Origin of the sequence: Mucilaginibacter antarcticus (assembly GCF_042686155.1) — a bacterium.
GTDB classification, from domain to species: domain Bacteria; phylum Bacteroidota; class Bacteroidia; order Sphingobacteriales; family Sphingobacteriaceae; genus Mucilaginibacter; species Mucilaginibacter antarcticus.
Map to the genome: position 1 here is coordinate 1 of NZ_JBHUON010000016.1, position 103,837 is coordinate 103,837.

The 103,837-nt window shown below is 43.0% G+C and carries 89 protein-coding genes, 1 tRNA gene, 1 other RNA gene and 1 pseudogene; 46 read left to right on the plus strand and 46 right to left on the minus strand.

All coding sequences use genetic code 11. The features are described from left to right. The 5 genes and pseudogenes from ACFSYC_RS13170 to ACFSYC_RS13190 form a co-directional block, all read left to right on the plus strand. A partial coding sequence (locus ACFSYC_RS13170) for a HEPN domain-containing protein (RefSeq protein ID WP_377128351.1) occupies window positions 1-1,162 on the plus strand: 1,162 nt, incomplete at its 5' end. Between the two features lie 166 nt (window positions 1,163-1,328). Further along, window positions 1,329-1,463, plus strand: a complete 135-nt coding sequence (locus ACFSYC_RS13175) for a hypothetical protein (protein WP_377128354.1) — start codon at window positions 1,329-1,331, stop codon at window positions 1,461-1,463. 12 nt (window positions 1,464-1,475) lie between these two features. Further along, window positions 1,476-1,670 carry a helix-turn-helix domain-containing protein gene (locus ACFSYC_RS13180; RefSeq protein WP_377128357.1) on the plus strand — a complete coding sequence of 65 codons (195 nt, stop codon included), beginning with the start codon at window positions 1,476-1,478 and terminating at the stop codon, window positions 1,668-1,670. Between the two features lie 506 nt (window positions 1,671-2,176). Then, complete coding sequence (locus ACFSYC_RS13185; protein ID WP_377128360.1) at window positions 2,177-2,338, plus strand: hypothetical protein; 162 nt, start codon at window positions 2,177-2,179, stop codon at window positions 2,336-2,338. Beyond that, window positions 2,335-3,117 (plus strand): annotated as a pseudogene (locus ACFSYC_RS13190) (recombinase family protein); the annotation flags it as partial. The gene ACFSYC_RS13185 and the pseudogene ACFSYC_RS13190, both read left to right, overlap by 4 nt. Before the next feature lie 739 nt (window positions 3,118-3,856). On the opposite strand, the gene ACFSYC_RS13195 reads toward ACFSYC_RS13190, so the two are convergent. After that, window positions 3,857-3,930 (minus strand) — tRNA-Arg (locus ACFSYC_RS13195). A 262-nt stretch (window positions 3,931-4,192) separates the two neighbouring features. Further along, a complete protein-coding gene (locus ACFSYC_RS13200) occupies window positions 4,193-4,765 on the minus strand; it encodes a helix-turn-helix domain-containing protein (RefSeq protein WP_377128363.1) in 573 nt (190 codons plus the stop codon). A gap of 587 nt (window positions 4,766-5,352) precedes the next feature. Here ACFSYC_RS13200 and ACFSYC_RS13205 point away from each other — a divergent pair. Further along, window positions 5,353-6,213: an N-acetylglucosamine kinase gene (locus ACFSYC_RS13205; protein WP_377128366.1), complete on the plus strand. Its 861-nt coding sequence runs from the start codon at window positions 5,353-5,355 to the stop codon at window positions 6,211-6,213. Window positions 6,214-6,381: 168 nt separating this feature from the next. On the opposite strand, the gene ACFSYC_RS13210 is transcribed toward ACFSYC_RS13205, so the two are convergent. After that, a complete protein-coding gene (locus tag ACFSYC_RS13210; protein ID WP_377128369.1) occupies window positions 6,382-7,074 on the minus strand; it encodes an NUDIX hydrolase in 693 nt (230 codons plus the stop codon). A 127-nt stretch (window positions 7,075-7,201) separates the two neighbouring features. Here ACFSYC_RS13210 and pfkA point away from each other — a divergent pair, with 127 nt between their 5' ends. From pfkA to gap, 3 genes are read left to right on the plus strand one after another with little or no spacing between them, the layout of a single operon-like run. Next, window positions 7,202-8,188, plus strand: a complete 987-nt coding sequence (pfkA, locus tag ACFSYC_RS13215) for a 6-phosphofructokinase (protein ID WP_377128372.1) — start codon at window positions 7,202-7,204, stop codon at window positions 8,186-8,188. Then, on the plus strand, window positions 8,188-9,036 hold the full coding sequence (locus ACFSYC_RS13220) for a hypothetical protein (RefSeq protein ID WP_377128375.1): 849 nt from the start codon (window positions 8,188-8,190) through the stop codon (window positions 9,034-9,036). Before pfkA ends, ACFSYC_RS13220 begins: the two co-directional genes overlap by 1 nt. A 7-nt stretch (window positions 9,037-9,043) precedes the next feature. Beyond that, entirely contained in the window at window positions 9,044-10,039 is a 996-nt protein-coding gene (gap, locus tag ACFSYC_RS13225) for a type I glyceraldehyde-3-phosphate dehydrogenase (RefSeq protein ID WP_377128378.1), read from the plus strand. A gap of 110 nt (window positions 10,040-10,149) precedes the next feature. On the opposite strand, the gene ACFSYC_RS13230 is transcribed toward gap, so the two are convergent. The 3 genes from ACFSYC_RS13230 to ACFSYC_RS13240 all read right to left on the minus strand — a co-directional run bounded on the left by ACFSYC_RS13230 (window position 10,150) and on the right by ACFSYC_RS13240 (window position 12,158). Beyond that, on the minus strand, window positions 10,150-10,536 hold the full coding sequence (locus tag ACFSYC_RS13230; protein WP_377128381.1) for a YtxH domain-containing protein: 387 nt from the start codon (window positions 10,534-10,536) through the stop codon (window positions 10,150-10,152). 203 nt (window positions 10,537-10,739) lie between these two features. Further along, on the minus strand, window positions 10,740-10,934 hold the full coding sequence (locus tag ACFSYC_RS13235; RefSeq protein WP_377128384.1) for a cold-shock protein: 195 nt from the start codon (window positions 10,932-10,934) through the stop codon (window positions 10,740-10,742). An 87-nt stretch (window positions 10,935-11,021) separates the two neighbouring features. Next, window positions 11,022-12,158 (minus strand): GAF domain-containing protein, encoded by a 1,137-nt coding sequence (locus ACFSYC_RS13240; protein WP_377128387.1) that lies wholly within the window; start codon window positions 12,156-12,158, stop codon window positions 11,022-11,024. A gap of 244 nt (window positions 12,159-12,402) precedes the next feature. On the opposite strand from ACFSYC_RS13240, the gene ACFSYC_RS13245 reads away from it, so the two are divergent. Both ACFSYC_RS13245 and ACFSYC_RS13250 read left to right on the plus strand, forming a co-directional pair. Continuing rightward, on the plus strand, window positions 12,403-13,059 hold the full coding sequence (locus ACFSYC_RS13245) for an HAD family hydrolase (protein WP_377128390.1): 657 nt from the start codon (window positions 12,403-12,405) through the stop codon (window positions 13,057-13,059). Between the two features lie 32 nt (window positions 13,060-13,091). Beyond that, window positions 13,092-13,862 carry a hypothetical protein gene (locus ACFSYC_RS13250; protein WP_377128393.1) on the plus strand — a complete coding sequence of 257 codons (771 nt, stop codon included), beginning with the start codon at window positions 13,092-13,094 and terminating at the stop codon, window positions 13,860-13,862. A gap of 100 nt (window positions 13,863-13,962) precedes the next feature. Here ACFSYC_RS13250 and lysA read toward each other — a convergent pair whose 3' ends face one another. Both lysA and ACFSYC_RS13260 read right to left on the minus strand, forming a co-directional pair. Further along, entirely contained in the window at window positions 13,963-15,117 is a 1,155-nt protein-coding gene (gene lysA, locus ACFSYC_RS13255) for a diaminopimelate decarboxylase (protein WP_377128395.1), read from the minus strand. Between the two features lie 324 nt (window positions 15,118-15,441). After that, complete coding sequence (locus tag ACFSYC_RS13260) at window positions 15,442-15,927, minus strand: DUF892 family protein (RefSeq protein ID WP_377128398.1); 486 nt, start codon at window positions 15,925-15,927, stop codon at window positions 15,442-15,444. Between the two features lie 113 nt (window positions 15,928-16,040). On the opposite strand from ACFSYC_RS13260, the gene ACFSYC_RS13265 reads away from it, so the two are divergent. Continuing rightward, window positions 16,041-16,985 carry a Smr/MutS family protein gene (locus ACFSYC_RS13265; RefSeq protein ID WP_377128401.1) on the plus strand — a complete coding sequence of 315 codons (945 nt, stop codon included), beginning with the start codon at window positions 16,041-16,043 and terminating at the stop codon, window positions 16,983-16,985. A gap of 26 nt (window positions 16,986-17,011) precedes the next feature. Here the strand turns inward: ACFSYC_RS13265 and ACFSYC_RS13270 are convergent, their stop codons facing one another. Next, complete coding sequence (locus ACFSYC_RS13270) at window positions 17,012-18,034, minus strand: glycosyltransferase family protein (protein ID WP_377128404.1); 1,023 nt, start codon at window positions 18,032-18,034, stop codon at window positions 17,012-17,014. 317 nt (window positions 18,035-18,351) lie between these two features. Here ACFSYC_RS13270 and ACFSYC_RS13275 point away from each other — a divergent pair, with 317 nt between their 5' ends. Further along, window positions 18,352-18,987 carry an START domain-containing protein gene (locus tag ACFSYC_RS13275; RefSeq protein ID WP_377128407.1) on the plus strand — a complete coding sequence of 212 codons (636 nt, stop codon included), beginning with the start codon at window positions 18,352-18,354 and terminating at the stop codon, window positions 18,985-18,987. Between the two features lie 10 nt (window positions 18,988-18,997). Here the strand turns inward: ACFSYC_RS13275 and ACFSYC_RS13280 are convergent, their stop codons facing one another. After that, complete coding sequence (locus tag ACFSYC_RS13280) at window positions 18,998-19,513, minus strand: hypothetical protein (RefSeq protein WP_377128410.1); 516 nt, start codon at window positions 19,511-19,513, stop codon at window positions 18,998-19,000. A gap of 149 nt (window positions 19,514-19,662) precedes the next feature. Between ACFSYC_RS13280 and ACFSYC_RS13285 the strand changes: the two genes are divergently transcribed. The 3 genes from ACFSYC_RS13285 to ACFSYC_RS13295 all read left to right on the plus strand — a co-directional run bounded on the left by ACFSYC_RS13285 (window position 19,663) and on the right by ACFSYC_RS13295 (window position 24,113). Beyond that, window positions 19,663-22,407, plus strand: a complete 2,745-nt coding sequence (locus tag ACFSYC_RS13285; protein WP_377128413.1) for a glycoside hydrolase family 2 TIM barrel-domain containing protein — start codon at window positions 19,663-19,665, stop codon at window positions 22,405-22,407. Between the two features lie 177 nt (window positions 22,408-22,584). Then, window positions 22,585-23,361: an ABC transporter ATP-binding protein gene (locus ACFSYC_RS13290; RefSeq protein WP_377128416.1), complete on the plus strand. Its 777-nt coding sequence runs from the start codon at window positions 22,585-22,587 to the stop codon at window positions 23,359-23,361. A gap of 2 nt (window positions 23,362-23,363) precedes the next feature. Next, window positions 23,364-24,113, plus strand: coding sequence for an ABC transporter permease (locus ACFSYC_RS13295; RefSeq protein WP_377128419.1), 750 nt, complete (start codon window positions 23,364-23,366; stop codon window positions 24,111-24,113). A gap of 101 nt (window positions 24,114-24,214) precedes the next feature. Here the strand turns inward: ACFSYC_RS13295 and ACFSYC_RS13300 are convergent, their stop codons facing one another. Both ACFSYC_RS13300 and ACFSYC_RS13305 read right to left on the minus strand, forming a co-directional pair. Then, on the minus strand, window positions 24,215-26,629 hold the full coding sequence (locus ACFSYC_RS13300; protein ID WP_377128422.1) for a M1 family metallopeptidase: 2,415 nt from the start codon (window positions 26,627-26,629) through the stop codon (window positions 24,215-24,217). A 41-nt stretch (window positions 26,630-26,670) separates the two neighbouring features. After that, a complete protein-coding gene (locus ACFSYC_RS13305; protein WP_377128425.1) occupies window positions 26,671-27,249 on the minus strand; it encodes a HupE/UreJ family protein in 579 nt (192 codons plus the stop codon). A gap of 57 nt (window positions 27,250-27,306) precedes the next feature. Here ACFSYC_RS13305 and ACFSYC_RS13310 point away from each other — a divergent pair, with 57 nt between their 5' ends. Next, on the plus strand, window positions 27,307-27,825 hold the full coding sequence (locus ACFSYC_RS13310; protein ID WP_377128428.1) for a DUF6702 family protein: 519 nt from the start codon (window positions 27,307-27,309) through the stop codon (window positions 27,823-27,825). A gap of 103 nt (window positions 27,826-27,928) precedes the next feature. On the opposite strand, the gene ACFSYC_RS13315 is transcribed toward ACFSYC_RS13310, so the two are convergent. The 3 genes from ACFSYC_RS13315 to ACFSYC_RS13325 all read right to left on the minus strand — a co-directional run bounded on the left by ACFSYC_RS13315 (window position 27,929) and on the right by ACFSYC_RS13325 (window position 33,817). Beyond that, window positions 27,929-29,560, minus strand: coding sequence for an ArnT family glycosyltransferase (locus ACFSYC_RS13315; RefSeq protein ID WP_377128431.1), 1,632 nt, complete (start codon window positions 29,558-29,560; stop codon window positions 27,929-27,931). A gap of 286 nt (window positions 29,561-29,846) precedes the next feature. Then, window positions 29,847-32,156, minus strand: coding sequence for a S9 family peptidase (locus ACFSYC_RS13320; protein WP_377128434.1), 2,310 nt, complete (start codon window positions 32,154-32,156; stop codon window positions 29,847-29,849). Window positions 32,157-32,278: 122 nt separating this feature from the next. Next, entirely contained in the window at window positions 32,279-33,817 is a 1,539-nt protein-coding gene (locus ACFSYC_RS13325; RefSeq protein ID WP_377128437.1) for a carbohydrate-binding domain-containing protein, read from the minus strand. A 444-nt stretch (window positions 33,818-34,261) separates the two neighbouring features. On the opposite strand from ACFSYC_RS13325, the gene ACFSYC_RS13330 reads away from it, so the two are divergent. The 10 genes from ACFSYC_RS13330 (at window position 34,262) to ACFSYC_RS13375 (ending at window position 44,250) form a co-directional block, all read left to right on the plus strand. Then, window positions 34,262-34,498 (plus strand): hypothetical protein, encoded by a 237-nt coding sequence (locus ACFSYC_RS13330; RefSeq protein ID WP_377128440.1) that lies wholly within the window; start codon window positions 34,262-34,264, stop codon window positions 34,496-34,498. 67 nt (window positions 34,499-34,565) lie between these two features. Continuing rightward, window positions 34,566-35,168 (plus strand): DUF2238 domain-containing protein, encoded by a 603-nt coding sequence (locus ACFSYC_RS13335; protein ID WP_377128443.1) that lies wholly within the window; start codon window positions 34,566-34,568, stop codon window positions 35,166-35,168. Between the two features lie 93 nt (window positions 35,169-35,261). Beyond that, on the plus strand, window positions 35,262-35,762 hold the full coding sequence (locus ACFSYC_RS13340) for a VOC family protein (RefSeq protein WP_377128446.1): 501 nt from the start codon (window positions 35,262-35,264) through the stop codon (window positions 35,760-35,762). 439 nt (window positions 35,763-36,201) lie between these two features. Beyond that, window positions 36,202-37,575, plus strand: a complete 1,374-nt coding sequence (locus tag ACFSYC_RS13345; RefSeq protein WP_377128449.1) for a hypothetical protein — start codon at window positions 36,202-36,204, stop codon at window positions 37,573-37,575. Between the two features lie 164 nt (window positions 37,576-37,739). Continuing rightward, on the plus strand, window positions 37,740-38,126 hold the full coding sequence (locus ACFSYC_RS13350; RefSeq protein WP_377128451.1) for a hypothetical protein: 387 nt from the start codon (window positions 37,740-37,742) through the stop codon (window positions 38,124-38,126). Between the two features lie 65 nt (window positions 38,127-38,191). Then, window positions 38,192-39,352 (plus strand): 6-bladed beta-propeller, encoded by a 1,161-nt coding sequence (locus tag ACFSYC_RS13355; RefSeq protein ID WP_377128454.1) that lies wholly within the window; start codon window positions 38,192-38,194, stop codon window positions 39,350-39,352. A gap of 113 nt (window positions 39,353-39,465) precedes the next feature. After that, on the plus strand, window positions 39,466-40,164 hold the full coding sequence (locus ACFSYC_RS13360; protein WP_377128457.1) for a hypothetical protein: 699 nt from the start codon (window positions 39,466-39,468) through the stop codon (window positions 40,162-40,164). 43 nt (window positions 40,165-40,207) lie between these two features. Continuing rightward, entirely contained in the window at window positions 40,208-40,711 is a 504-nt protein-coding gene (locus ACFSYC_RS13365; protein ID WP_377128460.1) for a hypothetical protein, read from the plus strand. 107 nt (window positions 40,712-40,818) lie between these two features. Beyond that, window positions 40,819-41,955 carry a glycoside hydrolase family 76 protein gene (locus tag ACFSYC_RS13370; protein ID WP_377128463.1) on the plus strand — a complete coding sequence of 379 codons (1,137 nt, stop codon included), beginning with the start codon at window positions 40,819-40,821 and terminating at the stop codon, window positions 41,953-41,955. 9 nt (window positions 41,956-41,964) lie between these two features. Further along, on the plus strand, window positions 41,965-44,250 hold the full coding sequence (locus ACFSYC_RS13375; protein ID WP_377128466.1) for a hypothetical protein: 2,286 nt from the start codon (window positions 41,965-41,967) through the stop codon (window positions 44,248-44,250). Between the two features lie 35 nt (window positions 44,251-44,285). On the opposite strand, the gene ACFSYC_RS13380 is transcribed toward ACFSYC_RS13375, so the two are convergent. Beyond that, window positions 44,286-45,302 (minus strand): LacI family DNA-binding transcriptional regulator, encoded by a 1,017-nt coding sequence (locus tag ACFSYC_RS13380; protein WP_377128469.1) that lies wholly within the window; start codon window positions 45,300-45,302, stop codon window positions 44,286-44,288. A 237-nt stretch (window positions 45,303-45,539) separates the two neighbouring features. On the opposite strand from ACFSYC_RS13380, the gene fucP reads away from it, so the two are divergent. From fucP to ACFSYC_RS13420, 8 genes are all read left to right on the plus strand, one after another. Next, window positions 45,540-46,805: an L-fucose:H+ symporter permease gene (fucP, locus tag ACFSYC_RS13385; protein ID WP_377128472.1), complete on the plus strand. Its 1,266-nt coding sequence runs from the start codon at window positions 45,540-45,542 to the stop codon at window positions 46,803-46,805. A gap of 2 nt (window positions 46,806-46,807) precedes the next feature. Then, complete coding sequence (locus ACFSYC_RS13390) at window positions 46,808-47,140, plus strand: L-rhamnose mutarotase (protein ID WP_377128475.1); 333 nt, start codon at window positions 46,808-46,810, stop codon at window positions 47,138-47,140. Window positions 47,141-47,149: 9 nt separating this feature from the next. Further along, on the plus strand, window positions 47,150-47,914 hold the full coding sequence (locus tag ACFSYC_RS13395; RefSeq protein WP_377128478.1) for an SDR family NAD(P)-dependent oxidoreductase: 765 nt from the start codon (window positions 47,150-47,152) through the stop codon (window positions 47,912-47,914). A 123-nt stretch (window positions 47,915-48,037) separates the two neighbouring features. Continuing rightward, window positions 48,038-48,895: a fumarylacetoacetate hydrolase family protein gene (locus tag ACFSYC_RS13400; RefSeq protein WP_377128481.1), complete on the plus strand. Its 858-nt coding sequence runs from the start codon at window positions 48,038-48,040 to the stop codon at window positions 48,893-48,895. Next, a complete protein-coding gene (locus ACFSYC_RS13405; RefSeq protein ID WP_377128484.1) occupies window positions 48,882-49,712 on the plus strand; it encodes an amidohydrolase family protein in 831 nt (276 codons plus the stop codon). The genes ACFSYC_RS13400 and ACFSYC_RS13405 overlap by 14 nt, the downstream gene beginning before the upstream one ends. Window positions 49,713-49,837: 125 nt before the next feature. Continuing rightward, window positions 49,838-50,620, plus strand: a complete 783-nt coding sequence (locus ACFSYC_RS13410) for an SDR family oxidoreductase (RefSeq protein WP_377128486.1) — start codon at window positions 49,838-49,840, stop codon at window positions 50,618-50,620. A 69-nt stretch (window positions 50,621-50,689) separates the two neighbouring features. Next, on the plus strand, window positions 50,690-52,675 hold the full coding sequence (locus ACFSYC_RS13415; protein ID WP_377128489.1) for an FAD-dependent oxidoreductase: 1,986 nt from the start codon (window positions 50,690-50,692) through the stop codon (window positions 52,673-52,675). Between the two features lie 316 nt (window positions 52,676-52,991). Next, window positions 52,992-54,092 carry a serine hydrolase domain-containing protein gene (locus ACFSYC_RS13420; protein WP_377128492.1) on the plus strand — a complete coding sequence of 367 codons (1,101 nt, stop codon included), beginning with the start codon at window positions 52,992-52,994 and terminating at the stop codon, window positions 54,090-54,092. Between the two features lie 88 nt (window positions 54,093-54,180). Here ACFSYC_RS13420 and ACFSYC_RS13425 read toward each other — a convergent pair whose 3' ends face one another. Together ACFSYC_RS13425 and ACFSYC_RS13430 are read right to left on the minus strand one after the other, a co-directional pair. Beyond that, window positions 54,181-56,430: a GH92 family glycosyl hydrolase gene (locus tag ACFSYC_RS13425; protein WP_377128495.1), complete on the minus strand. Its 2,250-nt coding sequence runs from the start codon at window positions 56,428-56,430 to the stop codon at window positions 54,181-54,183. A 193-nt stretch (window positions 56,431-56,623) separates the two neighbouring features. Beyond that, window positions 56,624-57,007 (minus strand): hypothetical protein, encoded by a 384-nt coding sequence (locus ACFSYC_RS13430; protein ID WP_377128498.1) that lies wholly within the window; start codon window positions 57,005-57,007, stop codon window positions 56,624-56,626. Between the two features lie 115 nt (window positions 57,008-57,122). Between ACFSYC_RS13430 and ACFSYC_RS13435 the strand changes: the two genes are divergently transcribed. Then, entirely contained in the window at window positions 57,123-57,971 is an 849-nt protein-coding gene (locus ACFSYC_RS13435) for a metallophosphoesterase family protein (protein WP_377128501.1), read from the plus strand. Between the two features lie 16 nt (window positions 57,972-57,987). Here ACFSYC_RS13435 and ACFSYC_RS13440 read toward each other — a convergent pair whose 3' ends face one another. Continuing rightward, complete coding sequence (locus tag ACFSYC_RS13440) at window positions 57,988-59,229, minus strand: carboxypeptidase-like regulatory domain-containing protein (protein WP_377128504.1); 1,242 nt, start codon at window positions 59,227-59,229, stop codon at window positions 57,988-57,990. Window positions 59,230-59,431: 202 nt separating this feature from the next. Here ACFSYC_RS13440 and ACFSYC_RS13445 point away from each other — a divergent pair, with 202 nt between their 5' ends. Then, complete coding sequence (locus ACFSYC_RS13445) at window positions 59,432-59,773, plus strand: HopJ type III effector protein (RefSeq protein ID WP_377128507.1); 342 nt, start codon at window positions 59,432-59,434, stop codon at window positions 59,771-59,773. Beyond that, a complete protein-coding gene (locus ACFSYC_RS13450) occupies window positions 59,773-60,438 on the plus strand; it encodes a peptidylprolyl isomerase (RefSeq protein ID WP_377128510.1) in 666 nt (221 codons plus the stop codon). The genes ACFSYC_RS13445 and ACFSYC_RS13450 overlap by 1 nt, the downstream gene beginning before the upstream one ends. Before the next feature lie 18 nt (window positions 60,439-60,456). Here ACFSYC_RS13450 and ACFSYC_RS13455 read toward each other — a convergent pair whose 3' ends face one another. Genes ACFSYC_RS13455 through ACFSYC_RS13465 form a run of 3 tightly spaced genes read right to left on the minus strand, consistent with a single transcriptional unit; the run spans window position 60,457 to window position 65,900 of the window. After that, window positions 60,457-63,654 (minus strand): error-prone DNA polymerase, encoded by a 3,198-nt coding sequence (locus ACFSYC_RS13455; protein ID WP_377128513.1) that lies wholly within the window; start codon window positions 63,652-63,654, stop codon window positions 60,457-60,459. A 6-nt stretch (window positions 63,655-63,660) separates the two neighbouring features. After that, window positions 63,661-65,163: a Y-family DNA polymerase gene (locus tag ACFSYC_RS13460; protein WP_377128516.1), complete on the minus strand. Its 1,503-nt coding sequence runs from the start codon at window positions 65,161-65,163 to the stop codon at window positions 63,661-63,663. A gap of 2 nt (window positions 65,164-65,165) precedes the next feature. Next, the gene (locus ACFSYC_RS13465) at window positions 65,166-65,900 is read right to left on the minus strand and encodes an ImuA family protein (RefSeq protein WP_377128519.1); all 735 of its coding nucleotides are present in this window, start codon (window positions 65,898-65,900) and stop codon (window positions 65,166-65,168) included. Window positions 65,901-66,013: 113 nt separating this feature from the next. Between ACFSYC_RS13465 and ACFSYC_RS13470 the strand changes: the two genes are divergently transcribed. Then, entirely contained in the window at window positions 66,014-67,582 is a 1,569-nt protein-coding gene (locus ACFSYC_RS13470; RefSeq protein WP_377128522.1) for a hypothetical protein, read from the plus strand. Here ACFSYC_RS13470 and ACFSYC_RS13475 read toward each other — a convergent pair whose 3' ends face one another. After that, window positions 67,583-67,831 carry a hypothetical protein gene (locus ACFSYC_RS13475; RefSeq protein ID WP_377128524.1) on the minus strand — a complete coding sequence of 83 codons (249 nt, stop codon included), beginning with the start codon at window positions 67,829-67,831 and terminating at the stop codon, window positions 67,583-67,585. 103 nt (window positions 67,832-67,934) lie between these two features. On the opposite strand from ACFSYC_RS13475, the gene ACFSYC_RS13480 reads away from it, so the two are divergent. Next, window positions 67,935-68,432, plus strand: a complete 498-nt coding sequence (locus ACFSYC_RS13480) for a DUF6265 family protein (protein ID WP_377128527.1) — start codon at window positions 67,935-67,937, stop codon at window positions 68,430-68,432. Between the two features lie 91 nt (window positions 68,433-68,523). On the opposite strand, the gene ACFSYC_RS13485 is transcribed toward ACFSYC_RS13480, so the two are convergent. The 11 genes from ACFSYC_RS13485 to ACFSYC_RS13535 all read right to left on the minus strand — a co-directional run bounded on the left by ACFSYC_RS13485 (window position 68,524) and on the right by ACFSYC_RS13535 (window position 86,496). Next, on the minus strand, window positions 68,524-69,732 hold the full coding sequence (locus ACFSYC_RS13485) for a hybrid sensor histidine kinase/response regulator (RefSeq protein ID WP_377128530.1): 1,209 nt from the start codon (window positions 69,730-69,732) through the stop codon (window positions 68,524-68,526). 3 nt (window positions 69,733-69,735) lie between these two features. Next, complete coding sequence (locus ACFSYC_RS13490) at window positions 69,736-75,384, minus strand: HAMP domain-containing protein (protein ID WP_377128533.1); 5,649 nt, start codon at window positions 75,382-75,384, stop codon at window positions 69,736-69,738. A gap of 616 nt (window positions 75,385-76,000) precedes the next feature. Further along, window positions 76,001-76,651, minus strand: a complete 651-nt coding sequence (locus ACFSYC_RS13495; RefSeq protein WP_377128536.1) for a response regulator — start codon at window positions 76,649-76,651, stop codon at window positions 76,001-76,003. 472 nt (window positions 76,652-77,123) lie between these two features. Continuing rightward, window positions 77,124-77,504 (minus strand): response regulator transcription factor, encoded by a 381-nt coding sequence (locus ACFSYC_RS13500; protein ID WP_377128539.1) that lies wholly within the window; start codon window positions 77,502-77,504, stop codon window positions 77,124-77,126. A gap of 100 nt (window positions 77,505-77,604) precedes the next feature. Continuing rightward, complete coding sequence (locus ACFSYC_RS13505; protein ID WP_377128542.1) at window positions 77,605-78,255, minus strand: response regulator; 651 nt, start codon at window positions 78,253-78,255, stop codon at window positions 77,605-77,607. Window positions 78,256-78,266: 11 nt separating this feature from the next. Further along, window positions 78,267-79,289 carry a chemotaxis protein CheB gene (locus ACFSYC_RS13510; protein ID WP_377128545.1) on the minus strand — a complete coding sequence of 341 codons (1,023 nt, stop codon included), beginning with the start codon at window positions 79,287-79,289 and terminating at the stop codon, window positions 78,267-78,269. 3 nt (window positions 79,290-79,292) lie between these two features. Then, the gene (locus ACFSYC_RS13515) at window positions 79,293-80,825 is read right to left on the minus strand and encodes a PAS domain-containing sensor histidine kinase (protein ID WP_377128548.1); all 1,533 of its coding nucleotides are present in this window, start codon (window positions 80,823-80,825) and stop codon (window positions 79,293-79,295) included. Beyond that, window positions 80,825-83,782, minus strand: coding sequence for a chemotaxis protein CheB (locus ACFSYC_RS13520; protein ID WP_377128551.1), 2,958 nt, complete (start codon window positions 83,780-83,782; stop codon window positions 80,825-80,827). The genes ACFSYC_RS13515 and ACFSYC_RS13520 overlap by 1 nt, the downstream gene beginning before the upstream one ends. Before the next feature lie 386 nt (window positions 83,783-84,168). Further along, window positions 84,169-84,538: a transfer-messenger RNA gene (gene ssrA, locus ACFSYC_RS13525) on the minus strand. A 124-nt stretch (window positions 84,539-84,662) separates the two neighbouring features. Beyond that, a complete protein-coding gene (locus ACFSYC_RS13530; RefSeq protein ID WP_377128554.1) occupies window positions 84,663-85,892 on the minus strand; it encodes a pyridoxal phosphate-dependent aminotransferase in 1,230 nt (409 codons plus the stop codon). A gap of 199 nt (window positions 85,893-86,091) precedes the next feature. After that, complete coding sequence (locus tag ACFSYC_RS13535) at window positions 86,092-86,496, minus strand: DUF1573 domain-containing protein (protein WP_377128557.1); 405 nt, start codon at window positions 86,494-86,496, stop codon at window positions 86,092-86,094. A gap of 321 nt (window positions 86,497-86,817) precedes the next feature. Between ACFSYC_RS13535 and ACFSYC_RS13540 the strand changes: the two genes are divergently transcribed. The 3 genes from ACFSYC_RS13540 (at window position 86,818) to ACFSYC_RS13550 (ending at window position 91,085) form a co-directional block, all read left to right on the plus strand. Then, window positions 86,818-89,238: an alpha-ketoacid dehydrogenase subunit alpha/beta gene (locus tag ACFSYC_RS13540; RefSeq protein WP_377128560.1), complete on the plus strand. Its 2,421-nt coding sequence runs from the start codon at window positions 86,818-86,820 to the stop codon at window positions 89,236-89,238. A gap of 123 nt (window positions 89,239-89,361) precedes the next feature. Next, window positions 89,362-89,856 (plus strand): hypothetical protein, encoded by a 495-nt coding sequence (locus ACFSYC_RS13545; protein ID WP_377128563.1) that lies wholly within the window; start codon window positions 89,362-89,364, stop codon window positions 89,854-89,856. A gap of 452 nt (window positions 89,857-90,308) precedes the next feature. Further along, window positions 90,309-91,085, plus strand: a complete 777-nt coding sequence (locus ACFSYC_RS13550) for a murein L,D-transpeptidase catalytic domain family protein (protein WP_377128566.1) — start codon at window positions 90,309-90,311, stop codon at window positions 91,083-91,085. A 436-nt stretch (window positions 91,086-91,521) separates the two neighbouring features. Here ACFSYC_RS13550 and ACFSYC_RS13555 read toward each other — a convergent pair whose 3' ends face one another. Continuing rightward, window positions 91,522-92,946, minus strand: a complete 1,425-nt coding sequence (locus ACFSYC_RS13555) for a L,D-transpeptidase family protein (protein WP_377128569.1) — start codon at window positions 92,944-92,946, stop codon at window positions 91,522-91,524. A 192-nt stretch (window positions 92,947-93,138) separates the two neighbouring features. On the opposite strand from ACFSYC_RS13555, the gene ACFSYC_RS13560 reads away from it, so the two are divergent. After that, entirely contained in the window at window positions 93,139-93,645 is a 507-nt protein-coding gene (locus tag ACFSYC_RS13560) for a DinB family protein (protein ID WP_377128572.1), read from the plus strand. Window positions 93,646-93,661: 16 nt separating this feature from the next. Here the strand turns inward: ACFSYC_RS13560 and ACFSYC_RS13565 are convergent, their stop codons facing one another. Beyond that, window positions 93,662-94,927 carry a metallophosphoesterase gene (locus tag ACFSYC_RS13565; protein ID WP_377128575.1) on the minus strand — a complete coding sequence of 422 codons (1,266 nt, stop codon included), beginning with the start codon at window positions 94,925-94,927 and terminating at the stop codon, window positions 93,662-93,664. Between the two features lie 99 nt (window positions 94,928-95,026). After that, window positions 95,027-95,368, minus strand: coding sequence for an MmcQ/YjbR family DNA-binding protein (locus ACFSYC_RS13570; RefSeq protein ID WP_377128578.1), 342 nt, complete (start codon window positions 95,366-95,368; stop codon window positions 95,027-95,029). 162 nt (window positions 95,369-95,530) lie between these two features. On the opposite strand from ACFSYC_RS13570, the gene ACFSYC_RS13575 reads away from it, so the two are divergent. Together ACFSYC_RS13575 and ACFSYC_RS13580 are read left to right on the plus strand one after the other, a co-directional pair. Continuing rightward, entirely contained in the window at window positions 95,531-96,001 is a 471-nt protein-coding gene (locus tag ACFSYC_RS13575) for a hypothetical protein (RefSeq protein ID WP_377128581.1), read from the plus strand. Continuing rightward, the gene (locus ACFSYC_RS13580; RefSeq protein WP_377128584.1) at window positions 95,998-96,768 is read left to right on the plus strand and encodes an enoyl-CoA hydratase/isomerase family protein; all 771 of its coding nucleotides are present in this window, start codon (window positions 95,998-96,000) and stop codon (window positions 96,766-96,768) included. The genes ACFSYC_RS13575 and ACFSYC_RS13580 overlap by 4 nt, the downstream gene beginning before the upstream one ends. Before the next feature lie 83 nt (window positions 96,769-96,851). On the opposite strand, the gene ACFSYC_RS13585 is transcribed toward ACFSYC_RS13580, so the two are convergent. The 9 genes from ACFSYC_RS13585 to argH all read right to left on the minus strand — a co-directional run bounded on the left by ACFSYC_RS13585 (window position 96,852) and on the right by argH (window position 103,570). After that, window positions 96,852-97,160: a hypothetical protein gene (locus tag ACFSYC_RS13585; protein ID WP_377128587.1), complete on the minus strand. Its 309-nt coding sequence runs from the start codon at window positions 97,158-97,160 to the stop codon at window positions 96,852-96,854. 210 nt (window positions 97,161-97,370) lie between these two features. Next, window positions 97,371-98,216, minus strand: coding sequence for an endonuclease/exonuclease/phosphatase family protein (locus ACFSYC_RS13590; RefSeq protein WP_377128590.1), 846 nt, complete (start codon window positions 98,214-98,216; stop codon window positions 97,371-97,373). A 189-nt stretch (window positions 98,217-98,405) separates the two neighbouring features. Then, on the minus strand, window positions 98,406-98,696 hold the full coding sequence (locus tag ACFSYC_RS13595) for a chaperone modulator CbpM (RefSeq protein WP_377128593.1): 291 nt from the start codon (window positions 98,694-98,696) through the stop codon (window positions 98,406-98,408). A gap of 11 nt (window positions 98,697-98,707) precedes the next feature. After that, window positions 98,708-99,613, minus strand: coding sequence for a DnaJ C-terminal domain-containing protein (locus tag ACFSYC_RS13600; RefSeq protein ID WP_377128596.1), 906 nt, complete (start codon window positions 99,611-99,613; stop codon window positions 98,708-98,710). A 105-nt stretch (window positions 99,614-99,718) separates the two neighbouring features. Continuing rightward, entirely contained in the window at window positions 99,719-99,940 is a 222-nt protein-coding gene (locus tag ACFSYC_RS13605) for a PspC domain-containing protein (RefSeq protein ID WP_377128599.1), read from the minus strand. 5 nt (window positions 99,941-99,945) lie between these two features. Then, a complete protein-coding gene (locus ACFSYC_RS13610) occupies window positions 99,946-101,232 on the minus strand; it encodes a DUF2851 family protein (RefSeq protein WP_377128602.1) in 1,287 nt (428 codons plus the stop codon). A 73-nt stretch (window positions 101,233-101,305) separates the two neighbouring features. Then, window positions 101,306-101,998, minus strand: a complete 693-nt coding sequence (locus tag ACFSYC_RS13615) for a DUF1345 domain-containing protein (RefSeq protein WP_377128604.1) — start codon at window positions 101,996-101,998, stop codon at window positions 101,306-101,308. Window positions 101,999-102,029: 31 nt separating this feature from the next. Further along, window positions 102,030-102,230, minus strand: a complete 201-nt coding sequence (locus ACFSYC_RS13620; protein WP_377128607.1) for a YwbE family protein — start codon at window positions 102,228-102,230, stop codon at window positions 102,030-102,032. A gap of 5 nt (window positions 102,231-102,235) precedes the next feature. Beyond that, window positions 102,236-103,570: an argininosuccinate lyase gene (gene argH, locus ACFSYC_RS13625; protein ID WP_377128610.1), complete on the minus strand. Its 1,335-nt coding sequence runs from the start codon at window positions 103,568-103,570 to the stop codon at window positions 102,236-102,238. Between the last annotated feature and the right edge of the window lie 267 nt (window positions 103,571-103,837).

The window sequence follows — 103,837 nt, forward strand, 5'->3', positions numbered from 1 at the left end:
CCTGGTCAGTTTGCCCCGGAATGGGGTGGTCAATTTGACGCGGAATCAATGGTCACATTCCGCCGGAATCAGGTGGTCAATATCAGCGGTATATCCACATAAAGCGATTAACGAAGTCTTTGAAGATTACAACCTTTCTGCATACCGAACAATTTTATACCAATGGCTTGAATTTGGATTGTCAGCCAGTGCCGCCAATGAATTTATTGATACTATAGATTTAATTCAAGTATATGAAAACCTGCAAACGCTTTACAATGCGGCATGGCAAATCCATCAGCAACCCACCGCTGAATCTTCAGTATTAACAAACGATTTGGTAGGGATAAGTGATAATTTAATAGTTAATAACAGTGTATCCCTTTATACTCTAAATACCACAATTGAAATCCAGCAACAGAAAATTATTAGTAGCGTTGTGGCAAAAATTAAACAAAAAGTTTCCTCTGTTCAGGCTATCCGGTATCTGGGCCAAACACCGGTAATTTCCGAAAGCATCTTTCTTTTAGTGTTAATTGACGATAACGACCAAAGGCAATTACAATGCATTGCCAGTACTATTGAAGATAGTTGCCGTAATATTGCGCCTGTTACTGCATTAGTGCACCGCCCGTCCAGATTAAGCAGGCCCAGCGGTGATAATTTGTTTTTTAGCAATGCTTTTAAATGCCCTTTAATATACCTATCAGGCGAAGTGCTTTTACCGTCTGTAACGGTATTGGATCACTGCTTAAGGGAAAAGGAACTGTTCATCTGGCAGAGGTGGATGGAGCAGGGTAAAGACTTTTTAAAAGGAGCAGCGTATTACTTGAGTGTAGGCGCTAATAACGCTGTACTTTTTTCTTTAGGCCAAGCCGCCGAATGTTTCTTGATCGCTATTATCAGGGTCGTTAACGGCTATACCACAAACATCCATAACCTCTCAACATTGGTAAATATCACAAGAATGTTTACGCAGGATATCGCAGATATTTTTAATCTGGACAATCAGGAAAGCCTGCAACTTTTTAATGTGTTGAAACATGCCTATATCAATGTGAGATATAAAGATAGCTATGTGATAGAAGTACATTCTGCAGTTGCATTGTATCCATATATCACAAAACTGTTGGCAGTTGTGGAACAGGTCTATCAAAAGCATTTGATGATAAATACCTTGTAGGCTTAAATTGGGAGGATTGCAGCTGCGGCAAGCAGCTCATTACATTACGCGTTATCACGCTATATTCATTCCCCGCCAGCCTCGCTGAGAAAGCAAGAGTGTTGCTCCTACCTCGCAACACACTTGCGGAAGAAAGTTCTTCGTTATGATCCTAAAAACTCATACAATGGAAAAATTAACTTTTGAACAATTGCCCGAGGCAATTGCATTGCTACTGGAAAAAGTAAAAAGGATAGAATTTTTGCTGGCAAAAGGAAAAGGAGCTGACGACCAGTTCAAACAAATGCTAACGACCAATTAAGCGGCAGAATACATGGGCGTATCTTTGTCCAAAATGTACAAGATGACACATCGGAGGGAATTACCGGTTTATAAGCCATCAGGTGGAAGGGTTTACTTAAGGCGAGAGGATATAAATGATTACTTATCTAAAAACAGGTTGATGTCTCAGGACGAGATAGAAAAGGAGGCCATAAACTATGTTATACGAAACCCACGGAAGCATTAATAATCTTTTAGTTCATGCTGTACTAACGGTGATATATTTTGACCGGCAATTCTGATGGGGTTTCCTGAGTGGCTTTTACTAATGGTGATATTTATAGCGTCTTACAAAACCTACAAGACGCAGAATTATTGGCTGGATAAGCAAGTAGCTAAAGGCATCAAATGGCTCCGCTCAAAAATTCGCCCAAAGTGACATTCACAAAAAGTCCTGCTTATAACTTATTAGTTATTCTAATAAAACTATTCAACCACAATGCCTATCGTTGCATTGCACCGCAATCACAAAATTAGCCCAGCCGCTAAATAGTAAAGGGCATGTAAATGGCGATTATTGTTTTGGAGGGTAGCGCCACCCTTGACAATTTAGCGGCTTAGCACTGCCGGTTGTTTAAGCGGAGCAATGGCTACCTCTGTTTAATTATAAGACTTTATTTATCGGTAGTACCGAAAAGCTTGTCAAATGCCTATCGCCCGTTTCCCGAACGTTGCTCCTTTTACAACGGGACAATGGAAACAGGAACAAAGGGAAAGCGGAAAATAACATCAGCTGAGGCTGTCAGAATATTACAGAAATCAGGGATGGAGATAGATGAAAAAAAAGCGGAAGAAGTCTTGGATTTGATGTATTTTTTAGCTAAATTGATTGTAAATCAGAACTTTAAGACATGAGAACAGCAGACTTATATATCAGGGTAAGCACAGATGAACAAGCCGATAAAGGTTATTCTCAAAGAAGCCAGGAAGAGGTGTTATTAAAATATTGCGAAATCAATAAGATACAGGTCCGTAAGATCATCTTCGAGGATCATTCAGCTAAAACGTTCATCCGCCCGGAATGGACAAAGCTGCTTTCCTTTATTCGCCAGCATAAAAATAAGACTGACCTGGTGCTGTTTACCAAGTGGGACCGCTTCAGCCGTAATGCTCCCGATGCTTACCAAATGATCGCAACTTTGAAAAAGCTTGGAGTTGAACCACAGGCCATTGAACAGCCGCTTGATATGGAAGTCCCTGAGAACAAAATGATGCTGGCAATCTATTTAACAGCACCGGAAATTGAAAACGACAGAAGGGCTTTAAATGTCTTCTACGGCATGCGCAGGGCTAGGAAAGAAGGCCGTTATATGGCCACCGCGCCGGTGGGATATAAAAACAGGACGTTGGATGGTGGCAGGAAAACCATCGTTCCCCACGAACCGGCAGCTTCCGTCTTGCAATGGGCATTTGACGAAGTAAGTGTCGGTCAAACTACCGTTGTAGAGATCTTTCGGCAGGCAAAGGCAAAAGGTTTGCCTTGCAGCAAGAACAACTTTTGGCACGCTCTGCGTAATCCTGTTTATATAGGCAAAATTGTCATTCCTAAATTGAAAGAAGAAGAATCCTTTATGGTTGACGGCTTACATGAGGCGATTATTAAACCAAGCGTCTTTTACGTGGTACAAGATGTGCTGGAAGGACGTAAACGGAATTTGAAGACCAAGATAGTAACCCAGGACATGCTGGCCTTAAAAGGCTTTATTTGCTGCCCTACTTGTGGCAAGGTATTAACAGGGAGCGCATCAAAGGGACGAAATGCACATTATCATTACTACCACTGTAATTCAACCTGTGGGTACCGGACACGCGCGGAAGAAGCTAACACCATCTTTGAAAATCACCTGAAAGAATACAACTTAAGTGCAGATGCTGCAACGCTTTTTAAAACCGTGATACTGGACGTTTATAAAAGCGAGCACCAAACTACAGGCAGCAGCAGAAAGCAGTTTATAGATCGGATAACAGCGTTAAACAACAAAGTAACCAAAGCGAGGGAACTGTTGTTAAACGATGATATAGATGCTGCCGATTTCCGTGCAGTTAAAGTGGAAGCCGAGCGGGAAATCATTGTTCTGGAGAGTAAGATAAGCGATTTGAGAAGTAACAATATGAGCGTTAGCGAAGTAGAAAAAACGCTGGATTCAGCAATGGTAAAGCTTACCGCTATTGATGCAATATATTGTAAATCTGATCATTACGGGAAGCGAAAATTAATTGGTTCGATATACCCCGAAAAATTCACATTTGAAGATTTGAAAGTTCGAACCGCTAAAACGGGTGAGATATTTAGTTTTATTTATCTGATAAACAAGGAGTTACGAGGGCAAAAAAAAGGGACAAACGATATATTTTTTCGTTTGTCCCAAGGGGTGATCCCATCTGGATTCGAACCAGAGACCTACAGATTAGAAATCTGTTGCTCTATCCAGCTGAGCTATAGGACCATCACTAAAAGCGGATTTTGATTGCGAAATCAAAAAACGATTTTGTGGTGCAAATATGCAAAAATCTGTGAAAAGTAGACCGAAATTTTTTCTTTTATTATTGCGCCCACACATCCTATCAGAACCGCAAGCCGGGTTTAATACTTTTTCTACACAGGGCAACTAATTACTACTGTACTTCTGTCACTTAGGTTGAGACTAAATATAACCTTTAAAAAACAAAAGGCACTGATTTAAATTTACAACCAATTGAGAAAGGTTGTCAAGACGCACAAAGTACTTCTTGCATGGCGGCCAATTTTAAATCATGTTGTTGTTTAAAGTACGAAGGAGATTCTCCTGTAACTTTTTTAAATTGGGCAGATAAATGCCCTACACTACTATAATGCATTTTCCATGATATTTCAGTCAAATTAAGCTCATTTAAAACGAGAAACTTTTTTACCCGCTCGATTTTTTGCATAATCATAAATTGCTCTACAGTTATACCCTGCTCCTTTGAAAATAGGTTTGCCAGATAGGTATAATCTAATTTTAATTTATGTGTAAGATAGTTAGAGAAATTTATTTTTATCGGGATATCATCATTATGTATCAATTCGTTAATTACGCTTTTTATCCGCTCTATAAGGATAAATTTTTTATTGTCCAACAATTCTAGTCCGCAAATCAACAACTGTGTACGGATTTGCGCTAATCTCTCCGTTGAAATTAATCCAGATACGTCGACCCTGCCATAGTCTATTGAATTACACGTGAAGCCAAGCTTTTCCAATTCAAGCTGCAATACAATTTTACAACGAAGGTTTGACATGTTCTTGATATAGATAATCATAATAGTTCATTTTCAAAGTTGACCGTTTGTCTGTCAACACCTTCCTTTATACGAAGAAATGTCGAATTTGGTTAGCCGTTTTAGGATGATTTGGAGATACAAAGCTGTCGTGGGTTCCTTGTGGGAAACCCCGGTTCTATATACTGCCTTTAAGCGTAGCGCCTGTATGGTGGTGTGAGGCTAACTTTGCGAAGAGAATTATCTGACACTGCTACAGTTAGTTGATTAGTTGACATTTTGGTGCAGTTTGGTGCACTTACATCGGAAATATTACAAATACTTCTTGAGGGCTTAATTTGGCGGGTTCACCTACAGATTACAAATCTGTTGCTCTTATCCAGCTGAGCTATAGGACTATCACTTTTGTGGTGCACATATGCAAAAATCTGTGAAAAATAGACCGAAATTTTTTCTTTTATTAATTTGATGGCTTTTGTAAACTTATTATTCCGTCATTGGTTAATGTTATGTTAATCCTAATAAAATGTTAACCTAAACCATATAAAAGGCACATTTTTTTTATTACAAGTGTATAAATTACAATTAGAAATTATACATTTAGCGACTATTTAAAAAAACCAAAAGGTATGATCATTATTGCTGACGGCGGCTCAACTAAAACGAACTGGTGTTTACTAAACGATGAAGGGGTAAAAGTTTACTTTAACACAGAAGGCTACAACCCATATTTTTCTAGCATTGAGTACATCATTAACTCGTTAAACGAAAGTTTGCCAACTGATCTTGAAAAAGATAACATTACAGAGGTAAACTATTATGGCGCAGGTTGCTCTACCGAAGAGAAGCGTAACCATGTTAAAGAAGCCATGAGCGTGGTTTTTACCAAAGCTCAGGTAAACATTGGCCATGATTTATTAGCTGCCGCACGTGCATTGCTGGGCAGAAACGCCGGTTTTGCGGCAATATTAGGTACGGGTACCAATACCTGCCTTTATGATGGTAAAGACATTATTCATAACATTGACTCGGGCGCTTACATCTTAGGTGATGAAGGTAGCGGTTGCTACATCGGTAAAAAATTATTAACCGATTACATACGTGGTTATATGCCGGAAGCTGTACGCGAGCTGTTCTGGGAAACCTTTAAGTTAACACCTGATGATGTTAATGAGCAGGTGTACACCAAGCCTTTAGCTAACCGATTTTGCGCCAGCTTTAGTAAATTTGTGTACGATAACAATGTTAATATACAATACTCACGTAACCTGGTTAAAACTTCGTTCGAAGATTTCTTTAAAAACCTGGTAACGCAATATCCTGATTTTCAAAAATATACTTTTAACTGTATCGGTTCTGTTGGTTACAACTTCCGCAACGTGTTAGAGGAAGTTTGTAAAGAAAACGGTATGGAAGTAGGCAACATCATTCGTTCGCCTATAGACAACCTGGTGAAGTTTCACCAGGAGCTGGCTACAGAAGCGCAATAGGCTTTGAAAATTAGTAATTGAAGATTAAATATTAGTGGTCGCGATGTTTAGGCATCGCGACTTTTTTTGTTCTAAAAAGTACTTAAACAACAAATGCAGACTTATTTGATCTGCATTTGTTGTTTTTCCTGAACCTACAGCCCAATTGTCAATCGTTAATAACCAATCTTACTCAGCCGTTAACTCGTTCTGAAATATCTTAGCGTACTTGCGTTTGTCAAACTTATAAAGTTTCGCCGCACGATACGATACACCTTTTTGTTTTTCAACCAGCTCCTTTAAAAAGCCGTAGCTCAGCATTTTTTTACGGAAGTTGCGTTTGTCAAGCTTCTTATCCAGTATAGCCTCGTACAACCCCTGCAACTGGGTAAGGGTAAACTTTTCAGGCAACAGATCAAACGCTATGGGCTGATGGTTTAAGCGGCGCCGTATTTTGGCAAAGCCTTTGTTAAAAATGTCGGTATGGTCAAACGCCAGTTTAGGCAAATCGCTGACCGGGTGCCAAATAGCTTTACGGGCCAGGTGAGCCGTTGGTCTTAATTCTTTTTGGCTGTTAACGCGTATAAGCGCGTAGTAGCCAACAGTAATTACACGGCCCTGCGGGTGGCGGTTAACCTCGCCAAAGGTATGAAACTGTTTCATTGGCAGGTCGCGCAGGCCCGTAAGCTCATAGAGTATACGGTCGGCAGCATCATCAAGGCTCTCGTCTTGTTTTACAATGTATCCCGGTAGGGCAAACCAGTCTTTAAAAGGCTCGTCGCCACGTTCAATCAATAGTATTTTCAGCACCCCGGCTTCAAACCCAAAAATCAAACAGTCAATAGAGAATATTGACTCAAATACCGGTAATTTCTCTTCCAAAATAGCGTTGTAGTTAAAATGTTATTTTATACTGTAAATACTTTACTGGCTCAAAAATAAATAAAAATAAATTTAACGGTGTAATTTTCACACCTTATATTCGTGCAAAAATTTTTTGACTAATAAGATGAGTAAAATTTCTAAGATCGGGGTACTTACATCAGGCGGCGACGCACCGGGCATGAACCCGTGTATCAGGGCGGTTGTACGTACTGCGTTATATAACGGCTTAGAGGTAGTAGGCATTAAACAGGGTTACAAAGGCATGATAGAGAACGATATGTATCCTATGCAAGCCCGCTCTGTAAGTAACATTTTAAACTTAGGTGGTACTATTTTAAAAACTGCGCGCTGCCTGCCTTTCCGTACGGATGAAGGCCAGGAGGCGGCCTATCAAAATATCAAAGCCCAGGGAATTGATGGCCTGGTGGTAATTGGTGGCGACGGTACTTTTACCGGCGCGCTGCGTTTCTCTCAAAAATATCCGGATATAGCCGTTATTGGTATCCCCGGCACTATTGATAATGATCTTTACGGCTCAACCTATACTTTAGGCTTTGATACCGCCACCAATACTGTTATTGAAGCTATTGACAAGATACGCGACACTGCCGACTCGCACGACCGTTTATTCTTTGTCGAGGTAATGGGTCGCGATTCGGGTGCTATTGCCCTGCGCGCAGGTATATCCTGCGGTGCCGAGGCAATATTACTTCCCGAAAAATCAACTGCTATTGATGAGCTGATACGACACTTAAAAGCAGGCGAATCAAAAAAGAAATCATCAAGTATCGTTATTGTTGCCGAAGGTGACAAAAGCGGTGGTATTTATGATTTAGCTAAAGCTGTACAAAAAGAAGTTACCAATTATGATATTAAAGTTGCTGTACTTGGCCACCTGCAAAGGGGCGGGGCACCAAGCAGCTTTGATCGCGTTTTAGGTAGCCGTATGGGATATGCGGCGGTTAATGCCTTAATAGCCGGCGAGAGCCAAAAAATGGTTGGTCTTGAGGCTAATCACATCAAGTTAACACCGCTTTCTGAGGCATTGAGTCATCACGACTTTAAGTTAGAGGCAGACCTATTACAAATGGTGGAGGTGCTTTCTATATAATGATCGCGGTTGTATATAGCGGTTCAAATCATGCAGACTGGCGCTTGTCAGAAAAAGGAAAAACTGTTGCGTCTTTTAAAACCAATGGTATAAACCCTTATTTTATTGATGAAAAGCACATTATACAGATCCTTAATAAAAATATAAACCTGATACATCATGCCGAAGGGATAAAGCGCATTTATTTTTTTGGCGCGGGTTCATCATCTAAAGCACTGCAGGCAGTAGTGCATAATGCTTTTACAGAGTTTTTTAAATTTGCCAGGATCTCGGTATCGCATGATATTGATGGTGCTGCTATTGCGTGCTGCCGTAACACGCCGGGTATAATTGGTATATGCGGCAGCGGATCAAACGCTGGTTGGTTTGACGGTAAAAAGGTTAAGCCTAACAATTACGGTTTGGGCTATATCTTAGCCGACGAAGGATCGGGCAATTGGTTGGGCAGGCAATTGATCAAGGCTTTTATGAACGAAACGCTGCCCGAGCATCTGCGCAAAAAATTTATTCATAAGTTTGAGGCCGATCGGAAGACCTTGCTGGAGAAAGTATACCGCCAAAAACAAACAGCGCTTTACCTAAGTTCGTTTAGCGAATTTTATATAGAGAATCAAGGCGATGAGTATCTGAAAAGCGTCATAAAAAGCGGTTTTAATAAACTTATAACCACATACTTGTTACCTTTACATAAGCAACACCCGGGTGCGTCATTGCACTTTGAGGGTTCTGTAGCATTTGCTTTTCAGGATTACCTGCAGGAAGCGGTTGCCGAGGCCGGGTTGACAGTTGCGGGGATTATAAAAGAGCCTATAAACAATCTATTAACGTATTACTCAAATAAAAATTAGAAAAATCATGAAAATAGGAATTAACGGTTTCGGCCGTATTGGACGCCTGGCTTTTAGAGCCGCAGTTGAAAGACCCGACATTGAAGTTGTTGGTATTAATGATCTTGTTGAGCCTGACTACATGGCTTACATGTTAAAATACGATTCGACCCACGGTCAGTTTAAAGGTACTATCGCTGTTGAAGGTGGCCATTTGGTCGTTAACGGTAAAACTATTCGCGTAACTGCAGAAAAAGACCCGGCTAACCTTAAATGGGGTGATGTTGGTGCTGAAGTTATCATTGAGTCAACCGGTTTATTTTTAACTATTGACACTGCACAAAAACACATTGACGCCGGTGCTAAAAAAGTAGTTATGAGCGCGCCAGCAAAAGACGATACCCCTACCTTTGTAATGGGTGTTAATCATAAATTGTTAAGAGCCGATCAAAATATCGTATCAAACGCTTCATGTACTACTAACTGTTTAGCGCCAATAGCTAAAGTATTAAATGATAAATTTGGTATCGAAGAAGGTTTGATGAGCACTATCCACGCGGTAACTGCTACTCAAAAAACTGTTGATAGCCCGTCGTCTAAAGACTGGAGAGGTGGCCGTGGTGCTTACCAGAACATCATCCCTTCATCAACAGGTGCTGCTAAAGCAGTAGGTTTAGTATTGCCTGAGTTGAAAGGTAAATTAACAGGTATGTCATTCCGCGTGCCGGTTGCCGACGTTTCTGTAGTTGATTTAGTTGTACGTTTAAAAACTCCTGCTACTTACGAAGACATCAAAAATGCAATGAAAGAAGCGTCTGAAGGCGATCTTAAAGGTATTTTAGGTTACACAGAAGACGAAGTAGTATCTGAAGACTTTAAAGGCGACGCACGCACATCAATATTTGATGCAAAAGCAGGCATTGCCCTTAACAACAACTTTGTTAAAGTGGTATCATGGTACGATAACGAATGGGGTTATTCAAACAAATTGATTGACTTAGTACAAGAGATCGGTAAATTATAATACACCCCAGTCCCCTAATGGGATAGAGGTTCAAAAAGAAAAGCCCCCGAAATTTCCGGGGGCTTTTCTTTTTGCAATTACTTTTTTAGCCCTTTTTAGAGGCAGAATGCTTATGCTTGCTGAATAGAAGCATTCAGATCATTCGATACGCCTTTAGCTTTCGATTTAGCGTTTTCTAAATGATTTTCGGCGTCGTTAGCTACGTCACTTGATTTTGATTTTACGTCGTCGCTGATACCATCACGGAAGTTATAAAGGTCATTAGCAGCGTCGCTATATTTTGATTTTACCTTGTCGGCAAGGTTGGTTCCATATTCTTTGATACTGTCTGTAGCTGTCTGCGCTTTTTCTTTCGCTTTGCTTACCGCGTCATTTAGATAATCAGAAATGTCGTTACGCGTATCTTCGCCACGTTCCGGGGCTAATAATAAGCCTAATGCTGCACCAGCGGCGGCACCTATTAATAAGGCTGCAATAAGTTTTCCTTGATCTTTCATGTTGTCTTTCTGTTTTGTAGTTGATAAATAGTTTACAACAACAATGCCAAAACACAATTATATTATTAATAAGGCGGGGATATAAGTATACCAGAAAAAAACCGGCTGTTTTGTAGCATTTACCAAACTATTTTCAAAAAGTAGGGCACAAAAAAACACCCGCCTTACAGACGGGTGTTTCAATACGAATTAAAATATTATAATTAAATAACTTTTACATTTACCGCATTAAGACCTTTTCTGCCGTTCTCTACTTCGAACTCAACTGAATCGTTTTCACGGATTTCATCGATTAGGCCTGTTGAATGAACAAATACGTCGGCACCACCTGCGCTAGGTGTAATAAAACCGAATCCTTTTGTTTCGTTAAAAAATTTAACTGTTCCTTGTTTTTGCATTATTATATTTATTAAAGTGCGCAAGGTACGCTAAATATTTGGCACTCATGTAATATAAGCGTAATTAATTAGAAAGGTACATATAACTTAAGCTACTATGGATAGTGGGCCGTTAATGGTATTTTCAGAATCTTTTACAATTTCGCAGATTTTTTCATCAAGTTCCTTCACGGTTTTTTCAAGCATATCAAGGTATTCTGGATTGCCATTTTGCTGCTCCATTTTTATCAGCGCCATAATACCCAATAATGAGGCAACCGGGCGCCGTAATTCGTGCGATTGTATAATTGCTATGCGTATAAGTGCTGCATTTTGTATGTTGATCTTCTCCTGCTGCTTGATACGTTCAGTAATATCTGTCGAGTTTAAAGCTACGCCGATGACGTTTTTAGATTTATCTTTTATCGGCACAAAGGCCAACTCTTTCCAACTATCGTGCTTAGTGCCCGGGCGCATGTTCCACTCGTGTTTGATGGTTTTGCCCGAAAATGAACTGCGAAATAAATGTTCAAAAGGGCCTGTAACGCCGTTGTCGGCATATTCTAATATTGAAACACCAACCTTTAAACTTTTGCCGTAGGTAGTACGGGTAAATATGGCTGCTGCGCGGTTAAACGCCAAAACTTTTAAGTTTGGGTCAACAAGTATGTGGGTGTCCTTTGACGAATCGAATATCGCGTTAAGCTTTAACTTATGCTCCTCAATAATAAGCGCTTGATTACGGGCTTCCTCCTGTTGGCCTTCAATGTTTTGGAGGTTATAGTTTAGCTCCATCAAATTCATTACCTGTTTAGACAATACCGTCAATGTTTGTTGTTGCAAGGGGGTAAGTTCACGCGGTTCAAAATCAATCACACATAAACTACCTATTGCTTGCCCGTCTTTAGTCGTAAGGGTAGCCCCCGCGTAAAAGCGGACATTTGGTTCGCCTGTAACTAAGGGGTTGTTACAAAACCGTTCGTCGATGCTGGCATCATGCACCATTAACAAATCCGGCTGTTGTATAGTGTAATTGCAAAATGATAACTCGCGGTTGGTGCAATCAATATCAACACCTTTGCTGGCTTTAAACCACTGCGTGTCTTCGTCTAATAACGTAATTAGCCCTACAGGCACGTTGCAGCTATCGGCGGCTAAGTTTATAATATCATTCAGATCTTTAACAACTGCCTCATCAAGCTGTTTAAACCTGTTCACTGCCTCAAGTCGGTAAAGTTCGCTCATCGTATAGTTATAATATCAGTTGTGTCTACTAACATACGATTTGGGCTTTAATATAGTTTCAGTTTGCAGGCTCAAATACCCCTTTCTTGTGTAACGTTTACACTACAAAACTTTCGTTATAGTTAGCTGCTGAATTTTTAAGAAAATTTAGAGGTCGCTACCGCTGTATTTACTTTTAAAAAATTGCCTTTTAAGCTAAATTGAATATTTTTGAAAAACGTAATTATTTATACCCAGTTATACTATGAGAGCATTTCTTTTTGATTTAAACGGCACCATGATAGACGATATGAGCTACCACGCCCGCGCCTGGACCAAATTGGCAAATGGCGATCTTGGAGGCAACTTTAGCCCTGCCGACATAAAGCGTGAGATGTATGGTAAAAACCCGGAGGTAATGGTTCGGATGTTTGGCAAGGACAGGTTTAGTGCAGATGAGATGCGTACATTATCAATGAACAAGGAAAACTATTACCAGGCCGAGTACCTGCCTGATTTAAAACTGATAGACGGTTTGGAGGACTTTTTAGCGGCCGCTAAAAAAGCCGGCATACCCATGGCTATTGGTTCGGCGGCTATTCCTTATAATATCGACTTTGTATTGGACAATTTGAACATAAGGCACTACTTTGAAGCTGTTGTAAGCGCCGACGATGTAGAGTTGAGCAAACCCCATCCCGAAACTTTTTTAAAAGCTGCGCAAAAACTGCAGGTATCCATCGCCGATTGTATCGTGTTTGAGGATGTACCTAAAGGGGTAGAAGCTGCGGCAAATGCCGGCATGGTTTCGGTAGTAATAACCACCACGCATACCGAAGAGGAGTTTGAGGGCTTAACCAACATCCTGCACTTTGCCAAAGATTACACACCGGATTTTTTCAACCAACTGATACAGAGTTAATATTGTAAATTTGTTGCAGCTAACTTTAAACCATGAACAATAAAACTTTACTAGCCCTTTGTCTATTGGCTGCTGTATTTACCTCCTGCACGCGTCTTTACTCGCCGGCGCTTTTTCATAATGATATAGCTTACCAGCCAAAGCCGGCATCTTTCGATAAGGAAAAAATGGCTACCTATGTTTCTGCCGGGTTAGACGCCCATGCAAGCCCCGGTTATAACGATGTTTTGCTAAGCGGACAGCTAAACTTAAGTCAAGGTTTTACCACTGATAAGTTTAATTTCTCTTATGGGGGATTTGCATCTTTTGGCGACTATCAGGCTGGTGAGTACGCTGATACCAAGGCGCCCGATTATTTCAAAAATAAGTTTTTTGGGGCGGTTGGTGGCCGGGTATCAATGAATACCTACGTTAATAATGACCGTGTTGACGTAAGGATTATAGGTATTGAGGCAGCTTATAGCCATGAGTTTGGATCGTATGCTGATTTTCGTAATAGTGTAAAGGATTTAAGCGGATTTTATGTTGACCCCCGAGTTAATTTGATTACAGTCGGTTTAACTACAGAGGTTATATTTCATAACAGAGATAATAAAGATTTGCAACACGGCATTCGTGGGTTTTTGGGTACTACGCTTGGTAAAAACCAATTATATGACACTCATTATCAAGATGACCAGTCTACGGTGCGAATGTTAAGGAACATCTTTCCTAAGGCTAGTTACTATTTTAAATATTATAAATATTTCGGTACGATTGAAGTTGGTAGCGCCGTGTTTTTAAGAGTGGGGTATCAGTTTTAGCCAAATAAAAGGGTGTAATCCTGAGCTCCGTTGAAGGACGAGCGTAGGCTCACCCAAATGCTTCGAGAGCTTCAGCATGACACCCTTATTGCTTATTAGTTCAGACAGAATAAACGCTCTGTACTCTGTCTCTTAAATTATAGCCTGATGCCATTACCTCGCCGTATGCGCCTGCTGTGCGGATGGCTATAAGGTCGCCCCTGAGCGAAGTCGGGAAATCTACATCTTTACGAAAACAGTCAGTGCTTTCGCAAATCGGTCCAACAATATCGTACTTTAAGTCATTTACTTCGCCCTGGCGGGTTAGGTTTTCTATCTCGTGGTAAGCTTGGTATAGCATAGGGCGCATCAGCTCCGTCATACCGGCATCAAGCACCAGGAAATTCTTTTTATGTCCGTTTTTAACGTATAACACCCTTGATATCAATGAAGCTGATTGTGCAACTAAGGCACGTCCCAGTTCAAAGTGAACCTCCTGGCCGGGTTTAACGTTTAGGTTGTCGGCAAATATTTTAAAGTAGGTTTCAAAGTCGGTAATGGTATTGGTGTCGGGATTGTAGTAATCAACACCCAAACCACCGCCTGCATTTAAAACCGTTACCGGGAAACCGCGCTGCTCAAACCAGTCTTGTATCTCGTTAATACGGCCGCATAATACTTTATAAACTTCCATGTCGGTTATCTGTGACCCTATGTGGAAGTGGATACCCGTAAATTTAATATGAGCGCAAGCTTTTAAGGCCGCAACAACATCGTCAAGCTGCCACATGTTTACACCAAATTTATTCTCGTCTAAACCAGTTGTAATATGCGCATGTGTATTGGCATCCACATTAGGATTTATACGGATAGCGACATTAGCGATTTTGCTTTTGGCCTGTGCCAGTTCATTAATGATCTCAAGCTCTTGTACAGACTCTACATTAAAACAAAAAATATCATTATCCAAAGCTAAGTTTATCTCTTTGTCTGCTTTACCTACACCGGCAAATACCACTTTATCGTGGCCGAAATTGAAGTCCATAGCAGCTTTAACCTCCCCACCACTCACACAGTCGGCACCAAAACCAAAGGACTTAACCATTTCTAAAACCTTGGGGTTAAAGTTGGCCTTTAAAGCATAATGCACGTGGAAGCCGTACTTTGAGGATGCATCGTGGCAAGCCTGTAAGGTTTGGCGCAATACATCGAGGTTATAATAATAAAACGGCGTTTCGGTTGACTGAAAACGGGTGATAGTATCCTGGTTAAACATCGTAAATTCAAAAATCAATATTAGAAATCAAGTCCCGCAGTAATGTTCAGCAGGATTAAGAAGCGCTAAAAATAAGATTTTAAACCTGATTTATCATCAGCAAAAAACCATAAGTCGGCGATGGCACAGCTAGCGAAGCTACCAAAAAGCGCAGAAGTGTCATATTTATGACGTATTCGTCAGTTTTTAATAATAATGCAGGTTATTGTTTGGAATGACTTTAAATTATCTTTTACTTTACACCAGGTTATTTTAATAGGGGTATTAAATAGCTATATCGAGCCACTTGCGAAAGCAGGTGGCTTACTTTTTTAAAACTCTTTTTTAAGCGATATACTCTTTCGCTATCAGTAAAAATAGCTCGTCGTTATCTACACACTCGTCAAAGCATTCAGTTAATAGTTGTTCTATCTCATCGTAGCTTAGTTGGCGCGATACCGTTTTTAGCAGGCCATAGGTGGCTATATTAATATGCTCCAGCATTTGCATATATAAAATGAGGTCTATATCAGCCAGTATAACCAGCTCTTGTTTATCATCCAGGCAGAACTCGTCTTTTATAATTGCTTTTAAGGGATTGCAGTTTTTGTCAGATGGTAATTCGTTAATGATCTTGTAGATCATGTCCATACGGACGATCTGCTTTTTAACATCTTCCCAAAACTCAGTCATGCCTAACTTTAAACCTTTAAACGATGCTTTTTCAATTAAGCCGGGCATTTTTTTGTCCAGGTATGTTTTAGCGAAATATATACGGTTTAAGTTGTGTACAAAAACTTTGAATTGCAGGTTAGCGTCTAATATGCTCATTATGTTAGGGTAAGTGATGAAAGTATGGATGTTACCCTTATACAACAAATTGAACTTAAATGTTTTAGGCTGCTACCATTATATAGCTTAGCTTTGCAGTAATTACTACTACTATGAAATATAAATTAGGCGACTTTGTACGCTTTGTTGACGAGAAAATGGAGGGTTTTGTAACCCGCATTATTGATGAGCAGATGATTGGCGTAACCGGGGAGGATGATTTCGAGATCCCGGTTTTAGCCACCAAGGTTACCTTGGTGCATGGCTACAAGTCGCCGGGCACCGAAGTTACTAACGCTGGTAACGAAACAGAAATACCCCAAGCCGAATTTAAAACCAAAGGCATTTACCTGGGCGTGGTGCCCGACGCTAAGGCCAACTCGGTAGTGCATTTTAATTTAATCAACGATACATCGTTCCAGCTACTGGCTACGCTGACTACTGATAAGCAGGTTTTTAAAGGAGAGTATGCAGGTATTATCGCTCCAGATGCGTCGGCAAAAGTATATTCGGCCCAACTAGCCGATTTGCAGCTGTGGCCCAGAGTTTTAGTGAATGTATTATTTTATACAACCCAGAATATCGAAGCACCAGGACCTCTAACATTTGCAGATAAATTTAAAGCGAAAGACTTTTCGGGTACTAAGAAAAACCTGCCGGTAATTAATCAGCAAGGCTGGCTTATTCGGTTGGATGAACCTGAAATGGTTATAGATGCTCAAAAACTAAAAGAAAGCTTTTTTAAATCGGCCGAAGAAAAGGTTACCATCACAAAGCCAAGCCGCGAGGTTGATCTGCACATTGAAAAACTGCGCGATGATTACCAGTTTATAAATAGCGCCGAAATACTAAACGTCCAATTGGCGCACTTCAATAAATCGCTTGACGCGGCTATTGTACACCAATTGCCCGACGTAATATTTATCCACGGCGCAGGTAACGGCACGCTACGGAACGAGATTCATAAAGCCTTGGGCAAGCACCCCAAAGTGCAAACCTTTATGGATGCGCAAAAAGAAAAGTTTGGTTACGGGGCCACCAGGGTGGTATTGAAGTAAACACCGTCTTGCGGCTATACTTAATATCAATGCACTGTTAAGCCGGCACTTACATAATTAGCGTCGGCATACTGTTCAAAAATTAAATCAAGTATCGCCTGTGTATTGTCGGGGTAGTTTACTTTGACGGTTTTGCCATTTTCAATCCAGTCGAGTATTTTTTCGTCGTGCTTGGGTTTAAGGCTTTTAATTACCGGCACACCCATTTCTTTAAGCATGGCTGCGTTTAACTGCTGCTCGTACTGATTTTTCATGGGGATAACCAAGACTTTCTTTTTCAGAAACATCGCCTCGGCCGGGGTTTCAAAGCCGGCACCGCAAAGTACACCCGCACTTTGTGCCATGCTTTTTATAAAAGCTTCGTTATCAATAGGCTGTATAGCTACATTTTTGTGTTTTAGCACTTTTTTGTTATGCTTTGAGAAAACGTCCCATTGCACATCTTTGAACTCCGTAAGGCGTTTTATCAGGCGCTTATCGTCATAGGCAGGCAGGTAAACGGTGTAGTGGTCTTTGTCGCTCACTTCCTGTTCCCGCACCTGCTGGCGTATTACCGGGGTGTATATATTTTTGTCGATTGCTTTAAAGTGGAAACCATACTGCACAGAAACCGGCGCGTAGTTTTTTAGCACCAGCCTGCCAATCATATCGGCTTCAGGGGGCAGCGGGGCCTTATCATGCAGTACCGCAGACTGATGGCTTAAGCCAATGCAAGGTTTATTTGCCAAGTAGCATGCCCAGGCAGACACGGGTTCAAAATCATTGATCACCATATCGTACTTATCTATCGGCAGATCTTTTATCTCTTTAACAAACTTACGGAAACGCGATTTAAGGAATGTTGACCACATATCCACACCCCCTGATTTACCGAAAATGAACCCAAAGCCATGCAGCTTGTATTTTATAGGGAAAGGTAAATTCAAATCGCCCTGCATGCCACTAACCAGTACATCCACATCACCCATTTTTTTGAGCAGGGGGACGATATCCATCGATCGGCTAAGGTGCCCGTTACCGGTTCCTTGTATGGCGTACAGTATTTTCATGCGTAATATATTTGTGTTGGGGTAATAATTTCGAATAGAAGTGGTTTTAAACAAATAAAGAGAGCAATTTGGTTGCTCTCTTTATGATTAACTGATCTTATTAGTTCAATGAAAAAAGAACGAGTGTGTTATGCGTCAATGAATAATGATACAAAAGTAAAGTTGCCATGTTAAGTGTTGATTAACTTAGTATTAGATGTGCATATAATTAATACGGGCTTATAAAATTGTTTAAGCTAAATGGTTATACTTGTTAAGCGTGGCGGTTTAGCGTCGCCCCGGGCGAGTTAGCCGGGCGAACATTATACGATAGCATTATGAAACGAAAGATATTTATACTCCTGTTAACCATATTTACCAAGGCCGCAATGGCCCAGGGCGACTGGACCTTTAAAACCGAAAGCGAAGGCATTAAAGTTTACAGTAACACAAAATCGGCGCTTAAAGTTAAACCCATTAAGGTAGAGTGCACTTTCAATGCCACAGCGGCGCAAATTGCTGCCGCCTTGATCGATGTGAAAAATTACCCCGACTGGGTGTATAAAACCAAGATAACTACGCTGGTTAAGCAAGTGTCGGCAACAGATTTGTTTTACTACTCAGAGATTAATATGCCGTGGCCTGCACAGAACCGCGATTTTGCAGCGCACATAACGGCCACACAAGCTGCCGATACTAAGGTTATTACCGTTGATGCCCCGTCTGTTGCCAATTTAGTGCCCGAGAAAGAAGGTATCGTCCGTGTAAAAAAATCAACCGGCAAATGGGTACTTGCACCGGCAGTTAATAACCAAACCCAGGTAACCTACTACCTGCAATTGGAACCGGATGGCGGCGCCCCGGCCTGGCTGATCAACCTGTTCCTGTCCGACGGGCCGGTGCAGAGTTTTAAGAAGTTAAAGAGGCAGGTGCAGAAAGCAGCTTATAAGAATGCTGCTTTACCATTTAAATAGAGCGGCTATATCAACGCCTTATTTTTTCAGTCCATTTGATCAGTTCCGTTAACATCAAATTCTTTATTTCATTTGTCTCTTTTTCATAGATAGCGTCACCGGGTACGTGAACCGCTAGTAAATCGTCATACTCATGATACAAGCCATACAACCGCTCGAAAAAAATGCTATCATAAACATAGTTGATGGTTTCTTCTTCAAAATGATAGCTTAATATCGCTTTATAGCACATTTCAGGAAACGCTTCGATAACTTCTCTTTTTCGTTCTATTATATCTTTCGCAATACCGAATGCATATTGCAATGCGGCTGTTCTTTTGTCTGGTAATTCAATATTTAACTCATCTATTGACCTTCTGAAATACTGGTTTACAACAAAGCCATTTTCATTATTATCTAAGCCTGCCAGTATGATGAGAGATTCCGATTCTAGTCCTTCCGTTAGGCCGGTTTGTGCAACCAGTGGAAGCTGGAGTGTTGAAAGATTTCCGCTTACGTATTTCGCCAATAATTCTTTAAAAGTCATTTGGTAAATATAATGCAATCAAAATATAGGGACTGGTAACGTTGACTCCTTTGCAACAACTTTATTACGCAAACGATGCCGTTTTTTCGCTGCTGATAATCCCCGGTAGTATTGTTAGCTTAGCATCATAAAACCAATGTTAATTAGTTATGAAGAAGCTCCTTGCAGCCCTTTTGGGGTTGTCTCTTTCTATAAATTCTTTCGCTCAATCAACCATTATAAAATATTTGTCGGGCACCGATAAAGATCACACCGTGCAGTGGGACTTCTTTTGTACCGATGGCCGCCTCAGCCAAAGGTGGACGAAGATCCCTGTACCGTCAAATTGGGAATTGCAGGGTTTTGGCGCCTACAATTACGGTGGCGATAAAGACAAGGCGCACGAGGAAGGCCAATACAAGCACCAATTTATGGCGGGCGCATGGACAGGTAAACGCGTGTTCATCGTATTTGAAGGCTCCATGACCGATACTAAAGTGATGATAAACGGCAAACAAGCCGGGCCCATTCACCAGGGTTCTTTTTATCGCTTTAAATATGATATAACTGAATTAGTAAAGCCTAACGCGCAAAATTTGTTAGAGGTTACGGTAAGCAAAATGTCGGCTAATAAAGGCGTGAACGATGCCGAGCGTAACCGTAGCGATTTCTGGGTTTTTGGTGGGATCTATCGCCCGGTATATCTGGAGATTACGCCCGATGCTTATATTGATCGCACAGCGGTAAATGCAAAAGCTGATGGCTCTTTTCAGTTGGATGTATATGCCAATAACCTGCAAAACGGCGATGTGATTGAGGCGCAGGTGCAAACGCTGAAAAGTGTAAACGTTGGTCAGCCTTTTACGGTGGTTGCCAATCCTGCTGCGGATCATTTGGAACTGAAAAGCAGCTTTGATAAGCCAAAATTATGGAGTGCCGAGTTTCCTAACCTTTACCAGGTAGTGGTAACTATCAAGAATAAAAAAGGAGCCGGGCATCGCCTAAAACAAAAATTTGGTTTCCGTACAGTTGAAGTTCGTCCGCAGGACGGCTTGTACGTTAACGGCACTAAGGTTGTATTAAAAGGCACTTGCCGGCATAGCTTTTGGCCTGAGAGCGGCCGTACGCTAAGCCACAAGATCCAGGTGATGGATGTCAAGCTGATGAAAGACATGAACAACAATGCGGTACGAATGAGCCACTATCCGCCCGATCAGGATTTTCTGGATGTGTGCGATTCGCTTGGTGTGTATGTGCTGGATGAACTGACTGGCTGGCAATCAAAATACGATACTGAGGTTGGCCGTAAACTGGTTAAAGAAACGGTAGTCCGGGATGTTAATCACCCATCAATATTATTCTGGGATAATGGTAACGAGGGCGGCTGGAACACTGATCTGGATAATGATTATGCGCTGTATGATCCACAGAAACGTACTGTACTGCACCCGTGGTCGTTATTTAATGATGTTGATACCAAGCATTATCCCGATTATAACGGGGTGCTGAAAGCTACCGCAGCCAATAATATATTTATGCCTACCGAGTTTATGCATGGCCTGTACGATGGTGGCCACGCCGCTGGATTGGAGGACTTTTGGGACCTGATGTACAAGCACAAACAAGCCGCCGGAGGTTTCTTGTGGGCTTTGGTTGATGAAAATGTTATCCGAACGGACAAAAATAATATTTATGATGGCTATGGCAACCGCGCGCCTGATGGACTTGTTGGCCCCCACCGCGAAAAGGAAGCCAGTTTTTACGGAGTGAAAGAGATCTGGTCGCCGGTTTATATTAAACCGCAGCCTATTGATAAAACCTTTGATGGCAAAATTACCGTAGAGAATCGTTACGATTTTACCAAACTAAGCCAGTGTAAATTTAAGTGGAAACTGGTGAAGCTGCCCTCGGCGCAGGCTAAAACAACTGCTCCATTAACTACGGCAACCGGCGTGCCTGCCCCTTTAGAACTTGCCCCACACCAAAGCGGAACCCTTAACCTGAAACTGCCTGCAAATTGGGCTAGCAATGATGTGTTGTATCTGACTGCTTACGGCCCATACAACGAAGAACTATATACCTGGACCTGGGCAATTAAGTCGCCTGCTGCTATAACTAAACCTTCGGCAATTGCAGGTAAGTTTGGGCCTGTTGCTGTCGATGAGAATAACCAATTGGTGGTGACTGTGGACGCCAAAAAATACTATTTCGATAAAACTACAGGATACATTGCTAAAGTGGTTAAGGGTAAAAAAGAGATTTCGCTGTCTGGCGGACCGGTTTTAGCGGGTGTTGGCACTACGCTGAAATCGTTCACTAACAGGGCAGCGGGTAAACAATACATTATCGAAGCTGATTACCAGGGCGAGGCCGCTTCATTACATGTAAAATGGACATTCGCAACGGGCAAACCTGCCAGGCTTGATTACACTTTCAACCAAACCGGCGACGTTGATTTTATGGGTATCACCTTTAACTATCCCGAAGAAAAGGTTACCGGCATGAAATGGCTTGGTCGCGGCCCGTTCCGTGTTTGGAAAAACCGTGTGCCGGGGCAGCAATTTGGCGTATGGCATAAAGCCTACAACAACACCATCACCGGCGAAAATTGGGGTTACCCTGAATTTAAAGGTTACCACAGCGAGGTTAACTGGGCGACGATCGAAAATAAAGAGTCGGCATTTACGGTGTATACCGATAACAAGAACATGTACCTGCAACTATACCACCCGGCTGTGGAGAAAGACCCTGTTAAAAACGTAATACCACCGTTCCCGGCAGGAGACATCGGTTTTCTGAACGGTATCAGCGCTATCGGCACAAAATTTCAGGCTGCCAGGCAAATGGGTCCGCAAAGCCAAAAATATCACTTAACCGGCGAGCCAATAAGCAATACGCTTTGGTTTGAGTTTTAGCCCTTCTCAAAATCGCACTGTGAATTCAAACGAATAAAGAAATCTATACATATCATAAGTCGCTGACATAGCAACCCCGCAGGGTCCCTCTCGAGAGAGGGACCCTGCTTTTTTTTGTAGGCTACTGTAGGTGTTGTTTAAATTCTCTACTATTGTGGCAGCTATTTAAATCTCCACATGGATACCTCTCAATATATTTTAAATATCCAGGGCCTGGCCGTTAATTACGGCGATTTCCAAGCGGTCAAAAATGTGGGTTTTGATGTTTTGGAGGGCGAGATATTTGGTCTGCTAGGGCCAAACGGCGCGGGTAAAACAAGTACACTGAGCGCCATAGAGGGCCTCCTCAAATTCAACAGCGGCACAATCGTAGTGAACGGCTATGATATCACTCGAAAGCCGCTGCATGCAAAGGCGTCAATGGGTGTGCAGCTGCAATCAACCAGCTTTCAGCCCGAATTGAACGTGATGCAGATACTACAGCTATTTGCCGGCATTTATGGCGTGCCGATGAATAAGCAGCGGGTTAAAGAAATTCTAAATGAAATTAACCTGGAAGATGCTGCTAATAAGAAATTTAGCAAACTATCGGGTGGGCAACAGCAACGCGTATCTTTGCTGATATCTACTATCCACAACCCTAAACTGGTTTTGTTGGATGAACCCACAACCGGCCTTGATCCGCAGTCCCGCCGTCAGCTGTGGGAGCGTATTGAAGCCATCAGGGACAGGGGGCATGCCGTACTGATCACGACGCACTCTATGGAAGAAGCCGAAGCCGTGTGCGACCGTATAGCCATAATAGATCACGGGCAAATCATCGCCGTAAATACTCCGCAAGCATTGATTGACAAACACCGAGACGACCCCGAAGTGATTGCGGTATCGCGCCGCGGCAAGGTCACTTTAGAGGATGTATTCATCGCATTAACAGGTAAAGCCGTAAGGGCATAAATATGGAAACTATCGTACCCAAAACTTCAACCGTATTCGCCACGCTTTTCAAGGCCGATTTGTCGACGCAATTGGTTAACCGCCGCTCGGCAGTCATATCTGTTTTTGTACCACTGGTGATACTACTAACCTGGAAAGGCCTGATCAGATTTGTAGGTGGGCCTGTTGTGTTAGCTACCGCGCTTTCATTTGGGCTAATTGCCATTGGCCTGATGGGTTATACGCTCTCCGTAGCGCGTGACAGGGATAAAGGCATTTTTCAGCGCTTGCGCGTGGCCCCGGTTCCAACCTGGGTAATTATGACTAGCCGCATTAGCATCCAGCTATTTTTAATTATGATATTGACCCTGGTGGTGTTTATTGTTGGATATCAGTACGACGGTGTACTATTATCAGCCAAGGGCTATGTTTTAACCTTTTTGGTAGCAATTTTAGGCGGCGCCGTTTATCTAAGCCTGGGGCAATTTATTGTAGGACTTATAAAAGGTTTCGAAACCATCAACGCTACTACTCGTATTTGCTACGCGGCGTTTATCATGCTAGGTACGGCAGGCGAACTAATGATAAAAAATCCGGACTTAAAAGAGGTTTTACGCTTTTCGCCGTATGGTTCTGTTAAAATTATGCTGGCCAGCGCCATGGAGCCCGAAAAATGGGTGCACGATACCAATATTGCGCTGCTGGTGTCTTTTGCCTACATCATAATCTTCGCCGGTATTGGCATAAAAAAGTTTAAGTGGAATACTAAGTAAAAAACGACTTACGCTGGCATTTACCTCCGTTCGAAAATGACAGGACGTAAAAGAAAGCCCCGAAAATTTCGGGGCTTTCTTGTTATAACTAAAATTCAAAATTATTTCTTCTCTACCTGCATTGGTGTTACGCCGGATGTTTGACCACGGGCTACGCCTGCGGCACCGGTTTTTTGCTTATAGATGGCAAATTTTGATGGCGACGGCATTTTTCCCCAGTAGTTGTTGGTTTCGTCAATGTCGGCAGTCTCGCGCATTGGGTCAAGTTTAATAGAGGCTACTTCTTTATCGTGCATATAAAATTTAGAGGCCGATTGTTCGTTCAAGCGCCAAATCTGCGCCGGAATGCGGTCTAACATTTTGCTGCCGTCTTTAAAGGTAAACTCAACGATGATAGGCATAGTTAAACCGCCCTTGTTGCCAAATGATACCACATAAAAGTATTTACCCGCATATTTTGCAGATTCCTCAGCGCTTAGCGGCTCGGTAGCCACACCGGCAGCTGTAGGCTGATTTCTCAACATATCGGTAAATTTTTGCTGGTCCACTGTCACCAGTCCCCTGTCATACTTCCAGTAAAAATCCTGGGAAACAGGGTCTTTATCTGTTTGATATTTAATAGTCTTGTCTTCGCGGTTACGTACTTTCGATATATCCTCAAATGCGTTTAGCGCAGGGGGCGCAACTTTAGTTGGATCGACACCCGGAATAACCACCGCTTTTATTGGCGCCGGTTTACCGTTAATATCGGCTTTGGCCACGCTAACCGAATCGATAGAAATATCGCAAGGATCGGTACTATAAAACCAGCCTCTCCAAAACCAATCCAAATCTTCGCCGCTGGCATCTTCCATCGTGCGGAAGAAATCGGCAGGGGTAGGGTGTTTAAAAGCCCAGCGCCTGGCGTATTCTTTAAAAGCGTAATCAAATAACTCGCGGCCCATAATTGTTTCGCGCAGTATGTTGAGGCCGGTAGCCGGTTTAGTATAAGCGTTAGGGCCAAAGCGAACGATATTTTCCGAGTTGGTCATTATTGGTTCCAATTCGTTTTTGGGCAGTTTCATGTAATCAATGATGTTGAAAGCACCGCCCTTTTTTGTAGGGAACTTGTTATCCCAAAGCTCTTCTGTCAAGTACTCAACGAACGAGTTTAAGCCCTCGTCCATCCAGGTCCATTGGCGCTCGTCGCTGTTTACAATCATCGGGAAGAAGTTGTGACCCACTTCATGAATAATCACACCTATCATACCATTTTTGGTACTCTCGCTGTACGTGCCGTCTTTGTCGGTACGGCCATAATTAAAGCAAATCATTGGGTATTCCATTCCGTTTGCTGCCTCAACGCTTTGCGCTACAGGGTATGGATAGGGAAAGGTGAAGTCTGAGTATGTCTTAACCGTATGCGCCACCAGGCGGGTAGAGTAGCGGCTGTACAGATTGTAAGCCTCTTTTCCGTAAAAACTCATGCACATTACGTTTTTATCAGCCACGGGTTGCGCCATAGCATCCCACACAAATCGGCGTGATGCGGTCCAGGCAAAATCACGAACATTATTAGCTTGAAACACCCATGTTTTTTTTGCTGATGATGGCGTAGCTGATGCCTTTGCAGCCTCGGCCAACGTTACTATCTCTACGGGTACGGCCGAGCTTTTTGATTTTTGATATCGCGCCAAACGCTCGTCACTTAATACTGCAGGGTAGTTGGTGCACTCGCCGGTGCCGCCAATTACGTGGTCGGCTGGTACCGTCATTTGTACTTTAAAGTTACCAAAGGTTAAGGCAAACTCCCCTTTACCGGTAAATTGATGGTTTTGCCAACCCTGAAAATCGCTATAAACGCACAGGCGCGGATACCATTGTGCCATGGTAAACAGGTAGTTGCCGTCTTCGGCAAAGTACTCATAGCCGCCACGGCCGTTAAATACATTACGGTCGGTTATTTTATAGGTCCAATCGGCAACAAAAGTAAACTGCGCGCCCGGTTTTAAAGCGGTGGGCAGGTCAATACGCATCATGGTTTTGTTTACGGTGTATTTCAGTTTGGCACCCAATGCGTCGGTGAGTTTGGTTATCACAACGCCATTACCGTTATCAGCAGCGTTAAAATCCCGCGCGGTCATTAGCTCCAAGCCTGGTACTGTTGCCCCCTTGGGCATAGCAGTGTTGGTTGGATAGGCCGCGTTGTTTTTATTGTTATGCTCGTTCTCGTCCAGTTGGATCCAGATATAGGTCAACGGATCCGGCGAGTTATTGAAATAGGTTACCGTTTCGGTGCCAGTGAGTTTCAGGTTTTTCTCGTCAAGCTCGCATTTAATGTTGTAGTCGGCGCGTTGCTGCCAGTATTTGTTACCGGGGGCACCGCTCGCGGTGCGCTGCTCATTAGGCGTGGTAAGTATAGTGCCTAACTGCTCAAATTTGTTACCATGATTGCTGCCGGGATTGTTTTTAATGTCCTGTGCGAAAGTCGCCGTTGTGGTGGCGGCCAATAGTAAAGCGGTAAAAAGTAGTTTCATACTTGTTAGCGTAGCGTTTTTATGATGATCAGATCAGTTTATTATAACGGCAATCTTTCGATAGCCATTTTTAGAGCCAGCGCAAACACGCCTGCTGATAAAAACAATATCCAGTCGCGGCGCTGTATCCTGCCTAAAGATATAAAGATATAGGCAAATAGTAAAATTATAGCTACAACTAACATCTGCCCAATTTCTAACCCGATATTAAAGCCAAACAAACCCATGCCTATGCTTTGATCTTTAGCCAGCATCATGCGCACCGAATTGGCGAAACCCATGCCGTGGATCAACCCAAAAAATAGAGCCAGGTAGTAATTTAATTTGGCGCTTAGCGCTTGTTTATCTATCTGGATAACATTGTTTAACGCCGTGATTAAAATGGTACACGGAATTAAAAACTCAACCCAGCTGCCCGAAACCCTGATAATATCCATTACACTCAAAGCCAGTGTGAGCGAGTGGCCAATGGTAAATGCCGTAACCAGTATCAGCACTTTTTTGATATCCTGATGAGTATAAACTGCGGCAAGGGCCAGTATGAAAAGCTGATGGTCCAGCGCGTCGGCACTGATGATGTGTTGCCAGCCAAGGCCGAAATAGAAAGCAAAATCAGACATAGACAAGAAATCAGCTTTGAAAGCGTTAAATTTAGCACGATTTTATGGTTTAGCAGTATGGCGCTTTTATTTTATAGGTGGGGTATCAGTCTTTATTTCCTAACGGGATGGTTTCCATCGCCCAAGACCACGGTGCCGCATCCCTTGCATGTAAGTAATACCGACATTTGCTACAATGCGGCCGAAAGTAAACTGGAGGTGATATGCGGAATTTTTACCGATGATTTAGAAGCGGCGTTGGTAAAGCAATACCACACTAAAACCGACCTGGTAAAACCTGAAATGCACGAAGCTATGGATGCGCTGGTTAAAAGATACCTTGCCGCCAACGTGCATATCAAAACCGGCAACACGCCGCTTACCTTTTATTATGTTGGCTACGAGCTTGAAAAGGGAAGAGTTAACGCCTATTTTGAATCAGAGAAAACACCCGCCCCAAAAAAGATTGAAGCTGAGGTAAGCTTGTTGCATAATCTGTATACCGACCAGAGTAATATCGTCCACATAACCGTTAACGGCACCCGCAAAAGCGAGAAGCTTGATTATCCGGATAAGCGGGTAGTGCAGAGTTTCTAATACTTATAGGTCATTGCGAGGGACGAAGCAATCGCACGCTTCAATTATGAGCTTATCTCCTTGCGATTGCCACGCTACGTCCGCAATGACAAGCGTACTTAACTTATTTCCCAAACGGCACCAAGCCGTTTAACTGCCTATACAGCGGATAATCAGGTAAGGGTTGTTTGGCTTGATGGAAGTTTTTGCAATAGTAAACTTGCAAATGCTCCTCTACCACGCCACCACGAATGATAGGGATATCGGCTACTTTGGTAATACTGTCAAAAAATGGTGTGCCATCGGCGGCTATGGTTTCGTCGTAAGCATTAGCTTCGCCGATGATGATGGCATCTTTGCCTATTAACTTGTTTGGATCAACCAAAAAAGCCAGGTTTCGGGGGTCGCGGTTAAAAACTACAATGTCTTTTTTACCTTTTAGCGCCCAGTCAATTTTTCCGGCTAACCACCAGCGGGTACTACCCGCAAAAACATTGGGATTGTTAAGCCAGCCCTCTTTTTCAAAGCGGGTCATTACGTCATCATAGTCAACACCCTGTATGGTGGGATCTATTTTACCACCGCCCAGGCTAGCTACCCATTTAGGGCCATAGCTTTGCCAAAAGCCGGTAACCAAGTGTGTGCCCAATACGGCTATCGTTATAACCGTAAAATAAATAGAAAAGCTTAACCAGCGACGGGTAAGGCGTTTGCGTCGCTCGTCGGCACCATTAAGGGCCTTGTCTATCGCGAAGCCCAAAGGCATAAATAACATCATATAGCCTGGGGCTTGCCAGTGAAAATGATATTGCAGATCGGCCCATATCGTTAAGACCGTAAAAAACACAATTGGCAATACCGACATCCAGAAGTTAAAGGCATACTCATCCTGCACGCGTAGCTTCCAGCTGGTAAATAGTTGACGGATGGTTGGAAACCAGATCCACGGCAATAGCCAGGCCGCTTGTCCGGCTATGCTTCGTAAAAACCAGTCGACATGGAGTGCAAAGGCTTCGTCGCGCGTGCCGGCTCTTGAGCCTTGCCATACAAAAGATACCCAGTTGTTTTTATAGTTCCACCAGATAACCGGTGTTGAAAACAGAATGGTAATGAAAATAGCCAGGTACGGGCCGGGGTGCGTTAGCCAATGGCGGTGTTTTTTATTAGTGAGGATGAATAAAAATACTCCGGCGAAGAGGAACAACACATGGTATTTGCTCAGTGTTGCCAAACCCATGCAAATGCCTATTACTATCCACAGCCAATATATCTTGCCTTTGTCTTTTTGTAGATTTAACGGTTTGGCTTCGCCGATACCTAATACTTTTACAATGTACCACGTACTTAGCAGCCAAAAGAACATCAGTGGTGCGTCGGGCTGATACCAGCAGGCAACGCCTACGGTAAACAATGCGCTGAGGTTCATAACCACTACTGCCCAAAAGCCAGCGGCGGCGTTAAATAGCTTCCGCGATAGGATAAACAGTAGCCAACTCGTCCCCGCAAACATCAACACATCCGGAAAGCGCAGGCCAAAATTTGTTAACCCAAACAGGCGAATACTTGCCCCGCCGATCCAGAAGAACAAAGGCGGCTGGTCAAAATAACTCCACTCTAAATTAATAGCTCCACGAAAATAGTATGATTCGCCGTTGCCTAAGCCAGTGTAGGCAGCAATTAACAGGCGTACAAAAAAAGTAACCAGGATTAATACCAGCGTATATTTTGCGGCGTTTTGCTCTGTTATTTTTTTCATTCGTGCGTTGTTAATTAACGCTGGCAAAGGTCTAAAAAAAATGCGAGGAATATTGCCGGAATAACAAACTTGTCATCATGAGCGCAGCGAAGTATCTTATATAAAACATAGGTCATACGCTCACAGTTGCGCGTAGAAGATCCTTCGTTCCTCAGGAGGACAACGGCATATTTTACACCTCACCACCCATTAACGGATCAGTTTTACCTTCGGAAAAGATCGTATTAACCAAAAAAACGGGCTAACCTTTGACCGCCCGTTTTAAATTTGGTGTTTCGATAGTAAGCTACCTGCTGCCTTTTATCAGGTAGTCTACCGGTGGTTTAGCGCCCATCAGGTTTTCTACAAAATAATCCCAGCGGCGGCGCATCATGTAATTTGAATACTGGCCATAGCCGTGCGGGCTGTTAGGGAAAATCACCAGGTCGAAGGTTTTATTAGCCTTCTCCAATGCCTCGGCAACCAATAATGTGTTGTACGGGGGCACGTTATCATCCATCATGCCATGCACCAGCATTAGTTTGCCTTTCAGATTTTTTGCTATGTTTTGATTAGCCTGTGCTGCATAGTCGCTATTGGCTACTAAACCGTTGTAACGCTCTCCCCAATTGTCCTCATAGTTTAAGTTTTCATGGTTGCCAGATTCGGCAATGCCTACCTTAAAGAAATCGGGGTGACGGAACATAGCGGCCGCAGTAGCAAAGCCTCCGCCTGAATGCCCCCAGATACCTACGCGGTCAAGATCAATATACGAATATTTAGCAGCCAGTTGTTTGATACCGGTCACCTGATCGGCCAATGTGTTATCTCCCATGTTACCGTAGCTCATGTCATGGAAACTTTTTGAGCGCAGCGGGTTGCTGGTACCTTCAATAGCTACCACTATGAAACCAAGTTCGGCCAGTGCGCCGTTATCGCGAGAGGTGGTAGAGAAAGCCCAGTTGCCACCAATACTACCCCCTTGTGGGCCCGGATAGATATAATCAATAATAGGGTACTTTTTGTTAGGATCGAGATTACGTGGTAACCACATTAAACCATAAATATCTGTTTTTCCGTCGGCAGCTTTCACAGTGAACGGTGTAACAGGTTTCCAGCCGATAGCTGCCAGTTTAGATACATCGGTTTTACCAAGGTCGGCTATTTGCTTTCCTTGTGCATTACGTAGCACAGTAACAGGGGCTACATCGGGCTTTGAATAGGTGTCAACCACGAAATTGCCTTTAGGCGATAAGCTGGCCATATGATGCCCTGAAGCAGGGGTAAGTATGGTAAAGCCTTTGCCATCAAAACCTATTTTACAAAGCTTGCTAAAGTAAGGATTCTCAGTATCAAGGCCATTTGCCGTGAAATAGATCACGCGTTTGCTTTCGTCAACTTTAACCACATCGGTTAAAACCCATTGGCCTTTGGTTATTTGATTTTTTAGTTTGCCGGTATTGGCGTCGTATAAGTAAAGATGTCCCCAGTTATCGCGCTCAGAGAACCAAAGTATCTCGTTGCTCTTGCTCAGGTAACGCCAGTTAACAGCGTCCCAGCCCGATTCAAACTGGGTTTTCACGGTCTCTTCAAAAAGTTCTTTTACGGCACCGGTTTCAGCATCCGCAACACGTACTTTAGCCTCTTTATGGTCGCGGTTTGTTGATGCAAATACCAACTTAGTGGCGTCATGACTCCAGTAAACATCGGCCCACGCGCTGCCGTCTTTAATATCGTCGCTAAGGGTTGAGCGGTGGGGATCAGGCGCGCATTGCAGTTTGATCACCTTAGGGCTTTCTACGTTAATGATTACACGGGTAAGCATTGGTACTTCTTTATCGCCCGGCAATGGGTATTTCCAGGCTTCAAGCTTTGGCGCGCCAACGTTGGTGGTTACCAAATACATATCGTTTACCTTACGCTCGTCTTGCTTAAATGTGGCTATCTTCTTAGAGTCCGGCGACCACGTCAGTATCGGCCTGTCGGTTTTTGCCCAGCCGGCATTGTCTGTTGCATAACCGTTATCTTTTACGCCATCTGTTGTTAATTGGGTTTGCTGGCCCGTTTTAACATCCCGTACCCAAAGGTTAAAGTCTTTAATGAAAGCTACCTTTTGTTTGTCCGGCGATGCTATTTCATTACCGCCGCCACGCCTGCCGGCGGGGATGGCAGTTGTTTTTACGCCGCTTTCGTCAAGCGTAAGTGCATTGTTTTCGAATCTATATTGTTTACCATCTACGGTAAAAATAATGCCCTTGCCATTTTCAGCGAAGTTGAAGGTTTGGAAAGGCAGATCAGACGTAGTGTATTGTTTACCAATTGTGGTGGATAATGCCGTTGCCAGTTTTTGATGATCAAAAGCAGCTACGGCTTTTGTGCTTTTAGCCGGATTAACCAACAAAAATTGATTGCCTTCGGCTGCTGTGGTACGGTAGTAGTAACGCTCGTCTGGCAGCCAGGTGGGACGTATGTTTTTACGTTCGACCAGTGGCTCATTAGCGTAAGCCATAGCGCTCTCAGCGCGTTGATAATCAGCAGCAGTAAACACCTTGCCTTGTTGGGCCTGTGCGGTTAATGCCAGCGCAAAAGGGATGGCAGTAAGTAAAAACTTATTCATAGCGAATTTATAGCAGTTAATTTAGAGCAACAATATACGGCATTAAATAAATTTTTTCAAGCACATAAAAAAGGCGGACCACACTGCTGTTGGGCCCGCCTTTTAACAATATTTTAAGCTTGTTATTTTGTAGTGATAGTACCGCCGGCTTGGGTAACCATATTGGTAGTGGTAAATGTAGCCGCGGTTTTTGTACCCTTGTTGTAGGTTCCACCGCTAAACAAACCGTTAAAGTTAACGCCTGCTGTCATGGTGCCGCCGGTCCATACACTATAGGTAGTATTAGCTTTCAATTTTGCGCTGGCAAATACCAAAGTGCTATAGGCAAAAGGTGCCTGGAAAGTTAAAGCCTCGGTACCGTCAGCTGCTTCGATATGGATGATCTGTGGCGTACCGCTACCCAAAACTACCGAGTGAACAGTTGATGATGCCGCAGTGGGGCCGCTTGTTGTGCCGGCAATACCTATCAGCTGGCCACCGGTAATTTTAAAAGCATTGGTGCCGCAATCAATTGAACTTTCGGGAGTGCCCGCGCCAATTGCTACTAACTTGCCGCCGGTGATGGTGAATGTGCCGTTTGAATCAACAGCATCATTAGCGCTGCTTTGCGCGTAAATATTACCGCCGTTAACGTACATGGCAACTTCGGCGTTAAAGGCATCGTCTGTACTAACTACTTTAATGTTACCACTATTAATGGTCAATATGTTTTTGCTGGCTATACCTTCGCCACCTGTTGAAGTAATATTGATGCTGCCTCCATTAATATTTACGTAAGGGACAATAGCAACGTCAGTACCGGTATATGATGCTTTTATACCTTCGCCCCCCGAAGTAATGTTAATATTACCCGCGTTAATAATAATTTTACCTTTTTCAGTTTCTATGCCGTCAGTTCCTGAAACAATTTTAACAGTGCCGCCATCAGCTATAAAAGCGCTGTTGGTATGTATACCATCGCTAATGGTTTTTGTGATGTTGATGGTGCCGCTGATAACGCGTACATAATCATCGGCAGCTATACCATGTTTGTTATTGCCCACAATGTTAAGCGTACCGGTTCCGCCAAAAACAACCTGACCCTCAGAAAAGAATGTTCCCTTTTGGTCTTCTTTCGCAAATGCCGTATATATAGCGCCGTCTACCAGTGTGTTCACACTTCCGTCGGCAATATTAACAAAGGCACGTTTAGACGATTGTAAATTAATGGCCGGCCCATCCAAATTAGTAATGTTAGCAGCGTTTAACGTAAGCAAATATTTTTTGTCACTGTAAATTTTTAATGAGCCGTTTGCTGTTGTGCCGGTTACCATATACGCAACATCTGTTGCGGTGGAGTTAATGACAACATCACCGCCGGTTTGTGTAACCGTTATACCTGTGGTGGCTGGTACAACCGTGGCACCCGTTGCATTAAAAGAAACAGTAATAATAGTTGGAAAAGTTGAACCCGCTATTAAATCGTCAACATTGGCACCAGCTTCTGATGAGCCTTCTGTCGGGCCTTTTGTAACAGCCGCGCTGTCAACCTTGGTGGTAGCCACGTTATTTAGCGGATCTTTGGGTACATCGTTCTTTTTAGAACAAGCGGTAAAACACAGCACAATGGCAACAAGTATTGGCGCCGCTGCTTTGCGTAAAAAGGTAAATTGGTTTTTCATTTTGGTGTTTAATTTCGATGGATTGATTGAGTACCAAGTTAATATTAAGCACTTTATATTAAGGGTGTGATAAGGTGTCGACTAATATCTGATTCGTCGCTAAATATAACGTAATTTAAAAAATCCGTATGTTAATTTTATGTTAAGGCGATATTGCTGGGATGTTTTGAACTTACAGTTATGGTTTTGTATTAATTATTTTACCAACGGAGCATTAAGTTTATCGGCTATTTTTTGAGCCAAAGCGTTAAGGCCTGTAGTAATAATGTACTTACCGGCTCTCCCTAGGTTATGGGGACTATGGCCATAAGTTTTGTTAGCACAGCTTTAAAATCACGCAGTATCAGGCTTAAAATAACAAAGGACTGGCATTAGTTTATTATTATAAGTCAACAACAATAACGTTTATTTATGGTTTGTATGGATAGTAATTGATTTACATCTATGGAAAAATTCGAAATATCAGTAGCTGTTAATGATCACAATGAGCATTTTGAAATTCGGGACTATATGCACCACGACGACGAAAAATGCAAGTACGAAATATTTAAGGACGGGCAATTTATTGGCAGCCTTGAACCCGACAATCATAAATCATTACATATTTGTAAAGACCCCGGCCTTGTACCCGCCAATACGCTACACCTTATTGCCGAGCAATTAGAGGGTTACAATATTTAGGCAAAATATTTAATATCCTGCCTAAAATACGGGTATAGATATCTTATAGTTTACCTTACTTTAGGATATGAAAAAGTATTACTCTTTTTTGGTTTTGTTTTTTGTAGGCTTGGCAGTATCAGCTATAAATCCTCACGATTACTTTACCTGGGTTTTGGAGGTTTTTCCGGCAGTTATTGGTATGTGTGTTTTGGTTTTCACCTTCAAGCGCTTTAGGCTTACCACATTAACCTATACCTTTATACTCATACACTGCTATGTCCTTTTTATAGGTGGACATTATACTTATGCGCAAGTGCCATGGTTTAATTGGCTGCGCGATGCCTTGCATCAATCAAGAAACAACTACGATAAGATAGGGCATTTTATGCAAGGCTTTGTTCCGGCCATGATCGTACGCGAGTTATTTATTCGTAATGAGGTTGTAAAAAGCCGTGGCTGGATGCCTTTGCTCATCGTTTCCGTCTGTATGAGCATCAGTGTGTTATATGAATTTTTGGAATGGTTTGTGGCAATAATTTCCGGCGAATCGGGGGATGCGTTCCTGGGCACCCAGGGTTATATATGGGATACCCAATCTGATATGCTGTATGCTACGATCGGTGCGATTACTATGTTAATAATGATGGCTAAGTATCAAGATCGGCAGATCAAAAATGACCCTAGATAATCTGTCTTATCTGCCCCTAATAATGTCTCGTTTGCCCCCGTGCGGCATAAGCTAATGCCTTTAAATTTGTTTTAAACTATAAAACAAACACTTATGGCAACAGTTCAAAAAATTCAACCCTGTTTATGGTTCGATACTCAGGCTCAGGAGGCTGCAGAATATTACACCTCTATTTTTAAAAACTCGTCCATTATCCGCATCACTTATTATCCTAATGTTGGCCAGGATGTGCATGGCAAACCAGCCGGCTCAGTATTAACGGTTGAGTTTGAGCTGGAAGGTCAAAACTTTATGGCACTTAATGGCGGGCCCATGTTTAACTTTACTGCAGCGATATCACTATCGGTTAACTGCGACACGCAAGAAGAAATAGATTACTATTGGGATAAATTAACCACAGGTGGCGACCCGGCAGCACAGCAATGTGGTTGGTTAAAAGATAAGTATGGACTGTCATGGCAGGTGGCGCCTGTTATTATGACGGAGTTATTGAATGATCCTGATCCGCAGAAGAGAGCCCGGGTAATGGAGGCTTATATGCCCATGCAAAAGTTTGATTTGGCGACTATTTTGAAAGCTTATAACAGTGAGTGATCGTAGTTATACATTAAGACACCGCTGTCAACTATTTATACTCATTTTTTAAACCACGGCCTAATCCTGCCTGTGGATCAAACTTTTATTGTTCAAAGTATAATAACGGCTTTATCTGCTAACGCCGGCAGTAGGTTAAGTTATTGTTTTCCCTCGTCGATAACGCGAGTGGGTATGATATCTACCTGCGATTTTTTTCACATTCTATTTCTTAACCTCCTTATAGATAGGTAAGGCCGCTTTTGTGTACTTGCCCCTTTTTCGTCGCAAAAAGAAGGTAGCGGCCCCCAGAAAAAAAAGATTGAGTTTTTTTTCTCCCTGCAGATTTTCTGCAGGGAAGGTTTCTAATTTCGTTATGACCTAAAGAAAATACCTAACCATCACGCAGATATTCCCCTGTATCTGTAAGATTTTCAAATTCTTAATACGGATAATTTTTATGAGCACCATTACTCAAGTTTTTTCACAAGATGAAAGAAAGCCTGCGTTGCTGTCATTTGTTAGCATTCGCAATCCATTTTTTGTGGTAATATCACTCGCTTTAGTATCATTGTTAGTTTACCAGTCGGTATTTACTCACCAGTTTCAAATTAAATGGGATGATCAATGGGTTGTTTTTAATAATTACACAGAGGATGGCTTAGCATGGAGTAACCTGCGTGATATATTCACAGAATCTTACAAAGGGCAATATGCACCACTTAATCAGTTGTCATACACTTTATTATATGTTGCAGCGGGCAATAATTACAATCCGGTTTGGTTTCACACCTTCAGCTTTATAATACATACCGGTAATATAATACTGGCCTTTTACTTTGTTAAAAATCTGTTAACCCATAGTAATAGTGTCCAACCAGCATCAATTTATACCATCTCTTATTGTACTGCATTTATCATGGCGGTTCACCCATTTGTGGTTGAGTCGGTAGCGTGGATGGCAGCCTCTAAGATACTGATATACAGCTTCTTTTACTTATTGGCATTAAACAGCTATTTCAAATATCTGCAAACAAAAAATATTTGGTGGTTAATGGTGGTTTTGACTTTATTTATTCTATCGTTTGGAGGTAAGGAGCAAGCTGTTACGCTGCCGGCCTGTTTGCTGCTGATAGATTATATGGCTAATCGAAGTTTTAAAAGCACTAGGTTATGGGTTGAAAAAATCCCATTCATAGTGTTGACATTAATTTTCGGCTATATCACAATGTTGGGTCAAAAAGTTTTCGGCGTAGGCGTTTTAACCGTTGGCCGAAGCTATCCCTTTTACCAAAATGTAATCTTTGGTTGTTATGCGCTTACGGAGTATACCGTTAAATGCCTTGTGCCCGTCAAATTAAATTTTGTGTACTTGTTTCCAAATGTCGTTGGTACACCGGTACCACTTCGCTTTTGGATGTATCCGGCGGTGATCGTGATAGCCCTTGTAACCCTGCGCGATATGTTCAAAAATAGATGGGTAGTATTTACAGTCGCGTTTTTTATTATCCACCTGGCTGTAGTATTGCACATTATACCTATGTCTCGGTTTTCTATTGTAGCCGATAGGTACGCTTATATAGCCTCAATAGCAGTTTTCTTTTTAATATCCTACTATTTAGACAAAGCCATCAGATGTGTAAAGCATCGTAATCCGGTTATTGGTTTGTTTGTGCTTTATATAACCTATTTGGGTGCATACACCTTTGAGCGCGCCAAATTATGGCGTGATAGCGATGTGCTTAAAAAAGAATTTTTTAATAAGCTTGATCAACAGGCCTTAGAGAATGAACAGAAGTTAAAAGTTCAGCCCAACAATCAAATACGTAAATAATGGCACTAACTAATATCAATATAGTAACGTGCACCTGCAGAGACCTGCTTTGCAGGTATTTTAAGCTGCAACATTGGTAACCCCCGTGGTGGGGAAAAGCTAAATAAAAACACGAGAACCAGAGAAATAAACTTTAATAATTACAAATATTAAATAAATAAATTATGAACAAAATTTATAAATTAATTGGCGTTTCTGCATTGGTAATAACGCTGATTTGCAATTTGCAATACTCATTTTTTGATGCAAATAAAAATCCAAATGGAGCTCAGGCATCATGGACTTACACAGACCCATATTATTTAACCGAAACACTTCATTGCGGCAATGAACCTGATGTTTGGCTTCCGGGCGAGTGGTTTTACGTTGATGGATCGAATGTGTCTCCTGACATTTCATGGGTTTATCCATATATGTATGGATATTTTTATTTTGTTCCCGACCCGAATTCCACCCTTCAATGTGGTTTAAATCAGCCATCTACATACCCTGGCTTTAATCATAACGGTTACGAAATAACTGCACCAATGCCGCCTACTTTTCCGTTCTAATACCATCTAATCAATTCGCCATCCGTAAAGGATGGCGAATATTTAAAACCTTATAATAACCCGTTATGAAGCTTATAAAATACTCATTATTTGGACTGGTAATTGTGTCTTGCAATAGATCGCCGACTAAAGTTGCTGCTGTAACTGCAGACCCCGAAAAAATAAAGATCAGCTTGAGCGATACCTCTACATTATACGCAGAAGATATTATGGACTCCATTAGAGTGTTACCATTGTCTAATACCGATAGCGTTTCACTGAGCGCAATGGCAAAATGTTTTGTTACTGATGATGGTATAGTGATTTCAGACAGCCAGGCGTCGGCTGTTTACTTTTTTAATAACGATGGCCTATTGGTAAAAAGACTGAAGCCGGAGCGTGCTAAGTCAATGATCCCTCAAAAAGATGAATTTCATTTTGTTAATGATACGTTTTACGATAGCAAAGCGAAATTGATTGAGGTGCTTGATTTAACCGCAGAAAAGATTTTCAGGTTTGACACGAAAGGTAATATGCATGATGTTTTGGTTATCGACAGATCCCGACCTTTTGGGCATCAGTATGTGGCAGTGAATAACGATTATATTAGCCTGCTGTTAAATTATAATACTGATAAACGCGGATTAAGTATCTATGAGCGGGAGGGCAATGTGCTAAAATATAATTCTCAAAAACTTAACACAATACCTTACATCAAACATATCACCGTTTTAACTCACCACCAATTAGAGGTGTACCGCGACGCTGCGTATTGTTTTCCTTCTCTTCAGGATAAAATTTATAAAGTGTCATCAACAGATACAGTGCCTGTGTATTTACTGGACTACCCTCATAACAAAAAAATCACGGATGCCGTTAAAAATGCCTACCCCACAAAGGATATAAATACTTATTTTGAAGCTATGGAAAATTCGAATATGGTATTCAATAATAACTCTTTATTCATTAACGACGATTGGGTGTATTTTAAGTTTTCGTATAAATATAGGAACCTACAACGGAATGTATTTTACTCAAAGAAAAATAAACAGATTATCCAGTTTTCACGACTGAAGTCTAAAAATCATATGAACCTGAGATATATTACTATCGCTGGCAAGGACAAAGATTTTTTTGTGACTGTTAATGCTGTTATAAAAGGCCCAAAGACCAAGGAAAAAAATTCGCCGAGGTATGTTGACTACCAACTAATGTTTTTTAGGTTGTGGGATGGCAGCAAAGCTTGAATTTGCCCTTACGTTTTTATGAAAAATTTAATAATTTAGCTTTACCGTATTAACCTAAATTTTGTGTATGAAAATCAAATCTCTGACCCCCCCTTTTTTTTGTTCTTTTTGCAATGTCAGCATGTAAAAAAAACAACACAGTGCCGCAGCCCGAAGCTAAACCAAAGTATCTGACTCAGATAAATAGGATTAATGGCAATAATACTACGACTACTACCTATAGTTATGATGATAAGAAACGACTAAAGGAAATAAATATTGGCGCTTCGACAACGACGTTTACATATATACTTGACCGTATTACTGCTACAGAAACCATTAATAAAAATGGAAACGCCGTTGTCGTTAAAATATTTAATCAGTTAAATTACGTTGACAATGTTTTAGCCACCAAAAAAACCAGCGTGTATGACGGCGCGGGTCAATTAGTAACAGAAGTTAGCAATGGATATGCTTACGATGACAAGAGCAAGTTGACAGAAACACACCAAGAGGGAAATGTTGTATTTTATGAGCATGATGCCGATGGAAATATTTCAAAGGAGAAATCGTCATCATCGACTTACTCCTACACTTACGACGGTAAGGCAAGTATGTTCGCCAATCTTAATTCTGCCGTAAAAAAAATAGGAAATCAACTGCAATTTTCGGAGTTTTATTCAAAAGGGAATATCGCTTCGTCGAGCCGGGTAGTGGGGGCAACCACTACAACGACAACTTATACTTACCAGTATGATGCAGAGGGCTATCCCATCAGTGGTACAAGCAGCAGCGGAAATACTTACACCTATACTTACAGCACGCTCGATTAATTGCTTTGTAATAAAGTGTTAAGTGTGATATATTAGCCGCGTTATGTTAACGCGGCTTTTTTTAATTTCATTGGTTTGGTGTTTGGTGTCTTTGACTTCATCGGGGCAGATCATTACCTGGAGCAAAACCCGCAAACTTCAGTGGACTGATTTTAAAGGAGCGGTGACAGACAGCACAGCCGCCGCATCAGTGGTTGGTATCAGGTTTATGCCGGTTGAATATCATACAGCTGTTAAAAAAGGGCGATACAAAGCATCGGCCGTTTTTGATACCAAGCTTTCTTTTCGGGTTCCTAATCGTGCTACCAATTATTTGCTCAGACATGAGCGCTTACATTTTGACATAGCAGCTATTTTTGCTGTCCGATTACAGAAAAGGGCTGATAAGAAAGGGTTAATATCTGAACGCGAAGCGAAGATTATGTTCACGGAAATAAATAATGCATTAATGGTCTATCAAGAAAAATACGACGATGAAACGGCCCACGGCACCGGCATAGTAGCACAAGCAGGTTGGCAAAAAATAAGCCTCGACCAAATACCTTAAGTAAATCGCAATCGATTGCTTTGATTTTTTTGTTACAAAGTGATTTATTCTCCCAATATTTTGCAGCTTTAGCACATTATACCAATTAATAACAAAATCAAACCAATATGAAATTTAATAAAAACGGACTCCTGTTTGTTTTATGTGCTGCCTTGTTCTCAAACATTGCATCAGCACAGCAAAAAGGTTACTATAAAAAAGAAATGAAGGCGTTACAAACTGCCATTCAAAACAACTTTTACGATAAGGCATCGGGCAATTATTTGGTAGTTCTTGATCCCGCCAAACGCGAAAACAAAAACGGCTACCTGCGCGAGTATACCTATCTATGGTCATACTGTGCTATGTACCAGGCTGCTAACGAAATTGAAAAGCTTGACCCTAAAGCTAAACTAATGGCCCCGATGCTGAAGTTGATGTACACCTATTATAATCCGGCCCCTCCACACGGTGGCTTCACAGACTACATCATGAAGCTTAAACCGGGCGAACGTTATTTTGATGATAACCAATGGATAGGCATAACCTCTCTTGATGCCTACGAACGTACAAAAGACAAAAAGCATTTTGCACTGGGCAAAGACATGTACGATTTTCAAATGACCGGCTATGACCAGGTTTTAGGTGGTGGCATCTATTGGAAAGAGGGTGATAAAAGCACTAAAAATACCTGCTCAAACGGCCCGGGTGCTTTGGTCGCTTTGCAAATGTATAAGGCTACAAAGAAAAAATTTTACCTCGATATCGCTATCAAAATTGTAAAGTGGACAGACTCAAAACTGCGCACGCCGGAGAATTTATACTGGGATAACATCCGTACCACTAACAGCAGCATAGGTAAAGCGACATTTTCATATAACACAGGTACCATGCTAGAGTCGTATATATACCTGTACGAGTTGACCGGTAAAAAAGAATATTTGCAGCAGGCTAATGTAATTGCTGATGCCTCATTAAGCTACTTTTATGGCAATGGCAAGTTTAGAGATGAATACTGGTTTAACGCTGTATTATTACGCGGTTATCAGCATTTATTGAAGGTTAATAAAAATCCAAAATATATTATGGCGTTTAAAAAATGCCTGGATAACGCATTGAAGAACGAAAAAAACGCAAAAGGCCTGTTTGATGCGGTTAAACCCGATGGTACCAAAGAAGCGAAAGATTTAGTTGCTATTGGTGGTATGTTAGAGATACTGGCGCGTTTCGCCTGGTTAGAAACCCGTTACGATCTTTCTAAATAATAAGTGCTTATGTTCACCCTCGCCCCTAAATGTAAAACTGTTTTAGCTATGGCTGGTGTTGGTTTGTTGCTTAATAGCAATATATCGGCACAAACAAAAAATCCTGTTCTGGTTAAAGAGAAAACAACCTTCCAAACCGGAGCAGCATGGCGGCCTACAACTGATTCGAGAGCCGACGTAGCCATTGTTTATGGACATGGCGACGGGCGCAGGGAAACCTTTACCCAGCGAATCAAATCATGGACAGACCGTGGCTATAAAGCAGCTTTTATGACGGGCATGGCATGGGGCGGCTATCATGATTATTTTACCGGCAAATGGGATGGCAAACCTCATTTTGACGAGGGCCAAAAAATGATGAACGGCGATACCGTCTGGCATGGCGGCAATACCCCATACGTAGTACCTACCCTAAACTTTTTAAAGTATTTTAAAGAACAGGTAGTGAAAAAAGCTATAGATAACGGTATTGATGCTATTTACCTGGAGGAACCAGAGTTTTGGAACAAAGCTGGCTACAGCGAAGCGTTTAAACGCGAGTGGAAAGAATATTATGGTTTCGATTGGCGACCACAGCATGAGTCGGCAGAGAATACATATCTCTCTAATAAACTAAAGTATTACCTGTACTACCGGGCTTTAAAAGAGTCGTTTACCTATGCGAAAGAGTACGGCAAAAGCAAAGGTGTGAATGTGCGCTGCTATGTGCCTACCCACTCCCTGATAAATTACGCCATGTGGCAAATTGTTAGCCCCGAGGCAAGCCTGGCTTCGCTGGATTGTGTGGACGGCTACATTGTACAATCATGGACTGGGACGGCCCGGGAGCCTAACTATTACAATGGTATTGCTAAAGAGCGTTCTTTTGAGACTGCTTTTCTGGAATATTGCTCCATGAAATCAATGACGGCGCCAACCGGCCGCAAGTTGTTTTTTGAAAACGACCCTGTAGAGGATACCCGCCGCGATTGGAGCGATTATAAAAAGAACTACCAAACTACCTTTACTGCCGAGCTTTTCTTCCCTGATATAGATAACTACGAAGTAATGCCGTGGCCCGACCGTATTTTCGATGGAAAATATTTCACCAGCCGTACCAGTAATGAACGTGCAGGGATGCCGAGATCATACTCCACCCAAATGATGGTGATGATCAATTCTTTAAATGATATCAAAACATCATCCAACAGAACATCAGGCACGCAGGGTATTAGCGTTATGATGGGTAACTCCATGATGTTTCAGCGCCTGCCAACGCACGATGATGGCAAAGCCTGGGCCGATCCCTACTTCTCAAATTTTTACGAAACATCCGGCATGTTTAACCGGGTACCTACTAACAATAAGCTGATGGACCCGCAACTTTCTAACTTTTTTGGCCAGGCAATGCCTTTCCTGAAAAGGGGAGTGCCGGTAGATATTGTACATATCGAGAATGTTGGTTATGAGAAAGCCCTGAAGGATACCAAAGTGCTGCTGATGAGCTACTCGAACATGAAACCTCTTGCCGAAGAGCCACATAAGCATTTAGCCGCTTGGGTGCGTAATGGTGGGGTAATAGTTTATTCGGGCCGCGATGATGATCCGTTTCAAACGGTGCAGGAGTGGTGGAACAAAGACGGCAAAAAATACAAAGCCCCCGCCGACGACTTGTATGAAAAATTAGGCATCGGCACAAACCCAAAGGCAGGTACTTACTCCGTAGGCAAGGGCAAAATTTGCATCATTCGCCGAGATCCTAAAGAGTTTGTTATGGAAGCTGACCGAGATGGCGAGCTGCGCGAAAAAGTGGAAGCACTATACCAGCAAGCTACCGGCCAAAACATGTTGTACAAAAATAACTTTTACCTGGCCCGCGGTCCTTATGAAATTGTTTCGGTAATGGATGAAAGCGTCAGCGAGGAACCACATACCATAAAAGGAAATCTGATAGACCTTTATGACCCTGAGTTGCCTGTTTTGAATCAGAAAAAGATTAATGTTGGTGAGCAAGGTTTTTTCTACAATGTTGACAAAGTGCCCAACCCGCAAACACCGCAAGTGCTGGCAACAGCTGCCCGTGTATACGAGGAAAAGGTAACCAGCAAGAGCTATACGTTTATCACTAAAAGCCCATTAAATACTACTAATGCTATGCGGGTGCTGCTGCCGGCCCAGCCCAAAAAAGTAACGGTTACTGATGCCAAAGGTATCAAAATAGCCGGTTTTAAAAGCCAGTGGGATGCTGCCAGTAAGACCAGTTTAATTGGTTTTGAAAACAACCCGGATGGGGTAAAAGTCAAGTTGGAGTGGTAAACAAGTTATAAAATCGAATCTAATATCGCGGCTTTTTATTTGGGGTCTACCAAGTGGAGTTCAGTATCCAATACCCGTGTTTCAAACTCGGTGACAGGGTATTTACTTTCTATCAGTTTTAGTAGCATTTCAACTGCTATCTGGCCCATTTCAAAAGCTTTTTGCCTCACATAGGATAATGAAGGATGTAGTAGATCAACCACGTCAGAGTTTGAAAAACCTGCAATGGCAATTTCCTTAGGATCAAAGTTTAAGTGCTTCAGGGCCCGCACGCATGATATACTGATCCGATCGCTGCTAATAAAAATAGCATCAGGCTTATCGGGCAAGGCCAATAGTTCCTTTACGGCATCCTCAACTTCTTCATAATCATTACCACCCTTACTACAATTACGAATATATTCGGGCCTGAAATGCACGTGGTAATCTGCCAGCGCTTTCATATAGCCAGACAGGCGCTCATTAGTGATAGATAATTGCGGCGCGTTAGACAGCAGTGCGATCTTTTTGCGGCCTTTTTTTATTAGAGATTCTGTAGCATTATAGGCACCTTTAAAATTGTCAGATGTTACTTTAAACGTATCTATCTCATCTATCACCCTGTCAAAAAACACAATAGGCAAGCCATCCTCATGCAAAGTCTTCAGGAACGAATAGTCAGATGTACCGGCCGACATAGAGATTAGTAAACCATCAACAGAACGTTGCGCAAGATGATTAACGTTGGTACGCTCACGCTCAGACGAATCGTGCGTTTGGGTGATGATAGTATGGTAACCTTTTTCGTAAGCAATGGACTCTATGCCTGCTATTGCCTGGGAAAAAAAACTGTTAGCCAATTTGGGCACTACAATACCGATAGAATAAGTGCGGCGGTTTTTAAGGCTAAGGGCAATAGGATTTGATTTGTAATTCACCTTCTGTGCATATTCCATAACAATACGCTTAGTCTCTACGCTAATTTCATAGCCGTCGCGCAAAGCACGCGACACCGTCGATGGTGAGAGCTTTAAAGCCAGGGCTATGTCTTTTATGGTTGCAGGTTTATACATTGGTCAGCATCAGTATCAACAAACTGATTACAATTATACGCTTTATTAAAATCACTACCATTAAAAGTTAAAATCGGTAACGTTTGCGTAAAAAATTAATTGTCTATTGGCTTATAACTGACAATTTTAGTGCTAAGTATGCCAAAATGGTATAGTATTTTGGCCTTAAAATATCACTTTGTATCGGGTAATCTCCTTTCTTTGCTTTAACCAATTATCCAACCAATTAATTCTGTCATGTCGAAAAATAAATACCTGTTGCCGTTAATTCTGGTTACATCATTGTTTTTTCTGTGGGCATTCCTGCACAATATTAATCCAATACTGATACCGCACTTAAAAAAGGCATGCCAGTTGACAGATACGCAGTCGTCATTTATTGATTCGGCCGTTTATCTGGGCTACTTTTTGGTTGCTATTCCGGCAGGGCTATTTGTTCATAAATACAGTTATAAGTCGGGCATTATTGTGGGCCTGGTTTTATATGCCTTGGGATCGCTGTTGTTTATACCGGCCGCAAACGCGCATAGTTATACTTTCTTTTTGGTAGCACTGTTCATCATTGCCAGCGGCGCAACATTCTTAGAAACAATTGCCAACCCCTACATAACTTTATTGGGCGATAAGGAAACATCGGCGCAGCGCTTAAACTTTGCGCAATCATTTAATGGCGTGGGAGCGTTTGTAGCGCCCATTATTGGTGGGCAGGTTATATTATCAGGCATTGAGCACACGCCCGAGGAAATTAAAAACATGATGCCTGAGCAATTGGCGGCCTACATGCAATCAGAAGCCAATACAGTTAAATTACCCTACATGATAATTGGCGGGGTAGTTATATTGCTGATCATATTATTTGTATTTACCCGCATCCCTGACGTTAAAGAAGACGATAGCGCGGTTGACAGCCACGCGCCGGGTACAGATTTTTCTGCCCGTGTTTTAAAGCATAGCCATGTGGCATGGTCTGTTATCGCCCAATTTTTTTACATCGGTGCGCAAGTTGGCGTTGGTAGTTTCTTTATCCGTTACGCAAAATATGTAGCCGATATTGGTGAAAAGGAGGCGGCATTTTTATTAGGATCAATAGCCATGGTAGGCTTTATGGTTGGCCGTTTTGCCGGCACTTTCTTCATGAAATTTATTGATGCCGCTAAACTGTTAAGCATTTACGCGGGTATAAGCGCGTTACTGTTGGTGGTAGCGCTGGTAACCAAAGGCAATGTGGCGCTTTACGCGGTAATGGCGGTGCCATTCTTTATGTCAATCATGTTCCCTACTATATTTGCTTTGGGCATAAAAGGCTTGGGTAAAGAAACCAAGATTGCTTCGTCATTCCTGGTTATGTCTATAATTGGCGGTGGTGTGGCCCCTTTATTTATGGGTATGATATCTGATAAAACGGGCAGCATCCAAATGGCTTATATTGTACCTTTATTGTGTTTCCTGGTGATATTGTATTTTGGTGTAAAAGGCCACAAGGTGATTAAAAAAGCTGCATAATTATGGCACGTTATTGTTTAGCCTTAGATTTAAAAGACGACCCGCAACTAATTGCGGAATACGAAAAATATCACGAGGCAATTTGGCCTGAGATCCGCGACAGTATAATCAGCAGCGGCATTACCGGTTTAGAGATTTACCGGGTGTTTAACCGCCTCTTTATGATTATGGATACTGATGATGCTATATTTAGCTTCAAAAAGAAAGGAACTATGGACGCAGCTAACCCTAAGGTACAGCAATGGGAAGACCTGATGTGGAAATACCAGCAGGCCCTGCCCGGCGCAAAGCCAGGTGAGAAGTGGGTGTTGATGAATAAAATTTTTGACTTATAGAAAATAGACATGTTTAGTTTACAAGGAAAAACGGCAGTAATAACCGGTGGCGGTAGCGGGATAGGCCGTGCCATATCTGAACTGTTTGGCAAGCAGGGAGCAACGGTACATATCATTGAACTTAATGCCGATGCTGCGATGGAAACCGTTGAGCAAATTTACGCGGCCGGCGGCCATGCCACGGCGCATAGCTGTGACGTGAGCGATCAGCAGCAAATTGTCGATACCTACAACAAAATAGGTGTAATAGACATCTTGGTGAACAACGCTGGCATTGCCCATATTGGCGTAGCTGATAATACCAGCGAAGAGGATTTTACAAAGATCTTTAATGTAAACGTAAAAGGCGTTTACAATTCGCTTTTTGCGGCTATTCCGTTGATGCAAAAACAGGGTAAGGGAGTTATATTAAATATGTCATCAATAGCCGCTGTGGTGGGTATAACCAGCAGGTTTGCTTATTCCATGAGTAAAGGCGCGGTAGCAGCCATGTCGCTATCTGTAGCGCGCGACTATATTGATCAAAATATTCGCTGCAATGCTATATCGCCGGCAAGGGTTCACACGCCTTTTGTGGATGGATTCATTGCGAAAAACTATGCAGGGAAGGAGCAGGAGATGTTTGAAAAACTGTCAAAAAGTCAACCCATTGGCCGAATGGGTAAGCCAGAAGAAATTGCATCAATGGCATTGTACCTATGTAGCGATGAAGCTGGCTTTGTAACCGGTGTTGATTATGCCGTTGACGGTGGGTTTGTGAAATTGAATAATTAGCCCCGCCCAAACCCTCTCCGGGAGGGAGGGCTTAATAATGGCAAGTAAAAATGAATATTTAACACAATAATAAACTAAAAAGTCTCCCCAACCGGGGGAGATTTAGAGGGGGCTGAACTACATATGAAACTAATAAGATGGGGTAACCCGGGACAAGAGAAAACAGGCGTTATTATTAACGATATCAAATACGATACATCAACCTTTGGCGAAGATTATAATGAAAGCTTTTTTGAGAATGATGGCTTAGATCGACTTGAAAAATTTGTCGCAGATAACGAAGGTAAACTTCCAACTGTCGCTGACAGCGAGCGTTTAGGAAGCCCGTTTGCAAGGCCTTCTAAGATCTTATGTATCGGCTTAAACTTCGCCGATCATGCTAAAGAAAGCGGCGCTACGCCGCCTGCCGAGCCGGTTTTATTTATGAAATCAACCACGGCTTTGGTTGGCCCAAATGATGACGTTATTATTCCGCGCGATTCAGTCAAAACCGATTGGGAGGTTGAACTCGCTGTGGTTATCGGCAAAAAAACCAGCTATGTGGAACAAAGCCAAGCGCTGGATTATGTAGCGGGTTATGTGTTGCACAATGACGTATCAGAACGCGAGTTTCAGTTAGAACGTGGCGGTACGTGGGATAAAGGTAAAGGTTGCGATACATTTGCGCCAATGGGGCCTTTTATGGCTACGCCCGATGAATTGGGAGACATAAATAACCTGAAACTTTGGTTAAAAGTTAACGGCCAGATCATGCAAGATGGCAACACGTCCAACTTTATATTTGATGTGCCTACCGTTGTTGCATACGTCAGCAGGTTTATGACCTTACTGCCGGGCGACGTGATCTCGACGGGCACACCTGCAGGTGTCGGCCTTGGCTTTAAACCCCAAATATATTTAAAAGACGGCGACGTAATGGAACTGGGCATTGATGGCCTGGGCGAAAGTAAACAAGTGGTAAAAGCTTATGCTAAAAATTGATTCGCATCAGCACTTTTGGAATTATGACCCGGCTAAGCACGGCTGGATAACGGATGATATGGACATTATCAGGCAGGATTTTTTGCCTGAAGATTTAGAACCTATATTAAATGAGTATGGTTTTTCCGGCTGCGTAAGCGTTCAGACCGATCAGACAGAAACGGAAAACCATTTGCTTATAGAGCATGCCATGCGGAACAGCTTTATCAAAGGCGTAGTTGGCTGGGTTGATTTTAAAGCGGCGAATGTTGAAGACAGGCTTGCTTATTACAAGCAGTTTGATAAGGTAAAGGGCTTTCGCCATATTTTGCAGGGAGAGGCCGATAGGGCTTACATGCTGAATGCTGATTTCAAACGCGGCATTAGCAAGCTAAAAGGGTTTGGTTATACCTATGATATTTTGATCTATACCGATCAGATGCAATTTGCCAATGAGTTTGCGGCGGCATTCCCGGAACAACCGTTTGTGATCGACCATCTGGCGAAGCCGAATATCAAAGACGGCGATTTAGACCAATGGGCCCGGGATATGCAAGCTATTGCCCAAAATGAAAACGTAAGCTGCAAGATATCAGGTATGGTAACCGAGGCGGATTGGAGAGCCTGGAAACCCGCCCACTTTACTCCATACCTTGAGGTTGTTTTCGAGGCATTTGGTACCGATAGGGTAATGTTCGGATCCGACTGGCCGGTATGCCGCGTAGCCGCCACTTACGGCGAAGCGTTAAGCATTCCCGAAGCCTACATAGCCAAGCTATCTGAAACTGAGCAACAAAAGGCTTGGGGCGGTAATGCGGTTAAATTTTATGGTTTGTAAACAGACTAACTTGTCATTTAGGAGCATAGCGACAGATCCATACAAGCGCTAATAACAATGTATAGATTTCTCCCTACGGTAGGAATGACAAAATTATAGAATAGTTATCTAATTAAATAAGGACAATGGATCTGCAACTAAGAAACAAAGTAATCATAGTTACCGGCGGTGCAAAAGGCATTGGCGAAGGTATTGTGAGGGTGTTGGCCACCGAGGGGGCAATCCCGGTAATAGTTGGTCGTAAAGCCGAGGATAACCTTAAAGTGGTTGACGATTTGGCTGCACACGGTTTCGAATCATTTCAGGTGGTGGCTGAGTTAACCGAGCCCGATGACTGCAAAAGGGCTGTACAGGCCGTTATAGCTAAGTATGGCCGTATTGAGGGATTGATTAACAACGCCGGGGTTAACGACGGCGTGGGGCTTGAAAAAGGCAATTACGAGGATTTTATGCTGAGCCTCCAACGCAACGTGGTACATTATTACCTGATGGCGCAATATGCTTTGCCTGAGCTTAAAAAATCAAAGGGGCACATTGTGAACATTGGCTCAAAGGTAGCAGAGACGGGCCAGGGTAATACCTCGGCTTACGCCGCAGCCAACGGTGGCCGTAACGCGTTAACCCGCGAGTGGGCCGTTGAGCTTTTGCCTTACGGGATAAGAGTGAACGCCGTAATTGTGGCCGAGTGCTGGACCCCGCTTTACGAAGCTTACATTGCTGCTATGCCAGACCCTGAAGCGAAACTGAAAGAGATCGTTAAAAACATCCCGTTTGAGCACCGCATGACAACGGCTGAAGAAATTGCCAATATGGTGGTGTTCCTTTTATCATCAGCGTCAAGCCATACAACCGGTCAGTTGATTCATGTGGATGGGGGTTATACGCATTTAGATAGAGTGATTGAATAAATTTAGGTGCTTAACGTAATAATTTGTACTTTTTGCGTGCCAATTATCTGCTAACTAAGCACCTCAAATATGTATAGAACAATCGCCCTCGTTTATATCGCCCTGATTTCATTTTCGGAAATAGCCAACGCCCAAACCAAACCCATTGATATCTGCGTTTATGGCGGCACCTCCGCAGGGGTTATAGCCGCTTATACCGCTGCTAAGATGAATAAAAGTGTAGTGCTGATTGAACCGGGCACGCGCCTGGGCGGTTTATCAACAGGGGGTTTAGGCTATACAGATATCGGCAATAAATACGTAGTGACAGGTTTAGCGCGTGACTTTTATCGCCGCATAGGCCAACACTATGGCAAGTTTGAGCAGTGGACGTTTGAGCCAAAGGTTGCGGAGGCGATTTTTCTGGGTTATATCAAACGCGGTAATGTTAAGGTGATTTACAACACCCGCCTGCGTAAGGTTACCAAAGCCGGCAAGCATATTACCAGTGCCGTGTTCGAGAACTCCATCAATCCATTAGCGAAAACACAAACCATAAGAGCCAGCCAGTTTATTGATTGCACCTACGAGGGCGACCTGATGGCCAAAGCCGGCGTAAGCTATACTACCGGCCGCGAAGCTAACAGCCAGTATAACGAAACGGTTAACGGTGTGCAGGTTAGGGAAGGTCACCAGTTTCCGGATGGGGTTGATCCGTATAAAATTGAGGGTAAGCCCGAGAGTGGCTTGCTTTGGGGGATAAGCCCGGAGACTATGGCGCCATATGGTAGCGGTGATAAAAAGATCCAATCCTACAACTTTAGGTTATGCTTAACTAATGACCCCGCTAACCGGATTGACATTACCAAGCCTGACAATTACGATCCGTCGAAATATGAATTACTGCTGCGTTACCTGAAAAAGAAACCGGCGAAAGACCTTTACGGCGTTATGAAGCCCGACATGATGCCTAACCATAAGACTGACATCAACAATAACGGGCCGTTTAGTACCGATATGATAGGCATGAACTATGCCTACCCGGATGGCGATTACAAAACCCGCGAAGCCATCACTAAAGCGCATACAGATTACACCAAAGGCTTCCTCTACTTTGTAGGCCATGACGAGCGTATGCCGCAACACCTGCGCGAGCAGATGTTGAAGTGGGGCTATCCGAAGGATGAGTATACTCAGTTTGGCAACTTCAGCCCTCAAATGTACGTGCGCGAGGCCCGCCGGATGGTTGGCGCCTACGTGATGACCGAAGCCAACTGCCTGCACAAAGAGGTAGTTGATGATAAGGTAGGCATGGGTGCCTACAACATGGACTCGCACAATACGCAGCGCGTGGTGGTTAATGGCATGGTAAAGAATGAGGGCGATGTGCAGTTGCGTGGTATTAGTCCGTATGGCATTGCTTACCGGTCTATCACCCCTAAGGCGACCGAGTGCGATAACCTTTTGGTGCCGGTATGCTTATCGGCCAGCCACATGGCTTATGGGTCTATCCGTATGGAGCCGGTGTTTATGGTGCTGGCGCAGTCGGCCGCTGTGGCGGCATCGCAGGCTATAGACAAGAGGCAGGGTGTTCAGCAAATAGATATCAAGCTACTGCAAGCGGAGTTGAAGAACAACCCCTTGGTTGATCATAGCATCCCCGAGATATTGGTGGATAATGATGATAAGGAAGGCGTTGTCAAAACCGGGCAGTGGAAGAGAGAAACCATCGGCGGCTATGGCCCGTCGTTCCTGATTGATACTGCTAAGACGCCCGGTGACATCAAGTTCATCCCTAATGTAAGGACAGCAGGCAAGTACCACGTCTACGTTTACGTCCCTAAAGTAGGCAAGGGTGCTACCATAACCCAGGTCCAAATCTTTGACGGCCACGCTACCTCCACCAAAGCCATCAACAAAAAGGATGTGCAGGTAATGGGCCAAACATCGGGCGAGTGGATATCATTGGGCGTAAGTCAGTTGCCGGCTGGCAAGCAATCCTACGTTCAGATCAGCAATCAAGGTAGCGACGGCGTTATTGTAGCGGATGCGGTGCTGTTTGTAGCAGCGGAGTAATAAGCACGTTTGTTTCACGCGTGTGTGACACAGATGAAACAAGTGAAACAAGATTTTGAGTTAATTAACTGTTAATTAGTGCTTTGTAAAAATCGAGTGAAACAAAATGAAACAAGAATTTAGCGTAAATTACTAATAATCAGTTAGTTGCAAAATTTCTAAATATTGGTGTTTTGACACAAAATCAGGCAAATTATAGTTGTTTTGCGTTGTTTACCTGATTGTCAACTTGCTTTAAATTGCTGGTTTGTTGTAAATACCAGCACTATTTACGTAGTATTCAACTACTAATATCTTTGTAAACCATAGGTAATCAATGAGGAAATTTACTTTTTTTACCTGCTTTTTAGCGTGTTTATTCCCTGTGGCAGGTTTTGCCCAATATACAGGGCGCGAAGCTCAGGCAATAGCCAGGCTTGAAAGAGAATTGAAAACCGACGTAGCTAATGATGCTTTAGACGGAGGAATATCGGCCCTGATCATGAAAAATGACAAAGTAATTTGGGCAAAGGCGTTTGGCTACGCAAACAGGGATACCAAAAAGCTGGCAGATACCGGCACCATTTACCGAATAGCCTCTATCACCAAAACTTTTACCGCCACATTAATGATGATGTTGGTTGAGGATAAAGTCATCAGCCTGGATGATCCTGCAGAAAAATATGTACCCGAAGTAAAAAATATAATTGGCTATAATGAGGATACAAAGTTTACCTTAAGGCAATTGGCATCGCACACTTCAGGCTTAAGGCGCTGGTCCGAAATGTTTACCGCCAATATCGGTCCGGTAGGCGAATGGCAAAAAAAGTTACTATTGTCCCTGGCTCAAACACAGTTTGAATCAAAACCGGGTAAGCAATGGTTGTACTGTGATGTTGGTTATTGTATACTCGGCCTTGCTTTAGAACGTGCAGCCGGCCAGCCCTATATGCAAATGGTTAAAAATCGGATAATAGATCCATTGCATATGACTCACACTTTTTTTGCACCCGACGACGCCAGTCTGCCTAATTTGGCGCAAGGACTGTACAACCCCAACGGCGTAGTAGATACGCGGATACCACTCTCGCAAAATTCGGGAATGGGCTATGGCGTACCTAACGGCGGCCTCTTTTCCACCCCAACAGATCTGGCAAAATTGGTAAGCACATTTATTACCAAAACAGGCTTGCTATCAAAGGAAAGCATCCGCCAGATGAAATTAACACCAAAAGGCGGCAAAGATTATGGACTTGGGTTGGCGTTAGACCCGCAGAATAACGTTAATTATTTCGGTCATAACGGGTTAATTCCGGGTTATTCATCACAGTATTTAATCGACGACGATAGTAAATACGCTGTAATATTGATGCGTAATTATAATGTTGGCTTTACCAATGTTATCGTTACCGCTTATAAATTGTTAGATGATATTTGATTGAATGTCAATATCAGCATATCGAAGAATCAGTAAACTAAGCATACATCGCTCGGTAGATCTCTTCGCTACGCGCCGCATGACAGGTTTATTTATATGTTAATGGATCAACCGCTATAGCCGATGGCGGCGCATCAGCCGCTTTAGCACCCCAGGCCTTATTAGGTTTGCTACTCATTTGCAAAACAAGCGTACCGCCTTTTAATAAGTCACTATGCGTAAACCAGGGCTTGTTTAGCGGTTTGCCGTTAAGCGTAGCGCTTTGAATAAACACATTTGCCTTTGAGTTATTAACCGCCTTAACTGTAAATGCATTGCCCGATGGCAGCTTGATACTTGCCTCATTAAACGTAGGGCTGCCAATGCTGTATACCGGTATCCCCGGTGTAACCGGGAAGAAGCCCAGCATAGAAAATACTACAAAGCCGGTGGTGCCGCCGCCATCTTCATCACCGGGGATGCCGAATACGTTGTCGGCGTACCAGGTGTCAATCAGCATCCGGATGCGTTTCTGTGTTTTCCACGGCGCCCCTAAATAGTTGTACAGGTAGGGGATATGATAACTTGGTTCGTTACCCATTACAAACTGCCCCACCATCCCCGAAGCATCGGGTTGGTTTAACCAGAAATGGAACTTAGAAAGGCTCAGATCTTCGCGGAAAAGCTGGTCCAATTTGGCTTCTGCTTTTTGCCTGCCGCCCATCAGTTCAAACAGGCCTTTCAGGTCATGCCTGGGTGTCCAGTTATAGGTGTACGAGTTGTTTTCGGTCACATACTCGCGGCCCAAAAGCTTGGTATTGTAGGGGTAAATCCAATCTCCTTTCTTATCCTTCGGCCATACAAAACCTTCTTTTGTATTGTAAACATTGCTGTACCAGCCCGCACGTTTTAAAAACTTCTCTTTATCCTGCGGATAGCCAGCCGCGTTAGCCAGTTGGGCTATCGACCAGTCGCATACGCTCCACTCCAAAGTAATAGATACGCCTTCGTTGCCACGGCCTTCCCACCATTTGTCCATCTCCACGCCATCCTTGCTGCCACGTTCTTCGGGGCGCGACGAGTATAAGTAACCATGTGCGTTATAAAAGGAGTCAATAGCCGTTGCCGGGCCATTACGCCATGGTAGCAGTGTGCCTTCTAATGAGTTTTTCTTTAAACCCTTATAAGCCGTTTTAACATCAAACTTAAGCCCCTTTGCCAGGGCATCTGCCATCCATGATGCTGCGTGATTGCCGGTCATGGCAGGCCAGTCGCCGGTTGCCAGCGCGAAAGCCGGCATCCAGCCGCCTTGCTTATACATGTCTATGTACGAGTTTATCTTTTTCTCCTCCTGCTTTGGGTTAAGTATCGTATGCAGTGGTTCTGCAGCTATGTACATATCCCAAATCCAGTTGTCTACAAAAAATGGCTCCGTGCTTTTGTGTACCTGTTTATCGTACATGCTGTAATACTGGCCGTATTCGTTGATATCAACCATGCGCTCATAGGTGCGGTAAAGCGAGGTGTAGAAGGTGCGTTTTTGGGCGTTAGTGCCGCCTTTTAGGGTTATCTGGTTCATTTTACCGTCCCAAATGGCTTTCGCTTGTTTTTTTATGGCGACGAAATCCCAGCCGGGTATCTCTCTTTGCAAACTGGCCTTAGCCTGCGCAATGCTGATGTAGGATATGGCGTATTTAAACTTAACAGATGCAGTGCTAAATCTTGCCAGCAGGCGATGGTTATTTTTGTCCTGTACTTTTAAATCGGTAATGTCCTGGTCAGTTTCAGCATACAGGTAAACTTTTAAGCCGGTAACTTCTTCGGTGCCCGTAAAACTATGCTTATCCAACTGCTGTACGTTACCATTGCCGCCGTTTAAACCAAGACGTAAGTAGTTGTTATTGTTATCTTTAAAGTCGACACGGAAAAAGCCGCTTTTGGCAGCTGTGGTATACTCGGTGATCATGCCGGTATCCTCGTCCTCAAATTGATAGTAGTAAGGACTTGATTTTTGGCTGGCTATGGTAATTCGTTTACCCCAAAAAGTATCATCCTGCTTTCCTTTTATCGGCAAAAAAGAAAATGCGTACTCAACACGGTGCGATACCACATTAAGCGGAAAGAACATCACCTGGTCGTCCAACTCATCCTGTTTCATGGGGAACACCCGCAGCATACTGTTGGGCAGATGCACCAGCGGCCGGGTAGGCTGCAGCACTATGCCCGATCCACCAATTGTAGGGTCTACATAGTCTAACGGGGTAAGGGCATTAACTTTTGCTTTTTGCTGCGCGATGGTATCGTTATTCATGCAGCTCAATAGCATAAGCAGCGCTAACAGGTATTGGTGAAATTTCATGTCAGTTGGTAATTGGTGAGGTAAATATAGTGGTTTTACCTAACAAATCATCAACTTGTATAAACAAGTTAAGTTAATTTTCTTGCGCAAAATATTAAGGCCGGAGTAATAGGCAACCCCTGAAATTTAATAAAGCCGTCATTGCTTCGTGCCCAGCAATGACGTGGTGGGAATTTGTGCTGCTATCAACAAACTAAAATTCGTCATGCGTAGACCGCACCTCGTATTCGGGCATAAATAAAAGTAGCGTGTTATGCTCAGCATCAATTTCAAATCGCCAGGTCTCATGGCCCTTCGCCTGTCGGGTAATATCGGCGCAGCCGTAATGGTATTTTACAAGGTAGCTTATCGCTACGGTACCGCTTTTTTTATCGTTGTGTAAGTCTGCCGCACTTATCTCAAAAGCATCAATCTGGCAAGTGTCGCCATTTTGGCTATGGTATTTCGCCAAGTGTTCAATGATTTGGACTGACGTGCCGATGTTCAACACATCGCTTAAAAACGCGCTTAACGGCATTTTACCTATAATTACATGGTGATAGTTTACAGGAGGGTAATTGATCTTCAATACAGCCATGTACCAAATGTACAAAGCTAATGTCGTCAGTAAAATAAATCATTGGCTTAAAACTAATTTAATATTTAAAAGATAGATTTACGTTACCGATTAGTTAACCCGGTAAACCACCAATATGAGCGACAGACGTAGTTTTTTAAAATCAAGCCTGATAGGTGCCGCAAGCATTAACTTGCTGCCAGCCATTAACGCATTTGCTAACCAACCGGTGCATAAGAGCGCCGCCGCCGAAAAATTTAAACTGCGGTTTGCCATAGCCTCTGACGGGCATTACGCCCAGCCTGATACTAACTCTGATGGTTTTTATGCCGATCTGGTAAAGTGGCTGCATAAAGAACATGCCGATAACCACCTTGATATGGTAATTATTAACGGCGATATAGTACACAACCGCCCTGACCTGTTAAAGAAAGTTAAAGAGACTTATCTTGACAAGCTGCCTGCGCCGTGCTATACCATCCCCGGTAATCATGATTTTGCCGATGCTAAACTGTGGCAGGAGGTGTTTGGTTATGAAGATAAACATACGGTTGATAAAGGCGACATAGGTTTTGTATTTGCCAATACGGCCGATACCACGGGCGGCTACGTATGCCCCGACTATAACTTTATGAAAGCCGCTTTTGATGCTTATAAAAACAAGAAGATAGTTTTTGTAATACTGCATATTGCACCGTACATATGGGCGCCCGAAGAAAAAGGAACGTTTGTAGACTGCCCGGAAATTGTTAAGCTGCTGCACAGCTACCCTAATATTAAAGCCGTTTTTCACGGGCATGATCATAGTCTGGATGGCATACGTCACACCGGTAAATTGCCACACCTGTTCGACTCGCACTTTGGCGGCAACTGGGGTACAGATTATAAAGGTTACCGTATTGTTGAAGTAGGTTTAGATGATAAAATTACCACTTACCAAATCAATGCCAGCCAAAACCCGAGACTAAATACCAATAAACTGTAACGGGATTAAGGTGGTCCTATTTAGCTTTCTTGTATTCTTTTAGCTTTTTAAAAGTATCGTCTACATTGTAGTCAGACAGGATAATGTTATAGTCTTTCCAAAACGACGAGTTGCCATTGCTTTTGTACGCATTGATATTATCGTTACGCCCAATTTTAGCAGAAAAAGAATCTTGCTCCGTGGTATCTACCTGTGTTATCTGGTAGTTGAATTTTACGCGGGCAGTAGGGTAGTCTATATGTTTAGCGGTGTCTTGTAAAACAAAACTGCTGTTGCCCTCTATACTTGATAGCACCCATTTGTTGCCCACTTGCTGGTAGCTTATTTTGGTACGGTCAGATTTTAGGTTAACATCAAGATTCCCCGGTTTTATTAACGAGCGTTGTATAAAAGTGCGATTTATAGGCTCCCTTAAATTTGCCGGGCTAAGTCCAAAATCAAAGTGGATGAAAGCATTGGTTTTAACATCAACATATAACTTACCACGATAGGTGCCTTCAACCGCGCCGTCTATCTCTCTGAACGCTATCTCGTAAGCGCGATAGCCTTGCATATCAACAATACCGTTTACTTTAAAGGTATGCCTGGTTAAACCGTAAGTAGTTAAAAACCCGCTGGCATGCAAGTGATTGATAATATCCAGCTCGAAGATTGAGTTAGGCTTTTGGCTTACTTCTACCGCGTTAAAATCCCGCGCATTTTTTTCGCTCCGGGCCTTTTCCAGCCTGAAAAGGTCGGCATGAGGGTCGCCATAACCAAAGTTATACACGTCAAAAACCGCTTCAGACAATTGCAGCGGATCCTGAGTATTATAGGTGTACAAGCGGTAAAAACCGCGCAATACGTGCCTGTAATTAATAAAATTGTTAGGTATGCTGGCAATAGCTTTTTGTATGATCTTGTCGGCATCATAATAGGCTATAGTAACCTCACTTAGTTGTGTGGTATTAATTTTTAGGGTGATGTTAAGCTGCTCGCCTTTTTTCAGGTTTGCTATCGCGATGCTTTGGGTTTGGTAGCCAATGGATGATATTTTAAGGCTGTCTTTGCTATTTCCGGCAGGGATGATCAAGGTAAATAAACCAGCGGTATTTGTTGCTGTGCCAACGCCTTTTAGGTTAATGCTAACACTTACCTGCTCCACCGGTTTTTTGTCATCGGCATCAATTACCTTACCGTTAACGGTCATTTGTGCCAGGGCAGGGGTTAGCCACAATAACATTAACAGGGATAAGGCCAAAAGGCTGATCTTTTTCATACCCTGCAATATGCTTAAGTATCTGCTAATAAAAAAATAAAGTAGACCAATTTGGTTATTAGTGAGACCAGCAAGGATTATGGTGCGATGGAGGCGGCAGTGGAAAATGATTTTCTGTTAACCAATCAGTTTTTATTTGTTTAAAAAGCTGCCGCATCCTATATTAGACTGCGATCAGTCGCCAGAATTTAATATAAGCCCCATGAAGGAGAAAGTAGTAAGACTTTTAGCAGACCTAAAAAGAGAATCCATAAAGTTTAAAGACGTAATAGCCTTTATAGACGCGCATTACGAGCACCAGCCGGCTGCCTTTAAAAATGGCGATGCTGATAACGAAGCCACCCAAAACCAGGGCAGCGCCAAGGTATTTACGTTTGGCCAATTAAACAACCTGAGCGAAGATGATACCTTGATGCTTTTTGCCGAGCACTATATGGCCGTTTTAGATACTCCCGGTGGTACTGACCATCAAAATATCCGACAATTTATGATTCATGGCTGGGGCGGTATAGCGTTTGAAGCCCAGGCACTGATAGCTAAATAATGAGGAGAACACTGCTTTTATTAACCATGCTGTGTTGGCTTTGCATTGGCGCTGCTGCACAGCAAACCAACACTTACGTTAACATAGAAACCGAGCAGGGATCATGTATTGTAAAACTGTATAACGAAACGCCGGTACACCGCGACAATTTTATTAAACTGGTTAAAAGCGGCTACTTTGATAAAACTACTTTTAACCGGATTTTAAAAAACTTTGTAATACAAGGCGGCGATCCTGATTCGCTTTACGAGAAGGGCCGGAAGCTTAACGCTCAACAAAAATGGCTGGCGCCCGAGTTTAACCCGGCCCTATACCACCGCCGTGGTGTTGTTGCTATGGGGCGGGATGATAACCCGGAGCAATCGTCCTTTACCACCCAGGTTTACATTGTAGACGGTAAAAAATGGACCGACGTGCAACTGGATGATCTGGAAAAAAAATATGGACAACACTTTACCCAAGCCCAGCGCGAAGCATATAAAACCATTGGCGGTACCCCGCACCTTGACTGGCACTACACCGTTTTTGGCGAAATAGTAAAGGGTATTGACCTGATAGATAAATTAACCGCTTTAAAGGTTGATAAAGCCGGCAACCCCGCTGCGCCGGTTTGGATAAAGGTGAAGGTGTTGACAGCGAAGCAAGTGAATGCGGCTTTGAAATAGAAGCTATACTACAAGTACCTATCTAAAATTCCTTCCCTTATAAAACACATCCTTTACCGGGGTATTGCGCTCATGGGGCATAGCCTTAGTGGTCTCGTCACTTTTTGATAACGGTACCGGTGGAAATTCCTCCGTATCCTGTGGGAGCAGTTTACCCAATAGTTTGTTCAGGTTAAAGCAGCGTTTAACTACCACGTGTACTACTTCTCCCTCTATCTGGAGCTGCCCCTCAACCATCAATAAACGCGATTGCAGGATCTCTTTACGATATTTCTCGAACAGATTGGCCCATACCACCAGGTTGGCAAACCCGGTTTCGTCCTTAATGGTAATAAACAGAACGCCCTTTGCCGTACCGGGATGCTGCCTCACGGTAATCATGCCGGCTACTTTCAGCGTATCGCCGTTTTTCATCTCTTTAAGCTTGCCGGTGGGGGTGATGCCCAGCTGGTTAAGCTCGTACCGGATAAAGCTTACCGGGTGTGCTTTAAGCGATAAGCCGGTGACGGCAAAGTCTTGCACCACGTGTTCGGCATCTGTCATCAAAGGCAGGGATATCTGGCTTTCATGCGCACTTTCTGATGCCTGCCCGTTAAACAAGGCAATGGGTTTATCACTAAGTGCTGGTATCTCCCACAAAGCTTCCCGGCGGGTAAGGCCAAGTGAGCGGAAGGCATCGGCGTCGCTTAGGCGTTCAATAGCTGCCTGGGGTACGCCGGCATCACTTAACTGATTGATTGATAGATAACTGTGGGTTCTGTTGTTGATCAGAATCTCCATATCAGCCTGGCGTAAGCCGCTAACCTGCCTAAAGCCCAGGCGTAAAGCACAGTATTTGCCATCTACTTCCTCAAGGATATTGTCCCAAAAAGAATGATTAACGTCAACCGGGCGAACAACTACCTGGTGGTTACGTGCATCATCTACGATCTCTGCAGGCTGGTAAAAGCCCATAGGCTGACTGTTAAGCAGCGCCGCCGCAAATACATCAGGATAATGGTGCTTAAGCCAGCAGGATATATAAACCAAATGTGCAAAAGATGCAGCGTGGCTCTCCGGGAATCCATAAGAGCCAAAGCCTTCTAACTGTTTAAAAATGCGGATGGCGTATTCCTCTTCGTAACCCTTGGCTACCATACCATCTATCAGTTTTTGCCTGAAAGTACTAACCTGGCCTTTTGCTTTAAAAGTGGCCATACTACGACGCAATTGGTCTGCCTCTGCAGGGGTAAACCCGGCTGCAACTATGGCTATTTCCATAGCCTGTTCCTGAAACAAGGGCACACCTAAAGTACGTCCTAAAACTACTTCTAATTCTGGTGAAGGGTACTCAACCGGATCGATCTTATCGCGTCGGCGCAGATACGGATGTACCATATCCCCCTGTATAGGTCCCGGCCTCACGATAGCTACTTCAATTACCAGATCATAAAAGCAGCGTGGTTTTAAACGTGGCAGCATAGACATCTGCGCCCGGCTTTCTATCTGGAATACGCCTAATGTGTCGGCGCGGCAAATCATATCGTAAACTTCCTTATCATCCTGAGGTACATTTTCAAGGCTGAATTGCTTGCCATAATGCTGGTCGATCATATCAAAAGCCTTACGGATGCAGGTAAGCATACCTAAGGCCAGTACGTCCACCTTTAGAATGCCAAGCGCTTCCAGATCATCTTTGTTCCATTCCAGTTGGGTGCGGTCTTCCATCCGGGCATTCATTACCGGGCACAGGTCTGATAGCTTGCATTGAGTGATGACAAAGCCACCCGTATGCTGCCCTAACTGCCGCGGGAAGCCGATCATTTGTTCGGTTAGCTGTAGTACTTTACACAGATGAGGGTCGTCGGGATTTAGTCCTTGTTCTATGATGCGTTCACGGTCAAAGCCTTCGGCCCGCCAACTCCAGATAGACCCCCCCAGGCGTTTAATGGTGTCTTCTGATAAACCCATGGCTTTGCCAACATCGCGCAAGGCTCCCTTATGGCGTTCCAAGGTTACGGTGGCTACAATACCGGCGTGTTCGCGGCCATACATATTGTATATCCATTGAATGATCTCTTCGCGGCGCTCATGCTCAAAATCAACATCCACATCAGGCCACTCATCCCGCGCGTCTGACATAAAGCGCGAAAACAACAGGCGTGTTTTGGTGGGATTTACCGGCGTTATCCCCAAGCAAAAACACACCGTACAGTTAGCTGCCGACCCGCGCCCCTGGTGTAATATCTTAAGTTCTTCTGCCTTTTGCGTGTACTCAAATATCCTCAGAAAGTATGGGGCCAGTTTACGTCTTTTAAAAAAATCCAGCTCAAAATTTACCTGGGTTAATATAGATGCCGGCACATCGTCTTTAAATATTTTATTCGCCCCCTTGAGCGTGTGCTCACGCAGGTGCTCATCGGCGGTGCGGCCGTCCGGGCTTTTCCATTCGGGTTCAAGGTATTTCAGATCATCGAGGGTGAATTGACAGGCATCGGCAATTTCTTGCGTGCGGGCCAGGGCTTCAGGGTATTGACTAAATAAGCGCTCTAGCTCTTCAACAGGTTTAAAATAACGCTCTGCATTGGCGTGTAGGCGATATCCTGCATTGCTAATGGTGCATTTTTCGCGCACGCAAGTTTGTATGTCTTGCAGCTCGCGGCGTGCTGCAACGTGGTAGTATACATCATTAGTAACTACCATGGGTACATCTAATTGTGATAGACGGTAAAAGCGTTTTCTATCATCCCCGTTATAGGAGCGACTGGCAGCCAGGTAAAGTTTTTTGCCAAACTCAAGCTTATAGCCGTTCAAATCCTGCTTAAAGGCAACATCAAATTCAAACTGTTTATTAAGGGTTGGGGGAGGGATGGCTATAAATATGATATCCGTTTTATGCTCAAAAACGTCTTGCTTATAAAGCTCGCATTTGCCTTTTTCTGTGCGGAGGTTGCCTTTGCTGAGTAACGCACACAAACGCCCCCAGGCAGTGATATTAGTAGGGTAAGCCAGCAAACTATGACCATCCATAAGGTCTAATCTACAGGCGGGGATAAACCCAACCCCTTTAATTTTTGCTTCCTGATGAGCGCGTACTACACCGGCTACACTGTTCCTATCAGTAATGGCAATTTTAGCGTAGCCCAGTTCGGCTGCGCGCTCGGCAAACTCCTCCGGGTGCGATCCCCCCAGCATAAAGCTAAAATTGCTGGTTATCTGTAATTCGGTGTATTTCATAATGGCCTAAGCAAAAAATCCATGTAGATACCATTTAGCACCTTCGTCGGTATAATGTCCCGATCGAAACAGCCAAAAGCGCCGGCCTTGCTGATCCTCTACCACATAATAATCGCGATGCGGACGTTTGCTTTGCCACCATTCGCATTCAATACGTTCGGCATCGTCTGCTTTTTTTACCTCATGCCGTTCGCCTTTATAAATGAATAGTATTGGGGGGTCATCGGGTAATTTAAAAGTTACCTGTATAGGTTCGGGCCGTGGTAAAATTATAGATGGTCGCGGTCGGCCGGTTCGCCAGGTGGTTGCCGGTTTTTCTGTTAGTGATGTTGCTTTTCTAAGCGCGCGTTCTGGCCAGTAACTTTCATAAGGCAGGTACCGGCGGATGTTTTCTATCCCGATTTTATTACCCACCCTGTCAAGCAGCTCAGCCAAATCATTGCTATGCAGGTCACAACTATCAGATACCCAAAGTACTTCCTGATCCTGCGATACATCCTCAATTTTATAAGCATCTAACGTAAACAGCTCAATACCAAGTGCCGGCTCAATGCTGTCAATTTTTAACGCGAATAGCTTAAACAAGTGTTCAATATTATGCGATGGCCGGTTAGTGCCAATATCTGCGCCAACCAGCCCGCCATCAACCCTGTAGCATTTCAATACGGCGGTGCGCAGTCCCTTACCTTCATCGCGCAGTCGCTCACAAATACTTTGCAGCAAGGTTTTAATAGCAATTTCAATCCCTTCGACAGTCCTTATCGGTTCAAGCGAGGGCAGGCGCTCATGATACGCTTCAATTGGATGGATCAACTGCAATGGCTCGTCCACGTTGCCTAAGGCCTCATCTATCCGTAACAAAAACTCATTGCCAAAGCGCCTGCGCAAGGCAGATCGTTTTATGCTTAAAAAGCTTTTTATAGCGTAAAATCCCAATTTACGCAAGCGCTCAAGCGCGGTATAGTCCAGTCGTAAAGCAATGGGCGGCAGGGGTAAAAGGGCTTTTATGTGGTCATTAGGAGGGATAACCGCATCTGTATTACCAAAATGCGCCACTGCCCAGGCAGCCCCAATAGTATCGGCCATAGCAGCTTGTACATCATAGCCTTTGGCACGAAAACGATTGAGCATATGTGCCAGGTATTGCTGCTCGCTGCCCCACAAATGCGTGCAGCCGCTAACATCCATTATCAAACTACAAGGTGCATCAAGTGCTACCTGCGGAGTATACCTGATGCACCATTCGCCAAGCCTGTTTAATAATTTATCTGCTTTTTCTGGAAGCTGATCAATCACTTTTAAGTCCGGAATGATGGCTTTAGCGTCGGCAGAGGCCATGCCAACAGTGATACCCTGTTGTTCGGCCAGGATGTTGGTGGCGGTTATTATTATGCGGTTACGTTCTGGTGCGACTAAAACAAAAGGTATTAATTTTAATTCGGGCTGGCGGAGCGTAAGCCAGTCCGTCAATAAATGACGAAACCAAAGTGATACAAAACGTTTTTGCATAACTATCCAACTTGCCTTATTGTTGTTAATGTTTCTTGCTGTAATTGTTCATCAAACGATAAAAAGCTGTCGCCGGTCCATTGCAAATTCCAACAGCCCGGGGTGCCATTGCGTACGCGTAACAATTTTACCTGCCAGCGCGGCAGCCCTACGCCGGGCATATGTTCTTCAAGTGCGCTGGGCAGTGGTGTTACCTGCCAGCGGGCCATGCAGGTGGTGGCGCCCAGTTTTTTGGCATCATTCCGCAATAAAAAACCGGTAACCTTACTGGTTTCAACGGCCAACTGCAGCCGGCGCGATTGTGCGAAGCTCACTTCTTTTATCTCGGCAATAACTGCCGCCAGGCCCTCGCATTTCAGGGCTTCTTCCATCACCCATAAAATATCGCGCTCCCGCTGCACATCAATAAAAATAAAACGCCCGGCATCAACACCAAAAGCGCCTAAAGCCGATGGGTAAAGCTTGCGCGAAGTACTGATCCAGATAGAGGTGCCGCCCTGTGCCATTAATGAGGCTAATAAACCTGATAATAGCCCGCAGGTAGCAGCAGTATTGTTTAAAGTATAACACAGCATTTCGTGAATGGTGCCGGTAGGAAAGATGCCATTAGGGAAGGCTGATTCCAGCGGACCCAAACCCATACTGTTTACGTTATTTACTTTAGGTAGGCTAAAACCCTGCCATGCCAAAATATCTTTTTGCAGTTTACTTACAATATCTTTTTGAGCATTTAGCATAAAACAAAATTGCTAATATTTTTAGTATTTTGCAATATTGTTTTTCAACATTATCTGTGCATGGCGGATTAAAATACCAGTCTATCCAATATGATTTTTTAATAAATTGCAGAGTGAAAATTATCCGATCCATTATAAGTGCTGTGGCATTGCTTATCCTAAGCCCTGTAACACAAGCTCAAACTAAAACTACGCCCGAGCAGATCAAGTTTACGCGCCAGGGTGTAAAACGTTTGGTGTTTGACAGGGAGCAAGCTGTTAGCCTGGCTACCTTAAAGCCCGAAACCATTATTGGTTTGGCGGTAATGCATCCCAACCAACCAGAACCTGGCCAAACAGCAGCGGTGGTATCAACCGATCAAAATATGCTGATCGTTCAATCACATGATGAAACACAAACTGCAATATGGTTGGGTGGATTTAACCCTTTTGCAACGTATATTATTGATCTTGCATTTGCCACAGGTGAAAACTTTGTGGGTTTTGAATTTACAGATGCCAATCGTGCTGAAAGAATGTTGGTTTATGCGACATTTAAAGACACCTTGATAACAGATGTACGTTTAAAAGTGATACGAAACAAGGAGATTGTGGCCGATAGATCGATAGCAGTTAATAATAAGGAACCGGGTTTAATAGGCCATGGCATTATTTTACAAATGTTGGGTAGTGGGTTAGTAATGTATTCGCAAAATAAGGGCTTGCCAAAAGTGATTGCGCAAGCCGACTATAATAAACAGGCTGACCTGCGTGGCAAGCAATACCTCAATGGTTTTCACACTAACCTTTACTTGGGTACCAAAAACGGCGAAATAAAAATAAGTAGGGCAGATATTGCTTTAACTGCAGGGATGCGGCTGGCAGACATAAGGCCCGTTACTTATGAGGACGGCGAGCCTATGATAGATCAAGGGAGGTTATGGTATACCATGTCTATTCGCGGGCGTGGTCTGCCGCATGCTTTGCAGGGCGTTTTTAGTATGAACCCATCGGTATTCGATATCAAGTTTGAGGGTATTGTTGTGTTTGATCGTAACGACGGTATATTGCGTAACGAGGTAGCATCTCACTTGTTTTTTGATCGTAAAAACAAAATGTGGCGCGGGGTAACCACCGGTTTCAGCGCTTATGCCAATCCCGAAAAGGAGAAAAAACAATTGCTGATTATTGAAAGTAAACGTGACCCTCGCTTTGGCTTTTCAATAATGAATGCCCGCCCTTTTCAGATGGTAGGCGATATGGAGGATCCGCACATGCTGTATGATGCCCGGGCCAAAAAATGGCGCATGATATCATGTACCAATCAAAATGGATACAAGGCAATCTTATCAGAATCAGACGAATGGGACCGGGGGTACAAACAAATTGCCGGCCCTGTTACACATAACTCTACCGGTACATCGTTGCAAAGAGTTGATGGGCAGTTGTACGCCTTTTCTGGCAGTAATGAAAACAAGCTATTTATATATACATACCCTGAATTGAAGGAAACGGGTATACTTAAAATGGACCTGCCGCCTTGGAATGATACCTCGGGCTCAAGAGTATGGCCCAATATTGTACACCTGCCTGAGGGGTATCCGTTTAAATATATAGCCTTAACTATGGACCGTTTTAACTATCCGGGGATGCAAGGCCAAAATTGGACTTACGGCGCACTATATCTTTACCACGGATATTGATTACTCCTCATCCAACAGGTCGTCGTCTTCGTCGTCTGTGCTGTCGGTAAATTCAGGGTCAATCTCTGTAGCATCGCTTTCCGGTTCATCATCGTCTAAAGTACCGCCCTCGATATCGTTGGTGCTGTCAGTATATTCCTGATCAATATCGGTAGCTGCACCGGTTTGCGACTGATTGCCTAACTCAGGGTGGTTTTCTTCTTCGGATGAATTGTCAAATATTTCGTCGGGAAAATTTAGCTCGTTCATGTTTATAGTATTTAATAGTTGTTTTAGAATAACTATTCAGATGTCCCAAAGTTTGAAGATTCGAGTGGAATTGATATCTTTAAATAACTAACTACTCCGAGCCATGAGATACATTTTTGCCTTTTTAGTACTTCTTGCAGCTTTTATAAATAATGCATTAGCTCAAACAGCTAAAGGTGGTTCATTTGCTGATATCGCTTTTATTGAAGGCCACTGGAAAGCCAGCCCGGCCGAGGGCCGTACCATAGAGGCGGTTTGGGTAGCGCCAGCCGGCGATAATATAGTGGGCTTTATGCGGATGATGAACGGCGATAAGATAGATGTTTATGAGATTTTAGCTTACGAGCAATCAGCCCAAGGGTTGGTGTCGTTTGTAAAACACTTTAAACCGGGCCTGATAGGGCAGGAGGAGAAAGAAAGCCCAAACAAATATATTTTTGTTGACGCAGCTAAGGACCGTGCAATATTTAAAACACCAAATGACGATTTGCGCATTTTGTATGAAAAACGTTCCGCCAACCAATTCGCCATAGCCCGCGGTAACCTGGAAAATGGTAAATGGATTTTTAAGGATTTATTTGTGTTTAATAGGGTTAAATAGCAGTTGTAAAAGAAGTACTCTTGTCAATTAGTTGATCTTTAAATAACCATCCAATAAAGAACTACCAATTTATGGACTGCGGTAGGATTTTTCAATCAGCAATGGGGATAGTAAACCGGAAACAGGTACCCTTATTTAGCTCACTTTCTACATTGATGCTACCACCATGCTGCATAACAAAATCCCTTACCAACATTAAGCCCAACCCTGAGCCTTTTTCTTGATTAGTGCCCAATAATGATGCGTAGCTGGTACGGCCAAACAACATGTCGCGGGTTTCTGTTGACATGCCTACGCCAAAATCTTGTATACATATTTCCACCATTCCTTGCAACGGCTGTGCAGAAATAGTAATTGCATTGCCGGCAAACGGAGTATATTTAATGGCATTAGTAACCAGATTTTGCAAAATGGAGCGAAACATCAACGGGTCTGCCTGGATATAAATAGCTTCAGGCGTTTGGTTTATTAATTGTATTTCCTTTTGGCTGGCATTTGCTTTTAATAATTCAAGCGATTCGTTGATGCCTTGTGTGAGATGTAATTTTTCAGGTTGAAAATTAACTTTTTCCCTTTGGTTTTTTGCCCATTCTACTAATTCATTTAACTGGCCTAATATTTTTTTTGAGGTCCGGTTAATTATTCCTGCCAAAAGTTTAATCTGGCCAGCCTGAAGTTTTTCCGCGTCCTGATCAAGGTTTTCAGAAGAAATTAATAACGATGTAAGCGGATTGCGCAAATCATGCGAAATAACAGACAGGAATTTATCTTTAGACAAGTTAAGCGCCTGAAGCTCCTGATTTAAATTTTCCAGCTCCATTGTGCGCTCTAATACACGCCGTTCTAAATCCTGATTAAGCTCTAACAGTTGGTTGTTAATAGCCTGTACCTTTTCTTCTTGCTGCCGTAATAATTGATTTTTTCTATAAAGCTCTGTAAACACCGCTACTTTAGAGCGTAATATTTCTGCGTTAAATGGTTTACGAATAAAATCTACCGCACCTGCCTTGTAACCTTTAAATATCGCTGCCTCTTCGTAATCATGAGCGGTAATGAAAATGATCGGTATCTGCTTAAGTTTATCCCGTTGATAAATTAACTCAGCGGTTTCATACCCGTCCATAATTGGCATTTTAACATCCAGCAGAATCAGCGTAAAATCTTCTTCTTTCAGTAAAATACGTAAAGCCTCTTTGCCAGATGTTGCCCGGTGAAATTCATATTTCTCCTTTTCCAGCACCACCTCGATAGACAGCAGATTATTCTCATTATCGTCAACTAATAGTATTTTAATAGCCATTGTTTATTTAATCAGCCACACGCGCATTAATGATAATAATTGATCTGTTTTTACAGGCTTGGTAATGTAATCCGATGCTCCTGAAGCGATGCATTTCTGTCTGTCACCTATCATGGCTTTTGCGGTTACTGCTATGATTGGCAGGTTTTTATGCTTTGGTTCTTTCCTGATGATCTGAATGGTTTCATACCCATCCATTTCGGGCATCATGATATCCATCAGTACAATGTCAATGCCTTTGTCTTTGTTTAGAATTTCCAGGGCCTCGCGGCCGCTTTCAGCAGTAATAACATCAATTTTAGACCGTTCAAAAACAGCTGTTAATGCAAATAGATTACGCACGTCGTCATCTACCACCAACACTTTTTTGTTGTCTAATGCATCATGCTTTATTCTGATGCCGTCAATCAACTTTAGCTTGCTTTCATCAACGTGTTTTTTATCAATATGGAGTAATACTATTAATTCTTCCAGTAATGATACATGTGATGACGGGGTTTTGGTGATGATTTTATGGTTCATCCGCTTTAACTGTATCAATTCGTCTTGCGTAAAGTCCCGGGCAGAGTGCAGGATAATTGTAGTTTGCGGCTGTTTTAACAGATTAATTTTCTGCAGGAGCTCAAGGCCGTTGGCGTCCGGTAAAACATAATCCATAATCACAATATCAAACAACTCCTTTTTTAATACGGCAAGCGCTTTTTTTGCCGTTGTAAAACTAAAAATATCAATACGATCACCGGACAGAAGCTCGGTTAATCGTTCCAATTCATTTTCGTTGTCCTCGATGATCAATACTCGTTTTTTTACATTCTCATGGAAACTAACGATATCGGTGATCAACTGATCTAACGAAGTATTGGACAAAGGTTTTAAATGGAAAGATCGCGCGCCCGATTTTATCGCCATGAGTTTATTATCCTCGCCGGAAATAATATGTATAGGAATATGCCTTTGACTAATGTCTGATTTAAGGAGCTTTAATAATTTCCAGCCGTTAGATTCGGGCATATTGACATCAAGGGTTATTGCGATAGGGTTATACTTAATAATACTGTCAAATATTTCCAAATAGTTAATGGCAACTACCACTTTAAGGTTGAAATCATGCGCTTTATCAATCAATATCTCGGTAAAACGCAAGTCGTCTTCTACAACCAGCAGGACCCTGTCATCGGCAGAAATATTGTGACGGTCATCAGGCATGGTTATTTCTGCCGTATCGAGCACATTAGTGCGTTGTTGCATTACAGGATATAGTTCTTTTACATTAACCAGTGCAGATCTTTCCTCTTTATATTTTAAAGGCAGAAATAAGGTAAACACGCTGCCTTTACCTAATTCACTACCAACGGTAATGGTACCACCCAGCAATTCGGCAAAGCCCTTACTAATGGATAACCCTAACCCCGTACCACCATATTTACGGCTGGTAGAGCCCTCGGCTTGCTGGAAGGCTTCGAAAATAATGCCTTGTGTGTTTTTAGATATACCTATTCCCGAATCTTCAATGGAGAATGCGATAACCGCGTCATGCTCCAGCGGGTTCTCCTGGCCGGCATTCGGTCGGAATATATGCAGCTTAACCCTGCCTTTTTCGGTGAATTTAAATGCATTAGATAGCAAATTTTTCAGAATTTGGTTCAAACGTTGCATATCCGTCTCCATTAATTCTGGCAATGTGTCTTCTAACTCAATCTCAAATTTAAGGTTCTTAGCTTCGGAGATCGGTTTAAAAGTAGATTCGGCAAACGAAGCGATCTCTTTAAAGCTAACCGGCATAACATCAGCAGCGATTACACCCGATTCGATCTTGGATAGATCGAGGATATCATTAATAAGCTGTATCAAGTCATCTCCGCAAGAATGTATTGTTTTGGCGAACATCCTTTGCTTTTCGGTAAGATTACCTTCCGGATTTTCAAACAGTTGTTGCGCCAAAATTAATAAGCTATTTAGCGGGGTACGCAACTCATGCGACATATTTGCCAAAAACTCTGATTTATATTTAGACGTCAGCGTTAACTGCTCGGCTTTTTCTTCTAATGATCGTCCTTTATCATGTAGTTCGTCATTAGCTCTTCTTAATTCTTCTTGCTGTGCTGAAAGCTCGCCGGCAAGTGATTGAGATTGGCTTAATAGTTCTTCTGTACGGGTGTTGGTTTCAATGTTATTTAATACGATACCAATACTTTCTGTTAACTGATCCAAAAAGTCGATGTGCGTATCGCTAAAATTTTCGAATGATGCCAGCTCAATAACAGCCTTGACGTTATTTTCAAAAAGCACCGGTAGTATTACTAAGTCGATAGGAGCGGCGTTGCCGATACCCGAGCTGATCTGCAAATATTCATTGGGTACGTTAGATAGCCGGATACGTTCCTTGTCTTTCGCGCACTGGCCAACCAGGCCTTCGCTCATTGAGAATTCCTGATCTATCAGTTTTCGGCTTTTTTGTGCATAACCGGCAAAAAGTTTAAGTTTAGCTTCGTCAACGCTTTCTTGTTGTTCAAGTATATAAAAGGCGCCATAACGAGCATTTACCAGTTCGGCAAGCTCAGACAAAACCTTATTCGCTACCGCATTTCGGTCGCGTTGGCCCTGTAGCATTTGCGCAAATTTAGCTAAGTTAGATTTTAGCCAATCCTGCTCATGGTTCCTGAGTGTTGTTCCCTTAAGATTGGCAATCATTTGGTTGATCGTGTCCTTCAAGGCTTCCAACTCACCTTTAGCCTCCACGCGGATAGTACGTGTTAAATCGCCCTTGGTTACCGCCGACGCTACCTCGGAAATTGAACGTACCTGGGTGGTAAGGTTTTGGGCCAACTGGTTTACGTTCTCCGTTAAATCCTTCCACGTGCCTGAGGCGCCCGGCACACTAGCTTGCCCGCCTAAGCGACCCTGTACACCCACCTCACGTGCTACTGTAGTTACCTCATCAGCAAATACAGCAAGCGTATCAATCATTTCGTTTATGGTATCTGTAAGCTGCGCTACCTCACCTAATGCGTTAATAGATAGGCGTTGTTTTAGATTTCCCTTCGCAATGCCGGTAGCAACCTTGGCAATACCCCGGATCTGTCCGGTTAAGTTGGATGCCATTTGGTTTACCGAATCCGTTAAATCTTTCCATGTTCCACCTACACCTTTTACGTGCGCCTGGCCACCAAGCTTACCTTCTGTACCGACCTCACGTGCCACCCGTGTTACTTCGGATGCGAATGAATTAAGCTGATCCACCATGGTATTAATGGTGTTCTTCAGGTCCATAATCTCGCCCTTAACGTCAATAATTACCGTTTTAGATAAGTCGCCGCTGGCCACTGCTTTGGTTACTTCGGCAATATTACGTACTTGCGAGGTCAAGTTGCTGGACATTTGATTTACCGAATCGGTTAAATCTTTCCAGGTACCCGCTACCCCCGGCACAAAGGCCTGTCCGCCCAGGTTACCATCGGTACCTACCTCACGTGCAACACGCGTTACTTCAGACGCAAAACCACGTAGCTGATCCACCATGGTGTTGATGGTTTCTTTCAATTGTAGAATCTCGCCCCTTACATCTACCGTAATTTTTTTGGATAAGTCGCCATTCGCTATCGCTATTGATACATCCGCTATATTTCTTAGCTGGGCCGTTAAGTTGCCCGCCATTTTGTTTACAGAATCCGTTAAATCTTTCCAGGTACCATCTACGCCCGGCACGTTTGCCTGGCCGCCAAGCTGCCCTTCCGAACCCACTTCACGCGCCACACGTGTTACTTCGGAAGCGAACGCCCGAAGCTGGTCCACCATGGTGTTAATTGTGTCTTTCAACTCCAGTAACTCTCCCTTGGCATTTACCGTGATCTTACGCGAAAGATCACCCTTAGCTACCGCTGTGGTTACTTCGGCAATATTACGTACCTGCGACGTTAAGTTGTCGGCCATCTTATTCACCGAGTCGGTCAAATCCTTCCAGGTACCGCCTACGCCGGGCACATTGGCCTGTCCACCTAATTGCCCTTCCGAACCTACCTCACGAGCCACACGTGTTACTTCAGAGCCGAATGAATTAAGCTGATCCACCATGGTATTGATAGTGATCTTCAGCTCAAGCATTTCGCCTTGTACGTCAACCGTTATTTTTTTTGATAAATCGCCCTTTGCCACAGCTGTGGTTACTTCGGCAATATTACGCACCTGGCCAGTTAAGTTACCCGCCATCTGGTTTACCGAGTCAGTTAAATCTTTCCACGTACCGCCTACACCCGGTACGTTGGCTTGGCCACCCAATTGGCCTTCTGAGCCCACCTCGCGGGCTACACGGGTTACCTCAAAAGAGAAAGAGTTTAGCTGATCCACCATCGTGTTAATGGTGTTTTTCAGTTCAAGGAGCTCGCCCTTGGCATCCACCGTAATCTTTCGCGAAAGGTCACCCTTTGCTACCGCGGTAGTTACCCAGGCAATATTACGCACCTGGTCAGTAAGGTTACTACCCATTTGGTTTACAGAGTCGGTCAGGTCCTTCCATACCCCACCAACACCTTTTACACGGGCCTGGCCGCCCAGTTTACCTTCAGTACCTACCTCGAGCGCCACACGTGTTACTTCGGACGCGAATGAGTTTAGCTGATCCACCATCGTGTTAATGGTTTTTTTAAGCTCAAGCATCTCGCCCTTTACATCCACTGTAATTTTTTTGGACAAATCGCCATTGGCCACAGCTGTTGTTACCCCCGCTATATTACGTACTTGAGAGGTTAAGTTACCCGCCATACGATTTACCGAATCGGTTAAATCTTTCCACGTGCCCGCAACACCCGGCACCTTAGCCTGTCCGCCGAGTTTACCTTCTGTACCTACTTCCAGCGCCACCCGGGTTACTTCGGATGAGAAGGAGTTTAGCTGATCCACCATCGTATTGATGGTGTTTTTTAATTCTAATATTTCGCCTTTGGCCTCTACCGTGATCTTCCGAGAAAGGTCGCCTTTAGCTACCGCGGTAGTTACCGCAGCTACGTTACGCACCTGGGCTGTTAAGTTACCGGCCATCTGGTTTACAGAGTCAGTAAGCTCGGCCCATACGCCTGCTACGCCTTTTATTTTAGCCTGCTCTCCTAATTTACCTTCTGAGCCTACCTGCCTTGCTACCCGCGTCACCTCCATAGAGAATAACTGCAGTTTAGAAAGCATTTGGTTAGATTCTTTCGCGATACGCAAAAACTCGCCCTTAAGAGGGTGTCCCTTAATTTCTAAAGGGATGTGTTTAGAGAGATCGCCATTAGCAACCGAGTTAATCATCCCCGCGATTTCGAGAGTAGGCGAGGTAAGATCCTCTATCAGGTTATTTAATGAGCTTACACCACTTGCCCATTCGCCCTTAGCATCTTTCAGCTCAATACGTTTAGATAAGTTACCACGTTTACCAATGGTTTTTTCGGCCGAAGATATCTCTTCAATGAAACGCTCGTTCATATCAATGATGTCATTAAGCACCTCACATATTCGACCGTTAATACCGGCTTGCGTTACCGGCATTCTTACGTTAATTCGCCCGTTTTTTACAAGCGACAAAACTTTTAATAATTCTTTTAGATCAAGACCGTCAGTGGGCTGCTCATCGATAACGCCTCTGGTATCTAATATTTCATCTAAAACATCGTCTTTCATTGGACAGGTTGGTTATGGGGTAAAAAAACAATTACCAAAATAAAGGCAATAAAATATCGCAATTATTAAAATATTTTATCAAAAAGAAATAATCTATATTCTCTGATTGCTAAAGCTTTATCATGGTAATAATGAATGTTTGATAAAGCAATATTGCAAAAAAATGTTTTAAGAAAATATATTTTTTCCAGGATTTTGATCTTGTTTTTTTTCCACCAACAATATTGAACCGATATTATCAACATACATTTTACCACAGCAATTTTACAAACATGCTGTGGGTAACCCTTCATGTTTACGGTAGGAGTAATGCACGGTATTGGTTACCCAGAAATTAAACAGTTATTTAAAAGAAAACTATTAAAACGGTTGAAAGATTTAAAGCTAGACCAATTTACCCCGTGAATGATGCTAAATAGTAAAAGTATTTGTCGCCATTGGGGTTTGAGGTTCACGTGGGTCAAGTCTGCCTTTGGTTCTTGTGTTAACGTGGCAAGTGCTTTTAATCGTTCGTGTCAACTATTATGGCACTACTCCCTATCAACTATTTACCGCTTAATTTACTTAAGCGTCGATTTGGTTTGAGAGTATATAAAGGCTTGCAATTCAAAGACGGTTATTGCAATAAACGATGACGCATTGCAAATCGAATAAGCGCTAAGGAATTCCGGCAACCGGTTTTATCAATCATCGCTTGTCTATGGCCCTCAACCGTACGGCGGCTGGTAAATAGCTTATCAGCAATTTCTTCGTTAGTATGACCTTCGGCCATAAGTTCTATTACTTCCATCTCGCGTTTTGAAAACTTGATGTCAGACGTTTCGCCTATTTGCGAGGTGGAATGTATCTCACCAGATTGTTTTATCAACCGTTCTGTTAAACTAGAACAAACGTAGGATTTACCTGATGCAGCTTGTTTAAGGGCAAATATTACTTCTTCTGTACCTGCAGTTTTGAACACATAATTTTGCACACCCGCACCAAAAGCTTTTTGAATATAACTTTCCTCTTCTTGCATAGTAAGCAACACTATTTTGAGCTCCGGATAAGTCTGGCGTATGTTGCGTGTTAGCTCCAAACCGTCCATGCCGGGCATATTTACGTCAGCTAACAGGACGTCGGCTTCTACGCCGTTTTCTAATAATTTTAAGGCTGCATTACCGTCGGCTGCTTCGCCTGAGACGATAAACCCATTTTCATTCTCTAACAATTGACGGATACCGCAACGGACCACGTGGTGATCATCAGCTATTAAAACACGAATCATGAAATTCTTTTTTTATTAGAACAATAAAAATCGATCAGGGTTTTAGTAGTAGTTAATTTTAACGGTGTCAAATATTAAGAGCGGATGTCAGGAGTTTTTCTTATAATCGGCTAAACCTGTTTGGCCAATCCGAGTGATCAATCGAAGTCGTACTGGGTACATGTTCGCCGCTAAGCCGCCCCGGCAATTTACTCTGTAATACCTTGCCGGGCTTGGCCTTCCATTACTTTCAGAGATAAGTATTAGTTGCCCCCATCGCCCACGGGTAGGGTGGGGAGTGCCAATTATAAAGTGATGATATTTTGTATAATTAAGGGTGCGTGGCCTCTTTGACAACTTTGCAGTCGGTATTAGTATTAAAGCAAAAGCTTCAGCTTCTTCGTTTGGTTATATCTGCTGGCCTCTGTGGCGACAGCCAACAAGGAACAAAGAACACGATGCTGATGCTAAGTTGCTATTCAAAGTGATGAGCTCAGTTTACATATTGAGCAGATGGCGTTAATAACCGGTTTATCTGGCCGGTTAAGTGGTCTAAATCAAATGGCTTTGAAATAAAGGCATTGCAACAATATTGTTTTGATGCATCATCAGCTTTTGGATATGCAGAGATCAGAATAACAGGCAGGCTGGTGGTGTTATGTTGGGCTTTAATCTGACTACAGATCTCGCCGCCGTTTACACCATCAAGTATGTAATCTATTAACAAAAGATCCGGCTGATAATCGTCTACCAGTTGTACAATATCTGTAGTATGTAAAACCGCCTTAACATCAAATCCTTCGTATTTCAACACCTCGTACATTACATCAAGTATGTCAATATCATTATCAATTACCAGTATTTTTTTCTGCATAGTTTAATCATTAGGCTACAAAAGTAGCATGCAGGCAACTATACATACCTGTATTAATACGGCTAAAAGCCGAAGTTGAATACGGTATTTTTCTTTTTAGTTAATTAATAATGCCGTGGCTTACAGCAAAGTGGATGAGCGCTACTGTATTGCGCATACCCGTGCGGGTTATCATGTTTTCCCGGTAACCTTCTATGGTTCGTTTGCTGGCAAATAGGCGATCAGCAATTTCCTGGTTGGTCATGCCGGCGGCAAGTAAAGAAAGCACTTCAATATCCCGGTCCGAAAAAGCGACGTCCTCAAGATCATGCATTTTACCGGGTTCAGGCATCATGATCAGGCGGCTTAAAAACCGGCTGGCTATTTCTGAACAAATATATTGGTTACCGTTAAAAACATGTTTTACGGCGAATTTTAATTCTTCGGCTGTAACGCTTTTTAATATATATCCGCTGGCGCCGGCTTTAAAGCTTTTTATAACATACTTCTCGTTATCAAGTGCGCTTAAAATAATGGTTTTTAGCGCCGGATACTGTTCTTGAATGGCATCAGTCAGTTCAATCCCGCCCAATAATGGCATATTGATGTCCGTAATAAGTACATCAGCCTGTAAGCCATTAATTAGTAACTCAAGCACCTCCGCGCCATTCTTGGCTTCGGCGACGATATTAAATTCAGCCTCGCCCTGGAATAATAGCCGTAGTCCGTCTCTGACGATATGGTGATCTTCCGCTAAAATGATATTGATCATAATAAGTTGATTTAAGCTTCAAGACTGTTATTGCCGCTATTTGTTTGAGCTTTAAGAGGACTTTCGTTGGCCGGCGGACGTTCATCAAAAGTATCAATCAAAGCCTTAAGCATTTGAATAGGCAGATCTAGTTCTTCTTTAACTAGCAGGTGCTTTGCACCTTGCTCCATAATTAAAAGGTCTTTTCGTTCCTCCATCATTCGTATTGCCACCCATAGTGATTCTTCCAGATGCTTTTGGTGTTCTTCCAGTAGCACATTGCTGGTGTATACGTGGCCCGTATGGCAACGGAAACGATGTGAATCTTCGTTTTGTATCAGCCATAAATTACCGCCGCAATCAGGACACACATAGTTGCTGTGGGTACCTAATCCGTTCATAGCCTCAATGTTGCTACCCATGTTTTCGTCCATAGCTGCCTCAAGCTTCACATCGTCAGGTATAGCCAGGCCTGCTGTATGTGGTCTTGAAAATATGTCGTCAATAATATAACCCATATCCGCAACAGGTACCTGATGGTCAACATTAACGTTTTTTAAAACGTTTTCAGGCATATCCGGATGAGCCGCTTCTTGCGGGTCCTGCACGATGCAGATACCACCGGCACGCTTGATAGCAGACATACCCGACGTGCCGTCATCCATCATTCCACTTAAAACGATCCCGATAACACTTGAATCAAACGCCGCGGTAGCCGAACGAAATAATACATCTATAGCAGGCCGAAAGCGGTTTTGCTTTGCACCTTTAATCAGGCGAATTTCGGTACGTGTAACCAGCATGTGGAAGTCTGGCGGAGCGATATACACCGTGCCGGCCGCTATCTTTTCATGATCTTCGGGTATGCGGCACTCATAGGATGTAAACTTGTCAAAATGTTCACTAATAAACTTGGATGATGAACCTTTACCTAAATGCATCACCACGAAAACAGCCGTAGGCAGCTTGTCAGGTAGCACAGAAAGCAAATTCGTGATAGCTTGAAAGCCGCCTGCCGAGGCTCCTACGACAATAATGTGTTTCAAATTACTCATAAATTAACCATTAAGGGTGATTTTAACGGTTGTGCCCTGCCCGGGCGTTGTATCAAGCATCAAGTTGCCATTATACACATTCAACCTGTTCTTAATACTGGCCAAACCGGCTCCGCGGGGCCTGTGGTCAGGATGATCTAACATAAATCCGTCGCCATTGTCACTTACGGTTATTTCGATATGTTTATTTTTTTTAAGCGAGATTCGTACATAGCTGGCTCCGGAATGTTTCATGCAATTATTCACCAATTCCTGTATTATTCTAAAAATGGTGCTCTCCAGCAATGGGTCGCCCGGCCGGTCAAACCCCGAAACCATAGCGGTTATCTTCATTTTCGGGGTCGATAATCGCTCGCTTAACTCAGCCAGGGTGGCAGGCAGTCCAAAGTCGGCTAGGGTAGATGGGGCAAGTTCGAAAGATATATTACGGGTTTCCTTAATTGCCATCTCCAGTAGCTGGTTTAGGCGTTCTGTAGCCGCAGGCTTGCTTGTTTTGTCCAGCTGGCCCAACTGCAACTTAATACCGTATAATAACTGGCTTACGCTGTCGTGCAGGGTCTCGCTTATCCGCTTCCTTTCATTTTGTTCGGCATGTAATGCCTTTTCTTCCAGTCGTCGTTTTTCGGTAATATCCCACATTATACCGGCAAATCGTTGTTCGCCGGCGGCACCCATTACAAGGTGGCCGCGGATATTGGCCACACATTGCTTGTCGCCGTTGGTGAACCGACTGGTTATATCTATTTCTTTTTCTTCGTTGATGGCGGTGCGAAAGTGCTGATCTATTTTAAAACGGTCATCAGGATGCACCAGGTCAATAAAAGAGGTATAGGTTTCTTGGAAGCCCCCCTCGGTAGCGTTACAAATGCGCTGGTTATTTTCGTCGAGAAAAAAACGCATGGAAGGCAAATGTAGTTCCCAGGTCCCGGCCGAAGATGCTTCAAGGGCAAGTTCAAGACGATCCTTGGTTTCGGCAAGGTGCTGTCGCGATTCGATTCCCTCGGTGATATCTACCATTGCGACATAACATTTGGAGGATATTGGTACTGCCCTGCCTTCTAATAACACATATAGGTTTTGGCCCTCGTGAGTAATAAGCTTTAACTGACAGCTCTGCTGGTCATGAGAAGTGACCAGTCGGCGATAAAACCGGTAAAACTTATCCGTGTGTTCTTCACTTACAAAGGCTTGGAGCATTTTTAATTTAATAGCAGCGCGCCCCGCTCTCAGCATTTTTACGCCGGCCGCGTTCACTTCCTCAATAATGCCTTGGTTGTTAAGGATAAAGTAGCCAATAGGGGCAAGGTCATAAATGCTTTCAAACTTTAAACGTTGCAACTCTGCTTCTTCGCTGGCTATCCGCAACTCATCGTTCTGCATCTCCAGCTCAATCTGGTGCACCTGCAATTCCTGTACAATAGCATCTAAGTCCTGATAGTTGCAACCATTAGTGGGGGTATTGCTCTTGTCCAGTACGCCTTCTGCACCCGCACGAAGTTTTGAAAACGGTCCCTTGTTTGCTTTTTGTTGGGTCATTACCTCTCCTTATCAACCGGCTGCAGCGTTATTAGTATGTTTAATGCCAGCCCGGTCATTGTGTCAACAAAAGGACTTGTTAATAGTTTATAGGTATTACCATTAATTTGATAATTGCCTGATACCTCTTTGCTCGTTAAGCTACTTTCTAAAACTAAGGCAGTAAGTTCGGCAGATTTCCAATGGTGGGCGATAAACTTATCAAAAGATTCGGCTGTCAGTAACTTTTTGCTTACCGAAAAGGTTTGTAAAAAAGAATCGTTTACGGCCGTAACCAACAGGTCTTTATCTAATTGCAATGCGGGATAAAGAAACCTGCTGATGATGCCGGCTGCATAGTTTTGATAAGCATTAAGCTTAAATTCCATTTGTTTATGAAGGGTAATCAACGTAAACGTGAGCACCGCGCCTGAAATAAAGTTGTCAAGCGTGCGGTAAGGCATAATACGCACGGTATACCAGTCGTCATTTTTGGTTTTTATTTCTAACTCTTGGGTGGCCAGTCTGTCTATCACCTCACCGATAGCCTCTTTGATAGGATCAAAGTCAAACGTCGAAACGATATCAGAAAGTGAGCGGCCAATATCTGCAGGTATGATGTTAAACATTTTCTTAATGGGCGGCGTATAGCGCAGTATCTCCAGGTTGTTATTCAGGAAAACAGTACCAATTTCGGTGGCATCAAGCAAATTTTTCATGTCGTTGTTCAACAGGCTTAGTTCTTCGGCCTTGGCCTGATATTGAACATTCACCGTCATCAATTCTTCATTGAGCGACTGCATTTCTTCTTTCGTAGTTAGCGATTCTTCGTTGGTGCTCTGTAGTTCTTCGTTAGTGCTCTGCAACTCTTCGTTGGTAGATTTCAGTTCTTCGAGCGAAGTTTCCATCTGTTCGATGGTGCTGTTTAGCTGTTGTTTAGTATAAACCAGCTCTTTTTCCATGTCTTCTGCAGCCAAATTGCGCCCGCTATTAATAGCCGCGCCTTTTTTGCTGCTTTTTTTCACAACTCCGCGCTCTTCAATCACTACCAGCATCATGCCCTGTAAGCCCGTATCTTCAAGTGGGCTGGCATGCAAGCTTACCAGTTTAATTTCTGAACCATCGGGAATCTTAATTTCATGCAAGCTAACAAGCCCTTTCTGACTACGAGCCTGGTGGATTACATTTCCCAGCACGTAGCGCAATTCTTCGCGGGCCATTTTATGGATATTCATCAATGCTTCGCCACGTGGCATTTGCAGGTAGTTGCCAGATTTGCCATTGCTGTATAAAATGTCGCCTTTATCATTAATAAGTACTGACAGAGGGCTGAAATTCTCTAGCACAATCTTATTAAAAGTTTCTGCCACAGAAAATTTGTTGGCTGATGATCTTTCAAACTCTTCGACCCGTAGTACTGCCGCAGGTTGTTTGGCCACATGGAACGGGAAGTCTATCATCTTATTTAAGGCAGCGCTGCCTTCCTTGCGTTCAAATAATTTCCATTTGGGATCTATGGATGTAAAAAGCTCGGTGAATCCGCCTATTGTTTCTGCCGGACCCATAAACATTATACCTTTGTTGTTAAGCGAATAATGGTAAACCGGTATGATCTTTTTTTGAAGCTCATTGGTAAGGTAAATCATTACATTTCGGCAGCTTAGTAAATCCAGCCGCGTAAAAGGGGCATCTTTTATAAGATTATGCTGCGCGAAAACGATCATCTCACGTAGGTCCTTTTTTACGGTGTAATAGCCCTCGGTTTTTATAAAAAAGCGCTCTAATCGCTCGGGCGATACGTCCGTGGCTATATTTCCATGGTACATCCCTTGCCTTGCGTGTTCTATGGCTTCCTGATCAAGGTCTGTAGCAAAAAGTTGGATTCTTGGCATCTTTTTCTTACCCAACTCATCAACACACTCCATCAATAGCATGGCCACAGAATAGGCCTCTTCGCCTGTAGAGCAGCCCGCTATCCACACCCTGATTGGATCATTTGCTTTCTTTTGATGAATAAGATCAGACAACTTATTCTTAAGTGAAACAAATGCGGGTGCATCCCTAAAAAATTTGGTAACCCCAATCAGTAATTCATTAAAAAGTACATCAATCTCCTGTGGATTTTCACGCAGATAATTAACATAATGCACATAGTCTGGTAGTTGATGAAAAGCAACCCTGCGATCTATCCGGCGGTTGATGGTGCTCTTTTTATATAATGAAAAGTCATGCCCGGTTTGTGAGCGCAGCAACATCAGGATTTTTTGAATAGAGTTGGTGTTACGTATTTCTGAGCGCGCCTGCTCGGTAGGCTCTTCTGATAAAACCGGGTGATTAAGATACTGTATCAGCTTAATCGGCATCTCCTCAGGTGCTAATATGTAATCTACCAGGTTAGTGCCAATAGATGCTTTTGGCATGCTGTTGTATTGGGCGGTATCTGGATCCTGCACCATGGCCATTCCCAGTTTTTCTTTAATCATTCGTACACCGGTTTCGCCGTCAGATCCCATACCAGATAGTACAATAGATACCGCACGATTCCACTGGTCGTCGGCCAGACTCTGAAAAAAGTAATCTATAGGTTGCCTGAAACCATTTGGTGCTGTAAAATTCAACAGCAACAACTTGCGGTTATGAATCCCCATATCTTTGTTTGGCGGTATCACATAAATTTGATCCGGTTCTACCGGCAAGCCGTCCGTCGCTTCGTGGACAGGCATGTGTGTGTAGTTTCTAAGTATGTCGGCAATCTGACCTTTATGATTTGGGTCAAGGTGCATTATAATCACAAATGCCATCCCGCTATCTGCGGGCATATGTGTAAAAAATTTTTCAAGGGCCGGAAAAGCGCCGGCCGATCCCCCGATAGCAATTATAGGGAATGCTTTGCCTCTCGGCTGCCTGAGGGTTGAGTTTGGCTTTCTTACCGTGGTTGGCATTATTTCTTTTTTTTCACTTTTCTGTTTTTCAGGCATAGTTTGGTTAGGTTTACCGGTAAAATAAGATTGGTAACGTTAAGTAGCCAAAATATTTACGCTAGAGGCAGGTAGGTACGGCTTAATTAATCTTTTGATTTTGTCAGACTCAAGGGTTAATATTCGTAAAAGTAGCGATTTATTTAATTATCGAAAGTGTCAACAGCAATGTTATTGGTAACATTAAACGATTTAAGGTGCTCGTGGTACGAAAATACTACCTTGCCGGGCTTCATAAAGTTTCAGGCAATATACCCTTCAAAATAGGACGTCAAAGGTTACGATTGATTTGGCTAATTGATGGTTCGAAACATGCAACTCATATAATTAAAAAGCTAAAAAAAATGCCCTTATCTATATTAGAAAGGGCATTTTAGTCGATTTGATGGTGGAGCCGGAGGGATTCGAACCCTCGTCCAAACATGGTATAAGGTACGCTTTCTACATGCTTAGCTTCTGTTTAATTGTAGAGAAGGGGAAGGTCAGTCGCTTACCTATACCGTCTTCCTTAGGTGTTTTGTTTCGCCCGCTATGCACACCGTTAAGCAGGCTATTTTCGTTTTACGATGCCCCGATTGCCGATCCAACGAAACGGAAAACCGGCGGGACAAAAGCTATGCTAATTCTAAATTAGGCAGCTAAGGCGTAGTTATTTTCGCCATGTGTGTGTTTGAATGTTCAGATTTAAGCGCTAATTCATTCAACGCGCTGCATGCTTACATACTTATCTCCATCCTGTCAATTCCGGTCGACCCCATTTATTGTTGTCAAATAACCAGCCTGCAGTGTTACAGAAAAGTAAAACAAATATACAACGTTACAGGCAGGTATTAGTTTATAATTTGCAATAATTTGCAGCACAATCTGCAAACTGTAACACTTAATAACTGCCTACTGCAAACTTTTCACCGCCAACTGTTCTTCCGGGGTAAACCTTTAACGCCTCTTCCAGACATTTCATTGCATTGGCCAGGTCATTATTGTTTAAAACGTAGGCCAGTCGCACCTGGTTAAGGCCGGCGCTCGGGGTGCTGTAAAAGCCGGTAGCCGGAGCCATCATTACGGTTTGGTTGTTATAAGTAAACTCTTCCAGTATCCATTGGCAAAACTTGTTAGAGTTGTCAATCGGCAACTGTGCCATTACGTAGAACGCACCACCTGGGTTAGGGCAATAGACGCCCTCCATACGGTTAAGGGCATTGACTATAGTGTTACGTCGGGTTTCATATTCGGCTTTCACCCGGTCAAAATATTCGTCGGGGGTATCTATGGCAGCTTCACCCGCAATTTGCTCTACCAGGCCAGGGCTTAAGCGAGCCTGTGCAAATTTTATGGCAACCTCCCAAAACTTACGGTTTTTGCTGATGATACAGCCCAAACGGGCTCCGCAGGCGCTGTAACGCTTGCTCACCGTGTCAATAATAATCACGTTTTCTTCCAACCCGTCCAAATGCATTGGCGATACGAAAGGTTGATCCCCATAACAGAACTCGCGATACGCTTCATCAGCAAAAAGATAGAGATCATGTTTCAAGACCAAAGCCTTAAGTGCCTCGAGTTCTTCGCGCGAGTATAGGTAGCCGGTAGGATTATTGGGGCTGCATATAAATATGGCGCGGGTACGGTCGGTAATGTTTTTTTCGAACTCGCTGATAGGGGGCAAGGCAAACCCATTTTCGATGTATGACATAATCGGCCTTACAATAACATCGTTTTGACTGGCAAAGCCGTTATAATTGGCGTAGTACGGCTCCGGTACAATCACCTCGTCGCCAGCATCAAGGCAGCTCATAAAGGTTATGGATATCGCTTCAGACCCACCCGTGGTAACTATAATGTCGTCAGTAGTGATGTTATAACCAACTTTGTTGTAGTATTTGGCCAGCTGTTTACGGTAGCTTAGTGTCCCTTCTGACGCGGTGTAAGCCCAAACTTTAAAGTCTATATTCTTAACAGCCTCAATCATGCCCGCAGGGGTTTCAATATCTGGCTGACCGATGTTTAGGTGATATACGGTTTTGCCTGCAAGCTTAGCTTTGTCGGCAAAAGGAGTTAATTTACGTATAGGAGAGGCAGGCATCCGCTGCCCCTTTTTAGAAATACTTGGCATTTGGCAAAAGTAAATAAATTGATAATATTATGTTGACTAATTTGGGTTATGATATATTTTATTTGGTAGTAAGCCGCATTGAGTTTAAAATGACTGTAAACGAAAAAAGGCCCGAATGTCGGGCCTTTTGATTTCGATACGTTATCAGACCCTTTATCGCTTCCCTTCCAGGCCGCAATAAAAGGTTTTACTTAAACTGCTACCTGGTTGATGCCGCCGCTTTCGCCGCGGTAACTTCGCCGGATATGTTTAAGTATTTTAGTGGAGTTTTAGCGTTACTGGTTACCACAATGGTTTTAGTAAACGGACCTACTACTGCCGCGTTATATGTTATGGTGATTTTACCGCTTTCGCCTTTTTTAACAGGTGTTTTAGTATAATCAGCAATAGTACAGCCGCAGGTTGGTTTAACCTCCGTTAATATCAATGGTTCTACACCAATATTTACATAGGTAAATACGGTAGTCACCGGGGTGCCCGATGGTATCTTTCCAAAGTCGTGTTTCTCTTCGTTAAATTTGAATTCGGCTTTGTTGTCTGTCTGTGCTGATGCAGTAAAGGCAAAGCCTAAAACAACCGCGCACATTAAAATTAATCGTTTCATAGTATTGCTTTGAGTATTACAAATATAAAAGGTTTAACGGATAATCAATTATTAAGTTTCGTCAAATTTATTTTTGTTGGTTTACTCTTATTCTTGCTACTTGCAATCTGTTAAGCTCAAAATGGGCAAAAAGAGTGTTTTCTACTTAGATTTTTTTAGACTGATTATTAGCGGGTTTGCCGTATGCAGGTAGCATTGTTACAGCTTGTTAACATACATTTACTATCTTGGAAAAAACTGATGTTAGTATATCTATGTTTTAAACGGTGGATACTAATATCAATGCAGAAATTTATATTTTTACATCCTAAATAAATATCTATGCCCGAAGGTACTGCAAACCATACTCTTGCCGAGTTAAGTTTTGACGATTTTAAAGCCATCGTAATTGATGACTATCGCATAGCTTATCAGAGCAGGCAGGCAAGCTTGATCGGTCGCCGCGAGGTGCTTACCGGCAAGGCTAAGTTTGGCATTTTTGGCGATGGTAAAGAAGTTGCCCAGTTGGCTATGGCCAAGGTTTTCCGTAAGGGCGACTGGCGTGCAGGGTATTATCGCGATCAAACTTTTATGTTTGCTACGGGTATGAGCAATTTGCCCGAGTTTTTTGCGCAATTATATGCTAACCCTGATATTACCCAAGATCCATCATCGGGTGGAAGACAAATGAATTGCCACTACGCCACCCGTTTTATTAACGACGACGGTAGCTGGAAAAACCAACTTGAAACTAAAAACTGCTCCTCAGATATGTCAACCACCGGTGGGCATATGCCGCGCTTGCTTGGTTTGGCTTTAGCCTCTAAACTATATCGCCAAAATGCAGAGCTGCATGACAATACTAAGTTTTCTGTAGAAGGTAACGAGGTAGCTTTTGGCACGATAGGTAATGGCGCAACGTCCGAAGGTGTATTTTTAGAAATCTTTAATGCTGCCGGCGTCTTGCAGGTGCCCATGGCTATTTCTGTTTGGGATGATGCTTACGCGATATCTGTGCCGGCAAGTATACAAACTACCAAAGAGGATATTTCTGAGGCCCTTAGCGGCTTTCAACGCGAGCCGGGAACCAACGGTTTTGAAATATTCAAGGTACGCGGTTGGGATTATGTTGCCCTTTGCGAAACTTACGAACGTGCGATACGCGTTTGCCGCGAGGAGCACGTGCCGGTGATGATACACGTGATAGAGATGACGCAGCCGCAGGGCCACTCAACCTCAGGATCGCACGAACGTTATAAAGGTAAAGACCGTCTTACCTGGGAAAGTGAGCATGACTGCCTGTTGCAAATGCGCAACTGGATGCTGGAGTCGGCCATAATTAATGAAGATGATATAAGCGCTTTAGAAAGTGAAGCGAAGAAATATGTGCGCGAGTGCCAACGCGAAGCCTGGAATAACATTAGCGATAAGATAAAGACCGATATTGATGAAGCCGTCGCTTTATTAAATGCGCTTACCCAGGTATCGGAATTTAAAGATCAGTTACAGGACATCACCGCCGAACTATTAGGTTGTGTTGATCCCGGACGTAAAGACGCGGTGTCTGCCGCCCGTAAAGCTTTGCGTATTACTGTAAGAGAAACATCCGACGAAAAATCAGCCCTGACCGACTGGTTGGAGCTGGAGCTGGAAAAGAATGCTGACCGTTATAACTCAAAGCTGTTTAGTAATTCGGCGCAATCGCCCTTAAAAGTTGCCGAAGTGCCTGCAACTTTTGCTGACGACGCAGCAATGGTTGATGGCCGTGAGGTATTAAACGCTTGCTTTGACGCTAACTTTGAACGCGATAAAACCATTGTAGCTTTTGGCGAAGACGTTGGCGCCATTGGCGACGTTAACCAGGGCTTTGCTGGTTTGCAAGCTAAATATGGCACTTTGCGTATTACCGATACCGGCATCCGTGAAGCTGCTATTATTGGCAAGGGTTTAGGTTTAGCTATTCGCGGATTGAAACCTATTGCCGAGATACAATATGTAGATTACGTGTTGTACGCCCTAACAGTGTTGAGCGACGACCTTGCCAGTTTAAGTTACCGTACTGCGGGTGGCCAAAAGGCGCCGGTTATTGTGCGTACGCGCGGCCATAGGTTAGAGGGTATTTGGCACTCAGGGTCTCCGATGGGGGTGATACTGAATGCTCTGCGTGGTTTGCATGTTTGTGTGCCGCGTAACATGACACAGGCTGCGGGTATGTACAATACCTTATTGCGTGGCGACGAGCCTGCGATACTGATAGAGAGCTTGAACGGCTACCGCCTGAAAGAAAAGATGCCAACCAATGTGGGCGAGTTTACCGTACCATTAGGCAAGGCTGAAATAATGCGCGAAGGCAGTGACATGACCGTAGTGTCATACGGATCGACTTTGCGTATTGTACAGGAAGCCGCTGTTGAGCTGGAAAAACTGGATATTAATATCGAGATCATCGATCCGCAAACGCTGTATCCGTTTGATATTGATAACGTTTGCGGTAACTCATTATTTAAAACAAATAAGTTATTAGTAGTTGATGAGGATTTGCCGGGAGCAACCTCCGCTTATATCCTTCAAAAAATAGTTGAATCTCAAAAAGGATATTACGCGCTAGACGCGCCTCCACGTACCATAAGCGCTAAAGACCACCGCCCGCCATACGGCTCAGACGGTGATTATTTTACCAAGCCGTCTGCGGATGATGTTGTGGAGACCGTTTATCGCATGATGAGCGAAAGCAACCCGACGAAGTATCCCCAATTATATTAAAATATATATAATCTCGACGATAGGAGACACCTACAGATAAATTGACAACCAAGCAGTGTATAGATTTCTCCCTTCGGTCTAAATGACCTCCTACTCTGTAAGCTTCCTTTAATAAAACTACCCATGGCTTGGTTCCCATTTGAAAAATATCAATTAGCATCGCCTTTAACCCCCGAACAGTTAAAACAAAAGTTTGAAGCTCAGGACGTAGTTGTGGAGGAATATTCGACCAGGTGGATTAAAGAGGTGGTGATTATGCGGCCGTTAACAGGTTTTAAGTTAGGGGGATATTCAGAATCATTTAAGCCGGAGGCTATAATCAGCATCCAGCAAACAGCACAAGGGTCAAACTTCAAAGTGGTTATTAAGCCAAGGATAACTGCTGTGGCTGTGTTGTTTTTGGTAATTGTATTGTTATTGACAGGTACCTGGTACTCGCAACGCGGTAATATTGCGATGGGGCGTTATAAAGACATCAGCATTGTAGCCACCGGGCTATTAATACTCGGGTATTTGTTGCCTGTAAGCGCCTTTAATAACGACGTAGAGAAGCTTAAAATACTTATAGCTGATTATTTCGAAGTTGATAACAACTCGAAAGATATTACTTCGCAGTAGCTATTCAGATACTATCCTATCACTGTATCAAGCGCCGCAGGGTAAGCTATTATGACCCACGGCGCCAAGTAGCTAACGAAAATGTGCAGCAGATTTGAACTAGCCATTTGGCAACAACACCCGGAGTAACAGCTTCAACGCAGTGCCGTTTACGTGACCATTGGGTTTGCCAGCTCACGCGCTCTCCAAAAATAACCTACTTCGCCTCGGAGTTTGAGGCCTTAATCAACGCATGGCTTCCATGTCGTGCAATACAATAAATCACTTATAACAACGTTTTATTAATACTATATGTAAAAAACAGTACTTTAAAATTGATGTAATCGTTCCGTCAGGTTTTTAAATAACCGTTAAAAAATTTCACTAATTGGAAAATTTTGCGTATATTTATCTTACAATTATAACAACTCACATCTGATTTTTAACTTAATTTTTAAACTAAAAGACAAAGTATGAGAAAACATTTTTGGTGGATAGGCAGCGTTTTATTGTTAGTTACAGTTAGTTTTATTAGCTGGACGCCTGCTAAAGCCACAAAGAATATAGAAAATATTAAAACTACGCTTACTGCTAAACAAGTATTTGAACAGTATGTTAACACAGTTTACCAAACCGCAGGTTTGCAGGAAGCTGGTTTAGATGCCGCGGTTTTTCATAAGGCTATTACGGGTTATTTAAATATTAAAGCAAGCAACAAGGTTAAAAACGCCAACGTGCTTACTGTAGTCGATTTTACTAAATCGAGTCGTGTAAAACGTATGTGGATCATTGATATGGTAAACCAAACTTTATTATTAAATACATTGGTTGCACATGGGCAAGGTAGTGGTGATGATATGGCCACAAACTTTTCTGACATAAACCAGTCGCACCAAAGTAGTTTAGGCTTTTATTTGGCCGATGATGTGTATGTTGGCAAACACGGTCGCTCACTAAGATTAGACGGCCTTGATGAGGGTTTTAATACCAGCGCACGTGCACGTGGTATTGTAGTTCATGCTGCAGATTATGTAAGCGAGGGCACAATAAATACCCTGGGCCGTTTAGGCAGAAGCCATGGTTGCCCGGCAGTATCACCGGCAGTGGTAACACAGGTTATTAATACTTTAAAAGGTAAAACAGTATTTTTCATCAATGGAAATAACACACAATATTCATCAAAATATTTAGATGAAAATATCCTTCCAGATTTTGCTGCACCGGATAGTACTTTAATGGCTATGAACTAAGCCTTTACAACTTATATATCAAGCCCTGTATGTTATCATGCAGGGCTTTTTTTTGCCCGAAAACTTGAGCCCGTTTTAAATAATCGGGCTTCATGTCGTCTTATCTCAAATTGACAATGAGTTTCTTTAACCTGTTAATCATATTGGTCACTTTTACGGGGAGCCAGAAGGTACTTGGCTACCTAAGCACTTAACTCAGTAATATAGTAGAAGGTTACATATGTAGACCAAACCACCTATTTGAGGCTATATATTACGATGATTAGGTTCATTTACCAATCTCCTATAATAGTTTGGGTTATTCCTTCATGCAATACAGCATGTCTTACGACACCACCTTCTAGCGGAGCGGGAGTTCTTTATAAATAAATAAAATATCGATCAACAAAAAAAGGCCAACCGTGAAGGTTGACCTTTTTATTATAATAGGAAACTTTTATTTCAATGTCGCTAAAGCATTAAATAGCACCGTATCCAGCTCATAAATATCCGGTCTAACTTGTAATCTTCCGCTTTCGTCGGCCCAGGCTGTAATGTAGGTAAGGTATACTGGTACCTTGGGCGTCAGACTTATAGACGTAGGCTCGGGTTTATCCAGACCCATGTTTTTAACAATCAGCTGATATTTATCACCTTGGCCAAATAATGCTCCTGCTAAGCCTTCAGGGTCGCCCAGGCGTACACAGCCGTGGCTTAAAGCACGCATAGCTCTGGTGAATGCTAGTTTTGCAGGCGTATCATGCAAGTAAACACTGCTTTTGTTGTTAAATAGAAATTTGATTTTCCCCAATGAGTTGTCATCGCCGGGGCGTTGTTTAAAATCATACTCTCCCTTGTCAGCAGTACTCCAATCAACCTCATCGGCGTCAATCATCTCACCATTTTTGTACACATCTATGCCCTTGTTTTCTAAATAGTAACGGTCTTTAGCGGCCTCTACCATAATCTCTTTGCTGGCAATACTCTCCGGTATGTTCCATACTGGGTTAACATCAACACTATGAATCATGCTGTTAAGCTGTGGGGTTGAGTGAGTGTTTGGTTTATCTACCGTATTGCTATCAGCATAGTTTACCAAGTTGACCTTGCCACTTGGGTTACGTCCCTGTCCTACCACTACCTTCATATTAAGGGTTGATTTGCCATTTTCTATAACGTCTAAACGGAAATCAGGAATGTTAACGATCACATATTTCTTTTCGGTCGGTTTATTTTTCCAACGTAAACGTTCAAGGTTAGTGATGATAACGCGCTTAGTTTCTTCGGGCGTTGTGCCTGGGGCGGCAACACCCTCGGCCAATGCTTTTTGTAAAACCTGGTACGATTGGCTTTTTGGTTGTATGCTATCTAAATACTGTTTAATGTCTGTTAACTGAAAAACCTTTTGTGCCGAGCTGCTGTCAGGGCGCTGTGTCTCGGTATAATAGCGGGCGTAAATTTCTTTAGGATTTTTTATGCCGTATTGCAGCGCGTTACTGTAGCGTATCAATGAGTTTGCGGTTAGTATTTCCAGCTGCGCGATAGCCTGGTAAGCCTCGTCTACCGTTTTTATGGCTTTTTTATCGTAAAACTTATTTACCAAAGCTTCCATCTCTGCAGCCTTAAATAATTTAGGATCTAAACCATGTTGACCGGCTTTTTGAAAATAGCTCGTGGCCAGTTTAAGGTCTTTTTGAAGTACCTGATCCATTACCAATACAGGATCATAGCCGTTGGCTTCGTAAAATGAGCTTATAGTACCGGGGTAGGTTAAATCTGACTTCTGTTCTGCAAGTAATTTTTGAAAAACCTCTGCACAGCCTTCGGGAGTTACGTTTTTAAAAACCTTATTTTTGGTTTTCTGAAAGAGCGCTTTACCCATATCAGAGCGGCTTTTTTTACAGCTTTGAAAAGTTACTGCTAAAGCTAGCAGTGCAATTGTAAATAGTCGAAATAGTTTTGTAGTAGCAGTTATCATAAGTTTAAATTAATACAAGTAGCCAATAGCAATAGCTATACCATTATTAAATAAGTATTGATAATATTTGTATCCAAAAAATGATACCCTCATTATATGGCGAATAAACCCGAAGTATGGCTGCGCGGACCTTTAGAAGGGATACCTCCATTACTACAACCCGTAGCACATGCTTTATTGCAGGCAAGCGAAGAAGTGAACGAGCTGATGAGCTCATTACCCGAGATATTGCTTTGGGTAACACCTGCCGGGCTTGCATCGCCGGGCTTTCATATTCAACATATGACTGGGGTGCTTGATAGACTATTTACTTATGCCCGTGGAGAAGTGTTAACAGAACATCAGTTAACGAAGCTATCCCAAGAAGGAAAAATGCCCGAAATAGAATACAGTATTACTACTTTAACAGAAACTTTTAACCGCCAGGTAAACGATGCGATTACCCAGTTAAGCCAAACCGATGAGCTGACCTTAACCGAAAAGCGCGGGGTTGGCCGTGCGCAGGTACCATCAACGGTAGTTGGCCTTTACACACATGCTGCCGAACATATTATGCGTCATGTAGGGCAGTTGTTAGTAACAACCAGGATATTGCAAGGCTAAGTTAATCTTACAGACCTTAGTGTTTTTTTCGCTTCAAAGTTATAACCGTTATTTCAGGCCAGATGCCTAACCTGCCGGTAAAACCTATAAAGCCGAAACCGCGGTTTACATACAAGTAACGATTTTTTTGGTGGATAAGGCCGGCCCAGTTAAGGTAACGGTATTGCACGGGGCTCCATCTTAAACCTTCCGTCTCTACACCAAACTGAGCTCCATGCGTGTGGCCCGATAATGTTAAGTGAATATCGGTGTCAATTTTGCGTACCTGTTCTTCCCAATGCGTAGGGTCGTGCGACAGGAGTATTTTGAAAGCATTTGGATCAACCCCTTGCATTGCCTTGCCTAAATCGCCAACCTGTACAAAGCCACGCCCCCAGTTTTGTATGCCTATGAGGGATATTTTCTGGCCATTCTTTTCAAGTTCAAGGTTTTCGTCAAGCAATAATCTAAAGCCTAACTCTTTATGGTGTTGTTTTAGCCGTTCCAAATTAGCCTGTTTTTTAGCCTCACTGTCCCATTTTATGTAATCGCCATAATCATGATTGCCTAAAATGGAAAACTGTCCGTAAGGCGACCGCAGCTTGCTGAAATTACTAATGTAAGGCACTATTTCTGACGCCAGATTGTTTACCATGTCGCCGGTGAAAACAAAGAGATCACTTTTTTGCGCCTGTGCCAGGTCAATCCCTTTTTGCACTGCATTAACATTATCAAAACTGCCGGCATGTATGTCTGATAGTTGGGTTATAGTAAAGCCATCAAAAGCTTCGGGCAACTCGTCATAATAAATGGTTTGCTTATGTACACGATAGTCATACTTACCCCTAAACATGGCGTAAAAAAAGCTCAGGAACGGAAACGATGCTAACAATATCGCCAGCTCGCTGATAAACTTGCGCCTCGCGGGGAAGTATTGATGACTAATACTGTCTTTATGATGATTAATAGCGTTAGCAATACCCACACCACCTCGACCAAGATCCCCCAGTAATAGTACGATAGAGAACACCAGTTTAGTAACAAAAAAGGTAATAAACAAACCGAACGTCCACTCATGAAATCCGGTCATGCCGTTAGCCGAACTGATGACGATAACAGCAAATAGAAATAGCAGGGTAATACCTACAGATAGACTAAGAAACGCCCAGGGCAAAATGGCCGCCGCGCGACGCGAGTGCCAACTGCTAGTAAAAGTGCGTAAGCCTTTGTAAACATACCAGTCTAACAATAAACTGATAGCTGATAGAATAAAGAATATTTTGAAGAAACCGCTTCTGTGCATTTATGGGAGATTATCGCACGCAATTTATAAAACCAAAGGTAATTGGCAGGTAAAAATTAAGTGAGTAGCGCTAAAAGTGTAATTGATTTTTAGTGTCGTTTATCTTTTAGCGGGCTGTTTTACCGGCTTTTTATCCATCACGGCTTGCCAAGCAGTAGTCAGCGCATCGGTCATCATATCTTCGCGCATATCCTTTAACTCAAAAAAAGTACAGCCTTGTAAGCCCCATTTGTTTGGCACCGGATATATAACCGAAGGATTAAAAGCAGAAAACACGGATTGATCTATTACCGACAGCTTTACCATCATGCGTTGCTCCGGCTCCCACAAAGTGGCAAAAGTGCGTCCGTTTGCCCTAAATGCCGGTTTGCCAAAATGATTATATACTTCGGTGCCGGGTAAGGCTAGGGCAAGTTGCCTTGCCATAGTGATTGTTACCATATTGTTGATTGTAAGCTTTATTTAAAATATACGCCTGTAAAATTCATCGCCGTTAATAACTACCTTAGCTTAAGTTAACCCAAGCTAAGAGTTATTCATCTATTTATCGGCGCCAAATTAGCTATCCTTATAAAGTTACTTGCAAAAAATTAATAGTGCTAAATGAAAAATCTAACCAATGCCCTTATCGCCGTTTTATGCCTTTTTAACCTGCATGCGCATGCACAGCAGTATGATGCTCCAATTTATGAATTTTACGGATCAGTTACCAAGGCTTTGCCCGTAAGTTATAAACCTGTTGCAGTAATGATTAAGATTGATGTAGACCATGCAGGCAAGGTTGCCGATATAACATTGTCTGATAGCGCTCAACCAGACTTTAGGAGGCAGTTTGAAGCAGCAAAAAAGGCATTTAATATGGAGGCATTAAACAGGTATATTAATCTAAATAAGCTAAAACACACTTCGTTTTTGATACCGTATTACGTAACCAATGCCAACAACAAATCTAAACCCCAAACAGACCCATTGCTTACAAAGTTTAAGGGTAAAGAATTTAAGGGTAAGGTAAGGGTGCTTAGACCAATAAGCTCAACCTACGCTATAACCACTACCACTACAAAAGCTTTATGAGCGATAGTGTAAACGGAGGTATAACTTGTAATGTCGATAATAGCGGCATAGCTACCGTCAGCTTTTATCATCCTGCCCAAAACTCCTTACCGTCGGCCTTGTTGAGGGATTTGGCTGATAAGATAGAAACAGCAGGCCACGATTCGCGAACACGTGTCATCGTTTTAAAAAGCGAGAGTGACCGTACGTTTTGTGCAGGCGCCAGTTTTGACGAATTACTGCAGATAAATGATAAAGCGGCAGGTGCTCAATTTTTCATGGGCTTTGCGCGGGTTATTAACGCAATGCGTAAGTCGCCAAAGATTATTATAGCCCGGGTGCAGGGTAAAGCTGTTGGTGGAGGCGTGGGTATTGCCGCCGCTGCCGACTATTGCCTGGCAACGGAAGCAGCTGCCATTAAACTGAGTGAATTAGCGATTGGTATTGGCCCGTTTGTGATTTCGCCTGCGGTGATACGTAAGGTGGGTTTGCCGGCATTTTCGCAGCTTAGTATCAGAGCGGTTGATTTTCAGCCGGCCCGATGGGCGAGGGAGAAAGGGTTATATAATGAAGTTTATGAAACCGCACCGGAAATGGACGAAGCACTAAATAAACTTTCTCAAAAACTGGCCTCATACCACCCCGAAGCCCTCGTCAGCCTTAAAAGGATATTTTGGGAAAGTACAGAAAATTGGGACGAATTGCTTGCGGAGCGTGCCGCGATAAGTGGCGAACTGGTTTTGTCTGATTTTACCCAGCAGGCTTTGAGAAGCTTTTTAAAGAAGTAATGATGGTGGATGATAGACGCAACCCATTAGGCCTGGACAAGCCATATAACAAAAAGACCCCCAATATTGGCGGTCTTTTAAAATTAGTATCTTCCTCTATGCTGGCCGCGATCAGAATGACCACGATATACTACAACGGGTTGCCTGTGGTAATAGCTACGGCTATAATAAGCCCTGCGCGGGGCCGGAGCCACAATTACACGCTGGTATGAGGGGCGCTCATAAACTACAGGTCGCTCATAATAAACGTCACGGTAAACTGGTTCCCGCACTACTACTACTCTGCTTGGCGGTGGGGCACCAATGCTTACACCAATACTTACCTGCGCTTTTGCGGCTTGAAAGCCAAATGCTAATATGAATGCTGCTATTGATAATTTTATAGTCTTCATGATAGTATGTTTTAAATAGCCTGTTTTGTTATTGTTTGGTATTATGACAAGAGCCGCGGCAACAGGTTTAATTGAAAGTTAAAATAGATATGTAAAAAGCTGATCATCAACTAAAAAATTAACAAAAAATCCCCGTCTCATTATCGTCGAGGCGGGGATTTGCAGACTCTCTTAGTTTTAAAACTACGCTAAGTCTATTATGGCGGATAATTATTTATAGTTCATTATCGCAACAACCGGGTAATGGTCTGACGGTACCTTACCGTGGTAAGTGTTAGTCAATATAGCGTAACGCCTAACATCAAAATCCTTAGTAACAAAAATGTGGTCAATCCGCGCGTCGCCCGGCTGGTCAACTTTAAAAGCATTGAATGAATTGCTTTGAGCGTATTTTATAGGCGCTAAATCATAAGTGTCTTTCAATATACCCGTGCTTAATACTTCTGCATAGCTTTCATTGCGTTGATCCACGTTGAAATCGCCTGTAAAGATTGATGCCTGGCCCGGAGCCATCTCTTTTATCTTAGCCAATACCAAGTGTACGCTTTCTTTACGCGCCTGTACGCCAACGTGGTCCATATGCAGGTTGAAGAAATAGAATTTAAACCCTGTTTTAATATCCTGAAACTGTGCCCACGTGCAAATGCGTGGTAGTGCGGCGTCCCAGCCTTTATTTGGCCTATTTGTAATGGTTGACAGCCAAAAATTGCCTTGTTTTAAGATTTTAAATTTATCGGCCTTGTAAAATATTGCTGAGTGCTCGCCTGCTTGCTTGCCGTCATCACGCCCGATGCCTATCCATTTGTAGCCGGGCAAGACCGACATAAGGTTGTTAAGCTGGTGAAACTTAGCTTCCTGCGTGCCAAAAACATCAAAGTCGTTAAATTGAATCAATTGAGCAATAACCGGGTAACGGTCTTTCCAGCCGTTGCCTTTTAAGGAGTCATCTTTATTATCATAGCGCACATTGTAAGTAGCTATTTTAAGCTGATTTTGTGCAAATGTAAAGCTGCTAGCTAACAAGCAAATAAGGATGGTGTATAGAATTTTTTTCATACCGATTTTTATTGGTGCGATAAATATATAAAAACCAATGTTAACTAGATCTTAATATATTAAATGTAATGATGAGTTAATATTTAGCGGAATGGCAGCTGTAGTTATGACGAATAAAAATTGAAACGCCCTTAACAAGCAAGCGTATGTTATGGTGAGCAAATATTAATTGTTGCAGTGCGTTAAGAATTACTCGTAGGCTTTCAAACTATTTTTTAACAAACGCATTTCTTCCTGTATGTCGTCTAAGCGTTGCAATAAATGAGTAATAGCCTCAATGCCTGCAAGGTTAATCTCCAGATCCTTATACAGGCGTATCATGCGCTCCAGTTTGTTTAGTTCAGCATTCGGTATACAGGGTGTTTGGTTAACTATGATAATCTGTATTAACCCTGCATTATGCAAATCGGTAATAAATGTTTGCTCCAGGTGGTGGTAGGTACAAAAGTCGGTGGCTGTTATTAATTCCGTTGTGCTCATAACCTGATTATTTATGATGATAATTTGGCCAATTGTTCAAATAGTTGTTTTTGCTCTTCGGTTAAGTTAATTGGTAATTGCAGATCATAGGTAATGTACAGATCGCCAAATTCGCCTTCTTTTTTATATACGGGTAATCCCTTGCCTTTTAGTTTAACTTTGGTGCTGTTCTGCGTTTCGGGTTTTACGTTTAGTTTAACTTTTCCGCCTAATGTTTCAACCATTAACTCACCGCCAAGTATAGCTGTGAAGAGGTCAACTTTTTGGATAATATGCAAGTCAGGGCCTTTGCGTTTAAAGTGGGCGTCGTCGGCCACTAAAAACTTAATATAAAGGTCGCCCGCGGGGCCACCATTAGCACCAGGGTTGCCATGCCCGGCAATTTTTATGGTTTGGCCGTTCTCAACCCCAGCGGGTATAGTCAGACGGATGTTTTTGCCATTAATAGTAAGTGTTTGTTTTTTACTATCCGATATATCCTTCAAATTAAGTTTCAACTCAGCGTTTAGGTCTCGTCCGCGATATTTAGTATGTCCCCGTTGCCCGCCCCCACCAAACATCGACTGAAAAAAATCTGAAAAATCGTCGCCACCGCTGCCGCCAAATCCATCAAAATCAAAAGCCTGTTCGGCGGCGCCGTAGCCTTGTTGCTGGCGGCTTTGCTGCTGCCGTGCTTGTTCATGAGCTTCCCCGTGCTGCCAATTTTCGCCAAACTGATCGTACTTTTTACGCTTTGCGGCGTCACTCAATACCTCATTAGCCTCGTTTAGCTGCTGAAACTTTTTATGGGCCTCTTCATCGTTGGGGTTAAGGTCGGGATGATATTTGCGCGCGAGTTTGCGATAGGCTGCTTTAATGTCTTTATCGTTTGCGGTTTTGGCAACGCCTAAAATTTGATAGTAATCAATAAATGCCATGTTAGTGCTGTTGATACTAAAGGTTAGTATGTATCAATAACCCTAAATATAGTACTTAGGTTTTTATTAATAAATGACGACAGTCACGCTAAGATAAAAGGAGGATTAAAAGTCAGTAATTCGGGTGCGGGCGCGTTTAACGTAATTTCGAAGATCTAATACTACACCCGCAAAAAAATAAACAACCAGCGGGAAACCCACAGACAGGAAAGATGTGTAAATAAAAAACAGGCGGATTTTAGAGATAGAGATATTTAAGTGCTCGCCAAGGTAGGTGCATACCCCGAAAGAGTAACGTTCAAAAAATGTAAGTACTCGCTGTATCATAATTGTTAAGCTAACTTAAGTATTTTATTACCAACCCCGCATTGCAAGCATTTCTTATAATCGCAATAATAGTTTTTTAATTCTAATATTGCCTGGCTTTCAAATGCGGAACGCGCCTTTACACCCAAACTGTCAAAATCGGCAATAATGTTATTGTTTTCGCCGGGCAGGGTTTCTAAGAGTTTAAGGCTGCGATCTATAAAATATTGCTGCTGATTATACTTGCCATAGCTAAACAGAAATAATGCCAAAGTGTTTAACAATAAAAGATGAGCCGATGTTTCGCCCATGTTCTTTGATGCCGGCTTTGATGGCTTATCAAATTGGTAATGCTCATCCCAATATTGATTTACCTTAATGTCGGTAAAAAGCTTCTGCAAAGCTTTGGGATCTTTAATATCTATTATCTTAGAGAACAGATGATTAGAATTAATTACTAAAGCCGCAAACTGGGCCAACCTTATGGTAGGGAAATTTAAAGGCCGCATCCGCATAAATTTCCAAAGGTGATTATCAATAGGCGTAAGGTTAAACTTCTTTTGTAGAAACTCATATTCTGTTCTTAGCTTGCGCGGATACTCGTCCTGAAGATCATCATCCAAAAATCCCGCCTGGCCGAAGATGAAGGCTTCAATTTGCAGTGAGTTGTTTTTATGCTTGGCTAGAATGCTTTGCGGTAATGACTTTGCCATTAACTCAAACGGCATGGCATTGGTTTTAAAGCCAAAGTTAGCTGCCAAAAACTGGTAGAAGGTTTCCTCCCAATCGCCGCGGTTAAGTTGTAGGGCAGACAATACAGCTACTGATTTCTTTTCTAAGCGCTCTATCAATATTCGCGTAAACCAGGTTTTCAGTGTAAAATCGTCCAGCTTGCCTATGGTAGCCTCGCATGGGATAATAGTTTGATTGCCGTAAACTAAATTATGATAGCGTGAGTACAATTCGCCGGGGATACGATTCTCCAGCACTAAGGTAGGGACAACGCGGCCGTTAGCCAGTATTAGCGGATCGTCATCGCGGTAAACTACATGTAAAATAATGTTGTCGTAGGCCTTGTCAACGGTGTGGTTATGCTTTTTCCAGTCGGATGAGGAAACGTGAATCTCTACATTGCCGGCCCAGGTGGTTTCGCCGATCTTGATCCTCGCGTTAGCAAAGTCAGGCCCCGAGTCAAAGTTGTGCTGCCCTGCGGATTGGATCTCTATTGTTTCTCCGGCTGTTGTTTGCAAAGTGCTCCGCTCAAACAGGCGGAATTTCCAAACATAATGCAAAAAGTCTTCGGTGAAAAGCATAGAACTAAGGTAAAAGAAAACTGAGTCAAATTACCCCTTGAGTTATATTTACTTCTTTAGTCATAATTTAATGTTACATCAAGCTCGAAACCACATTAATACTCAGGGCTACTATCGCAGTATTAAAAACAAAAGACACAACGCCATGGATCAACGTAAGCCGGCGGATGTGCCGCGATGAGATTTCGACGTCAGAAACCTGGAAGGTCATCCCTACAACGAAGGAGAAATAAACAAAGTCAAGGTAATCAGGTTCTTCATCACCCGGAAATTCAAGCCCGCCTATGGGCGTGCTTTGCCCTTCGTCTGCGGTATAAAACAGGTGGGCATAACGCATGGTAAACAACGTATGCACCAGCCACCATGATACCACTACAGAAGCCATGGCCAGCAATACATGGCCTAAAACAACATCATCGGCCTTGCCCTTGGTTGCTTTTAGTAGAAATAAGATGGCGCTCAAACTGATCAAAGCGGCAAAGATCACAAATAAGAATATCAGCGTCCGGCTTGAGTCCTCCAATTTGGCAATTTTACGGATCTGTTTTGGGTGGGCATTTAAAATAATGATCCAATCCATCACAACAATGGTAAATGCAAATGTTATCCAGCTAATCAGTGAGGTTTCGGGCCAGCTAAACTTGGTGCGGGTGAGAAAAAATGCAACTAGTGCTAACCCCAATGCAATGTAAACGCGGTAATGCGCATCAAATTTGAAGAAGGCATTTTGCGGGAGCTTAGGGGTTTTAGAAGAGACGTTCGTCATGCCAGATACCAAATTATGATTAAGTAATATACTATTCTTCGTCAACAATATGCGCCACACGGCCAACTTGGCCGTCCTCTAAACGTACCTTGATGCCGCGCGAGTGATGCGCCGCGCTGGTAAGCAACTTGTCAACGATGCCACGGGTTAAGGTGCCGCTGCGCTGGTCTTTTTTAAGGATGATGTCAACCTCAAGACCGGGGTGTATGTCTGATCTGTTTTGTCCGTTCATGGTTGTTATTTTACCAGCTTAGCCACTGCCCAATCCACGGTATCAAACTTAAAGCTGCCGACTATTTTGGTCATAGCCTCGGTGATTTGCGCGTTGCACAGGTTGCCTATACTACCTTCGTGGGTGTGATTGACGGTTTTGTCGGGGTTAAATTCGCCTTTCTCTATGTCCAGGCCGACTTGCTTGTAGGCGTCACGGAAAGGTGTGCCCTCAAGCACCATGCGGTTTACTACTTCAACGCTAAATAGGTAGGCGTATTTAGGGTCGTCTAAAATATCGGGGTTAACGGTTACGTTTTGCAGCATAAAGGTTGCCATATGCAGGCAGTTCTTTAACTCGGTAAATGCCGGGAACAGCAGCTCTTTCAACAGCTGCATCTCGCGGTGATAGCCTGATGGCAGGTTGGTCGTCATCATGGCTACGTCATTAGGCAAGGCCTGCAGGCGATTGCATTTGCCGCGCATAATTTCCCAAACGTCCGGGTTCTTTTTGTGTGGCATGATGCTGCTGCCGGTGGTGAGCGTGTCCGGGTAGCTTACGAAGGCGAAGTTCTGGCTCAGGTATAGCGTTTGGTCCATAGCCATTTTGCCTAAGGTAGCGGCTATTGATGATAGCGCCTGCGCAATGATACGTTCGGTTTTGCCACGGCCCATCTGCGCGTAAACCACGTTGTAGTTCAGGCTTTCAAAGCCAAGCAACTCGGTGGTCATGGTGCGGTTTAGGGGGAATGACGACCCATAACCGGCTGCAGAACCCAATGGGTTTTTGTTAGTGATCTTATAAGCCGCTAGCACCAGTTCCAGGTCATCAACCAGGCTTTCGGCATAGGCGCCGAACCAAAGGCCGAAGGAGGATGGCATAGCAACCTGAAAGTGCGTGTAGCCCGGCAGCAATACGTCTTTATGCTTTTCGCTAAGTTCTATCAGTTGCTTAAAGAGCTTCTCGGTTTCCTCAACAACTTGTTGCAGTTCATGGCGGAAGAAGAGCTTGAGGTCAACCAGCACCTGGTCGTTACGCGAGCGGCCGCTGTGGATCTTTTTACCGGCTGCGCCGATGCGTTGGGTAAGCAGCATCTCAACCTGCGAATGAACATCCTCTACACCCGGCTCAATGGTGAAGTTACCGGCTTGTATATCTGCATAGATGCTTTTAAGCTCGGCTTGTACCACTTGCAAATCATCGGCGCTCATCAGGCCAATGCTTTGCAGCATTTGCGTGTGGGCAAGCGAACCCAGCACATCAAAAGCGGCCATTTGCGCATCAAATTCGGTGTCGCGGCCAACGGTGAAACTTTCTACCAGTTCATTAACATTAGTGGTTTTTTGCCAAAGCTTGCTCATGCTGCAAATATGGTAAATATTTTGCTGATGGGTGGGGGCCGTGTGCGCTTGTTTCACGCGCGTGTGACACAGATGAAACAAGTGAAACAAGATTTTGACTTAATTAATTGTTTATCAACTATTTGCTAAAAATGAGTGAAACAAAATGAAACAAGATTTTTGATTAATTAATTGACCCGTCCTGAAAAAAGTTTACACTATTGGTTGTTAATACTGGTGTTAGTTTACACTTTAAAGTTAGTACTAAAATAGGTTTACACAATTACG

Bases quoted from the DNA above. Each gene is read 5' to 3' on its own strand.
- ACFSYC_RS13370 (WP_377128463.1), top strand. From the start codon at position 40,819: ATGAAATTTAATAAAAACGGACTCCTGTTTGTTTTATGTGCTGCCTTG.
- ACFSYC_RS13200 (WP_377128363.1), bottom strand. From the start codon at position 4,765: ATGATTATCTATATCAAGAACATGTCAAACCTTCGTTGTAAAATTGTA.
- ACFSYC_RS13540 (WP_377128560.1), top strand. From the start codon at position 86,818: ATGCCCGAAGGTACTGCAAACCATACTCTTGCCGAGTTAAGTTTTGAC.
- ACFSYC_RS13250 (WP_377128393.1), top strand. From the start codon at position 13,092: ATGAACAATAAAACTTTACTAGCCCTTTGTCTATTGGCTGCTGTATTT.
- ACFSYC_RS13180 (WP_377128357.1), top strand. From the start codon at position 1,476: ATGGGCGTATCTTTGTCCAAAATGTACAAGATGACACATCGGAGGGAA.
- ACFSYC_RS13345 (WP_377128449.1), top strand. From the start codon at position 36,202: ATGAGCACCATTACTCAAGTTTTTTCACAAGATGAAAGAAAGCCTGCG.
- ACFSYC_RS13330 (WP_377128440.1), top strand. From the start codon at position 34,262: ATGGAAAAATTCGAAATATCAGTAGCTGTTAATGATCACAATGAGCAT.
- ACFSYC_RS13415 (WP_377128489.1), top strand. From the start codon at position 50,690: ATGTATAGAACAATCGCCCTCGTTTATATCGCCCTGATTTCATTTTCG.
- ACFSYC_RS13575 (WP_377128581.1), top strand. From the start codon at position 95,531: ATGAAAAATCTAACCAATGCCCTTATCGCCGTTTTATGCCTTTTTAAC.
- ACFSYC_RS13260 (WP_377128398.1), bottom strand. From the start codon at position 15,927: ATGAGCATATTAGACGCTAACCTGCAATTCAAAGTTTTTGTACACAAC.
- ACFSYC_RS13340 (WP_377128446.1), top strand. From the start codon at position 35,262: ATGGCAACAGTTCAAAAAATTCAACCCTGTTTATGGTTCGATACTCAG.
- ACFSYC_RS13375 (WP_377128466.1), top strand. From the start codon at position 41,965: ATGTTCACCCTCGCCCCTAAATGTAAAACTGTTTTAGCTATGGCTGGT.
- ACFSYC_RS13270 (WP_377128404.1), bottom strand. From the start codon at position 18,034: ATGAAAATACTGTACGCCATACAAGGAACCGGTAACGGGCACCTTAGC.
- ACFSYC_RS13570 (WP_377128578.1), bottom strand. From the start codon at position 95,368: ATGGTAACAATCACTATGGCAAGGCAACTTGCCCTAGCCTTACCCGGC.
- ACFSYC_RS13405 (WP_377128484.1), top strand. From the start codon at position 48,882: ATGCTAAAAATTGATTCGCATCAGCACTTTTGGAATTATGACCCGGCT.
- ACFSYC_RS13590 (WP_377128590.1), bottom strand. From the start codon at position 98,216: ATGAAAAAAATTCTATACACCATCCTTATTTGCTTGTTAGCTAGCAGC.
- ACFSYC_RS13460 (WP_377128516.1), bottom strand. From the start codon at position 65,163: ATGCAAAAACGTTTTGTATCACTTTGGTTTCGTCATTTATTGACGGAC.
- ACFSYC_RS13430 (WP_377128498.1), bottom strand. From the start codon at position 57,007: ATGGCTGTATTGAAGATCAATTACCCTCCTGTAAACTATCACCATGTA.
- ACFSYC_RS13310 (WP_377128428.1), top strand. From the start codon at position 27,307: ATGGCGCTTTTATTTTATAGGTGGGGTATCAGTCTTTATTTCCTAACG.
- ACFSYC_RS13560 (WP_377128572.1), top strand. From the start codon at position 93,139: ATGGCGAATAAACCCGAAGTATGGCTGCGCGGACCTTTAGAAGGGATA.
- ACFSYC_RS13290 (WP_377128416.1), top strand. From the start codon at position 22,585: ATGGATACCTCTCAATATATTTTAAATATCCAGGGCCTGGCCGTTAAT.
- ACFSYC_RS13350 (WP_377128451.1), top strand. From the start codon at position 37,740: ATGAACAAAATTTATAAATTAATTGGCGTTTCTGCATTGGTAATAACG.
- ACFSYC_RS13465 (WP_377128519.1), bottom strand. From the start codon at position 65,900: ATGCTAAATGCTCAAAAAGATATTGTAAGTAAACTGCAAAAAGATATT.
- ACFSYC_RS13320 (WP_377128434.1), bottom strand. From the start codon at position 32,156: ATGAATAAGTTTTTACTTACTGCCATCCCTTTTGCGCTGGCATTAACC.
- ACFSYC_RS13530 (WP_377128554.1), bottom strand. From the start codon at position 85,892: ATGCCAAGTATTTCTAAAAAGGGGCAGCGGATGCCTGCCTCTCCTATA.
- ACFSYC_RS13240 (WP_377128387.1), bottom strand. From the start codon at position 12,158: ATGAGCGAACTTTACCGACTTGAGGCAGTGAACAGGTTTAAACAGCTT.
- fucP (WP_377128472.1), top strand. From the start codon at position 45,540: ATGTCGAAAAATAAATACCTGTTGCCGTTAATTCTGGTTACATCATTG.
- ACFSYC_RS13520 (WP_377128551.1), bottom strand. From the start codon at position 83,782: ATGCCTGAAAAACAGAAAAGTGAAAAAAAAGAAATAATGCCAACCACG.
- ACFSYC_RS13205 (WP_377128366.1), top strand. From the start codon at position 5,353: ATGATCATTATTGCTGACGGCGGCTCAACTAAAACGAACTGGTGTTTA.
- ACFSYC_RS13335 (WP_377128443.1), top strand. From the start codon at position 34,566: ATGAAAAAGTATTACTCTTTTTTGGTTTTGTTTTTTGTAGGCTTGGCA.
- ACFSYC_RS13605 (WP_377128599.1), bottom strand. From the start codon at position 99,940: ATGATACAGCGAGTACTTACATTTTTTGAACGTTACTCTTTCGGGGTA.
- gap (WP_377128378.1), top strand. From the start codon at position 9,044: ATGAAAATAGGAATTAACGGTTTCGGCCGTATTGGACGCCTGGCTTTT.
- ACFSYC_RS13585 (WP_377128587.1), bottom strand. From the start codon at position 97,160: ATGAAGACTATAAAATTATCAATAGCAGCATTCATATTAGCATTTGGC.
- ACFSYC_RS13620 (WP_377128607.1), bottom strand. From the start codon at position 102,230: ATGAACGGACAAAACAGATCAGACATACACCCCGGTCTTGAGGTTGAC.
- ACFSYC_RS13380 (WP_377128469.1), bottom strand. From the start codon at position 45,302: ATGTATAAACCTGCAACCATAAAAGACATAGCCCTGGCTTTAAAGCTC.
- ACFSYC_RS13360 (WP_377128457.1), top strand. From the start codon at position 39,466: ATGTCAGCATGTAAAAAAAACAACACAGTGCCGCAGCCCGAAGCTAAA.
- ACFSYC_RS13610 (WP_377128602.1), bottom strand. From the start codon at position 101,232: ATGCTTTTCACCGAAGACTTTTTGCATTATGTTTGGAAATTCCGCCTG.
- ACFSYC_RS13445 (WP_377128507.1), top strand. From the start codon at position 59,432: ATGAAGGAGAAAGTAGTAAGACTTTTAGCAGACCTAAAAAGAGAATCC.
- ACFSYC_RS13235 (WP_377128384.1), bottom strand. From the start codon at position 10,934: ATGCAAAAACAAGGAACAGTTAAATTTTTTAACGAAACAAAAGGATTC.
- ACFSYC_RS13510 (WP_377128545.1), bottom strand. From the start codon at position 79,289: ATGAGTAATTTGAAACACATTATTGTCGTAGGAGCCTCGGCAGGCGGC.
- ACFSYC_RS13265 (WP_377128401.1), top strand. From the start codon at position 16,041: ATGAAATATAAATTAGGCGACTTTGTACGCTTTGTTGACGAGAAAATG.
- ACFSYC_RS13280 (WP_377128410.1), bottom strand. From the start codon at position 19,513: ATGACTTTTAAAGAATTATTGGCGAAATACGTAAGCGGAAATCTTTCA.
- ACFSYC_RS13545 (WP_377128563.1), top strand. From the start codon at position 89,362: ATGGCTTGGTTCCCATTTGAAAAATATCAATTAGCATCGCCTTTAACC.
- ACFSYC_RS13395 (WP_377128478.1), top strand. From the start codon at position 47,150: ATGTTTAGTTTACAAGGAAAAACGGCAGTAATAACCGGTGGCGGTAGC.
- argH (WP_377128610.1), bottom strand. From the start codon at position 103,570: ATGAGCAAGCTTTGGCAAAAAACCACTAATGTTAATGAACTGGTAGAA.
- ACFSYC_RS13600 (WP_377128596.1), bottom strand. From the start codon at position 99,613: ATGGCATTTATTGATTACTATCAAATTTTAGGCGTTGCCAAAACCGCA.
- ACFSYC_RS13325 (WP_377128437.1), bottom strand. From the start codon at position 33,817: ATGAAAAACCAATTTACCTTTTTACGCAAAGCAGCGGCGCCAATACTT.
- ACFSYC_RS13505 (WP_377128542.1), bottom strand. From the start codon at position 78,255: ATGATCAATATCATTTTAGCGGAAGATCACCATATCGTCAGAGACGGA.
- ACFSYC_RS13450 (WP_377128510.1), top strand. From the start codon at position 59,773: ATGAGGAGAACACTGCTTTTATTAACCATGCTGTGTTGGCTTTGCATT.
- ACFSYC_RS13425 (WP_377128495.1), bottom strand. From the start codon at position 56,430: ATGAAATTTCACCAATACCTGTTAGCGCTGCTTATGCTATTGAGCTGC.
- ACFSYC_RS13440 (WP_377128504.1), bottom strand. From the start codon at position 59,229: ATGAAAAAGATCAGCCTTTTGGCCTTATCCCTGTTAATGTTATTGTGG.
- ACFSYC_RS13555 (WP_377128569.1), bottom strand. From the start codon at position 92,946: ATGGGTAAAGCGCTCTTTCAGAAAACCAAAAATAAGGTTTTTAAAAAC.
- pfkA (WP_377128372.1), top strand. From the start codon at position 7,202: ATGAGTAAAATTTCTAAGATCGGGGTACTTACATCAGGCGGCGACGCA.
- ACFSYC_RS13485 (WP_377128530.1), bottom strand. From the start codon at position 69,732: ATGGCTATTAAAATACTATTAGTTGACGATAATGAGAATAATCTGCTG.
- ACFSYC_RS13595 (WP_377128593.1), bottom strand. From the start codon at position 98,696: ATGAGCACAACGGAATTAATAACAGCCACCGACTTTTGTACCTACCAC.
- ACFSYC_RS13500 (WP_377128539.1), bottom strand. From the start codon at position 77,504: ATGCAGAAAAAAATACTGGTAATTGATAATGATATTGACATACTTGAT.
- ACFSYC_RS13455 (WP_377128513.1), bottom strand. From the start codon at position 63,654: ATGAAATACACCGAATTACAGATAACCAGCAATTTTAGCTTTATGCTG.
- ACFSYC_RS13245 (WP_377128390.1), top strand. From the start codon at position 12,403: ATGAGAGCATTTCTTTTTGATTTAAACGGCACCATGATAGACGATATG.
- ACFSYC_RS13230 (WP_377128381.1), bottom strand. From the start codon at position 10,536: ATGAAAGATCAAGGAAAACTTATTGCAGCCTTATTAATAGGTGCCGCC.
- ACFSYC_RS13615 (WP_377128604.1), bottom strand. From the start codon at position 101,998: ATGACGAACGTCTCTTCTAAAACCCCTAAGCTCCCGCAAAATGCCTTC.
- ACFSYC_RS13410 (WP_377128486.1), top strand. From the start codon at position 49,838: ATGGATCTGCAACTAAGAAACAAAGTAATCATAGTTACCGGCGGTGCA.
- ACFSYC_RS13315 (WP_377128431.1), bottom strand. From the start codon at position 29,560: ATGAAAAAAATAACAGAGCAAAACGCCGCAAAATATACGCTGGTATTA.
- ACFSYC_RS13365 (WP_377128460.1), top strand. From the start codon at position 40,208: ATGTTAACGCGGCTTTTTTTAATTTCATTGGTTTGGTGTTTGGTGTCT.
- ACFSYC_RS13535 (WP_377128557.1), bottom strand. From the start codon at position 86,496: ATGAAACGATTAATTTTAATGTGCGCGGTTGTTTTAGGCTTTGCCTTT.
- ACFSYC_RS13175 (WP_377128354.1), top strand. From the start codon at position 1,329: ATGGAAAAATTAACTTTTGAACAATTGCCCGAGGCAATTGCATTGCTA.
- ACFSYC_RS13580 (WP_377128584.1), top strand. From the start codon at position 95,998: ATGAGCGATAGTGTAAACGGAGGTATAACTTGTAATGTCGATAATAGC.
- ACFSYC_RS13305 (WP_377128425.1), bottom strand. From the start codon at position 27,249: ATGTCTGATTTTGCTTTCTATTTCGGCCTTGGCTGGCAACACATCATC.
- ACFSYC_RS13495 (WP_377128536.1), bottom strand. From the start codon at position 76,651: ATGATTCGTGTTTTAATAGCTGATGATCACCACGTGGTCCGTTGCGGT.
- ACFSYC_RS13355 (WP_377128454.1), top strand. From the start codon at position 38,192: ATGAAGCTTATAAAATACTCATTATTTGGACTGGTAATTGTGTCTTGC.
- ACFSYC_RS13275 (WP_377128407.1), top strand. From the start codon at position 18,352: ATGAAACGAAAGATATTTATACTCCTGTTAACCATATTTACCAAGGCC.
- ACFSYC_RS13550 (WP_377128566.1), top strand. From the start codon at position 90,309: ATGAGAAAACATTTTTGGTGGATAGGCAGCGTTTTATTGTTAGTTACA.
- ACFSYC_RS13515 (WP_377128548.1), bottom strand. From the start codon at position 80,825: ATGACCCAACAAAAAGCAAACAAGGGACCGTTTTCAAAACTTCGTGCG.
- ACFSYC_RS13420 (WP_377128492.1), top strand. From the start codon at position 52,992: ATGAGGAAATTTACTTTTTTTACCTGCTTTTTAGCGTGTTTATTCCCT.
- ACFSYC_RS13435 (WP_377128501.1), top strand. From the start codon at position 57,123: ATGAGCGACAGACGTAGTTTTTTAAAATCAAGCCTGATAGGTGCCGCA.
- ACFSYC_RS13475 (WP_377128524.1), bottom strand. From the start codon at position 67,831: ATGAACGAGCTAAATTTTCCCGACGAAATATTTGACAATTCATCCGAA.
- ACFSYC_RS13400 (WP_377128481.1), top strand. From the start codon at position 48,038: ATGAAACTAATAAGATGGGGTAACCCGGGACAAGAGAAAACAGGCGTT.
- ACFSYC_RS13285 (WP_377128413.1), top strand. From the start codon at position 19,663: ATGAAGAAGCTCCTTGCAGCCCTTTTGGGGTTGTCTCTTTCTATAAAT.
- ACFSYC_RS13185 (WP_377128360.1), top strand. From the start codon at position 2,177: ATGGAAACAGGAACAAAGGGAAAGCGGAAAATAACATCAGCTGAGGCT.
- ACFSYC_RS13295 (WP_377128419.1), top strand. From the start codon at position 23,364: ATGGAAACTATCGTACCCAAAACTTCAACCGTATTCGCCACGCTTTTC.
- ACFSYC_RS13390 (WP_377128475.1), top strand. From the start codon at position 46,808: ATGGCACGTTATTGTTTAGCCTTAGATTTAAAAGACGACCCGCAACTA.
- ACFSYC_RS13300 (WP_377128422.1), bottom strand. From the start codon at position 26,629: ATGAAACTACTTTTTACCGCTTTACTATTGGCCGCCACCACAACGGCG.
- ACFSYC_RS13480 (WP_377128527.1), top strand. From the start codon at position 67,935: ATGAGATACATTTTTGCCTTTTTAGTACTTCTTGCAGCTTTTATAAAT.
- ACFSYC_RS13220 (WP_377128375.1), top strand. From the start codon at position 8,188: ATGATCGCGGTTGTATATAGCGGTTCAAATCATGCAGACTGGCGCTTG.
- ACFSYC_RS13490 (WP_377128533.1), bottom strand. From the start codon at position 75,384: ATGAAAGACGATGTTTTAGATGAAATATTAGATACCAGAGGCGTTATC.
- ACFSYC_RS13565 (WP_377128575.1), bottom strand. From the start codon at position 94,927: ATGCACAGAAGCGGTTTCTTCAAAATATTCTTTATTCTATCAGCTATC.
- lysA (WP_377128395.1), bottom strand. From the start codon at position 15,117: ATGTTTAACCAGGATACTATCACCCGTTTTCAGTCAACCGAAACGCCG.